Source organism: Pseudomonas sp. R3-52-08, assembly GCF_003851745.1.
In the GTDB taxonomy this organism is placed as follows: Bacteria; Pseudomonadota; Gammaproteobacteria; order Pseudomonadales; family Pseudomonadaceae; genus Aquipseudomonas.
Map to the genome: position 1 here is coordinate 4,328,906 of NZ_CP027730.1, position 114,870 is coordinate 4,443,775.

Genomic DNA, 114,870 nt, shown 5'->3' on the forward strand with positions numbered 1-114,870 from the left:
GCTCGCTGCTGGCGGCTGCGGTGATCGGCCTGGTGTGGTGGGAGCTCGATGCCTCCAGGGCGTTCTGGATTGTATTGGCCATGTTGGTAGCGACCTGCCCGTGCGCGTTGTCCCTGGCCACCCCCACCGCCCTCACCGCCGCCACCGGCACGCTGCACACCCTTGGCTTGCTGCTGACCCGTGGCCATGTGCTGGAAGGCCTCAACCAGATCGACACGGTGATTTTCGACAAGACCGGCACGCTCACCGAAGGACGCCTGGCGTTGAGGGCCATCCGGCCTCTGGGCGAGCTGGACAGCGAGCAGTGCCTGGGCCTCGCCGCCGCGCTGGAAAATCGCTCCGAACACCCGATTGCCCGCGCCTTCGGCCGTGCCCCCCTGGCTGCCGATGACGTCCTGAGCAGCCCCGGCCTGGGCCTGGAAGGCCGCGTGGACGAACGCTTGATGCGCATTGGCCAAGCCGCTTTTGTCTGTGAACTCAGTGGCGCCCCCATCCCAACTTCACCAGACGAAGCCGGACAATGGCTGCTGTTGGGGGATCAACGCGGCGCGCTCGCCTGGTTTGTGCTCGACGACCGCCTGCGCAGCGATGCACCAGCCCTGCTCGCCGCATGCAAGGCGCGCGGCTGGCGCACGCTGCTACTGTCGGGGGACAGCTCGCCGATGGTCGCCAGTGTCGCGTCTGAGCTGGGCATCGATGAAGCCCACGGCGGCCTGCGCCCCGACGACAAGCTGCAAGTGCTGCAACGCCTGCACCGGGAAGGCCGCAAGGTGCTGATGCTCGGCGACGGTGTCAACGATGTGCCGGTCCTGGCCGCTGCGGATATAAGCGTGGCGATGGGCTCGGCCACCGACCTGGCAAAAACCAGCGCCGATGCGGTGCTGTTGTCCAACCGCCTGGAGGCGTTGGTGCAGGCTTTTACCTTGGCGCGACGCACACGCCGGGTGATCATCGAAAACCTGCTGTGGGCCGGGCTGTACAATGGCCTGATGCTGCCGTTCGCGGCCCTGGGGTGGATCACCCCCATCTGGGCGGCCATCGGCATGTCCCTCAGTTCGTTGACGGTGGTGCTCAATGCCCTGCGCCTGACGCGCCTGCCCAGCGTGCCAGCCGCCAGTACCCCCTTGATAAACCGCCCGCTGCCGGCTTGAACCGCGCGGGCATGGAGTGCAGATGCCAGCTCTATACGTGATGATTCCGGCGGCGCTGCTGTTAGTGGGCGTGGCCATCTACATCTTCTTCTGGGCTGTGGACAGCGGCCAATACGAAGACCTCGACGGCCCGGCCCACAGCGTGCTGTTCGACGACCAGGACCCGAATCACCTGGCCGCTGTCGACGAAGCCAACCGCACCGAGCAGCCGCCCAAAGGGCCGCCCCATGCTTGAGCTGGCGCCTTTGCTGGTTTCTGCGCTGATCCTCGGCCTGCTCGGCGGAGGCCATTGCCTGGGCATGTGCGGCGGCTTGATGGGGGCGCTGACCCTGGCCATTCCCCCGGAGCAGCGCAGCCGCCGGTTCCGCCTGCTGCTGGCCTACAACCTGGGGCGCATCCTCAGTTATGCCTCGGCGGGGTTGCTGATCGGCCTCGCCGGCTGGGCCGTGGCCAACAGCCCGGGGGCGATGTTCCTGCGCGTGCTCGCGGGGTTGCTGCTGATCACCATGGGCTTGTACCTGGCGGGTTGGTGGAGCGGACTGACCCGCATCGAACGCCTCGGTCGCGGCCTGTGGCGGCATATCCAGCCGGTTGCCAGCCGCTTGCTGCCGGTCTCAAGCCTGCCTCGCGCATTACTGCTGGGCGCGCTTTGGGGCTGGCTGCCGTGCGGGTTGGTCTACAGCACCTTGCTGTGGGCCGCGAGCCAGGGGAATGCGCTGGACAGCGCGTTGCTGATGCTGGCGTTCGGCCTGGGCACCTGGCCGGTGTTGCTGGCGACCGGGCTGGCCGCCGAACGTGTCACCGCGCTATTGCGCAAGCGCAGCGTGCGCATGGCCGGTGGTGTGCTGGTGGTGTTGTTCGGCCTCTGGACCCTGCCTGGGCCGCACCAGCACTGGCTGATGGGGCACTGACACGCCTGTGGCATAGCGCCGCTCCCCGTTGATGCAAATCAACATGCCCTCCCCACACAGCCCCTAGACTCGGCCGACTAGCCAATCCGGGGGACCGCGCGCATGCTCGACGCCATTCGTTGGGACACAGATCTGATTCACCGCTACGACCTGGCGGGGCCGCGCTACACGTCCTACCCCACCGCCGTACAATTCGACAGCCAGGTCGGCTCCTTCGACCTGCTCCATGCGCTGCGCGACAGTCGCAAGGCCATACGGCCGTTATCGCTGTATGTGCATGTGCCGTTCTGCGCCAACATTTGCTACTACTGCGCCTGCAACAAGGTGATCACCAAGGACCGAGGTCGCGCCCAGGCCTATCTGCAACGCCTGATGCAAGAGATCCAGCAGGTGGCCTGCCACCTCGACCCGAAACAGCCGGTGGAGCAACTGCATCTGGGGGGCGGCACACCGACCTTTCTCAGCCATGACGAGCTGCGCCAGGTGATGACCCACCTGCGCCAGCACTTCAATCTGCTGGAGGACGATTCGGGCGACTACGGCATCGAAATCGACCCTCGCGAAGCCGATTGGGCAACCATGGGCCTGCTCCGTGAACTGGGCTTCAACCGCGTCAGCGTCGGCCTGCAAGACCTCGACCCCGAGGTGCAACGGGCGGTCAATCGCCTGCAGAGCCTGGAAGAAACCCGCGCGGTGATCGACGCGGCGCGTACCCTGCAATTTCGCTCGATCAATATCGACCTGATCTACGGCCTGCCCAAGCAGTCGCCACTCAATTTTGCGCGCACCGTGGAGGAAGTCATCGGCCTGCAACCGGACCGTCTGTCGGTGTTCAACTACGCGCATTTGCCGGAACGCTTCATGCCCCAGCGGCGGATCCATACCGAAGACCTGCCCTCGCCGGCAGAAAAATTACTGATGCTGCAAACCACCATCGAGCAGTTGACCCAGGCGGGTTATCGTTACATCGGCATGGATCATTTTGCGCTGCCGGATGACGAACTGGCCATCGCCCAGGAAGAAGGCACGCTGCAACGCAATTTCCAGGGCTACACCACGCATGGGCATTGCGATTTGATTGGGCTGGGGGTTTCAGCGATCAGCCAGATCGGCGACCTGTATTGCCAGAACAGCAGCGACCTCAACCAGTACCAGAACGCCTTGGCCGGTGCGCAACTGGCCACCAGTCGCGGCCTGATCTGTACCACCGACGACCGTCTGCGGCGGGACGTGATCCAGCAGTTGATCTGCCATTTCAGCCTGGAATTCGCGGGCATCGAGCAGAGGTTCAATATCGATTTTCGCGGCTATTTCGATGAGCTGTGGCCGCAGTTACAGATAATGGCTGCGGACGGCCTGATCGAGCTGGATACCCGGGGCATCCGCGTGCTGCCGGCCGGGCGCCTGCTGGTGCGCTCGGTGTGCATGGTGTTCGATGCATACCTCGAGCACCAGAACCGGCAGAGGTTCTCGCGGGTGATTTGAGAATATCTAACCCATTGCCAGGGAGGCAGCCTTCATTGCATCGTCGCCGCTCAGCCCCTTCATAGCCTTGCTCAACGACGTCTGCGCGGTGACGAGGGCCGCATTCAGCGCGGCCAATGCACCCTGAATATTGCTCATCTTGGCCCGAGCCTGTTCCGCAGACAGCGTTTTGTCTGCCATGACGGCAGCCAGTTCGGCTTGTTTTTCCGCGATCTGCTTCTTGATCTCGCGAATCATCTTCAGCGCCTGCTGGACGTTGTCCGGCAACCCGCTTTCCTCGATATCGCTGTTGGATTTCTTCGCGTCGTTGATAGCCAGTAAAGCCGCTCCGGAAAACGTGACTTTCACACCTTCCTCCGTCTTGGTACTCAGGGGCGCTGAAGTGGCATCCTTCAGATCCTTGGCGGCCGCGGCCGATTTGGCTTCAGCCACTCGGTCTTTGGGCTCCGGCAGGGGCAGCGCACTGAGGCTTGCCGGGCTATTTCCACCAATGGACATCATGAGGTCGAGCTCCCTATTCAAAGACTGGCGTTACTGTGTATCGGCCTCGATACCCAAACCTTTATTCCTTTAGCGGTTTTTTGCACGCACTGGCCTCATTGCCCCCCAGTGCGTTACCCTTACGTCTTATGTGTGTTTTCCCACAAGGATTTAAGAAATGTCCGAGCCAGTTAAACAGCGCGCTCACGGCCAGGCCCACTGCAAGGATTGCAGCCTGGCCCCCCTCTGCCTGCCACTTTCATTGAATCTGGAAGACATGGATGCGCTGGACGACATCGTTAAACGCGGCCGCCCACTGAAAAAAGGCGAGTTTCTGTTTCGCCAGGGCGACAAGTTCGACTCGGTCTACGCAGTACGCTCAGGGGCGTTGAAGACGTTCAGCCTCAGCGATGGTGGCGAAGAGCAAATCACTGGCTTTCACTTGCCCAGCGAACTGGTCGGGCTGTCGGGGATGGACACTGAGATTCATCCGGTGTCGGCCCAGGCGTTGGAGACTACGTCGGTGTGTGAAATCCCCTTCGAGCGCCTGGATGAATTGGCCTTGCAACTGCCGCAATTGCGCCGTCAGTTAATGCGCGTGATGAGCCGCGAGATTCGTGACGATCAACAGATGATGCTGCTGTTGTCGAAAAAAACCGCCGACGAGCGCATCGCGACGTTCCTGGTCAACCTATCGGCGCGTTTCCGCGCCCGTGGGTTTTCGGCCAACCAGTTCCGCCTGAGCATGTCGCGTAATGAAATCGGCAATTACCTGGGCCTCGCGGTGGAAACCGTGTCCCGCGTATTTACCCGCTTCCAGCAAAATGCGCTGATTGCCGCCGAGGGCAAGGAAGTGCATATCCTCGACCCCATCCAGCTGTGCGCGCTGGCCGGCGGTTCCCTGGAAATGTGATCCAGGGTCTGCGGCCAAGCGAACCCGCGAGGCCGCAGGTATACTTCGAGTCCGTTTTCCGCCCAGGACTCTTCGACGATGACCTTCGATTCGTTCGACATCAAATCCCTGATCCGCCCCGTCATCGACTTCCCCAAGCCTGGGGTAATCTTCCGTGACATCACGCCATTGTTCCAATCACCCCGTGCCCTGCGCCTGGTCGCCGACAGCTTTGCCCAACGCTATGTCGAAGCCGATTTCAGCCATATCGGCGCGATGGATGCACGCGGCTTCCTGATCGGCTCGATCATCGCCTATCAGCTCAACAAGCCACTGATCCTGTTTCGCAAGCAAGGCAAACTGCCGGCCGACGTTCTGGCTGAGGGTTACCAGACCGAATATGGCGAAGCCTTCCTTGAAGTGCACGCCGACAGCCTGTGCGAAGGTGACTCGGTGCTGATGTTCGATGACTTGATCGCCACGGGCGGCACCCTGATTGCTGCGGCGAACCTGGTGCGGCGCATGGGCGCAAAAATCTTTGAAGCGGCGGCGATCATCGATTTGCCGGAGCTGGGTGGGTCGCAGCGCTTGGAAGACATGGGCATCCCGACGTTTTGCCTGACGCAGTTTGCCCTGACCGAGCGATAAGTAGTGTCCTGACTGGCCCCATCGGGAGCAAGCCCCCTCTCACACTTTTGACTGTGTCCACAAATCAAACTGTGGGAGGGGGCTTGCCCCCGATGGCTGTGTGTCAGTCAACAGATTCATTGGCTGGTACACCGCTATCGGGAGCAAGCCCCCTCCCACATTGGGTATTTGCAGTGGTCGTTAGAGCGCGATCGGCTTACGGCCGGCGAAAGAGTGCGCCAAGGTGCCGCCGTCGACCAGTTCAAGTTCGCCACCCAGGGGCACACCATGGGCGATACGCGAGGTGATCAACCCTTTGTTGCTCAGCAATTGGGCGATGTAATGCGCCGTGGCTTCGCCCTCCACCGTCGGGTTGGTCGCCAGGATGATTTCGCTGAAGGTGCCCTGCTCTTCGATCCGCGCCACCAGCTGCGGGATGCCGATGGCTTCCGGCCCCAGGCCATCGAGCGGCGACAAATGGCCTTTGAGCACGAAATAACGCCCGCGGTAACCGGTTTGCTCCACTGCGTACACATCCATCGGCCCTTCCACTACGCACAGCAGCGTGTCGTCGCGACGGGGGTCGGCGCATTGCGGGCAGAGTTCTTCTTCGGTCAGGGTGCGGCATTGGCGACAGTGGCCTACGCCTTCCATGGCCTGGCTCAAGGCCTGGGCCAAACGGGTGCCGCCGCTGCGATCACGCTCCAGCAGTTGCAGCGCCATGCGCTGGGCGGTTTTCTGGCCGACGCCCGGCAAGGTACGCAGGGCGTCGATCAGTTGGCGAATCAGGGGGCTGAAGCTCATGGGCGAAGGGTCCGACAAAACAACGAGACGCGGTTTATACCCGCGCCTCGGATTAGCGTCAAATGCTCAATCCTGTGCGACGCGCACCACCAACTTGCCGAAGTTGCGTCCCTCGAGCAAACCGATAAAGGCTTCAGGTGCCTGCTCCAGGCCGTCGACCACGTCTTCGCGGAACTTGATCTTGCCCTCGCGCACCCAAGGCGCCATGGCGCTCAGGAACTCGGGTTGGCGATCACCGTAGTCGTCAAACACGATAAAGCCCTGGATGCGCACACGCTTGGTCAGCAAGGTGCGTTGCAGCGCCGGCAGGCGATCCGGCCCGCTTGGCGCTTCATGGGCGTTATACCCGGCGATCAGCCCGCAGAGCGGAATCCGCGCCTTGGGGTTGAGCAGCGGCAGCACGGCATCGAACACCTTGCCACCGACATTTTCATAGTAGATGTCCACGCCGCTGGAACAGGCCTGCGCCAGCTCGTTGGCGAAATCTGCGCCCTTGTGGTCGATACACGCATCAAAGCCCAGCTCATCCACCACGTAGCGGCACTTGTCCGCACCGCCAGCAATCCCCACCACGCGCAGGCCCTTGAGCTTGGCGACCTGGCCCACCACCGAGCCCACCGCACCGGAGGCAGCCGCCACGACCAGGGTTTCGCCGGCCTTGGGCTGGCCGATGTCCATCAGGCCCATGTAAGCGGTCATGCCTGGCATGCCCAGGACCCCCAAAGCCATCGATGGGCTCGCCAAACCGTTGGGCACCGGCATCAGGTTGCGGCCATCGCTGATGCTATGGCTTTGCCAGCCGGTGGAGCCCACGACCAGGTCGCCCACTTCGAATTTCGGATGGCGTGATTGCTCGATGCGACTGACAGCGCCACCGGTCATCACCTCGTCGATTTCCACCGGCGCGGCGTAGGACGGCGCGTCGCTCATGCGTCCGCGCATGTAGGGGTCCAGGGACAGGTAGAGCGTCTTGAGTAGCACCTGGCCGTCCTCCAGCTCTGGCAGGGTTACCCGTTCGAGGCGGAAATTTTCCGGGGTCGGCGCGCCTTGAGGGCGTGAAACCAGGACGATGCGTTGGTTGAGCGTCGGTTCTTGAGGCATCAGGGGCTCCTTAGCGAATGCATGCGTATAGGGTGCAGACCCTGATTGTTGCGCCAGGGTTCAGATCCAATAGGCAGATACAAAAATGCCAGGCACGAGGCCTGGCATTCGGGTGCAGCGCAAAGCCGGTCAATCAGAACGGCAGCTTCATACCCGGTGGCAGTTGCATGCCAGCGGTCACGCCGCCCATTTTTTCCTGGCTGTTGGCTTCGATCTTGCGCACGGCGTCATTGACGGCAGCGGCGAACAAGTCTTCCAGCACTTCGCGGTCGTCATCGCTGACGCCCTCGAGCAGGCTGGGGTCGATGCTGACGCGCTTGATGTCGTGACGACCGGTCATCACCACGCTGACCATATCGCCACCGGCTTTACCGGTGACTTCGGCGTTGGCCAGTTCTTCCTGCATCTTGGCCATCTTTTCCTGCATCTGCTGCGCCTGCTTCATCAGGCCGGCCATGCCACCTTTCATCATGGGAATCACCTCAAAAGTACGTGGATCAAATTAGTCGCCCGGTTCATGACGCCTGGGGCGCCGGGGCTTCGACAGGTTCAATAGTATCGTGACGGACGACCGCACCGAACTGTTGCATCATTTGTTGGATAAGCGGGTCAGCCTGGATCGACGCCTCGGCGTCGCGCTGGCGGTTCAAACGCCGACGCGTCGCAGCCTGGGCCGGGGTTTCCTGCTCGGGCTTGATCAACTCGATGGCGATGGTCAGCGTGCGCCCATGGTACTGGTTGAGCGCGTCGTTGAGCCGGCGCTGCTGGGTGGCATTGAACAAGGCACTGTGGGCCGGGTCCAGGTGCAGCAGCCAGTGGTCGCCGTCGATGGTAATCAACGTGCAGTTGGCGGCGATACTGGCAGTCATGCCGGAGATCGGCAATTTTGGAAACAATTCCAGCCATTGCAGGGCCAGGCCAGTGGCCGGGGCGGCGGCAGGCTCCACCTCCGGCTCGGGGGCCGGCTCGGCGGTGTGTTCGCTGGCAAGTTCGTCCAGGTAGCTGTAGGCCGAATCCATGTCCGGCTCGATGTAGTCTTCGTCCAGCGGCGGTTCGTCGTCGAGGTCGATGCCGGGGGTGGCCGCCTCAACCTGCGCGACAGTCGGCTCGGGCACAGGCGCGGATACCCACTCCGGCGCATCCGGCACCGCGCTGTCCGGGGTTGGCGTGGGCATGGGGATCAACTCCGGCTGCTCGCCGGTGGTGTCCAGGACCGGCTCCACGGCGGGCTGTAGCTCCGGCTCGACGGGCGCTTCAACCGGGTCATTCCAGGGCAGATCGACCACCGGGGCGACTTGCGGCTCCGGCTCTGGTTCTGGCTCGATAACCGCTTCAGGCGCGGCCACCGGGGCGGCAACCCCAGGCTCGGGAACCGCTGCGGGCGCAGCCACCACTGGCGCGACCACCGCCGCGCCAGCCACTGGTTTGGCGGAATCAACTGTGGCCTGGCTGATCCCCACTGGCTTTAGCGGCTGTCTCGGCGCATCCGCCGAGTCGGCGGGCCGGAAGGCCAGCATCCGCAGCAGCACCATTTCGAAGCCCCCTCGCGGGTCCGGCGCCAGGGGCAGGTCACGGCGGCCGATCAGGCCCATCTGGTAATAGAACTGCACATCTTCGGCCGGCAGCGCCTGGGCCAGCGCCAACACGCGGTCGCGGTCGCCATGGCCGTTGTCGACCCCCTCAGGCAATGCCTGGGCGATGGCGACGCGGTGCAGCACATTGAGGATTTCCGAGAGCACACCGTTCCAGTCCGGGCCTTGCTCGGACAAGTGGCGCACGGCTTCGAGCAACGCCTTGGCGTCGCCCTCGATCAGCGCGTGCAGCACGTCGAACACCTGGCCGTGGTCCAGCGTGCCGAGCATGGCGCGCACATCGGCGGCCAGGACCTTGCCTTCTCCGAAGGCGATGGCCTGGTCGGTGAGGCTCATGGCATCACGCATCGAGCCATCGGCAGCGCGGCCAAGCAGCCACAGCGCGTCGTCTTCGAACGGTACGTTCTCGACGCCCAGCACGTGGGTCAAATGCTCGACCACCCGCTCAGGAGTCATGTTCTTCAGGGAGAACTGCAGGCACCGCGACAAAATCGTCGCAGGAAGTTTCTGCGGGTCGGTGGTGGCCAGGATGAATTTGACGTAGGGCGGCGGCTCTTCCAGGGTTTTCAACAGCGCGTTGAAGGAATGGCTGGACAGCATGTGCACTTCGTCGATCAGGTAGACCTTGAAGCGGCCACGGCTCGGCGCGTACTGCACGTTGTCGAGCAGCTCGCGGGTGTCTTCGACCTTGGTGCGGCTCGCGGCGTCGATCTCGATCAGGTCGACGAAACGCCCTTCGTCGATCTCGCGGCACACCGAACAGGTGCCGCAAGGGGTCGATGTGATACCGGTTTCACAATTCAGGCATTTGGCGATGATGCGCGCAATCGTGGTCTTGCCCACCCCGCGCGTACCGGTGAACAGGTAGGCGTGGTGCAGCCGCTGGCTGTCCAAGGCATTGATCAGAGCCTTGAGCACATGGGTCTGGCCGACCATTTCGCGGAACGAGCGCGGGCGCCATTTACGTGCAAGAACCTGATAACTCATCGAAAACCGTCGCAACTGGGAAGCGGAAGCCGGTAATGCTAGCGGAGCAGGGGGGAAATTGCATCCGGCACGCTCATAAAGTCGCCTCCCACAGGCTTAAATCTTCGGCGCCACCAAGCGTGCGTACTGTTCCTGGCTGATCCAGCCCGTGAACGAACGGTCATCGGCATTGATGAACTCGACCTGCGCCCAGCCGTCCTTGAAGGCCAGCACCCCCACCACATCATTCTTGACGATGTAGGGTCGCTTGGCGGCTTTGGCACCCGGGGCTTTCAACAGGTAAGCCTTGTCGGCCGACACCGTCACCAGGCCGATCCATTTTTTCCTGGCGGTCTGGCTCAACTCCAGGCCAGTCGCAATCTCTGGCATCAACACATTGATGCAACCTGGGTGCTGACGGCCTTGCGCCACGGTCAGGGTCACGCCGTCGGACGCCGCCGCCACGCTGCCGGGGTACGCCACATCGAGCCAGGTGGTCAGCGCTGCGGGCGTGCCCTGCAGAAAAAACCTGCAGCCCCGCGTCACGCCCTCGCCCAGGCTTTCCGAGTAAAACCCTTCGACCTGCTGCTGCGGCGTCACTGCCAGCATCAGCCCTTCGTACTTACCCGAATGCAACGCGGCCGAGCCTGCCAGGGCAGGTACCACGGCGCACAGCGACAACACACCTACCGCCAGAAAACGAATCATCTTATTTCTTCCCTTCCAGTAGGTCGTAGGCCTGCTTCATCAGCACGTCGTAGTTGCCATAGTCCTCACCGTTATAGTTGCGGGCCATGGCGGTAAAGTCCTTGGTTTTCATCGCACTCATCAACGCGGTATTTTTGCCGCAAAGGGCCAGGTAGGCCTTGAGCTGATTGCCGGCATTCACTTTCATTGACGCCACGAACTCAAACACCGTCTTGAACCCGCATGACGCGAAATTGAACCCCATGATCTGGAACATGCCCCACGAGGCCGACATCAACGCTGCTTCCTGGTCCAGCGCAAACGCAGTGGCCATGGTTTCCCAGGCTTTGACCTGATCCTTGTTGTTGGCCTGCCACTGCGGGCCGGCTTTTTTCTTGTAGATGTACGACAGCAGCGGGTGCGCCTGGTCGTAGATGTGCTTGGTGTACTTGCGGAATTGATGGCCTTCGAAGGCGATGATCGGCAACTTGGCCGGCCCGAAGCCCACCTTCCCGCCCGACTCCACGGTGGCGAATGCCTTGATGACATTCACCGAGATCCCATTGCCCAGCTGCTTGGCAGCATTCTGGAAGTCCGTTTCGCTCAGCGTCGTGCCGCCGTCACAGGTGGCCTGCATCATCAGCTGCCGGTTACGCCGTTCGGCCTCGATCACCGCGCGCACCTGGTTGAGGTAGACATTGACCGTGGCCTGCACCGCATCGGCATTGTTATTGCCGAACGCGTTGAGAAAGCTCGGAATACGCGTGGTCGGGAAGGCCTGCACCGGCACCTTCACCGCCTCTTCGATCAAGCTGTTGAACGTGCGCCCGGTGGGGTCGATGACGCCATCGGGGTGGGCATATTTGAGATGACGGAACTGGTACTGGCTGATGCACTGCACCAACTGGCCGTCGCATTTGCCGTTTTCGGGCAGGGGGAAACCCATTTTGGGGATGATCAGGTTGAATAAATACTGGATGCACTGAACATCGGCAGGCAAGTTGCGAGCTTTACCGGGCGCGCCGACCGAGGCACTGATAAGACGAGGCAACCCTTGCAGGCTTTTCATGACAGACATCCTTGTGAGGTAAAGAAGCGATTGCGCTTCGATATCAAGTCCACGCCCTTGTCATACTCTGAAACAAGTGGCCGGCGGAAGCTAACAAGGTGCCTTGAGGTTGTCCAGAGGGGTATAGAAAAGTTGTGAGACAGCTATCGATAGAGGCCGTCACCGGCGGCAGTTCCGTCTGACGGCCAAAGAAAGTCTGCAGACATTCAAGCATAAACGGTTACTCCGCCCGGCTTTACTTAACGTTTTCCTTCTCCCCTCTAGTATGCTGTACAACCCCGGAATGCATAAGGACGACCCTATGCCTGGTCAGATAATCAAATCGGAGAAACGACTGTGAGGCTCGACAAACTGCGCGTGCAGAATTACCGCTGCTTTGGAGAGTTCGAGATCGACTTCGACCCCCATCTGACTGTATTGATTGCTTCCAACGGAGGCGGAAAAACCACCATTCTGGATGCCGCCCGGGTTGCATTATGGCCGTTTGTGAAAGGTTTTGACCTCGGTAGCCAGACCGGAAAATCCGCGACAATTCAAATCGATGACGTACGCTTAGCCCGCCTTGCCAACGACAATATGGAGCCCCAAATACCCAGTATTATCGAGGCGTCGGGCCCGTGGGGTGATGGCAAACCGGAACGTCATTGGTTGCAACAACGCACGAGCTTGAAAAAATCGACCAACACGCTCGCAGGCAGCGGTTCTAAAGCACTGACGGGATATGGCAAATTCCTTCAGGAAAAAGTACGCCGTGATGAGTCTGTCGTGTTACCGCTAGTCACTTACCTGGGAACCTCTCGGCTCTGGTTTGAGGGGCGCTTTACCTCGGCTGCTGCCCAAACCACTCTGGATAAATCCGAGTACTCCAGAACATCGGGCTATCTGAATTGCCTCTCTTATTCGTCAAGCTTCAAAACCTTTACAGCATGGTATAGCTGGATCTATCGCAGCTATCGCGAAGCTCAAGTGGTTGCCCTGGAACGCAACGCACAGTTGTCTGAACTTGGCATCCGATTCGGACAAATCATCAAATCGATTAAAGAGGCGATTGATCGATTGATTCAAGCTCCTACCGGTTGGCACAGCCTGGAGTACAGCGAGAGCCATCAACAACAGTTGATCATGCATCATCCCGAACAAGGCATATTGCCTGTGGAAATGCTGAGCGATGGCCTGCGTAACGCCATCGCTATGGTTGCGGACCTTGCCTTTCGGGCTTGCAAGCTGAATCCGCACCTGGAGGCTGAAGCACCTTTGAAAACACACGGCATCGCTTTAATCGATGAGGTAGACATGTTCCTCCACCCTCATTGGCAACAAACCATTCTGAGTTCATTGCGTGAGGCATTTCCGGCCATGCAATTCATTGTTACCACACACAGCCCACAAGTTTTGAGTACAGTGCGGCGCGAAAACATTCGAGTGATTGGCAAAGATGTGCAAGGCAATCTGGTCGCCTCGCCTCCCCTGGCGATGACTTATGGGGAGCCGAGCAGCAGCGTTCTGCACAGCGTAATGCAAGTAGATCCTCAGCCGCCGGTCATTGAAAAGCCTGAGTTGTTAATACTCACCGAATGGGTAGACAAGGGGCGATATGACGAAGAGCCTGCGATTGAATTGATGGAACGGCTTGCAGAAGCATTGAGCCCACAGCACCCCCAGCTTCAACGTCTACAGCGCAGCATCAAACGGCAGAGAGCGCTTAAAAGATGAGGGCCGTTCGCAAACGTGGCCATGGTCCCTATCAATTGAACCACTCCCATGCAAATCCACCTTCCTCTGCCAAAATGGCGGCCAGTCGATGGTCAGGGTTTGGGTATAGGCAGCAGGTTCTAGCCTACCTGCTGGAGGAGCAATATGGACTGTGTTGCTACAGCGAGATTCGACCCGACCAGATCGGCCTGGGTTTTCATATAGAACACGTCGAAAACAAAAGTCAGAACCCTCAGCGTACTTTTGACTATAGCAATCTCGCCGCTTCCGCCCTGGACAGTGAGACCGATTTACATGCATTCAAGGGGCGGGCATCAGAGGTCTTCGGCGGACACGCCCTCGGAAAATCGGATGCCGTTGATATCAACCGCTTTGTCTCCTGCCATCAACCCGACTGCAGCCGTTTTTTCTCTTATCTGTCCGATGGCCGCATAGTGCCCGCCGATAAGTTATCCGCGCAGGACGAAGACCGAGCTTTATATAGCATCGGTCTGCTCAATTTGAATAGTCCCTTCCTTCAGAATCTGCGTCAGCAATGGTGGGACGAATTGCAGTTGTTATTCGAGAATCATATTGATCAAGACATGAGCCTACATTGCTTTGCAGGTATAGACCTGATTCCTCGCGGCAAACAGCTAAGCCCTTTCTTCAGCCTCACGCGGATATTTTTCGGGGAAATTGCAGAGGAGGTCCTGGAACAGAATTCCATTGACTTCAATTAGTACAAGGAATTCAAAAGCCATGCAATTCACGGGCTTTCTGTTGCTTGTGGTAGTCAATCCACTCGACGACATCATAGGGCAGATATAGCTGCACCCTGGCACGGGAAATCGCGATATATACCTCACAGAGTCGCTGATCGAATGCATAGGCATCCTTGAACTTCACATTGGTCAACAACTCGGGAGTAAGCAGCACCCGGTCGAACTCCATGCCACCCGCGTCTTGAGCCAGCATCAGCATGCAGTGTTGGCCGGAATGACCGCTGAGGCGGTTCAAGCGCGTGATATCAGCGGCGTTGAAACCGCTTTCCAGTTCGTTCTCGATCCATAGAAACGATTCATCGAACTGACTTGCTTTGCGTACCTGCTGCCAGTCGTCCATGTCATTAAAATAAGCATGCAGGCCCTTGGTGTTGTGCTCGGAGCTGTAAAAGTCCGGCTTGAATAGCGCTACGACGCTGGTCATGAAGCTTGCAAGATCCTGCTGCGTTCTTCTGTCAGGGGACCCGAACGGACAGTTGGCCTGATGCAGTTGAATGGCCCATTTCATTGTGTCCCAGTGGGAGGCCGTCAACACCACGCAACCTTCTGGCGGCACAAAACCCTGTGGGTAATGTTCGATGCCGACATCGGCATCACGAGCCCCCTCGAAGGGGATCTTGCTCTTCTCCGAATGCACACTGATCAACGGATTGACCAAACGCTCCACATTGCGACCCGAACGCACGGAGTAGCTGATATCGCAGTGCCGAACTTCACGCTTTCTTCTGACCATCTCTCCCTTGGCCAACTGATATTCGTCACCCAGCGTGATCAAAACCTGGCGGCCGCGCTCGATGATCTGCAATAAAGAGGAAGGAATATCCTGGCTTTCATCAATCAGCACATGGGTATACCGGGGTGGCACTGCGGAGCCAGCCAGACAGGCGCGCTTTATCAGAAGCAATGCTGGGAAGTCAGTCTGGGAGGCCCATTGCGTATTACGATCAAGGTAGGCCCACACGCGACTTGAATACTCCAATAAAACTTGGGCATCCATGCTGGACAAGGGCTGCTTGAAGTGAGGGAAATGCCGGCTGGATAGGCTGTGATGACCGGATTGACAGTAGTTTTCGAGTACCTTCAGACAAACGTCGAGAGTCGTTTGGCCATCATGACTACGCCAACCGTGGATATCCAAGGCCTCTGCCACGGCTTGCTTGCTGGGAGACTTAAGCGACGGGCTAACGTCGACTGGCCGAGAACCATGCAACAGGGCCTTGGCAAAAGCAGCAAATGTCGAGCCGGTCTTGCTGTCCGGTGCCAAGCCCATACGCTCGCGCAGTGTCGCCAGTTTCGCGCCAGTGCGCGCCAGTACCAAAGTTTTTTCAGGACGCAGGCACTCTATTAACGCTCCAAGCAAGTGGCTTTTACCGATCCCTGCGTACCCCTGAACGTGCAAGTCTTCGTTCAAATTCGCGCGAAAGGTTCGCACCAGTTTGTCTTGGGCCGGACTGAGCCAGTGCTCACGGTGTTTGGGTGTAACCATCTGCTGGCTGAAGGGGTCGTTACCGCGCAAATGGCGGACCTTGTAATCAAAATCCCATTTGCCAGTGGGTAGCAAATAATCACGCGCCGCGATTTCGTCAGCCAGAAGCAGGCGCAGCTTCAAGTTTTTGATGACGTTGAGGCCGAAATACAATTTGCGAGGATCAAATAGTCGTTGGGCTTCGGACAGCAACGTCGGCGCGCTGGAGGTGGAAGTGTCTACCGCCCAGCCGATCAATTTGGCCAGGATGCGCTCAGCGCCAGTACAGGTCAGCTCCTTCTCCGGAGCCTGTGCCAAATTCTGGATGACCAGCACCGCAGCCAGCTCCGGGCCCGTCAGCCTAGCCAATACATTAGCGCTTTCGGAACCCAGCAGGGCTGCACAGGTTTCTTCCGTGACAGGCAAAAAGACCGGGCTGGATAAATCGAAATGTTCCGGTTGCATACTTCCTCGCGGTCAGGCGCATCGTGCGGTCAGTTCTGCTCATTCACTACGATGTAGCGGACATCGTTAAGCCACCCCAATGCAATTAGTCTGGAATGTACTTCGTGTACCGATACGCCTAGATCAGTACTCAAGTCCGCCAAAATCTGGTGGGCGGTGACAATATTGTAGCTTTCATGGTTGACATAAATAAAACCGTGTCCTCGCCATTTCACGTCGTAATATTCAAGGAGAGGCACAAGATGCTCTGCCAGGGTCCGAGCATCCATCCAGTCCAGCACCTTTGGGACAAACGAATCAGCCATCGCGGTTATTCCCCTCCGATGCTTAGCTCAAAGTTATAGTCGCCTAATGTGCCCGACATGCCGCCCCCGTATCGCCGTCGATCATTGGCTACCAATGTCTTCTTCGCCTCAAGCTGCTGTTGCAATTCGTAGAAAGCGACGTCGAGCAGTCTGCGTAAATCCTGAGCGCTGCATGCAGATACCTTCAGCTCCACCGTGTAGGCGGTTTGCAAAGGAGGCTGTATCTCCTCGCCGGCAATAGCGACGTCAGGAGCCGATTTTGCGGTTCGGATTATTTCTGCCCGACTGAGAATCTCTGCGTGCTCATCGTCCATGAGATCGAGCACCTTCGATAATTCAAGAGTCTGCTCAGGGTACGATTGAATACGATCCTTGATTTCCAAGCGCCGCATCTGCCAATCCCGCAATTTTTCGCGAGTGAGGTCGTCCACTTTTTCCACGCGTGCTATCTCCAAAAATTCCAGGCAATAGAGTATGCCGCCATGGACTGCGAGATGGCAGATGGCTTTAAAGCATTTTCAGATTTGATAGTGAAAAGGAACAGCAGAAGGGGGCGTTATGGAGGCAACCCCACCAGCCACACCCCGGCACACAATGTTCCCGCTGTGGCTGCTGCCTTCCGGCTCTGACCAGGTTCACGGGTAATCGTTGCGGGGGGACCGATGGGGTCACCATAACGACGCTCGCCTCTCGGCAAGCGGGGCCATTGTACCGATCTCATCGGAAGTTACAACCGTAAAAAATGAGAAGCTTCAAGTACTTGCCATGGCCTTCAACAATGACGCTATCCAATGTGGGAGGGGGCTTGCTCCCGATGGCGGTGGGTCAGCCACTGATGAGTAGGCTGATACTCCGTCATCGGGGGCAAGCCCCCTCCCACACGGGCTGATCATTGTGCCTGTAGGACCTCATCGGCCCGGCCGCCCTCTTCCTGGATCACCAAGTGGATGAAGTGCAGCTTGGCGATCACCGCCGGCGGCAGCACGAAAGGGTAAAAGTCCGGCTGGCCCATGCTGCGCGACAATTCGTTGAGCATGCCGGCCAGTTCGATCCAGGCGTTGACGAAGGAGAGGAACGCCGCACCGCCAGGGTGCTCGGGGTCGTACAGCGTGGTCAGGGGGAACGGCTGGTAATCCAGGTCCATCTCGCGGGCGCTCATGCCGAAGCCCAAGGCGGTGTCGACCGCGTCCATCATATGCAGGTAATGCGCCCAGGTTTCGGCCCAATCTTCCCAAGGGTGCATGGTCGCGTAGGCGCTGACGCAGTTTTGCTGCCAGTCCGGACGTGGTCCGTTCTGGTAGTGCTGGTCGAGCGCGTCGGCGTAACTGGCGCGTTCGTCGCCGAACAGCCTGCGAAACGGCTCGAGCCAGTGGCTGCCTGCGATCAGGCGATCCCAGTAATAGTGGCCGACCTCATGGCGAAAGTGCCCGAGCAGCGTGCGGTAGGGCTCGCGCATCTGCACGCGGATCTTTTCCCGATGGGCGTCGTCGGCTTCCTTGATATCAAGGGTGATCAGGCCGTTGGCGTGACCGGTGGTGGGCGCATTGCCTTGCAGGTCGACGCCAACGAAGTCGAATGCCAGGCCGGTGTCTTCGTCGACGCGTTTGGGCACCACCTGCAGGCCCAGGCTGATCAGTTGCGCCACCAGTCGACGCTTGGCGGTTTCCACCTTGCGCCAGCGTTCGGGATTTTCCGGCACGGACAAGTCGGGGATGGTGCGGTTCAGGCTGCAGGCCACGCATAAGGGAAAGGTGCTGTGCGCCGGGATCAGCCAGTTGCAGGCGGCCGGGGTCTCGAGGTTGGCGCAACGGCGAAAGGCGCCGGCGTCGAGGTTGTCATCCATCAGCCAGGTGTCGACTGCGGGGCCGGGCTGCAGTGAGGACAGGCGGCTTTGCCAGGGGTGATAGCCCAGCAGCGCCGAGCAGGCCAGGCACTGGCTGTTGCGAAAGAACAACGACTGGCCGCAGCGGCATTGCCATACCTTGCTGTTACGCGAAGATCCGGCCATGAACGGTGCAGCGATACGCGAGCTGAGCTGGTCGAAGTAGCGGAACATGGCGATCTTTCCCTGGGGGCTGACTGAGACTAGATCATTTCCCTCGCAGGATCGTTCCCACGCTCCGCGTGGGAATGCATACGGTGACGCTCTGCGTCATGCCTTGGAAGAGCAGACGCGGAGCGTCCGGGGTGGCATTCCCACGCGGAGCGTGGGAACGATCGTCAGCGTTTCATACGTTGATATTGTGCTTGGCCAGGAACGCGACGAAGGCCTCCTCGTCCAGCACTTTAAGCCCCAGTTCGCTGGCTTTGGCCAACTTGGAACCAGCGCCGGGCCCGGCCACCACGCAATGGGTCTTGGCCGAAACGGAACCGGCTACCTTGGCGCCGAGGCTTTCCAGCTTGTCCTTGGCCACGTCGCGGCTCATCAACTCCAGGGAGCCGGTGAGCACCCAGGTATGCCCGGCTTCCGGCAGGCCTTCGACGACCTTCTTCTCGCTCTGCCAGTGCATGCCGAAGTCTCTGAGCTGCTGCTCGATGGCCAGGGCATGGCGGGCGTTGTCCGGATTATCGAAGAACTCACGCACGGCCTTGGCCTGCTTCTCGGGCAGGGCCTGGCGCATGTCCAGCCAGTCGGCCTTGATCACGCCTTCAAGGCTGCCGAACTTGTCCGCCAGTTTTTGCGCCGCGCCCGGCCCCACGGAGGGCACGTGCAGTTTGTCGAGCAGACCGCCCAGGGTGGTGCTGGCGGCGAATTCGGCGCTCAGGTCGCCCTGCTCCTGCAACTGCAGGGCGCATTCATCGGGCGACAGCAGCGCGCCGATCACGTCCTGGTTATGGCTGTCTTCGAAGAAGCTATGGATCTCGTGCGCCACTTCCAGGCCCACGTCCGGCAAGTACGTCAGCACCTCCGGCAATGCCTTCTGTACGCGCTCGAGGGAGGCCAGGGAGCGCGCCAGCACCTTGGCGGTCTCCTCGCCCACATCGGGAATACCCAGGGCGTAGATAAACCGCGCCAGGGTCGGCGTCTTGCTGTTTTCGATGGCGGCGATCAGCTTCTTGCTGGAAATATCGGCGAAACCCTCCAGGTCGATGATCTGCTCGTACTTGAGCTTGTAGAGGTCGGCGGGCGAGCCGATGAGTTTTTCATCCACCAGTTGCTCGATGGTCTTGTCGCCCAGGCCGTCGATGTCCATGGCGCGGCGCGAGACGAAATGAATGATCGCCTGCTTGAGCTGCGCGCCACAGGCCAGGCGCCCGACGCAGCGGTACACCGCGCCCTCGCTGACGGTTTCCTTGCCCTTGCTGCGCTTGACCAGCTGCGTGCGCTCCACATGGGAACCGCATACCGGGCAGTGCTCGGGGATCTGCACGGCGCGGGCGTGCTCCGGGCGACGCTCGGCCACCACCGACACCACCTGCGGGATCACATCCCCAGCGCGGCGGATGATCACCGTGTCGCCGATCATCAGGCCCAGGCGCGCCACTTCGTCCATGTTGTGCAGAGTGGCGTTGGACACGGTCACACCCGCGACCTTGACCGGCTTCAAACGCGCCACGGGCGTGACGGCACCGGTGCGGCCGACCTGGAATTCCACGTCGAGCAACTCGGTCAGCTCTTCCATGGCCGGGAATTTATGCGCAATGGCCCAGCGCGGCTCGCGGGCGCGGAAGCCCAGTTCACGCTGGGAAGCGATGCTGTTGACCTTGAACACCACGCCGTCGATTTCATACGACAGGCTGTTACGCCGCGCGCCGATGTCGCGGTAGTAGTCCAGGCATTCCTGAATGCCCTTGGCCAGTTTCAGCTCATGACTGATCGGCATGCCCCACTTCTGCAACTGCTTGAGGTTACCGATATGGGTGTCACTGATATCCGCCGTCACTTGGCCGATGCCATAGCAGCAGAATTCCAGCGGGCGGCTGGCGGTGATCTTCGAATCCAGTTGGCGCAGGCTGCCAGCGGCCGCATTGCGCGGGTTGGCAAAGGTTTTGCCGCCAACCTCCAGTTGCGAGGCATTCAGGCGTTCGAACCCGGCCTTGGACATGAACACTTCACCGCGCACCTCCAGGGTGGCCGGCCAGCCGCTGCCGTGAAGCTTCAACGGGATGTTACGCACGGTGCGCACATTGACGCTGATGTCTTCGCCGGTGGTGCCATCGCCTCGGGTCGCGCCGCGTACCAACTCGCCGTCCTGATACAGCAGGCTGACCGCCAGGCCGTCCAGCTTCGGCTCGCAACTGTATTCGACGCTGGCGAACAGGTCACCGGCCGGCAGGTCCAGCCCCTCGGTCACCCGCCGATCGAATTCGAGCATGGTCGCTTCATCGAAGGCGTTGCCCAGGCTGAGCATCTGGATCTCATGCCTGACTTGGGTGAACGCCGACAGCGCCGCACTGCCGACCCGCTGCGTCGGCGAATCACGCGTCACCAGCTCCGGATGCTCGGCCTCCAGGGCCTTGAGCTCATGGAACAAGCGGTCGTATTCGATGTCCGGAATGCTCGGCTCGTCGAGGACGTGGTAGCGGTAGTTGTGCTGATCCAGTTCAGCGCGCAGTTCGAGGATGCGGGTATGGGCGGCGGTCATGGGTGTTCTCTCATAAAGCAAAAGAGCAGCCGAAGCTGCTCAATATGTTAGTGCGCTTATTCTACTGACAACGCCGAAGCGCAATCCTCAGCGTTTCTGTGTCAGGGCGCGACGCTCGAACTCGACGATGCGCTGACGGTAATGCTCGATAGTCTGGGCGGTGAGCACGCTGCGCTGGTCGTCCTTGAGCTCGCCGTTCAGTTCCTGGGACAGCTTGCGCGCTGCAGCCACCATCACATCGAAAGCTTGTTTCGGGTGACGCGGGCCTGGCAGGCCGAGGAAGAAACTGACCGCCGGGGTGCTGAACAGGTCGATATCGTCCAGGTCGAACGTGCCCGGCTTGACCGCGTTGGCCATGGAGAACAGCACTTCGCCGTTACCCGCCATGCTTTCGTGACGATGGAAAATATCCATCTCGCCAAAGCGCAGGCCGCTTTCAAGAATATTCTGCAACAGCGCCGGGCCTTTGAAGCCACCGGCATCGCGGCAGATCACACTGATCACCAGCACTTCTTCGGCGGCCGGCTGATCGTTGACCGATTGGCGCGGGGCGTTCTTGCCGGCGTTTTCATCCGGGAAGTCATCGTCGCGGCTGCTGAAGGTCGGGCCTTCGTCGACATCGAGGTTCAAGTCGCCCTGATGCGGCTCGGCCACGCCAGCAGCGCCGCGCTTGCCGCGCTTGGACGACGGCTCACGGGCTTCACGCACCGGCGCGCTCATCGACGGCAGGTCGTGCTCGTCCAGTTGCGGTTCCTTGTGGGTGTCCAGCACACGGGGAGGCCCCAGCAACTCGGCGCTGCCGTCGTCGTCGGGCAAGTTGGACAGGTTTCGGTCCAGGCGAAATTTAAGCTTGCCCTTGCCACCGCGCATGCGGCGCCAGCCATCAAAAAGAATACCGGCAATGACAATGATGCCGATGACGATCAGCCACTCGCGCAGACCGATTTCCATGTAATCCCGTGCCTCTATAAAAAATGCTGAAAAATAAGGGGTTTAGCACCGTGCAAACCGCTTTAAAACGTGGCGCCAACTCTATGTTCTGACTGACGTTTTGCCCACGCATACGAAAAATTGACATTAAACTAGCACGACCAAAGATAACTTTACACAGTTGCAGCGAAATGTGTCGAATTGCCAGCTTTTCGGCATGGTAGGTAATTTCCTACAGCCAGCTCCAACTGTGGCTACAAGCTCTGAGCTACAAGCTTCAAGCTTCAAGCTGCAAGCCCACTCACTTGAAGCTTGGAGCTTGGAGCTTAAAACTAACAACTCGCCGCTAGGCGTCCACCATCTTCATCGCTTCTTCCACATCCACCGCCACCAAACGCGAACAACCCGGCTCATGCATCGTCACGCCCATCAACTGATCGGCCATTTCCATGGCGATCTTGTTGTGGGTGATATAGATGAACTGCACGGTCTGGGACATCTCCTTGACCAGCCGAGCGTAGCGTCCAACGTTAGCGTCATCCAGCGGTGCGTCAACTTCGTCGAGCATGCAGAACGGTGCCGGGTTCAGCTTGAAAATGGCAAATACCAGCGCCAGCGCCGTCAAGGCCTTTTCGCCGCCGGACAACAAATGGATGGTGCTGTTCTTCTTGCCCGGAGGCCGCGCCATGATCGTTACCCCTGTATCGAGTAGATCTTCGCCCGTCAGTTCCAAGTAGGCGCTGCCACCACCGAAAACTTTTGGGAATAACGCCTGTAAACCGCCATTAATCTGATCAAAGGTATCCTTGAAGCGGTTGCGGGTCTCCTTGTCGATCTTGCGGATCACGTTTTCCAGGGTGTCGAGGGCTTCGACCAGGTCGGCGTCCTGGGCATCCAGATAACGCTTGCGCTCGGACTGCTGCTGGTACTCATCGATGGCCGCGAGGTTGATCGCACCGAGTCGCTGGATACGCGCGGCAATCCGCTCAAGTTCTTCTTCGGCGTCTTTTTCGTTGGCCTGGGCGGTCAGTGTGTTGAGCACGCCGTGCAGGTCATAACCGTCTTCGAGCAGTTGATCCTGTAAAGTCTTGCGGCGCACGGTCAGCGCTTGCCACTCCATACGCTGTTGTTCGAGCTGGCCGCGAATCAACTGGGACTGCTGCTCGGCCACGGTGCGGCGCTTTTCGGCGTCGCGCAGTTCGCGGTCGGCGTCTTCCAGGGCGATCTGCGCGGTCTTGAGTTCTTCGTCGACGCTCATGCGTTTGTCGAGCAGCTCTTCAAGCTTGAGGCGCAGCTCTTCAAGGGGCGCTTCGCCCTCCTCCAGGTTGAGGCTCAGTTGCTCGCGCTTTTCAGTGAGGCGTTCCGATTGCATCTCCAGGCGCTCGAGGGCCTGGCGCGTGGAATCATGTTGGGCACGCAACGAGCCCAGGCGCACCGCCAACTGGTGGGCGTGGTCTTTGTGCTGCCGGGCTTCCTGGCGCACGCGGTCGAGGCGTTCGCGCAGGCTGTCGCGCTGGGCCAGCAGCAGTTCGCGCTGCTCGGTGTCCAGGGCCATGCTGTCGAGGGCTTCCTGCAGGTGCAGGCGCGCTTCGCCGACCTGTTCATGCTCCAGGGCGCGCTGTTCGCCCATCTCGGCGACTTCTTCGTCAAGGCGGGTGCGGCGCAGGGTCAGTTGTTCGACCTTGGCCTTGCTCGCCGACAGCTGGGCTTTGAGTTCGCCTTGCTGGCGTGCCTCGTCCTGCAACAGGCGGCGCAGGTGTTCGCGGCCGGTCTCTTGCTGGCGTTGAGTAGCGCGCAGGGTTTGCAGTTCGGTTTCCAGGCTTTCCAAGGTGGCTTCGCGCTCTTCACGCTCGGCGCTCAGGTTGACGATTTCCTGGCCACGGGCCAATACGCCGCTTTCAGCTTCGCTGGCGCGTCGCACGCGCAGAAAGTGCCGGCCGACCCAGTAACCGTCGCGGCTGATCAGGCTTTCGCCGGCCGCTAACTGGCCGCGCTGGGCCAGGGCCTGCTCAAGGGTCTCCACGGGTTTGACCTGGCCCAGCCACGGCGACAGGTCAATCGCCGCCTCGACCTTGTCCAGCAGGCTGCCCGGCACGCGCTTGCCATCGGCGGCAGGGCTGAGCAGGCGCAAGTCACCCTGGGCGAAACCGGCCAGGTCGAAGCCGCCAAAATCATCCACCAGCACCGCTTGCAGGTCGGCGCCCAACACGGTTTCCACCGCCAGCTCCCAACCGGCTTCTACTTTCAAACCCTCGGCCAGGCGCGGGCGTTCGGCCAGATGCTGGTCGCGCAGCCATTCGGCGGTGCCGGTGCCAGGATCCAGCGCGGCTTGCTGCAAGGCTTCGAGCGATGCCAGCCGCCCGTTGAGCCGCTGCAAATCGCCCTGGGCCTGTTGCTGCGCCTGGGTCGCGGTGTGCAATTGCTGGCGCAATTGCTCGAGGCGTTCCACTTGCTGCGCTTCGCTGGCTTCGAGCTCTTCCAGGGTCATTTCGCTTTCGGCCAGTTGCTCGCTCAACTGCAGGATCGCCGCGTCTTCCGGGTCGGCAGCGAGCAGCACGCGCTCTTCCTGCAGACGGCGCTGACGCTCGGCCAAACGCTCCATGCTGGTTTCCAGTTGCTGGATACGCGACTGCTGCACTTCGGCCTGGCGCCGCGGTTCGGCGGACTTGAGGTTGAACGTGTCCCACTGCTCCTGCCAGCCGTGCATGCTGGTTTCGGCCTCTTCCAACGCCGCCGCTGCTTCTTCGGCGGCGGCACTGGTGATTTCCTGCTCGGGGGTGAGCATGTCCAGCTCTTCGCCCAGGGTCAGCAGCAAGGTGCGGTCGTGGCCCAGGTGCGATTCGGTCTCCAGGCGTGCGCGCTCGGCTTCCTTCAGATCGTCCTGCAACTGGCGCAGACGCTGCTGGCCGTGCTGAATGCTCTGTTCGACCCGGGCAATGTCGCCGCCCACCGAATAGAAGCGCCCCTGCACCAGATTGAAGCGTTCGGACAGCTCATGGTGCCCGTCCCGCAGGCGTTCGATACTGGCGTCGGCATTACGCTGCTCGGCCACCAACGCTTCGAAGCTGACTTCCTGGGTGCCGATGATCGCCTCGCGCTGGCCGACCTGATCGTTCAACGCCTGCCAGCGCAGGGCCGACAGTTGAGCCTTGAGCTGGCGCTCTTCGCCCTTGTATTCCTGATACTTCTCGGCGGCCTGGGCCTGGCGGTGCAGGCGCTCCAGCTGGCGTTCCAGTTCTTCGCGCAGGTCGGTCAGGCGGGCGAGGTTTTCATGGGTGCGGCGGATGCGGTTTTCGGTCTCGCGGCGGCGCTCCTTGTATTTGGAGATGCCGGCCGCTTCTTCGATAAAGTTGCGCAGGTCTTCGGGCTTGGCTTCGATCAGCTTGGAGATCATGCCCTGCTCAATGATCGAGTAGCTGCGCGGGCCCAGGCCTGTGCCGAGGAAGATATCGGTGATGTCGCGTCGACGGCATTTGGTGCCGTTGAGGAAGTAACTGTTCTGGCTGTCGCGCGTGACTTTACGGCGGATGGAGATTTCCGCGTAAGCCGCGTACTCGCCGACCAGGGTGCCGTCGGAGTTGTCGAACACCAGTTCGATGCTGGCCTGGCTCACCGGTTTGCGGCTGGTGGAGCCGTTGAAGATGACGTCGGTCATCGACTCGCCGCGCAGGTTTTTCGCCGAGCTCTCGCCCATCACCCAACGGACGGCGTCAATGATGTTCGACTTGCCGCAGCCATTGGGCCCGACCACCGCCGCCATATTACTGGGGAAGTTCACCGTGGTCGGGTCGACGAAGGATTTGAACCCCGCCAATTTGATGCACTTGAGCCGCACGCTTAGGCGTCCGCCAACGCTGCGATCACCAGCGTGCTGCTGCGCTGGCAGTAAGCCGACAACACCAGCCGGATCTGCGCCAGATCACGGGCCAGCACGGCAGCGAGCAGCTGTTCGAACAGCGTCAGGTACTCGCTCATTTCCGCCTTGCGCTGCTCCAGGGCCAAATAATAGGCACGGTTCATCGCCGGCTGCAGGTTCTCGACGGTTTCCTGCAGATACGGGTTATTGGCGAAGGGGTACGCGGCGCGCATCACATTGAAGCTTTCTTCGACGAAGGCGCGGATGTCCTGGCGCTCATAGCTGGCCATCAGGCGCTGCTGGATTTGCAGGAAGGGCGCCATGTCGGCCTGGGTCTGCCAGCCTTCGGCAACCGCATTGCCGAGCAGGATGTACATCTCGCCCATCAACGTACACAGGCTCTGCACTTTGTGTGCGCTGAGTTCGGTGACGTGGGCGCCACGGCGCGGCAGGATCGCGATCAGGTGCCGGCGCTCGAGGATCAGCAGGGCTTCGCGCACGGAACCACGGCTGACATTCAGCGCCAGCGTGACTTTCTGTTCCTGGATCCGCTCCCCAGGCTTGAGATCGCCGCGAATGATACGTTCGGCGAGGTGGTGAGCGATTTGCTCGGCGAGACTGTCCGGCGCCTTGAACGTCATGTTTTCCCTTCAAAATCTGCTATCGGTACAAGCGCGGCAGTGTAGCGCATTGGCCCGCTGATGGCGCTACGCCCACGGTGGCGAATTTGGCATGAAACACGCAAGCCTGGAAAGCCACAAGCCCCTGAAAACACCGGTTCCAGAAGACTGAACCATAATTGAATAGGTTGTGACCGCAGTTTCTTGACCCTTAGGTCAGAAAATCATTGACCGAAAAGTCAGACATGACTAGATTCGGCGCAAAGCGGTTAACAACAATAATGAATCTGCGAGGCCTTCCGTGATCCAGTTTTTACTTAACCAGGAACTCCGTAGCGAGCACGCCCTGGACCCCAACCTGACCGTGCTCAACTATTTGCGTGAGCATGTGGGCAAATCCGGCACCAAGGAAGGCTGCGCCAGCGGCGACTGTGGTGCATGCACCGTGGTGGTCGGTGAGTTGCACCGCAACGATCAAGGCGTCGAGCAGATTCGTTATCGCAGCCTCAATTCGTGCCTGACCTTTGTCTCGTCGCTGCACGGCAAGCAACTGATCAGTGTCGAAGACCTCAAGCACCAGGGCCAACTGCACAGCGTGCAACAGGCGATGGTCGAGTGCCACGGTTCACAGTGCGGCTTCTGCACCCCGGGTTTCGTGATGTCGTTGTTTGCCCTGCAAAAGAACAGCGACGCCCCCGACAGCCAGAAAGCCCATGAAGCCCTGGCCGGCAATCTGTGCCGCTGCACCGGTTATCGCCCGATTCTGGCCGCCGCCGCACAGGCCTGCTGCAACAATCCCCAGGACCAGTTCGACAGCCGCGAGGCCCGGACCATCGCGCAGCTCAAGGCCATTGCGCCGACACAAACCGGTGAACTCAACAGTGGCGACAAACGCTGCCTGGTGCCGTTGACCGTCAGCGACCTGGCCGACCTCTACGACGCCTATCCGCAAGCCCGCCTGCTGGCCGGCGGCACCGACCTGGCGCTGGAAGTCACCCAGTTCCATCGCACCCTGCCGGTGATGATCTACGTCGGCAATATCGAAGAAATGAAGCGCATCGAATCCTTCGACGACCGCCTGGAAATCGGCGCTGCCACCCCCCTCTCCGACTGCTACGCCGCGCTGCACCACGCATACCCGGACTTCGGCGAATTGCTGCATCGCTTCGCCTCGCTGCAGATCCGCAACCAGGGCACCCTCGGCGGAAACATCGGCAACGCCTCGCCGATTGGTGATTCGCCGCCGTTGCTGATCGCCCTCGGCGCACAGATTGTGCTGTGCAAGGGCAATACCCGGCGCACCCTGGCGCTGGAGGACTACTTTATCGACTACCGCGTGACCGCCCGCCAGGACAGCGAATTCATCGAGAAAATCATCGTGCCCAAGGGCCACTCACTGTTTCGCGCGTACAAGGTTTCCAAGCGCCTGGACGATGATATTTCTGCCGTGTGCGCCGCCTTCAACCTCAAGCTCGACAACGGTGTGGTCAGCGAGGCCCGCGTCGCCTTCGGCGGCATGGCCGCCACCCCCAAGCGCGCCTGGCACTGCGAGACGCAGCTGATCGGCGCCACCTGGAACGCCGCCACCGTGGAGAAAGCCTGTGCCGCCCTGGCCGAGGACTTCACCCCGCTCTCGGACTTCCGCGCCAGCAAGGAATACCGCCTGCTCAGCGCGCAGAACCTGTTGCGCAAATACTTCATCGAACTGCAAACGCCGCACATCGAGACTCGGGTGACCGCTTATGTCTAACCATCACGCCGTGGAAAAAACCCAGGCCGAACTGGCCGAACTGTTCGCCCGCGACCTGACCTCCAGGGTCGGCCGCAGCGTCAAGCATGACAGCGCCGCCAAGCATGTCAGCGGTGAGGCGCAGTACATCGACGACCGCCTCGAGTTTCCTAACCAGTTGCACCTGTATGCGCGCATGTCCGACCGCGCCCACGCGAAAATCCTCAGCATCGACACCGCGCCCTGCTACGCCTTCGACGGTGTGCGTATCGTGATCACCCACGAAGACGTACCGGGCCTGAAAGACATCGGCCCGCTGATGCCCGGCGATCCGCTGCTGGCCATCGACACCGTGCAGTTCGTCGGCCAGGTAGTACTGGCCGTGGCCGCCCGTGATCTTGAGACCGCCCGCAAAGCGGCCATGGCGGCGGTGATCGAATACCAAGACCTGGAGCCGGTACTGGACGTGGTCGAGGCGTTTCGCAACAAACACTTCGTGCTCGACAGCCACACCCACCAACGCGGTGATTCGGCCGGCGCTTTGGCAACGGCTCAACACCGCATCCAGGGCACGCTGCACATCGGCGGTCAGGAACATTTCTACCTGGAGACCCAGATTTCCTCGGTGATGCCCACCGAAGACGGCGGGATGATCGTCTACTGCTCCACGCAGAACCCCACCGAAGTGCAGAAGCTTGTCGCCGAAGTGCTCGACGTGTCGATGAACAAGATCGTCGTCGACATGCGCCGCATGGGCGGTGGCTTCGGCGGCAAGGAAACCCAGGCCGCCAGCCCCGCCTGCCTGTGCGCGGTGGTGGCGCGCCTCACCGGCCAGCCGACCAAGATGCGCCTGCCGCGGGTCGAAGACATGCTGATGACCGGCAAGCGCCATCCCTTCTACATCGAATACGACGTGGGCTTCGACGACGCCGGCCGTTTGCACGGCATCAACCTGGACCTGGCCGGCAACTGCGGTTGTTCGCCAGACCTGTCCAACTCGATTGTCGACCGCGCGATGTTCCATGCCGATAATGCTTATTACCTGGGCGACGCGACGGTGAACGGCCATCGCTGCAAGACCAACACCGCATCCAACACCGCTTATCGGGGCTTCGGCGGCCCGCAAGGCATGGTCGCCATCGAGGAAGTGATGGACGCCATCGCCCGCCACCTGGCGCTGGACCCGCTGGCCGTGCGCAAGGCCAACTACTATGGCAAGACCGAGCGCAACGTCACCCACTACTACCAGACCGTCGAGCACAACATGCTCGAAGAAATGACCGCCGAGCTTGAGGCCAGCAGCCAATATGCCGAGCGCCGCGAAGCGGTGCGTCTGTACAACGCCCACAGCCCGATCCTGAAAAAAGGCCTGGCGCTGACGCCGGTCAAATTCGGCATTTCGTTTACCGCCAGCTTCCTCAACCAGGCCGGCGCGCTGATCCACATCTACACCGACGGCAGCATCCACCTCAACCATGGCGGTACCGAGATGGGCCAGGGCCTGAATACCAAGGTCGCCCAGGTGGTGGCCGAAGTGTTCCAGGTGGATATCGACCGCGTGCAGATCACCGCCACCAACACCGACAAGGTGCCCAACACCTCGCCGACGGCGGCCTCCAGCGGCGCCGACCTGAACGGCAAGGCCGCGCAGAATGCCGCCGAAACCATCAAGCAGCGCCTGGTGGAATTTGCCGCGCGCAAGTACGACGTCAGCGAGGCGGACGTGGAATTTCGCAACGGTCATGTGCGCGTGCGTGAACAGATCCTGAGCTTCGAGGCGCTGATCCAACAGGCGTATTTTGCCCAGGTCTCGCTGTCGAGCACCGGCTTCTACAAAACCCCGAAAATCTTCTATGACCGCAGCCAGTCACGCGGGCGACCGTTCTACTACTTCGCCTTTGGCGCGGCGTGCTGCGAAGTGATCGTCGACACCCTGACCGGCGAATACAAAATGCTGCGCACCGACATCCTGCACGACGTGGGCGCCTCGCTGAACCCGGCCATCGACATCGGCCAGGTGGAAGGCGGGTTTATCCAGGGCATGGGCTGGCTGACCATGGAAGAGCTGGTATGGAACAACAAGGGCAAGCTGCTCACCAACGGCCCGGCCAGCTACAAGATCCCGGCCGTGGCGGACATGCCGCTGGACCTGCGGGTCAAGCTGGTGGAAAACCGCAAGAACCCGGAGGACACGGTGTTCCATTCCAAGGCCGTGGGGGAACCGCCATTCATGCTCGGGATTGCCTCGTGGTGCGCGATCAAGGATGCGGTGGCGAGCCTGGGTGACTATCGTCATCAGCCCAGGATCGACGCGCCGGCCACGCCGGAGCGGGTGTTGTGGGGGTGTGAGCAGATGCGGCAGTTGCAAACAAACGCCACTCAAGCTGCAACCGAGCTGGCTTGATCGTTCCCACGCTCTGCGTGGGAATGCCGGCCTGGACGCTCTGCGTCCGCTCTGGTGACGCAGAGCGTCACGGTATGCATGCCCACGCGGAGCGTGGGAACGATCTAACTGAGGTGACCATGAACAACTGGATCAGCGCCCTCGCCAACCTGCAGAACCAAGGCGAACCCTGCGTGCTCGTCACCATCATCGAGGAGCTTGGCTCCACGCCGCGCAACGCCGGCTCGAAGATGGTGATCAGCGCCGCCCACACCTTCGACACCATCGGCGGCGGGCACCTGGAATACAAGGCGACGCACATCGCCCGCGACATGCTTGCCCGTGGCCAGCAGAACACCCACCTGGAGCGTTTCAGCCTCGGCGCGAGCCTGGGCCAGTGCTGCGGCGGCGTGACGGTGCTGCTGTTCGAACCCATGGGCCAGGTGCAGGCGCAGATCGCGGTGTTCGGCGCCGGCCACGTGGGGCGTGCGCTGGTGCCGTTGCTGGCGAGCCTGCCGTGCCGGGTGCGCTGGATCGACTCGCGCGAGCAGGAGTTTCCGTCACACATCCCCCAGGGCGTGCGTAAAATCGTCAGCGAAGAGCCAGTCGACGAAATCGCCGACTTGCCGGCGGGCAGTTACTGCATCGTCATGACCCACAACCACGCACTGGACCTGGAGCTGACCGCCGCCCTGCTCAAGCGCAATGACTTTGCCTACTTCGGCCTGATCGGCTCCAAAACCAAACGGGTCAAGTTCGAACATCGCCTGCGCGATCGCGGCTTCGACACCGCGCACCTGCAACGCCTGCGCTGCCCGATGGGCCTCAGCGAGGTGAAGGGCAAATTGCCGGTAGAGATCGCCATTTCCATCGCCGGCGAAATCATCGCCACCTACAACGCCCATTTCGGCCAGCACACCGCCAGCGCCGAGCCCATCGCCAAACTGCTGCCGGTGTCACGCCGCAGCCAAGCCAAGAATTGAGATCAGCATGCCTTTGACCCGCAAAGCCTACCGCGCCGCCATCCTGCACAGCATCGCCGACCCCGCCGAGGTCGGCATCGACGCGTCCTATGAGTATTTCGAAGACGGCCTGCTGGTGATCGACAACGGCCGGATCAGCGCGCTTGGCCACGCCGGCGACCTACTGCCAACCCTGCCCGCCGACATCGACGTCACCCACTACCAGGATGCGCTGATCACCCCTGGCCTGATCGACACCCATATCCACCTGCCGCAGACCGGTATGGTCGGCGCCTATGGCGAGCAGTTGCTGGACTGGCTCAACACCTACACCTTCCCGTGTGAAAGCCAGTTCGCCGACAAGGCGCACGCTGACGAAGTGGCGGATATTTTCATCAAGGAACTGCTGCGCAACGGCACCACCACCGCGCTGGTGTTCGGCAGCGTGCACCCGCAGTCGGTGAACGCGTTCTTCGAAGCCGCCGAAAAACTCGACCTGCGCATGATCGCCGGCAAGGTGATGATGGACCGCAATGCGCCGGATTATCTGACCGACACGCCGGAATCCGGCTATCAGGAAAGCAAGGCGCTGATCGAGCGCTGGCACGGCAAGGGCCGCCTGCATTATGCGGTCACGCCACGTTTCGCCCCCACCAGCACGCCGGAGCAACTGGCGTTGGCCGGGCAACTGCTGGGGGAGTATCCGGACCTGTATATGCAGACCCACATCAGTGAGAACAAGCAGGAAGTCGAATGGGTGAAGGCGTTGTTTCCAGAGCGCAACGGCTATCTGGACGTGTACGACCACTACAAACTGCTCGGCGAACGCTCGGTGTTTGCCCATGGCGTGCACCTGTGCGACGACGAATGCGCACGGCTGGCAGAAACCGGCTCGGCCGTGGCGTTCTGCCCAACGTCGAACCTTTTCCTCGGCAGTGGCCTGTTCAACCTGCCGATGGCCGAAAAGCACAAATTGAATGTGGGCCTGGGCACCGACGTGGGCGGCGGCACCAGCTTCTCGCTGCTGCAAACCTTGAATGAAGCCTACAAGGTCATGCAGTTGCAGGGTGCGCGGTTGAGCCCATTCAAGTCGCTGTACCTGGCGACCCTGGGCGGTGCGCGCGCGCTGCGCCTGGAAGACAAGATCGGCACCTTGCAGCCAGGCACGGATGCGGACTTTCTGGTATTGGACTACAACGCCACGCCGTTGCTGAGCTATCGTTTGAAGCAGGCCAATACCATTGCCGAGACGTTGTTCGTGCTGATGACGCTGGGGGATGACCGGACGGTGTTGCAGACCTACGCGGCGGGACAGTTGGTGCACCAACGCTGATTCCAGCCACACCACAAAACAAATGTGGGAGGGGGCTTGCCCCCGATAGCGGTGGACCAGTCAACTGATTCAGTGACTGACACTCTGCTATCGGGGGCAAGCCCCTCCCACATTTTTTATCCCAGGTGAGTCAGGGAAATTACAGTTTTACCGAAGAGCGCCCTGGCTTCTTGGTCTGCAACAAATGCGAGAACACCGCATGCAGATCATCCGACGCGCTTTCCTCGTCGAGGTTGAGCTTGCTGTCGATGTGGTCCATGTGATGCATCATCAAATCCACCGCCAGCACCGCATCCCGGGCTTCGATCGCGTCGATCAGTTGGGTGTGTTCATCGTAGGAACAGTGCGAGCGGTTGCCGCTTTCGTACTGGGCGATGATCAAGGAAGTCTGGGACACCAGGCTACGCTGGAAGCTGATCAGCGGCGCATTCTTCGCCGCTTCAGCCAGCTTCAAGTGGAATTCGCCGGAGAGACGGATGCCGGCGCCACGGTCGCCACGGGAGAAACTGTCGCGTTCGTCGTTGACCATCTGGCGCAACTGGGCCAGTTGCTCAGCGGTAGCGTGCTGCACCGCCAGCTCGGTGATCGCCCGCTCCACCAGGCGCCGCGCCATGAACACTTGGCGGGCCTCGTCGACGCTCGGGCTGGCGACGACCGCGCCACGATTGGGCCGCAGCAACACCACGCCCTCATGGGCCAGGCGCGACAACGCGCGGCGAATGATGGTGCGGCTCACGCCGAAGATTTCGCCCAGTGCCTCTTCACTCAATTTGGTGCCGGGTGCCAGGCGTTGTTCGAGGATCGCCTCGAAGATATGCGCATACACGATATCGTCCTGGGTTCCGCTGCGACCGGCCTTGCCGGCTCGCGGTTGTTTCTTGAGAGGTTGCAACTGTTCGTTCATGGGCACTCGGGTTTGGAGAACGGCGGCGAATTAACGGTAATACGGCAACAGCGAGTCGCTGGCAAGTATCACCTGAAAACAGGGCACATTGTACACAACCCACTGCGCCAACACACTGTACGGCTGTTTGCGGCGTCGGCTGTATTGCAATGAGTCGTTGCGTTTGAGTTTAGGCTTGATTCCACGATTTCCCACGCGCTCTTTGTAGGAGCGAGCTTGCTCGCGAAAAACCTGAGAACGCCACGGTTATTCAGGAAGCTCGCGTTATTGTTGACGTTTTTCGCGAGCAAGCTCGCTCCTACAAGAAAGCCTGACACAAGGATCATCTTTCCATGACCGACGCCACCCAAGCGCCTTTGCGCCCGCTGGCCGACACTTCACCCTCGGCCATCGTCGCCGGTTTCATCGCCATGATGACCGGCTACACCAGCTCGCTGGTGCTGATGTTCCAGGCCGGCCAGGCCGCCGGTTTGACCACGGCGCAGATTTCTTCGTGGATCTGGGCGCTTTCCATCGGCATGGCGGTGTGCAGCATCGGCCTGTCCCTGCGCTATCGCACGCCGATCACCATTGCCTGGTCCACACCCGGCGCGGCACTGTTGATCACCAGCCTGGGCGGGGTCACCTACGGCGAGGCCATCGGCGCCTACATCACTTGCGCGGTGCTGGTGACCCTCTGCGGGCTGACCGGCAGCTTTGAAAAGCTGGTCAAGCGCATCCCTGCCTCACTGGCGGCGGCGTTGCTGGCGGGGATTCTGTTCAAGATCGGCAGCGAAATCTTCGTCGCCGCGCAGCATCGCACCGGCCTGGTGCTGGGGATGTTTTTCACTTACCTGGTCATCAAGCGCCTGTCGCCGCGTTATGCCGTGCTGGCTGCACTGGTGATCGGCACCCTGCTGTCGGGCTTGATGGGGCTGCTGGACTTCAGCGGCTTTCACCTGGAAGTCGCGGCACCGGTGTGGACCACGCCGCACTTCTCATTGGCGGCGACCATCAGTATCGGCATCCCGCTGTTCGTGGTGGCGATGACCTCGCAAAACATGCCGGGTATCGCCGTGCTGCGCGCCGACGGCTACAGCGTGCCGGCCTCGCCATTGATCACCACCACCGGCCTCGCCTCACTGGTGTTGGCGCCCTTTGGCTCCCACGGCATCAACCTGGCGGCGATCAGCGCGGCGATCTGCACCGGGCCGCACGCCCATGAAGACCGCAACAAGCGCTACACCGCCGCCGTATGGTGCGGGGTGTTCTACGGGATTGCCGGGGTGTTCGGCGCCACCTTGGCGGCATTGTTCGCAGCGTTGCCCAAGGAACTGGTGCTGTCGATCGCGGCCCTGGCGTTGTTTGGCTCGATCATCAATGGCCTGAGCATCGCCATGAATGAGCCGAAGGAACGGGAAGCGGCGCTGATTACCTTCATGGTCACCGCGTCAGGCTTGACGTTGTTTTCCATCGGTTCGGCGTTCTGGGGAATTGTGGCGGGGGTGTTGACGCTGCTGATCCTGAACGGACGCAAGGCATAAAAAAACGGCGACCCTAAGGTCGCCGTTTTTTTCAGTATCACTTAGCCGCGTTGATCGGCTTTTCCGGATACCACACGTCCAGCAACGGGCTGACTTCAGCCTTGGTCAGCTCGGAACGGGTTTTCAGCCAGGCTTCGACAGCAGCACGCTGCTCTTCGGACACCGAGCCGCGCTTCTGCAGGCAAACCAGACCGTAGTCATCGCCGCCGACATAGCCCAGACCGTTGGCTTCCATGGCTTCTTTGATGAATGCTTCGAGGAAAGCGTCGATAGCTTCTTCACTCAGGCCTTCTTTGAAGTCCAGGTTCAGTTCGAAACCCAGCTCTTGAAATTCATCAACGCACAGTTTTTTGCGCAGACGCTGGGAACGGTTAGTCGCCATTGGAACAATCCTCATAAGTAATAACGGGCGGCACTTTAGCAGTTTAAGGCGGCAATTGCCCGACTCTCTGGGACGGGCGGCGCTTAAGCGATAAAAAAACCCCGATTCCCCGCTATCGTTCAGCTACACGTAAGCTCCGCTTGGGGCATAATGCCGACACTTTCATGACCAATGAGGGATTTTCTTCCATACCCCTCGCCTTTTTCACCCTTCTCAGCAGTAGGGTTTTATTTCTTATGATCAAATCTTTACGTTCTGTTTTACTCGCCGGTGTTCTTCTGCCACTGGCCGTTTGCGCCACCGCCGCCCCCGTCAACAACACCCTGCCCCCCAGCGTTGCCCAGGCCCTCCAGAAGGCAAAATTGCAAAACACCGCATTGTCCCTGGTGATGCTGCCCTTGAACGGCCCCGGTACGCCGACCGTGTTCAATGCCGACGTGTCGGTGAACCCGGCCTCCACCATGAAACTGGTGACGACCTACGCGGCCCTGGAGATGCTCGGCCCCAACCATCAGTGGAAAACCGAGTTCTACACCGACGGCGTACTCAGCGGCGGTGTGTTGCGCGGCAACCTGTACCTCAAGGGCGGCGGCGATCCCAAGCTGAATATGGAAAAACTCTGGCTGTTGATGCGCGACCTGCGCGCCAACGGCGTACAGCAGGTCACCGGCGACCTGGTGCTGGACCGCAACTTCTTCCACCAGCCGCAATTGCCGGAGTTCAATGACGACGGCAACGACGAGAACAAGCCGTTCCTGGTCAAGCCCGATGCGCTGCTGGTCAACCTCAAAGCCCTGCGCTTCGTGACACGCAACGATGCCGGGCGGGTGATCGTGTCGGTCGAGCCGCCGATTGCGAGCATTCGCATCGACAACCAGGTGAAAGTCTCCAACGCCAAACAGTGCACTGGCGATGTGCGCTACAGCCCGATGACCGCCGCCGATGGCAGTATGACCGTGACCGTCAGTGGCCAGTTGGCGGACGGCTGCAGTTCGCAGACCTATCTGTCGCTGCTCGACCATGCCACCTACACCGCCGGCGCCGTGCGTGCGATCTGGAAGGAATTGGGCGGCACCATCCAGGGCCGCGATATCCAGGCGCCAGTGCCCAAGGATGCCAAGGTCCTGGCCCGAGCATTCTCGCCGGACCTGGCGGAAATCATCCGCGACATCAATAAATACAGTAACAACACCATGGCCCAGCAACTGTTCCTGAGCCTGGGCGCGCAGTTTCGCAACGATGCCGATGGCGACGATGCCAAGGCCGCGCAACGCGTAGTACGTCAGTGGCTGGCGAAAAAAGGCATTACCGCGCCACACTTGGTGATGGAGAACGGTTCCGGCCTGTCCCGCGCCGAACGGATCAGCGCCCGCGAAATGGCGGCCATGCTGCAAGCGGCCTGGAAAAGCCCCTACGCCGCCGAGTACATCAGCTCGCTGCCGATCGCCGGCACCGACGGCACCATGCGTAAACGCCTGAAGACCACCGCCATGCGCGGTGAAGCCCATGTGAAGACCGGAACCTTGAACACCGTGCGCGCCATCGCCGGGTTCAGCCGTGACAACAACGGCAACACCTGGGCGGTGGTGGCGATTCTTAACGACTCCAAGCCGTGGGGCGCGTCGTCGGTGCTGGACCAAGTGCTGCTGGACCTGTATCGCCAGCCGAAGGCGGTTGCAGCCGCACCGGTGCTCTAGACCTATTCAACGCCGCTGCCACAGAGCTCCACCCGGTCCCTGCCCGTCTGCTTGGCGGTATACACCGCCGAGTCCGCGCGCAGCAGCAACCCGTCAATGCCTTCATCGACACGCCAGCTGGCCACCCCAAAGCTGGCGGTGACGATGCCCGCTGGCGCCATCGGCGTGCTGCGCAACGACTGCCACAACTGCGTCGCCAAGTGGTAAGCCTGGGCGCCATCGGTGTGCGGGCATAGCACCACGAATTCTTCCCCACCCAACCGACAGAACACGTCGGTGCGGCGCAAGCGTTTGCTGATTCGCCTGCACAGCTCCTGCAACACACCGTCCCCGGCGCCGTGCCCGTACTGGTCATTGACCCGCTTGAAGTGGTCGACATCCAGCATGATCACCGACAGCGCCCCCGACGTGCGGGTGTGGCGCAGCAGTTCGGCTTTCATGCGGTCCTGGAAATAGCGGCGATTGTGGATGCCCGTCAGGGAGTCAGTGATGGACAGCGTGCGCAACTCTTCTTCCACGCGCTTGAGGTCGGAAATATCCGACACATAACCGTGCCACAACGTACCGCCGCCGGGTAATTCCTCCGGCGTGGCCTCGCCACGAATCCAGCGCAGGCCGCGCTGGGGCAACTGCACGCGATACTCTTCGCGCCAATGGCTCAGTTGCAGCGCCGACAAGCGTATCGACGCGCGTACCCGCTCAAGGTCCAGGGGGTGAATGCGTTCCAGGACTTTGCCCGCATCCTGCTGCAACACACCAAGCTCGATCTCATAGATATCGCGCATGCCTTCGCTGGCGTAAATGAAGCGCCAGCTGTTGTGGGGCTCCAGGGTGAACTGGAAAATGCCGCCAGGCACATGGGCACTGAGCTTTTTCAGCAAGCGATCGCGCGCGGCCAACGCTTCGTAGGCGCGCTTCTGCTCGGTAACATCCAGGTAAATCGCCAAGTGCCCGACCCACAGGCCATGGTCATCCAGCAACACCGTGACCAGCATATTGACGGTCAACGGGCTGCCGTCCTCGCGCACCAACGTCCACTCGCGGGCATCCTGTTGACCGTCGGGACTTTCCACCAGCATCGCCTGACTCGGCGCGATACGCTTGCCCAGCGACACACTCAAGCGCGTGGCGCGGGTCTCGAGCTCGGCGGCCAGGTGCAGACTTTCCAACGTCAGGCGGCCCACCACGTGCTCTCCCTTGAAACCCAGCATCCGCTCGGCCCCGGCATTGAACATGTTGATGACACCGCGCAAGTCCGTGGCAATGATTGCGACGTGCGTCGCTGCATTCAGCACGCTGCGCAATTGACCATGCGCGCCCCGTAGCTCCTGTTCACGCATGCGCAACTGAGCGGTACGCTGCTCCACCAGGGTCAACGCCCGCTGGCGTTGGCTGACCAACACATAAAGCAAGGCACTGAGCAGCACACTCAGCAGCACGCCCATAATCAGTATGGTGTTGGTCGAGGAATGGTTGGCCTTGTCGAATACCTCACTGGCACGCAGGCTCAGCGCGTAGACGTGGTCACCGAGGGTAAGACGTCGGGCGGCGACAAGGTCGCTGCCGCCCGGCGCATTGCTGGACGCATACAGCACACGCTGCTCAGTGTCGGAGGTGTCGACGATCTGCATCGCCAGGTTATCCCGGTTCGCCTTGGGCAACCCATCGGCCACCAGTTGGCGCATGCTGATCACCGCCATGACGTAACCGTACGGCTGGGCATCGAGCGTCTTGCTGACCGGCGCCACCAGCAGCACCCCTGCGGCATAGGCCGGTTCCACGCCCACCAACTGCATGGGCTGGGACACCGCCACCTTGCCGCTTTTCTGCGCACGCTCCAGCACAGCGCGCCGCAGGGGTTGGGCCAGCAGATCAAACCCCAACGGCGAGCCCAACAGACTTTGGGTCTGGCTGTATAACACCGGTACATATTCATCGCGCTCGGAAGCGGGCGCCAACTCACCCTCCGAATTCAGTTCACGGATGTTGAAAGGTACGCCGCGCTGGCGCGAGATGTCCTGTTCAAACCGGCTGCGCTGATCCCGAAGCACACGCGGCGCCCAGGCATAGGCACGCGCATGCAACAACAAAGGCTGGGCGAAGCCGTCAAACTCGCTGCGAGACACTTCGCCGGAATTGACGAAGAAGCGGCGCAGGCTATCCAGGCGCAGTTCCTGGTCTTCGAAGCGCTCCTGAATCCGGCTGTAGCGCTCATTGACCAGCAACTGGAAGCGCTGGCGCACCTGCTGCTGATTGAGGTCGGCAGCGGCCCACGCGATGACCAGGGTCAGCGCGCTACCGATTGCCAGCACCACCAATGCCACCAGCCAAGCCGATGCCTGTTCACTGATAAAACCAAGGATCTTCGGGCGTACGGCTTGCATTGGCATAGGCGATACTCACAACGCCAGCGTGCGGGGGGTGTCACTTTGGCTGGACGTTAAGTTATAGCCATCGGTGGGGGGTTTGACCAGCGTAAATACCTGCGGTGGCGAGGGAGCTTGCTCCCTCGCCACACGCATCAGCGTGCGGTAATTTTCCAGGCGCGGTGGATCTTGGCGTTACGCGCGAAATCCGGGTCGATGGTCTTGTCGCTGATCTCCTCGACCGCATAGCGTTCGCTGAGGTTGTCTTCCAGCTGGAACTTGCGGAAGTTGTTCGAGAAGTACAGCACGCCGCCTGGCGCCAGGCGCGCCATGGCCAGATCGAGCAATTGCACGTGGTCACGCTGCACGTCGAAAATGCCTTCCATGCGCTTGGAGTTGGAGAAGGTCGGCGGGTCGATGAAAATCATGTCGAACTCATCGCGACTGGCTTCCAGCCACGCCATCACATCACCTTGTTCCAGGCGGTTCTTGTCGGAAAAGCCGTTGAGGGAGAAGTTGCGACGCGCCCAGTCCAGGTAGGTCTTGGACAAATCGACACTGGTGGTGCTGCGCGCGCCACCCTTGGCCGCGTGCACGCTGGCGGTGGCGGTGTAGCAATACAGGTTGAGGAAACGCTTGCCCGCCGCTTCCTTCTGAATGCGCAGGCGCATCGGGCGGTGGTCGAGGAACAGGCCGGTGTCCAGGTAGTCGGTGAGGTTGACCAGCAGCTTCACGCCACCTTCGCTGACCTCGGTGAACTTGCCCTGGGCGCTCTGACGCTCGTATTGCTTGGTGCCGCTCTGACGCTCGCGACGCTTGACCACCACGCGACTTTTGTCGACGTTCAGTGCCTGGGGAATTGCCGCGAGCGCGTCAAACATGCGCGCCGAGGCTTTTTCCGGGTCGATGGACTTCGGCGCGGCGTATTCCTGCACATGCACCCAATCGTGATACAGGTCGATAGCCATGGAGTACTCCGGCATATCGGCGTCGTATACGCGGTAGCAATCCACGCCTTCACGCTTGGCCCACTTGCCCAGCAGCTTGAGGTTCTTCTGCAGGCGGTTGGCGAACATTTGCCCACCCTCGCTCAAGCGCGCCTGTTCGACCACCGGGGCCGGGGCTGGCTTGATCGGGTTGCCATTCTTGTTGTACTGACGCTCCACCGGCTCGGTCGGGGCCTGGTCGTAAGCCGCTTGCTCACGTTCAGCCTGGCGCTGCTCCGGGGTACGACGCTCGCCGGTGACAAACTGATCCGGGTTGACCTTGATCAGCAACAATTTGCACGGCAACGCGCCGTTCCAGAACGAATACTGTTTGTGGCTGCGGATGCCCATGCGCTTGCCCAGGTCCGGCGCGCCGGTGAACACTGCGGCTTCCCAGCCCATGCAAGCCTGGCGCAGACGCTCGCCAAGGTTCTGGTAGAGGTACAACAGGCTGGCCTCGTCCCCCAAACGCTCGCCGTACGGCGGGTTGCAGATCACCAGGCCTTTCTGGTTCTGGTCCGGGCGCGGCTCGAACGTGCCGACTTCGCCCTGGTACACCTTGATCCAGTGGCTCAGGCCGGCGCGCTCGATGTTGTTGCGGGCCGGCTGGATCAGACGCGGATCGGCTTCATAGCCACGCACCCACAGCGGGGTTTTGTTCATGCCGATAGCGGCACGTTCGGTGGCCTCGGCGTGCAGCTTCTTCCACAACGCCGGGACGTGTCCGAGCCACGTGGTGAAGCCCCACAGTTCGCGATTGAGGTTGGGCGCCATGTCGGCAGCGATCATTGCGCCTTCGACCAGGAAGGCGCCGACGCCGCACATCGGGTCGGTCAATGCGCCGCCTTCGGCAGCGATGCGCGGCCAGCCGGCGCGGATCAGGATCGCGGCCGCCAGGTTTTCCTTCAACGGCGCGGCACCCTGCTGCAGGCGGTAGCCGCGCTGGTGCAGGCTGTGGCCGGACAGGTCCAGGGACAGGATGGCTTCGCCACGGTCCAGGCGCAGGTGGATGCGCAGGTCCGGGTTGATCTTGTCGATGGACGGACGTTCGCCAGTCGGGGTGCGCAGCTTGTCGACGATTGCATCCTTGACCTTCAGCGCGCCGAAGTGGGTGTTGTCGATGCCCGAGCCGTGACCGCTGAACTCCACCGCCAGCGTACCGTCGCTGACCATGTGGTCGGCCCATTCGATATCCAGCACGCCGTGGTAGAGGTCCTCGGCGTCCTTCATCGGGAAGCGCTTGAGCACCAGCAACACCCGGTTGGCCAGACGCGACCACAGGCACAGGCGGTAGGCGGTTTCCATGTCGGCCATGCCGCGCACGGCCGAGGTGTGCTCGCGGGCGTCCTCAAGGCCAAGCCCGATGGCTTCCTCGATCAGCAGGCCTTCGAGGCCCTTGGGGCAGGTGAGGAAGAGTTCAAAACGGTCCGACATGGGGCATTCCAGGCTTTTCAGCAATCAATGAACGGGCGACGCATCGCCGGTTCGGTTTTCAATCAAGCACTTTTCTTGAAGAGTGCTCGCGTGGCACGAATGTGCCGCTCCACCTCGTCTGACGGGCCTTTGGGCCTTTAGTGACGGGGCAGAAGAAGAATTTGAAGCAACAAAAAGAAATATTCCGACCCTTCGTCGAATAATAACCGACTGCAACAGGTGGGCATTCTCACCAAAGGATTAAACACATTCTCTTCGCAGGGCACATCATAGCTGGCTTTGCCCTGGAAAAGGGGCGAAAAGCCATCCCAGCTTATGGCTATAGCATCGTTATCGTTACGTGCTTATGACAAAACGATCATTGAATCCATGTGACCTATTGGTTAGAACTCAACACAGGTTGGCGCCGTAACGACGCCGACACATCGGCTCGCCACGCCGGCAGCGAGCCCACCAACGGCAGAAAAACTCTGCCCGGCCTCACACGAGGCCGAAGGATATCTAGACAGTCAACAAGTGAGGGAAACACCCTATGAGAAGACTTAAGCGTGATCCGTTGGAAAGAGCATTTTTACGCGGATATCAATATGGCGTTCATGGAAAATCCCGTGAGCTTTGCCCATTTACTCTACCGTCGGTGCGCCAAGCCTGGATCAATGGCTGGCGAGAAGGACGAGGCGACAACTGGGACGGTATGACTGGCACTGCGGGTATCCACAGACTCAACGAACTTCACGCCGTCGGCTAATCAGGGCACTTAATTCCGACACATCAACTTGAATATGTAGCGACTTAACCACGCACGTCCTATCCGGGCGGCGGGCTTCGGCCCAGGGGCTCCTTTATGGAGCCCTTTTTATTGCCTGGCGCACAAGCGCCTTCAGCGCAGGGCGGCGATCGCGTCCACCGCTTCGCGAATCAGCGCGGGGCCTTTGTAGATGAAACCGGAGTACAGCTGCACCAGGCTTGCGCCCGCCGCAATCTTTTCAGCCGCGTGTTTGCCTTCGGTGATACCCCCCACGGCGATGATCGGCAAGCGCCCCGCCAGTTCGGCCGCCAGCACCTTGACGATATGGGTGCTTTTGTCCCGTACCGGCGCGCCGGACAGACCGCCCGCCTCGTCACCGTGAGCGAGGCCTTCGACGCCCACACGGCTGAGGGTGGTGTTGGTCGCGATCACCGCATCCATGCCAGCGTTCATCAGGGCCTGGGCCACCAGCACGGTTTCTTCATCGCTCATATCGGGAGCGATCTTGATCGCCAATGGCACCCGCTTGCCGTGGCGCACTGCCAGGTCTTCCTGGCGCTGGCGCAATGCTTCGAGCAATTGCTTGAGGGAGTCGCCGAACTGCAGGCTGCGCAAGCCCGGGGTGTTGGGCGAGCTGACGTTGACGGTGACGTAGCTGGCATGGGCGTAGACCTTGTCCAGGCAGATCAGGTAATCGTCCACCGCGCGCTCTACCGGCGTGTCGAAATTCTTGCCGATGTTGATACCGAGGATGCCCTTGTACTTCGCCGCCTGAACCCGTGACAACAAATGGTCCACACCCAGATTGTTGAAGCCCATGCGGTTGATGATCGCCTCGGCTTCCGGCAGGCGGAAGATCCGGGGCTTGGGGTTGCCCGGTTGCGGCCGAGGCGTCACGGTGCCGATTTCGACGAAACCGAAACCCAACTGCGCAAACCCGTCGATTGCCGCACCGTTCTTGTCCAGGCCGGCCGCCAGCCCGACCGGATTGGGAAATTCAAGGCCCATCACCGACACCGGTACTTTCGCCGCAGCCTTGCATACCAGGCCATTGAGCCCCAGGCGGCCACCGGCACCGATCAGGTCCAGGGACAGATCGTGGGAGGTTTCCGGGGAGAGTTTGAACAACAGCTGGCGGGCCAGGGTATACATGGGCGGGCTAGACTCGGATGGCGGCGAAAGGTGGCGCGATTATAGCCGGGGACACACGCTGCATGCGAGGCGTGCCGCCCAATCGTCAATTACGATGGGCCATCAGTGCCGCATAACGGGCCCAGACTTTTTCGGCGTAGCGCATGCGCAACGCGTCACGCTCCGCCCCGGCGCCCGCTCCCACATTGTAGGAACCCACCGCCGTCCAGTTATAGCCGAAACGCTGAACGAACCCGGCGAGAATCGAGGCACCGACCTCCACCGACAAACACGGCTCGCTCAACAGCCGCTCTTCGGTAATGCCCAGCTTGAGCAGGCGAGGCAAGTGACTGCTGTTGATTTGCATCAAGCCGATATCATGCGTGCCATTAGCGTTGGCATAGTTGATCGCTTCTGCGCGGTACCCCGACTCTACCGCTGCGATGGCCTGCAGCAACTCCGGCTCGAAGTCGTAACGACGCGCCACTTCATCCCAGCAGTAGGCCAGGGCCTGGTTGCTGCCCATCAGCACGCCCAGCATCAGGCCCCTGCTCCACACTTTAAACACTGCTGATCTGCCCGCACGCCGAACACACGTGCATGACGTGCTTGGGCTCGGCGTTCCGGACCTGCACAGGGCAGGTAAAACGGTAGCCCTTGCCATACACGGTCTTGATAAACCCCTTGTCGGCCTTCAAGTGTCTACGCAAGGCGTAGATGCAACGTGTCAATGACTCATCAGCCACCTCGCCCCGGGGCCAGGCAAGCGCCAACAAGCGGTCCTTGGTCATCAACGAACCGCCGGAAACCAGCAACAGTCGGAGCACGCTCCCCTCTTTGGGCGGCAGTTGAATATCGGTTTCCCTACCCGTGAGCCGACCATCTTCATGCAAGGTCCAGTGAGCGAAAACCAGGGAATTTGTCGATTCTTCAATTCCGATGTCCATAAGGCGTCCTGCACATTCGACTGCTGACATTCAAATCCTTCTTGCTGTGACGGCGCACTCGCCCGATGCCATGACTATAAAAACCTGTCTCACGTATCACGCTAGGAAAAACCCTATTCAGTCAGTGTTTTTCAGCGTCTCGTTGTAAGACAGTTCACCACTCAACCCGAACGAGGTATCCATTCCTGATACACCTCATGCAATTCAACGCCTAACCGGTCCTCCAGCTGCACCAGCTCACCCACAGCCATCAACTGCCCGTTGACCCGCACCTCCACGCAGTGGATGACCTCAGGCGCCAAAGGCAACACTTTCCCCGGCGCAAACGCAGCCAGACGCTTACGGCTGATCAATTGCTCCTGCAGCAGTATTTCCAGGTACATGGACAAACGCCTTTTATTCAGGGGGAACGCTCGCGGCCCGGCCTTACGAACGCACGTTGCACACGCTCATATTGCGCAGCCGTCAACGGCGGCGGCCCGGCCGGAGGCTTCGATTCTTCACGGCCCACATCCACCCGCCATGACGAGATTTCATTCAGTTGCTTGGGTACATCCAATTCATCTACCAGCTTCTCGATCAGGCTCACCTGTGCCGGTTTGCCTTTGATCAAGAGGCTGTTGGTGTCCGCATAGGCGATCAGCGTCAGGTTCTTGTCCGCCAGCGGGCCCTTCTGCTCACTGGCCAGCAGGCCTTGAATGATGGAAGCCATCCCCGGCACGCTGACTTTGCTCGCGCCGCTGCCATACTGCCTGTCCTCGACGTGGGTATTGAACACCTGCACCACACCGAAGGCGTGCGTGCCCACGCGCAGTTCACTGCGTTGGCGGTCCATCAATTGCGCCAGCCGCAGCACCTGGTTGACATAGCTGGGTGGCCCGGACACGTAGAAGGTACGCACCCCGCTGTCGCGCAAGGGATAGCGCGATTCATCCAGCCCCGTTCGGCGCAGGATGCCGCGCAGTCGGTTGACCGAGATGTACCGCAACGCCACCGCAGAGGTTCTCGCTTCAGTCGCGTTGTAGACGCGCACCGATTGCCCGTCGCTGTGCCAGATCAGGCCTTCACGCCGGGCCAGCGCTTCGAGGACCTGTTGGGGCGCCTCGAAATCGAACGTCCCGCTGACACGCCTGGGCGCCGCCTCCCGACTGACCACCACAGGCAGACCCAGGGGCACCGACAATGCAGCGAAAAAACTGTCCAGGCTTTCATCGCTGGCCTGATACGGCTCGCCCCAGGCAACCCGGCTGAGCAGCAATAGCACCACCCACAGCAGCGTGCTACCGAGGCAGTGGCGGTTCGTCGGAATGGGAGATTCAGCATGCACCTTGGTTTTCCTGGGGCGGTAGAACGCGAAAGAGCGGCCATACTGAGAGGCAGGCAAGGTTCAATCATGATGGAAAGCTGATGGCAGCCCCGTGGCATGTGCCTTGCTATGCACTCTCTATCAGGGCGCGCGCCAACGACGGAGCGGGCCTACGGACAAAGGCGTCGTTTCCCTGCAATGGCTGGTATCGCCATCCGAGGGAGCGACGCTTTTTTTTTGAGAGAAAAGGTAGGTGTGGATGAACGATTCGGTCGGCAACAGCCCGGTGACCCCGGCGCTGGCCTGGGTAAACGGCAGTGACGCCCCGGAAAAGAGCAGTCTCGACCTGGGGTTCATGGCCTTGACTGATTGCGCCTCGCTGGTGGTCGCCGCCACCCAGGGGTTTGCGCAGCCCTACGGCCTCACGCTGAACCTCAAGCGTCAGACGTCCTGGGCCAACTTGCGCGACAAACTGGTCAGCGGTGAGCTGGACGCCGCCCATAGCCTGTACGGGCTGATCTATGCCGTGCATCTGGGCATCGGCGGCGTTGCTCCGAGCCCGATGGCGGTGCTGATGGGGCTGAACCAGAACGGGCAGAGCATCAACCTGTCCCGTGGGCTGCAACAGCAAGGCGTGGTCACTCCTGAGGCATTGGAGCGTCACGTGCACCAAAGCCGCACAAAACTCACCTTCGCCCAGACTTTTCCCACCGGCACCCACGCCATGTGGCTGTATTACTGGCTGGCAAGCCAGGGCATCCACCCGCTGCGGGACGTGGACAGCGTGGTGGTCCCCCCGCCGCAAATGGTTGCGCACCTGCAAGCCGGTCGTATCGACGGCCTGTGCGTCGGTGAACCCTGGTGCGCCAGCGCCGTCAAGCAGAACCAGGGCTTCACCCTGGCGACCAGCCAGTCGATCTGGCCGAATCATCCGGAAAAGATCTTGGGCTGTACCCAAGCCTTCGTCGATCAATACCCCAATACCGCCCGGGTGCTGGTGATGGCGATTCTCGAAGCCAGCCGTTTTATAGAAGCGAGCACGCAAAACCGTCGCTCCACCGCCCAACTGCTCAGCGCCACCCAGTACCTCGACGCACCGCTGGACTGTATCGAACCCCGCCTGCTGGGCAATTACGAAGATGGCCTGGGCAACCAGTGGCAGGACCCGCATGCGCTGCGTTTTTTCGCCGATGGTGCGGTCAACCTGCCCTACCTTTGCGACGGCATGTGGTTCATGACCCAGTTTCGCCGCTGGGGCCTGTTGCGCGAAGACCCGGATTACCTTGACGTTGCCCGCCAAGTGCAACAACTGGATGTGTACCGTCAAGCCGCCGCCGCCCTCGGCGTTCCGACAAGCACCCGGAACATGCGCAGCAGCCAGTTGATCGACGGCAAGGTCTGGGACGGCTCAGACCCCGCCGGCTATGCCCGCAGCTTCCGTCTGCACGCCATGGCGGACGACACCAGCCGCCAAGCGCTGCGCTGACAGGAGCACGACCATGCTGCGAATCCTGTTGATCAACGACACCCCGCGCAAAGTCGGCCGGCTCAAAGCCGCGTTGACCGAGGCCGGTTTTGAGGTGATCGATGAATCCGGCCTGACCATCGACTTGCCCGCGCGCGTCGAAACGGTGCGCCCCGACGTGATCCTGATCGATACCGAGTCACCCGGCCGCGATGTGATGGAACAGGTGGTGCTGGTCAGCCGCGATCAACCCCGCCCTATCGTGATGTTTACCGACGAGCACGACCCGAATGTCATGCGCCAGGCGATCAAGTCCGGGGTCAGTGCCTACATCGTCGAAGGCATCCAGGCCCAGCGCCTGCAACCGATCCTCGATGTGGCCATGGCACGCTTCGAAAGCGACCAGGCCCTGCGCGCCCAGCTTCACGCCCGCGATCAACAGTTGGCGGAGCGCAAGCGCATCGAGCTGGCCAAAGGTCTGCTGATGAAAATGAAGGACTGCAATGAGGAAGAGGCCTACACCCTCATGCGCCGCCAGGCCATGAGCCGCCAGCAGAAACTGATCCAGGTCGCCGAACAGATTATTGCCATGAGCGAATTGCTCGGGTGATCTGGCGCGGCTCTTGCTAAAGAACCTCTACAGGTAGCCAACGGCGGTTGCCCAATCCACGACAAAGACGTCGCACACCCGGTTTGCCCTCGCGAACCCGGTGGCGGCGTTTTTTCGTTTTAGACCCAACCGTTGAGGTGCGTGATGAAATCAAGCTTCTGGAAATCCGGGCACACCCCGACCCTGTTTGCCGCGTTCCTGTATTTCGACCTGAGCTTCATGGTCTGGTACCTGCTGGGCCCGCTGGCGGTACAGATAGCCGCTGACCTGCACCTGACCACTCAACAGCGCGGCCTGGTGGTCGCCACGCCGATTCTGGCGGGCGCGGTGTTGCGCTTTCTCATGGGCATGCTGGCCGACAAGCTGTCGCCCAAAACCGCCGGGCTGATCGGCCAGGTGATTGTCATTGTCGCGTTGTTCTGCGCCTGGAAACTGGGCATTCACAGCTACGAGCAAGCCCTGCTGCTGGGCCTGTTCCTCGGCATGGCCGGAGCCTCGTTTGCCGTCGCCCTGCCGTTGGCCTCGCAGTGGTACCCGGCCGAGCACCAAGGCAAAGCCATGGGCATCGCCGGCGCCGGCAACTCCGGCACCGTGTTTGCCGCCTTGCTGGCCCCGGTACTGGCGGCGGCCTTTGGCTGGAGCAATGTGTTCGGCTTCGCGTTGATTCCGCTGATCCTGACCCTGATGGTGTTCGCCTGGCTCGCCCGCAATGCCCCGCAACGCCCGAAAGCCAAGTCGATGGCCGACTACTTCAAAGCCCTGGGTGATCGCGACAGTTGGTGGTTCATGTTCTTCTACAGCGTGACCTTTGGCGGCTTCATCGGCCTGGCCAGTGCCCTGCCCGGCTACTTCAACGACCAGTACGGCCTGAGCCCGGTGACCGCTGGCTACTACACCGCGGCCTGTGTCTTCGGTGGCAGCCTGATGCGCCCCTTGGGCGGTGCCCTGGCGGACCGTTTCGGCGGGATCAAGACCCTGCTCGGCATGTACAGCGTGGCGGTGATCTGCATCGCGGCGGTGGGTTTCAATCTGCCCAGTTCCTACACCGCGCTGGCGCTTTTCGTCTGCACCATGCTCGGCCTTGGCGCCGGTAATGGCGCAGTGTTCCAACTGGTGCCACAGCGTTTTCGCAGTGAGATCGGCGTGATGACCGGTTTGATCGGCATGGCTGGCGGCATTGGCGGCTTTGTGCTGGCGGCCGGCATGGGTGCGATCAAGCAGAGTACCGGCAGTTACCAGGTGGCCCTTTGGCTGTTCGCCAGCCTCGGCGTGCTGGCCTGGTTTGGCCTGCACGGGGTCAAGCGTCGCTGGAGAACCACCTGGGGCTCGGCTGCCGTGACCGCCGCGCGCGTCTGATGAGCCTGCAACTGAGCGTCGCCCAGGCCAGTGCGATCGGCCCACGGGCGGAAAACCAGGACGCGCTGCGGGTGGTCACGCCCATGGCGGAACTGGCCGCGAGCAAAGGCTACCTGTGCGCGTTGGCCGACGGTGTCAGCCAATGCGCCGATGGCGGCCTGGCCGCACGCTCGACCTTGCAGGCGCTGGCCCTGGACTACTACGCCACGCCGCAGACCTGGGGCGTGGCCCAGGCGCTGGAACGTTTATTGGTCGCGCAGAATCGCTGGCTGCAGGCCAATGGCGGCGGCCAGCCGCTGCTGACCACCCTCAGCGTCCTGGTGTTTCGCGGCCAGCGTTTCACCCTGGCCCACGTCGGTGATTGCCGCGCCTATCGCTGGCTGGACGGCGAGCTGCAGCGCATCAGCGAAGACCATGTGTGGGAGCAACCGGGCATGCAGCACGTGCTCAAGCGTGCCCTCGGCCTGGACCAACATTTGGTGCTGGATTTCCTCGACGGGGAACTGCGCGCCGGCGAGTGCTTCCTGCTGCTCAGTGACGGGGTCTGGGCCACATTGGGCGACCACAGCATCCGCGCGATTCTGCGCGAGCAAAGCGACTTGGACCTGGCGGTCAACACCCTGGTGAATGCCGCGCACTTGGCAGGAAGCCAGGACAATGCCAGCGCCTTGCTGGTGCGCGTCGACGCACTCGGCGCCGCCACGCTGGGCGACGCACTGGTGCAGTTGCAGCAGTGGCCGCTGCCGCCGCTGCTCAAGGCCGGGCAACGTTTCGAAGGTTGGCAGGTGCACAGCCTGTTGGCGCAGAGCCGACAGTCATTGCTGTATCGGGTAGAGGATGATCAGCAGCGGCCCTGGTTGCTGAAAACTTTGCCGCTCAATCGCGAAGCAGACACTGACGCCGCCCAGGCCCTGCTCTCGGAAGAATGGTTTCTGCGCCGCGTCGCCGGCCGCGCGTTCCCTGAAGTGCATGCCGCCAGCGGGCGTCAGCATTTGTACTACGTGATGCGTGAATATCCGGGGCAAACCCTGGCCGAACTGTTCAAGCGCCAGGGCCCATTGCCCCTGGCTCAATGGCAGTCCATCGCCGAGCGTTTGCTGCGCGCGGTGGGCCTGCTGCATCGGCGGCAGATTTTGCACCGCGATATCAAGCCGGAAAACCTGTTGCTGGGGGATGACGGTGAACTGCGCGTGCTGGATTTCGGTCTTGCCTACTGCCCAGGGCTGTCTGAAGACCGCGCGCATGTGCTGCCCGGCACCCCGAGCTTTATCGCGCCGGAGTCGTTCAACGGCGAGCGGCCTACGGCGCAACAGGATTTGTACAGTGTTGGCGTCACGCTCTATTACCTGCTGACCGGCCACTATCCCTACGGCGAAATCGAAGCCTTCCAACGCCCGCGCTTCACTCAAACAGTCAGCGCCAGCCGCTACCGTCCCGATTTGCCCGACTGGTTGCCCGCGAGCCTCGAACGGGCCGTGGCCGCGCAACCGCAGCAACGTTATGAAACCGCCGAAGAATGGCTGCTGGTGCTGGAACAGGCCGACCGCCGTGAGCTGAGCGTGCGCGCCCGCCCCTTGCTGGAGCGTGAACCGCTCAAGGTCTGGCAAACCCTGGCGATGGCTTCGCTGCTGATCAATCTGGTGCTGCTCTACTGGCTATTGCACCACTAACGGGCAAAACCCTGCGGCATTCGCGCCAAATGCCCAATAAAACTGGGGGCATCGGCACTTGGCACAGCTGCTGCATTAGCTATCCCAACAACCCACATATAGCCGCTCCTTCAACGTCGAAGGGCCGAGCTTCCCGAGAGAACGGGACCAGGACAAAGGCGTCCTCGCTAGGTAACTAGCGGGGACGCCTTTTTTTGTTTGCGCGTGATTGGTCGGAGAGCGACATGAAAAAACTCAAACTGGTGATGATCGGCAACGGCATGGCCGGGGTTCGCACCCTGGAAGAACTGCTCAAGCTCAGCAGCGACCTCTATGACATCACCGTGTTCGGCGCCGAGCCCCACACCAACTACAACCGCATCCTGCTGTCGCCGGTATTGGCCGGCGAGCAGACCTTCGAAGAGATCGTGCTCAACGACCTGGACTGGTACCTCGATAACAACGTCAAGCTGCTGCTCAACCGCAAGGTGGTGCAGATCGATCGAGTGAAGCGCCGGGTCATCGCCGAAGACGGTACCGAAGCCGAATACGATCGCCTGCTGATCGCCACCGGTTCCACCCCGTTTATCCTGCCCATTCCCGGTAACACCTTGCAGGGCGTGATCGGCTACCGCGATATTGCCGACACCCAGGCCATGATTGACACCGCCAAGACCCACAAGCACGCCGTGGTCATTGGTGGTGGGCTGCTCGGCCTTGAGGCCGCCAACGGCTTGATGCTGCGCGGCATGCAGGTGACCGTGGTGCATATCGGTGAATGGCTGCTGGAACGGCAACTGGACAAAACCAGCGGCCAACTGCTGCAAACCGAACTGGAAAGCCGTGGCCTGGTATTCCGCCTGTGCGAACAGACCCAGGCCTTGCACGATGCCGGCAACGGCCGGGTCGGCTCGGTGCAGTTCAAAAATGGCGACATCATTCCCGCCGACCTGGTGGTGATGGCCGCCGGTATCCGCCCCAACACCGAACTTGCAGAAAAGTCCGGCATCCCCTGCAACCGCGGGATTCTGGTCAACGACACGATGCAAACCTACGATCCGCGCATCTACGCCATCGGCGAATGCGCCAGCCACCGTGGGATTGCCTACGGCCTGGTGGCGCCGCTGTTCGAACAGGCCAAGGTCTGCGCCAACCATCTCGCCCAGCTGGGTTTCGCCACCTATAAAGGGTCGGTGACCTCCACCAAGCTGAAAGTCACCGGCATCGACCTGTTCTCTGCCGGAGACTTCATGGGCGGCGAAGGCACTGAAACCATCACCCTCTCCGACCCCATCGGCGGCGTGTACAAAAAACTGGTGATCAAGGACGACATCCTGGTCGGCGCCTGCCTGTACGGCGATACCGCCGACGGCGGTTGGTATTTCCGCCAGATCCGTGAGAACCACGCGATTGGCGAGATCCGTGACCATCTGATGTTTGGCGAAAATGCACTGGGCGACGTAGGCCATCAGGGCCAGGACAAAGCCATGAGCATGGCCGACAACGCCGAGGTCTGCGGCTGCAATGGCGTGTGCAAGGGCACCATCGTCAAGGCGATCCAGGAACAAGGGCTGTTCAGCGTCGATGAGGTGAAAAAGCACACCAAGGCCGCCAGCTCGTGCGGGTCTTGCGCGGGGCTGGTGGAGCAGATCCTGATCAACACCGTGGGCGGTGCCGCCGACGTCAAACCCAAGAGCGAAAAAGCCATCTGCGGTTGCAGCGACCTCAACCACGGGCAAATCCGCCAGGCCATTCGCGACCAGCACCTGCTGACCATCGCCGGCACCATGAGCTACCTTAACTGGCGCACGCCCAACGGTTGCGCCACCTGCCGCCCGGCGCTGAACTACTACCTGATTTCCACCTGGCCGGGCGAAGCCAAGGACGACCCGCAGTCGCGCCTGATCAACGAGCGCGCCCACGCGAATATCCAGAAAGACGGCACCTATTCCGTCGTCCCACGCATGTGGGGCGGCGTGACCAATCCGTCGGAGCTGCGCCGTATCGCCGATGTGGCCGACAAGTACAACGTGCCCATGGTCAAGGTGACTGGCGGCCAGCGCATCGACTTGCTCGGCATCAAGAAGCAGGACTTGCCCGGCGTCTGGAAAGACCTCGACATGCCGTCCGGGCATGCCTACGGCAAATCCATCCGTACCGTGAAGACCTGCGTGGGCAGCGAGTTCTGCCGCTTCGGTACGCAAAACTCCACGCAACTGGGCATCGAGCTGGAGCACGACCTGTTCAATATGTGGTCGCCGCACAAGGTAAAGCTGGCGGTGTCCGGCTGCCCTCGCAATTGCTCGGAAGCAGGCATCAAGGACGTGGGAATCATCGGCGTGGACTCAGGCTGGGAGATGTACATCGGCGGCAACGGCGGGATCAAAACCGAAGTCGCGGAGTTCTTCGTCAAGCTCAAGACCGCCGAGCAAGTGCGCGAATACAACGGCGCATTCCTGCAGTTGTACCGCGAAGAAGCCTTCTACCTGGAGCGCACCGTGCATTACCTGCAGCGGGTGGGCATGGACCATATCAAGAAAGCCGTACTCGAAGACCCGGCCCGGCGCCAGGCCCTCAACGAGCGCCTGCAGTTTTCGCTGTCGTTCGAGCAAGACCCCTGGAAAGAACGCCTGGAACAGCCGCTGCTGAAAAAGGAATTCGACGTCATCCCGGTCAAGCAATTGGAGGTGCCAGCATGAACTGGCTGGATATCTGCGCCCTGGAAGAAATCAACGCATTGGGCTCGCGCATCATCAACGGGCCCAAGGGCGACATTGCGATTTTTCGCACTAGCGACGATGAGGTCTTCGCCCTCGATGACCGTTGTCCGCACAAAGGCGGGCCACTGTCCCAAGGTTTGATCTATGGCAAGCGCGTGGCCTGCCCGCTGCACAATTGGCAGATCGATTTGGCGTCCGGCGAAGCCCAGGCGCCGGATATCGGCTGCGCCCATCATCACCTCGCCCGCGTGGAAAACGGCCGAGTGATGCTGGCCCTGCGGGACGCAGGGTGATGGACCGCCAGGTCACCGCGTCCACCTGCTGTTATTGCGGGGTGGGCTGCGGCGTGCTGATTGAGCATGACGGCACCCGGATCCTCGGCGTGCAAGGCGATCCGGACCACCCGGCCAACTTCGGCAAGCTGTGCAGCAAGGGCGCCAGCCTGCATCTGACCGGTGACCTCGACGCCCGTGCCTTGTACCCGGAATTGCGCTTGGGCAAAGACCTGGCCCGCGCCCGTACCGACTGGGATACCGCCCTGGACCATGCGGCCACGGTATTTGCCGAGACCATCGCCGCGCACGGGCCGGACAGCGTGGCCTTCTACATCTCCGGGCAATTGCTGACCGAGGACTACTACAGCTTCAACAAACTGGCGCGCGCCCTGGTCGGCACCAACAATATCGATAGCAACTCGCGACTGTGCATGTCCTCGGCCGTCGTTGGGTACAAGCGCAGCCTGGGCGCCGATGCCCCGCCCTGCAGCTATGAAGACCTGGACACCAGCGACTGCGTGATGATCGTCGGCAGTAACATGGCCTACGCTCATCCAGTGTTGTTCCGACGTCTGGAAGAAGCCAAGGCGCGCCGCCCACAGATGAAAGTGGTGGTGATCGACCCACGGCGTACCGACACCTGCGACCTGGCTGACCTGCACCTGGCGATCCTGCCGGGGACCGACGTCGCGTTGTTCCATGGGATTTTGCATCTGCTGCTGTGGGAAGACTGGATCGACCGCGAGTTTATCCAGGCACATACCGACGGCCTGGTCGAGCTGAAACGCCTGGTGCATGACTACACGCCGCAGATGGTCACGCAATTGTGCGGGATCAGTGTCGAGCAGTTACGCCTGTGCGCGCAGTGGGTGGGCACCTCCAGTAGCTTCTTGTCGTTGTGGTGCATGGGGCTGAACCAATCTACTGCGGGCAGCGCGAAAAACAGCGCGCTGATCAACCTGCACCTGGCCACCGGTACGATTGGCCGGCCAGGCTGCGGGCCGTTTTCCCTGACCGGCCAACCCAATGCCATGGGCGGGCGCGAAACCGGCAGCTTGTCGAATTTGCTGCCTGGGCATCGCGACGCCGCCAACCCCGAACACCGCGCGGAAGTCGCCGCTTATTGGGGCGTCGATCAACTGCCCGCTAGCACCGGCCTCACGGCCATCGAACTGTTCGAGCAGGTCCAGGCGGGCAAGATCAAAGCGTTGTGGATCGCCTGCACCAACCCCGCCCAATCATTGCCGGACCAGAATGCCGTGCGTGCAGCCTTGGCGACCTGTCCGTTTGTGGTGTTGCAGGAGGCGTTTCGAACCACCGAGACCGCCGCCTACGCCGACCTGCTGTTGCCCGCCGCCAGCTGGGGTGAAAAAGAAGGCACGGTGACCAACTCCGAACGGCGTATTTCCCACGTGCGACGCGCCATCAGCGCACCGGGAGAAGCGCGGCCGGATTGGGCGATTACGGTGGATTTCGCTCAACGCCTGGAGCGTCGTCTGCGGCCGGGCCTGAGCAGCCTGTTTGCCTTCGAGCAACCTGCGCAGATTTTTGACGAGTTCAAGCTGTTGACCCGGGACCGCGATCTGGACTTGTCAGGCATCAGCCATGCCCTGCTTGACCGGCTCGGTCCGCAACAGTGGCCGTTTCCAACCGGTGCACAGTCCGGGACGCCGCGACTCTATGTGGAGGGCATTTTCCCCACCGCTAATGGTCGTGCGCAGTTTGTCGCCGACCCTTACCGCGCCGCCAAAGAGCAGCGTGACGCACGCTTCCCCCTGACGCTGATCACCGGCCGCCTGCGCGACCAATGGCACGGCATGAGCCGTACCGGCACGGCGGCGCAGCTGTTCGGGCATGTCAGCGAAGCGCTGTTGAGCCTGCACCCGGACGAGTTGCGCCGTCACCGCTTCAAAGAAGGCGACCTGGTCAGCCTGAAAAGCCGTCGAGGCAATGTCATCGTCGCGGTCACCAGCGATGACAGCGTGCGCCCCGGCCAGGCGTTCCTGCCCATGCATTGGGGCGACCGTTTTCTCAAAGGCGGCGTCAACGTGCTGACCCAGCCGGCGTTCGACCCGTTATCGAAACAGCCGGAACTCAAACACAGCGGTGTGCGCCTGGAAGCCGTGCAACTGCCGTGGCAGCTGTTTGCGCTGATCGAGGGCGACGTGCAGCGACATTTCGAAGCCCTGCGCCCGCTCTGTGAGGGTTTTGCCTACGTCAGCCTAAGCCTGTCCGGACGTGAGCGTCCCGCGTTGCTGGTACGTGCAGCCCATACCGAGGCGCCAGACCTGCAGTTGCTGAACCGCATCGACCAGTTGCTGGGGCTCAATGACGGCCCGGTGATGGCGTATGACGACCCGCGCCGTTCCATCGGTAAACGGGTGAAAATCGAAAAAGGCCGCATTACCGCGTTGCGCCTGGCCGGCGAAACCCTCGCCCGCCATTGGCTGCAGAGCCTCTGGCTGGAAGGCCGCGCCGACGATCAATTACGCCGCTGGCTATTGGCGCCGTTAAGCGCGCCACCGGGGGGTGCCGCAGCCAGCAGCAAGGTCCTGTGCAACTGCAGAAATGTCAGCGAAAACGCGGTGTGCGCCGGGATCGCCCGTGGCCTGGACCTGAATGGGCTCAAACAAGCACTGGGATGCGGCACGCAATGCGGCTCCTGCGTGCCGGAAATCAAACGTCTGTTGGCCGCCAGCCCGCAGCCAATCGCAATCAGTCTGTGAGGTAACACCATGAGCGCAAAAGTTTGGCTGGTAGGCGCCGGGCCCGGTGATCCGGAATTGCTCACCCTCAAAGCGGTAAGAGCCCTGCATGAAGCGGATGTGGTGCTGATTGACGATCTGGTCAACCCGGCCGTGCTGGAGCACTGCGCCGATGCACGCGTGATCACCGTCGGCAAGCGTGGCGGCTGTCGTTCCACGCCGCAGGATTTTATTCACCGCCTGATGCTGCGTTACGCGCGCCAGGGCAAGTGCGTGGTGCGGCTCAAAGGGGGCGACCCGTGCATTTTCGGCCGCGGTGGCGAAGAGGCAACCTGGCTGCGCGAGCGTGGCATCGAGGTGGAGCTGGTCAATGGCATTACCTCAGGGCTGGCCGGAGCGACCAATTGCGATATCCCGTTGACGTTGCGCGGCGTAAGCCGTGGCGTGACGTTGGTCACGGCGCATACCCAGGACGACAGCAGCCTGAATTGGCGCGCACTGGCCGAGGGAGGCACGACGCTGGTGGTGTATATGGGCGTGGCCAAGCTGGAAGAGATTCGGCAACAGTTGCTGGAAGGTGGCATGGCTGCGGATATGCCAGTGGCGATGATCGAAAATGCGTCGTTGCCCGAGCAGCGCGAATGCCGTAGCGACCTCGCCGCCATGCATGAAGACGCGCAGGCGTTTGCGCTGAAGAGCCCGGCGATTCTGGTGATTGGCCGTGTTGCCAGCGCAGCCCAGATGGCTTGCGTCGCGGCAGCCGCCAGCGCCTGAGGCAAATCGCAGGCGAAAAAAAGCCCGGCCTAAGCCGGGCTTTTCCTTACTACTCAGTAATTACTGAGCGGTAGCTTCAACCGACGCTTCTACGCGACGGTTAACAGCGCGACCAGCTTCAGTTGCGTTGTCAGCAACTGGGCGGGATTCGCCGTAACCTACCGCGGTGATGCGGCTAGGCTGAACGCCATCTTTAACCAGGACTTGCTTAACAGCGTCAGCACGACGCTGGGACAGCTTCTGGTTGTAGGCGTCTGGACCTACGGAGTCAGTGTGACCAGCAACTTCTACGTTGGTAGCTGGGTACTGAGCCATGAAGTCGGCCAGGTTTTTGACGTCGCCGTAGCTGTTAGGCTTAACAACCGACTTGTCGAAGTCGAACTTAACGTCCAGCTCAACACGAACAACCTGAGCAACCGGAGCTTCTGGCTCTGGAACTGGCTCTGGAGCTGGTGCTGGGGTAGGAGCTGGAGCAGCTGCGCCAGCGTTACCGCCGAAGTTCACACCCAGGCCAACCAGTGCAGAGTAGTCCCACTTGCCGTTGTCCAGACCGTAGTCAGCTTCAACACCAGCACGAGCGTACAGGTTGTTGGTGAAGTAGTACTTCACGCCGGTACCGATGGTAGCGAAAGTAGTCTGATCGCGACCGCTGTGGCCGTCAGCTTGCACGTTGGTACGGCTCTGGTGGCCGAAACCGCCTTCAACGTATGGACGCAGGCTGTCAACGCCAGCTTGACCGAAGTGATATTGGGCAACCAGGCTGCCGGTATCACCTTTGATCTTCTGGCTACCAGTACCGTCGTTCGAACGGGTGTGGTTAGTCTTGTCGTAGGACAGGTTCAAGGACAGGTCGTCGGTCAAGAAGTAACCGATGCGAGCGCCAGGATTGAAGCCGTCTTCGATGTGCTTGACGCTATCGTTGTACTGCTTCTTGTAGAACAGCTCGCCTTCAACTGCGCCTTGGCCTTGTGCCAGAACGCCGAAAGAAGTAGCGGCAATAAGAGAACCAATGGCCAAGCCCAAGGTGTTTTTCAGTTTCATCCGTTAAATCCCCATCTGGTGATTGTAAAGCAGTCCCACAAACCGGGGGACAACTCGGCGACAAGTCTAACAGAACTTGCCTACACGTAAGAGATATTTGCTACGCACTAAGTTTCAGTCTCGCCCGCAAATTTCTCACGTAATTTATCAAGAGCACGTTTGTAACGCATTTTTGTAGCACTCAAGCCCATATGCATGATGTCAGCGATTTCCTGAAATTCCAATTCTGCGACGAAACGTAGCACCAGAATTTCACGGTCAATCGGGTTCACATGCACCAGCCAGCGATCAAGTCCGCCCTTTTCCTCGGGTGCCGGCGCCTTTTCTTCAGACGCCTCCTCAAGGGGGTCCAGACTCAAAGCGTCCATCAAGCGACGCTTTCGCCGTTCCTTCCGATACTGCGTGATGCACTCGTTGTAGGTGATGCTGTAGAGCCAGGTCTTGAACTTCGATTTGCCCTCGAAGTTCTTCAGGCCGTACAGCACCTTGAGCATCACTTCCTGACAGACATCATCGGCATCTCTATCGTTCCCCAAATACCTTGAACAAACGTTGAACAGAGTGCGTTGATACCTGCGCATCAATTCTTCGTACGCGCGTGTTACGTGAAACAGCTCCGTGTGCGACCGCGCGACCAACTCCTCATCAGAGAGCTCACGGGGGTCATAGCGCGTGGACAGCGTTTGGGCTTTATTCAAAACAAGTCGTGCCGGCAGTCAGGTCAATGTCCGCTGCAACCCGGTCAGCCGGGTTCGCGGCGGCGTACATTAGCAGGGTTTGCCGGTTTAGCGGCTACTGACCTGCTGCTCCAGGAGAATCCGGTTGGACAGCGACACCAGTTCTCCGTCATCGGTCAGCACGGTCGTCTTAACTGTGCCGATCTCCTCGATTTGCCCTTCAACCTCGCCCACACGCACCTGTTGCCCAACCTGATATAGCTCACGCACATAGATTCCCGCAAGAATCTGACCGGCAATTTCCCGGCTTCCCAACCCCATGGCCAGCGCAACGGCCAGACCAACGGTAATCAAAACGATCACAATAACGTGGTTCAGCAGGTCAGTCTTGACCTCCAATTGGCTGATCGCGACGGAAATGCTGATGATGATCACCAGCCCCTGGGCAATTCGCCCCAGGCCTGCCGCGTAGTCCAGCCCGACGCCTTCAGCGGCTCCGCGCACCAGGCCATTGGCCAGTTGCGCGAGCAAAACGCCTACCAGCAACACCAGCGCGCCGCCGAAAACTTTCGGCAAATACAGTGCCAGCATGTCGAGCGTAGCTGAAACTCGCTCAAGTCCAAGGGACTGAGCCGCAGAAACCAGAAAAATCAGTAGAACGAACCAATAAACAATCTTGCCGATCAGCGTAGAGATCGGCACTTGCAGGCCGGCGCGGCCCAGCAGCTTGGTCAGGCCGGTGCCGGCCATCAGGCGATCCAGCCCGAGTTTGGCGAGCAATTTGGACAGCAGGGTGTCGAGCAACTTGGCCACGACAAAGCCCAGCAATACCAGGACCAGGGCACCAAACAGGTTGGGAATGAAATTCGCCACCTTGGTCCACAATGCGGTCATCGCGGTGACCAGGCTCTGGGTCCAGAGATCAAGTTCCATATTCAATCAGCCTTATCAGCAGTGCGAGCAAGAGGTTTACCACGGGAAACCGGTGACACATGAGCCGAACCGTTGTTCAGGGCCATCATCAATGCCGGCACCCAGCGCCCGAGCAGACCGAACAGGTCACCCGCCCCTACCTGACGGTTGGCGGTTTTCAGTACGCGACCCAGGCAAGCGTCGTCATCACGGTTGGATGGCGAAGCATTGAGCATGTCACGCAAAGACTGTTCGAACGGATCGTGCATAGAGACCTCTCGCAAGTGATTTAAAAGACGAGGGTAAAATTCATCGGGTCACATCGGCCCTTTCCTACGTTCAGCTCATATTCAGCTCAAACCCAGCGCAACCGTCGAAACAACCACCATTGCCCCAGGGCCACGCAGACCATCAGCAGGCAGGCAATCATGAATCCGTAGGGGCTGCTGGAAAACGGTATCCCCCCCACATTGATGCCCAGCAGGCCGGTCAAAAAACTCATCGGCAAGAAGATTCCGGTGATGATTCCGAAACGGTACATCGTGCGGTTCATGCGCAGGCTCAAGCGCCGGTCTTCGGCCTCAAGCACAAGCCCCACGCGCTCCCTGGCCAATTCGAGCTCTTCCAGGTAACGGGTCAGGCTGTTGTGCAATTCGTTCCAATAGTCGGCGTCGTCGTCACAAAACCACGCCAGTTTGATCCGCGTCAGCTGCGCGAAAATATCCCGTTGCGGCGCCAGAAAACGCTTGAGCCCGGCCGCTCGCCGACGGATCTGCAATACGCTGCCGTGCTCCGGGGTATACCGTTCGTCGGCATCGAGTTTTTCTTCCTCGAAATCGACGATTTCGGACAGCCCGGTGACCAGATCCTGCACTTTGTTGGTCAGGTACTGCGCCATATAAAGGATGAGTTCAGACGCAGTTCTTGGCCCCTTACCCTCGGCCAGTTGCACCAGCAGCTCATCGGTCGCGCGTAGCGGGCGCAAACGCAGGGAAATCACACGACTGGCAGCTGCGAAGATACGTACCGAAACCATGTCCTCCGGTTCCGCGCCGGGGTTGAGATTGATCCCACGCAAAAACAGCAGCAGTTCGGCATCCGGCAACGGCAGCAGCCGTGGGCGGGTGTTTTCTTCCAGCAGGAGGTCACACGCAAATTCGCTCAAACCGCTGGATTTGCGCAGCCAGGTCTGGGTTTGAGGGTGGCTGCGGTCCCAATGCAGCCACAGGCTTTCCTGAGGCTGCAGTTGCAACGCGTCAAGCTCAGTCCGGGCAATCGAACGCGCACCGCCTTTACCGTCCAGCACCAGGGCATGCACCAGCCCCCATTGCGCGTTTTCTTCCTCGAACATCCTCACCCCTTTCGGCTACTGCGTTTATTCAGGCATTTTCAGTGGGCTGGGCGAGACGATCACACCGTTGTTATCGGCATACACGTATTCGCCTGGGCGGAACGTCACGCCCGCAAAGGTCACCACCACGTTCAGGTCGCCAAGGCCGCGCTTGTCGGTTTTCATCGGATGAGAGGCCAGGGCCTGCACGCCCAGATCGGTCTGGGCAATCACATCGACGTCGCGGATGCACCCGTAGATCACCATGCCTTCCCAGCCATTTTTCGCGGCTTTCTCGGCGATCAGGTCACCCAGCAACGCACGCCGCAGCGAACCACCGCCATCGACTACCAACACCTTGCCGGTACCCGGCTGCTCGGCCTGTTCCTTGACCAGAGAGTTATCTTCGAAGCACTTGATGGTCACAATTTCGCCGCCGAAGGAATCTCGGCCACCGAAGTTGCTGAACATCGGCTCGACCACCTGTACCAGTTCCGGGTACGCGTCACACAGGTCGGGGGTCACGTAATGGTTCATCGAGAAACTCCTGTCGTCAAAAATGAGGTCGGACATCCCAGGGTGTACATCAGAAAAACGTCTTGCAACAGGCATTCTTTAAGGACTTGGCCGCGAATGCCGGCCATGATCAGACTCACCTGCGCGTAACGCAACGGCCGTTACGCGACTGAATATGACCAGAAGCGCCTGAGGCGTCATATCTTAGCCGCAACCACACAAGAGTGAAACGCCCTCGGTAGAGGGCTTCGTCAAACGACCGCAGCCACCTCGGGCCGGGTGCCGAACACAGGTGTCAGCGGGTCTTTCAACCAACGTTCCACCAACGGCCACACTTGGGCCTGTGCCGCTTTGCTGACCAGCATTTGTACATGCCCGAAATCATCGGTAAAACCCTGCCGACGCCCCAGACACAGGTATTGGCGATGTTCGCTGCCGACTTGCTCAAACAGCTTGCGACATGCCCAGTCCGGGTCTTGCCGGTCGCCCGCCGCGCTGACCGCCAACAGCGGCACGTCAACCTCTGCCAGGCCTTTCCACCAATCGCGCTCGGCGTCGCCAAAGCGGCCGAACAGGCCATTCCAACGCATCGCTTCGATTAGCACGCCGGCCGGTTCATCCTCGGGCCCGCGTTTGAATCGTGGGCCGGACACTTGGGCAAGACGCTTCAAGATAAATCGACCGCCCCATTCCACCGGTGGAATTTTCAACGGCCAATACGTGCGGCTGACCTGGCAACCAAAGATCGCCACCGAAGCCACCCACTGTGCGCCCAGGTATTGCCCGCCCAGCGCGGCAACCAACGTGGTGGCGCCGAGGGAATGCCCGATCCAGTGCGCAGCCTGCCCGCTTTGCTCGTGCACAAACGCACCAATGGCCGGCAAATCGTAACGTGCGTAATCGGCGACACGGTTGCGGGCGTAGTCGTGGTTGCGCTTGGACAGGCCATGGCCGCGCATTTCCGGGATCCATACATCAAACCCCTGGCGTGCCAAGTGAGCCCCCAGACCGATGCCCTTGGGCGAATACCAGAAGCGCCGATTGGAAAAACTGCCGTGCAAGAAAATAACCGGCGTGCCCCGGTTTTCCGGGACATCGGCCAGGCCCAGACGGGTAACCGCCAGTTCGACGGTACCGTCGGGGCTGTTACCGGGCTTGAGGCGGTACACATCTTCACTCAGGTCGCCACGACGTTCAGCGCTGATCAAGGCGACGGGAAACAGGTTGCTGCTGCTTTGCATAATCTTCTTGCACAAAAAAGGGCGGCGTCCGGTAGGAGTTCCGCCCTGTACAGATAAGAATGCCGGTCACCCTCAACGGGTGACCGGCACTTTTGACGTAGCGACGTTAAGCGGGCGCTTGGCCTTCGGCGAGGAAGAACCAGGTTTCCAGCACGGAGTCGGGGTTCAGCGAGACGCTTTCGATGCCCTGTTCCATCAGCCACTTGGCCAAGTCAGGGTGATCGGAAGGGCCCTGGCCGCAGATACCGATGTACTTGCCGGCCTTGTTACAGGCCTGGATGGCGTTGGCCAGCAGCTTCTTGACCGCAGGGTTTCGCTCGTCGAACAGGTGAGCGATGATCCCGGAGTCGCGGTCCAGGCCCAGGGTCAGCTGGGTCAGGTCGTTGGAGCCGATGGAGAAACCGTCGAAGAACTCCAGGAACTCCTCGGCCAGAATGGCGTTGGACGGCAGCTCGCACATCATGATGACCCGCAGGCCGTTCTCGCCGCGCGTCAAACCGTTTTCAGCGAGCAGGTCGACCACCTGGCTCGCCTCGCCCAGGGTACGCACGAACGGCACCATGATTTCGACGTTGGTCAGCCCCATCTCGTTGCGCACACGCTTGAGGGCGCGGCATTCGAGTTCGAAGCAGTCACGGAACGCTTCGCTGATATAACGCGAGGCGCCACGGAAACCCAGCATCGGGTTTTCTTCTTCTGGCTCGTAGAGCTTGCCGCCGATCAGGTTCGCGTATTCGTTGGACTTGAAGTCCGACAGGCGCACGATGACTTTTTTCGGGTAGAACGCCGCCGCCAGGGTGCTGATGCCTTCCACCAGCTTCTCGACATAGAAGCCCACCGGGTCGTTGTAGCCGGCGATGCGCTTGTCGACGCTTTCCTTGATGTCCAGCGGCAGGCCGTCGTAGTTCAACAGGGCCTTGGGGTGCACGCCGATCATACGGTTGATGATGAACTCCAGGCGGGCCAGGCCCACACCGGCGTTCGGCAGCTGCGCGAAGTCAAAGGCGCGGTCCGGGTTGCCGACGTTCATCATGATCTTGAACGGCAGGTCCGGCATGGCGTCGATGGAGTTCTGCTTGATGTCGAAGCCCAGCTCGCCTTCGAAGATGAAACCGGTGTCGCCTTCGGCGCAGGACACGGTCACACCCTGGCCATCTTTCAACAGCTGGGTGGCGTTGCCGCAACCCACGACCGCAGGAATACCCAGCTCACGGGCGATGATCGCCGCGTGGCACGTGCGCCCGCCACGGTTGGTGACGATGGCGCTGGCGCGTTTCATCACCGGTTCCCAGTCCGGGTCGGTCATGTCGGAGACCAGCACGTCGCCCGGCTGGACTTTGTCCATCTCGGAAACGTCCTTGATGATGCGTACCTTGCCGGCGCCGATGCGCTGGCCAATGGCTCGGCCTTCCACCAGCACCGTGCCGGTTTCTTTCAGCAGGTAGCGTTCCATGACGTTGGCCGACGTGCGGCTCTTAACGGTCTCGGGACGGGCCTGCACGATGTACAGCTTGCCGTCGTCACCGTCCTTGGCCCATTCGATGTCCATCGGGCACTTGTAGTGCTTCTCGATGATCATCGCTTGCTTGGCCAATTCGCTGACTTCAGCGTCGGAAAGGCAGAAACGCGCGCGCTCGGCCTTGTCGACGTCCACTGTTTTAACGGAACGACCGGCCTTGGCCTCGTCGCCGTAGATCATCTTGATCGCCTTGCTGCCCAGGTTGCGGCGCAGGATGGCCGGGCGGCCGGCCTCAAGGGTGTGCTTGTGCACGTAGAATTCATCCGGATTCACCGCGCCTTGTACTACGGTTTCGCCCAGGCCGTAGGCGCCGGTGATGAATACCACATCACGGAAGCCCGATTCGGTATCGAGGGTGAACATCACGCCGGCGGTGCCGGTTTCCGAACGCACCATGCGCTGCACACCGGCAGACAACGCCACCAGCTTGTGGTCGAAACCCTGGTGCACGCGGTAGGAAATGGCGCGGTCGTTGAACAGCGAGGCAAACACTTCCTTGGCCGCGCGGATCACGTTCTCCACGCCGCGGATGTTGAGGAAGGTCTCTTGCTGACCGGCGAACGAGGCGTCCGGCAAGTCTTCGGCGGTGGCCGAGGACCGCACGGCGACGGCCATATCCGGGTTACCGGCGGACAAGGTGGCGAAGGCGGTGCGGATCTCTTCGTTGAGCTTCTCGGGGAACTCGGCATCCATGATCCATTGGCGGATCTGGCTGCCGGTTTTGGCCAGGGCGTTGACGTCATCGACGTCCAGGGCGTCCAGCGCGGCGTGGATCTGGGCATTGAGGCCGCTCAGCTCGAGGAAATCACGGTAAGCCTGGGCCGTGGTGGCAAAACCACCCGGCACCGAGACACCGGCGCCTGCAAGATTACTGATCATCTCGCCGAGGGATGCGTTCTTGCCCCCCACATGCTCTACATCATGGACGCCGAGCTTATCGAGGGAAACTACGTACTCTACCAAGGTGATCTCTCCACTTTCTGTGTTGGAAAAGCTCAGGACGCGGCTTGCTCAGTAGGAGCGAACGCCAGCGCTTGTGGCCTGGACCTGGAAAATAAGTGAGAATGCGGCCCACTGCGGGACGGCAAAATCGCGCCTATCATATCCAAGATTCGCCATCAGCTTAAGGCCCAGGGCTCAAATGAAACGATCTGCTTTCTTTATTTCCGATGGCACCGGCATCACGGCCGAAACACTGGGCCAGAGCCTGCTCGCGCAGTTCGAAAACATTACCTTCGCCAAATTCACACGGCCTTATATAGACAGCGTGGACAAAGCGCGGGCCATGGTACAACAAATCAATCTGGCGGCTGAAAAAGACGGCTTTCGCCCGATCATTTTCGACACCATCGTCAATCAAGACATTCGTGAGATTCTCGCAACGTCGAATGGTTTCATGATCGACATCTTCTCCACGTTCCTGGCGCCATTGGAACAGGAGCTGAGCGAACATTCCTCTTACTCCGTCGGAAAGTCCCATTCCATTGGGCATAACTCCAACTATATGGAGCGGATCGAGGCGGTGAACTTCGCCCTCGACAACGATGACGGCGCCCGCACGCACTACTACGACAAGGCCGACCTGATCCTGGTCGGCGTGTCGCGCTGCGGCAAGACACCCACCTGCCTGTACATGGCCATGCAATTCGGTATCCGCGCGGCCAACTACCCGCTGACCGAAGACGACATGGAACACCTGACGCTGCCAGCCGCGCTGCGTGCGCATTCGCACAAGCTGTTCGGGCTGACCATCGACCCGGACCGGCTGACCGCCATCCGCAACGAACGCAAACCCAACAGCCGCTATTCCAGCTACGCCCAATGCGAATTTGAAGTGCGTGAAGTGGAAAATCTGTTCCGTCGCGAGAATATTGCGCACATCAATTCCACGCATTTTTCGGTGGAAGAGATTTCAGCGAAGATTCTGGTGGAGAAAGGTGTGGAGCGGCGGTTCAAGTAGCCTTGGGGAGGTTTGCTCCTGACGGAGGTGTGTCAGTTGGCGAATTAACCGGCTGATCCAGCGCCATCGGGGGCAAGCCCCCTCCCACATTTGGCCGGTGTACATCAGGTCTACAGGTGAAACCTGCCGCCACCCTGGCCCAGCGCGGTCGCCAGCGCATCAAAGCCCTCGCGCAACAACTGATCATCCCCCGACGTATTACAGATACTCGCACGGATGAACTGCGGCACTGCGGTCTGCCCTACCGCGAACGCCTCGGCGGTCGCGATCAGGTAATTGTTCTGTTTGAGCTCCGCCTCGATTTCCGACGCGCGCCAGGGTTCAGGCACTTCGATCCAGAAGTGTGGGCTGTTGAGGTGAGTGCGGTAGGCCAGCCCATTCAATAAGCCTTCGACCAACGCCTTGCGCCGGCTGATCTCGTTGATCTGCTGGCGCAGCAGGTATTCGGCCGTGCCGTTTTCGATCCACTGGGTCGCCAACTCCAGGGTCACCGGGGTGGCCATCCAGCAGGTCGAACGCAACGCCGCCGAAACCCGACTGACCAGCGCCGGTGGCGCATGCACATACCCGACTCGCAGCCCAGCCGACACCGCTTTGCTCAGGCTGCTGATCAAAATCGTCCGCTCGGGCGCAAAGGCGCTCAACGGCGGCGGGCGGTCTTCCACCAAAACGCCATGGGCCTCGTCCTCGAGAATCAGCAGATTGTGTTCGCGACAGACCTTGACCAAGGCCTCCCGGCGCGCCACCGATAACACCGCCGTCGTAGGATTCTGGATGGTCGGTGTGCAGTACAGCGCCGAAACCCGGTGATTACGACAGACTTCATCCAGTGCGCCCGGCAACACACCTTCTTCGTCCATTTCCAGCCCGATCAGCCGCACACCCAGCATGCGCGCGGCGGTGATCAGCCCTGGGTAAGTCAGCTGCTCGGTGACCACCGTGTCGCCGGCGCGCAGCAACGCCATCATCGCGCAGAGAAGACCGTGCTGGCCGCCATTGACGCAGATGACCTGCTCGGGAATCGGATGGAAGTCGCGCTGCACCAGCCATTGCGCACCGGCCTCACGGTAGCGCGGCAGGCCTGCATCCGGGGTGTAGGCGCTGATGTCCTGGAGGAATTTGCCGTTGGTCGACAGGGTCTGAAAGCTCTGGGCCAGGAACACTGTTTCCTGCCCGGGAATATGCATGTTGCGGCTCATATCGAAGTACTGGCGTGGCTCCTCGCTGAAATTGCGAAAGCCTTCATCACGCTGGCGCTCCATCCCACGCTTGCGCACGAATGTGCCGTCACCCACACGCGCCACTACCAACCCTAGCCGCTCCAGCTCACCGTAGGCCCGGCTGATGGTGCCGATGGTGACACCCAGATTGTCGGAAAGCACCCGATGGGGCGGCAGTTTTCTTCCCGGTTCAATCGTGCCTTCGAGGATGCCCCTTTCCATGACATCGGACAGGCGCTTGTACTTCACGCCCTGACCGTTGGACAACCCCTCACGCATAATTGACACCATGTCAATATTTGTTTTGACAGTCATCATTCGCCCTAATAGTGTGCTTTTGCGGGTTCAATCACCGGATTGAATCACTTATAACAAGTTCAATATAGAGTTCAATTCCGGCTCAGGGAAGCAATAAACGATGCCAATGTCTGCCGTTCTTGAAAACACCGCAAAAACCAAAACCCAGAAACAGTGGCTGGCCGGCCTGATCACGAGCGTCATGTTCCTGATCGTGTGCCTGAGCTGGGGCACCACCTGGCTGGGCATCAAGATCGCAGTGGAAAGCGTGCCGCCACTGACCTCCGCGGGCCTGCGCTTCCTGATCGCCTTCCCGTTGTTCCTGTGTTTCGCCATGGTGCGCCGCGAGCCGATTCTGTTTCCGCGCGAAAGCCGCTGGTTCTTCGTGTTCGTGACCCTGTCCTACTTCAGCATTCCCTATTACCTGCTCAACTACGGCGAGATGCATGTCTCGTCCGGCCTGACCGCCCTGCTGTTCAGCTGCATGCCGGTGTTCATCCTGATCTTCTCCGCGCTGTTCCTGCGTGAGCGCATCTACCTCTCCCAGGTGGTCGGCATCGGTATCGGGTTCGGCAGCCTCTACATGATCATCAAGAGCCAGGGCCTGCACCTGGACCATGCCGAGTTTTTTGGCGTATTGGCGATTCTGACCGCCGCGATCATGCACGCGTTGTGCTACGTGATTACCAAGCAAAAAGGCAGCGCCATCAGTGTCATCACCTACAACACGCTGCCCATCGGCATTGCCGGGCTGATGCTGTTCGTGGCCGGCCTGTGGTTCGAGACCCCGACCTTCGACGACATCACCCTGCGCTCCTGGAGCGCGCTGTTCTACCTCGGGCTGGTGGCGTCGGTGGGCGGCTTCATTGTGTATTTCATGCTGCTCAAGCGCCTGAGCCCGATCATCTTGTCCTTCGTGTTCATCATTTTTCCGGTGTTCGCGGTCATCATCGGCGCCTGGTACGAAGGCGTGGAAATTTCCCGTGACCTGATGCTGTACTCGGCGATCCTGCTGGGCGGTTTTGCGATCACCAAGTTGCCCATTGAAAAACTGCTGGCGAAGAAAAATTGACCCTCAACCCAAGCGAGAGAAACATGGACGTCCTCCGCCCAAAAGCCCTGGAACAGATCTACGCCCACGCAAGTGGCAGCTATCCCGAGGAATGCTGTGGCTTCATCTTTGCCGACGGCAGTGTGTACCTGGGCAGCAATATCCAGAACGAGTTGCACCGCAAGAACCCGCAGATGTACCCACGCAGCGCGGCCAGCGGCTACACCTTTTCAGTCGCCGACACCTTGTTGATGAACAAGGCGTTTCGCAGCGACAACCCGGTGTTGGTGATCTACCACTCGCACCCGGATGTCGGTGCCTATTTCAGCGAGGAAGACCAGGACAAGGCGCTGTTTCTCGGCGAGCCGATCTATCCCGTCAGTTACCTGGTGGTGGATGTTCGCCAAGGCCAGGCTCTGGGGTCAAAGCTGTTTGCCTGGGATGGCAAGCATTTCGCCCTTCAACCTTTCAACGACCTGCACACGGAGTTGTCCATGAACGCTGTCTCTTTCCCCGACATTCTGGTTCGCGTGGCCAAGCTGCCGGAATCGACCCTCGAGGGCGCCGGATCGACATTGCGCGAAGTCATTGAAAACCTCTGCGACAGTCACCCACAGTTGCGCCAGCACCTGTTTCACGAGAAGAACAACCAGCTCAAGGAACACTTCCTGTTCACCGCCGAGGAGGAGCTGATCGACGCTGACGACAGCTTGCCGGCAAAGGCCCGGATCGAAGTGCTGCTCGCCACCTCAGGCGGCATCGACGTCGACACCCTGAGCAATGAAGAAGTGCAACGCTACGTCCGCCATATCACCCTGCCCGGCGTCGGCCGTGAAGGTCAGTTGAACCTGAAAAAAGCCAAGGTGCTGATCATCGGCACCGGTGGCCTGGGCTCGCCCATCAGTCTTTACCTGGCGGCGGCCGGCATCGGTACCCTGGGGCTGGTGGACTTCGACGTGGTGGAAAGCAGCAACCTGCAACGCCAGATCGTGCATGGCAACAGCACCCTGGGCATGCCCAAGGTGGAATCCGCCAAGCAACGCCTGCAAGACCTCAACCGCCACATCCAGATCAACGCGCACAACACCGCGCTCACTGCCGACAACGCCCTGGAGCTGGTGGGCGCCTATGACCTGGTGATCGACGGCACGGACAATTTCGAGACCCGCTACCTGGTCAATGACGCCTGCGTACAGTTGGGCAAACCCTTGGTGTACGGCGCCATCTACCGTTTCGACGGGCAAATCAGCGTACTCAACTATAAAGGTGGGCCTTGCTACCGCTGCCTGTTTCCCAGCGCACCGCCTGCGGAACTGGCGCCCAATTGCAACGCCGGTGGGGTGATCGGCGTGCTGCCGGGAGTGGTCGGGATGATCCAGGCGACCGAGGCGATCAAATTGCTCATCGGTATTGGTGAACCCTTGTCCGGCCGCTTGATGCGCTTCGATGCGCTGGCGATGAAATTCAGCGAGATCCGCTTCAAGCGCCGTGCCGACTGCCCGTGCTGCTCGGAACGGCGCCACAGCGAAGCCGTCGCACCGACGCTGTGCGCGGATGCGGTGCCGAGCCAACCGTGCCTCGCCGAGGAACGCTACATCAAGCCCCGCGTGCTCAAGCAAGTGATCGACAACCACCGCAGCGCCGACGTCTTGCTCGACGTGCGCGACGCCAGCGAACTGGAAGTGTGCAAATTGCCGGGGGTGGTGCACATCCCCCTGGCAGAGCTGGATGAACAGCTCGACAGCCTGAGCCGCGACAACACCCACTACCTGATCTGCTATGCCGGGACGCGTGCCGAGCAGGCCGCCAGCACCTTGTTGGCCGCAGGCTTCGCCAATACCAAGGTGCTGCAGGGCGGCATGAAACACTGGGTGCGCGACGTCGAACCCGACATGCCGCTGTACTGATCGGGGGTCGACTGATGCTGCATAACTCCATTCTCGACGTGATCGGCCACACCCCGATCGTACGTCTGGCGCAGTTTTCCGAAGACCTCGGCATCGAGGTCTATGCCAAGCTGGAATCCCTCAACCCGGGCGGCAGCCACAAAGCGCGCATCGCCCTGGGCATGATCCTCGACGCCGAACGCCGTGGCGTGCTGATGCGCGATTCCGGGCAGACCATCATCGAACCCAGCGGTGGCAATACCGGTATCGGCCTGGCGATGGCGGGCAATGTGCTCGGCTATAAAGTGGTGCTGGTGATTCCGGACAACTACAGCCCCGAAAAACAGAAGCTGCTGCGCCTGTACGGCGCCCGGGTGGTGCTGTCGGACAGCCGCCTCGGTAACAATTCCCACGGCGAAAAGTGCATGGAGCTGCAGTTGGAAAACCCCAACTACGTGATGCTCAACCAGCAACGCAACGGCGCCAACCCGCAAACCCACCGCGACACCACCGCCCCGGAGATCATCCGCGCCTTCGGTGAGCGGCGCGTGGACTATTTCGTCAGCGGCATCGGCACCGGTGGGCATATCACCGGTATCGGCGAAACCCTCAAGGCGGCCTGGCCGGCGATCCGCGTGATGGGCGTGGAGCCGGAGGAATGCGACCTGCTCAAGGACCAACACGCCTCGCACGCCATCCAGGGCCTGTCGATTGGGCTGATCCCGAGCATTCTCAACCTGGACGTACTGGACGGCATGCTCAAGGTGTCCCACTCGGCGTGCCTGGAAATGATCAAACGCATCATGCGCACCGACGCCATCAGCCTGGGGCTGTCATCGGCCGCCAACATGGTCGCCATCGCCCAACTCGCCCCGGAACTGCCGCCCGAAACGGTGGTGCTGACCATGGTCTACGACAATGCCGACAGCTACCTGCCCAGTTTCGAATAACCGGTTACCCAACCAACCAGAATGCGGGGGTGCCTCCATGGGAGGCTTTATCGACATGCAACAGCTGCATGATGAGTTGCTGACCCACCTCATCCAAACCCTGACGCCTGCGCAGATGAAGCAACTGGAACCGCACCTGGCGCCGCTGATCCAGACTGCCGCCCAGGCGGTGGCCGAGGACCTGATCGCCTACGCCTATCGCGACCCGGCCTCGCGCGGGCGTGGCGAATTGATCCTGGAATCCTACGCCTCGTTCAAGGCGGTGTTGTTCTACCGGCTTGCGCACCTGGTGTGGAATTTCCCGGAGCCCGCCCCCGGCGTCTTTACCCGCATCGCCCTCAAGCTCAGCAACCAGGGCAAGATCCTCTCCGGGGCCGAGATTCACCCGGCTGCGCGCATCGGCCGGCGCTTTGTGCTGGACCATGGCTACGGCACGGTCATCGGCGAAACCTGCGAGATCGGTAACGACTGCTACATCCTGTGTGGCGTGACCCTGGGCGCGCGCGGTATCGCCAACAACCCGGACGGCAAGCGCCATCCACGCCTGGGCAACAATGTCGAGGTTGGCGCCGGGGCACGGGTGCTGGGCTATGTGCAGATCGGCGACAACGTATTTATCAGCCCCTCCTGTGTCATTACCCAGGACGTGCCGGCGGGCACTAAGGTCAAGGTGGTCAACCAGATCCAGCTGCAGAAAAACGATGAATCGGATCACAGCAGCTACCTTGGCGCATTCGCCCTGGATGAGCGCCTGCACGTCGTCGGCGAGGTGGATGCCGGCCATAAGGTCACGGTGCTGGACGCCGACTTTCATCCGCTGCCAGGGCTGATGCTCGAACCCACGGTGAAAGAGCGTCATCACCTGCAGTTTCGCCTGCGCCGCCTCGACACAGGCGAACAACTGCCGCGCCTGCCGCTGAACCTGAAAGTCTGCGGGCCGGCGTTTGAAATCACCCTGCTCTCACCCCCTGGCTTGAGTGCGATGGTGCGTCACCTGTTGCAAGCCAGCCCACTGATCGTCGGAGGTTGAACATGTCCGTGCATACCATGGAAACCCTGGCGCTGTTCGACAGCGCGCCCTATCAAAACGCCTTCAGCGCCCGGGTGATTGCGGTCAGCGAGCACGGCGTCGCCCTGGAGCACACGCTGTTCTACCCAACCGGCGGCGGGCAACCGGGGGACACCGGCCACCTCACCCTGGCCGACGGCACCCGCGTGGCGGTCACCGGCACGGTGCGCGACCCGGTGCTGCGCTCGATCATCTGGCACCAGGTGGAACAGTGCCCCGCGCACCTGACCGCCGGCGTCCAAGTAGACGCCGGCCTGGATTGGGAGCGGCGCTACCAGCATATGAAGATGCATACCTGCCTGCACCTGCTGTGCTCGATCATCGACGCGCCGGTGACGGGATGCAGCATCAGTGCAGACAAAGGTCGCCTGGATTTCGACCTGCCGGAAATGACCCTGGATAAAGACAGCATTACCCGCGACCTTAACGCCTTGATCGAACAGGCCCACTCGGTGAAAACCTTGTCGATGCCTGCCTCTGAGTACTCGACTCTGCTGCAGATCACCCGCACCCAGGCGGTAGCACCGCCGGTGATCCAAGGCTCGGTACGCGTGATTGAAATTCCCGGCATCGACATCCAGCCATGCGGTGGTACCCATGTGCTCAACACCGAGGAGATCGGCCGGGTGTTCTGCGAGAAAATCGAGAAGAAGAGCAAGCACAACCGTCGGGTGATTTTGCGGTTTGAGTCATAACTGAGCCTGACTCGACAGTCATAACACTGCAAAACCAATGTGGGAGGGGGCTTGCTCCCGATAGCGGTGGATCAGCCAATGAACCTGTTGACTGACACACTGCTATCGGGAGCAAGTCGAATCGTCGCACCGCCCCTCCCACATTGGGTTGTGTGGTGTTTTTCAGATCATGAACAGGTCCATGAAGCGGTTGACGGGGGTCGCTTCCAGCCGCGCCTGGTCTTTGCACAACGCAAAGATTTCGGCACTGCGCTGCGCGGTAAACCGCGTCGCCAGGTTGGCCTTGAACTTGTCTTCCAGCAGCGGGATGCCATCCTCTCGACGACGACGATGGCCAATCGGATATTCCACCGCCACCTGCTCGGTGCAGGTGCCATCGATGAAAAACACCTGCACCGCATTGGCAATGGAGCGCTTGTCGGCCTGCAGATATTCGCGGCTGTAACGGGGGTCTTCGACGATCACCATTTTCGCGCGCAGCTCATCGATGATCGGATGGGCGGCATGGAATTGATCCTCATAGTGCTCGGCCACCAGGTTGCCGAAGGCCAACGGCACGGCGGTCATGTATTGCAGGCAATGGTCGCGGTCCGCAGCGTTGGCCAAGGGGCCGACTTTGGAAATGATGCGAATCGCCGACTCGTGGGTGGTGATCACGATGCGCTCGATCGCATGCAGGCGGTTCTTCACCAACGGGTGCAAGGTCACCGCCGCTTCGCAGGCCGTCTGCGCATGGAATTCAGCGGGAAAGCTGATCTTGAACAGCACGTTTTCCATCACGTAGGTACCGTAGGGCTGGGACAGGCTGAACCGGCGTTGCTCTTGAGGTTTGAGGGCCAGATCCTTGTTGGTATGGCTGAACAATACGTCGTAGAACCCCCACTGTGGCGCGCTCAGCACGCCGGGAATACCCATCTCGCCGCGCAATGCGATATCCGCCAGGCGCACCCCGCGACTCGACGCATCGCCCGCCGCCCAGGATTTACGCGAACCGGCGTTCGGCGCATGGCGGTAAGTACGCAATGCCTGCCCGTCGACAAACGCATGGGATAACGCCGCGAGCAGTTGCTCACGGTCGGCGCCCATCAGCTTGGCGGTGACCGCAGTGGAGGCGACTTTCACCAGCAGCACATGGTCGAGGCCGACGCGATTGAAGGCGTTTTCCAGGGCAATCACGCCCTGGATTTCGTGGGCCATGATCATGGCTTCCAACACCGCGCGTACGGTCAGCGGTGCGTCGCCATGGGCCACGCGTTTTTGCGACAGGTGATCGGCCACGGCGAGGATGCCGCCCAGGTTGTCCGAAGGATGGCCCCATTCAGCCGCGAGTCAGGTGTCGTTGTAGTCGAGCCAGCGCACGATGCAGCCGATGTCCCAGGCGGCCTTGACCGGGTCCAACCGCAACGAAGTGCCCGGCACCCTTGCCCCGAACGGCACCACGGTGCCCTCGACGAGCGGCCCCAGGTGCTTGGTGCACTCAGGGAAGCGCAAGGCCAGCAGGCCGCAACCGAGAGTGTCCATCAGGCAGTTGCGGGCGGTGTCCAGTGCGGCCTCGGACTCGATCCGGTAGGTGAGGATATAGTCGGCAATGTCCTGCAGGACCTGATCGTAGTCGGGGCGATTGTTCTGGTCGACGTTGGCGCTCATGGCGGTTCTCCAAAAAGGTGGTTTATTCCTCAGGGTCACGATTAATCATCAGGGCAGGTCTGGTTGCCTGCCTTGGAATAGAGATCCCATGTGGGAGGGGCAAGACCTATTGCCAGTCAGTTAAGGCTTTTGGTAGGAGCGAGCTTGCTCGCGAAGAACTCAGGGCCCCGCGTTTATCCAGAATGAACGCGTTGCCTGGGCGTTTTTCGCGAGCAAGCTCGCTCCTACATTGAATCGCTCAACCCCCCTCCCACAGGGATGGGTGTTGGGCTTTAGAAGGCATCGCCGGGAACGCGCACAAACCCCTCCATCAACACCCGCGCACTGCGGCTCATGATGGCTTTCTTCACCACCCATTCACCGTTCACTTGCGTCGCCTCGGCACCCACGCGCAAGGTGCCCGACGGATGCCCGAAGCGCACGGCATTGCGTTCCACGCCACCGGCCGCCTGGTTGACCAGGGTGCCGGAAATCGCCGCCGCCGTGCCGATCGCCACCGCCGCCGTGCCCATCATTGCGTGGTGCAATTTGCCCATGGACAACGCCCGCACCAGCAAATCCACATCACCGGCCTTGATCGCCTTGCCACTGGACGCCACGTAATCCGCAGGCTTGGCCACAAACGCCAGCTTCGGCGTGTGCTGGCGCAGGGCTGCTTCGTCCAGGTGCTTGATCAGGCCCATGCGCAACGCGCCATAGGCACGCACGGTCTCGAACATCGCCAGGGCTTTCGGGTCGCCATTGACCGCGCCTTGCAACTCAGTGCCGGTGTAGCCTAAATCTTGAGCATTGATAAAAATCGTCGGGATGCCGGCGTCGATCAGGGTGGCCTTGAAGGTGCCGACGCCGGGCACTTCCAGCTCATCGATCAGGTTGCCGGTGGGGAACATCGAGCCACCACCGCCCTCTTCTTCCGCCGCCGGGTCGATGAATTCCAGCTGCACTTCGGCAGCCGGAAAGGTCACGCCATCCAGTTCAAAATCACCGGTTTCCTGCACAGCGCCGTCGGTGATCGGCACATGGGCGATGATGGTCTTGCCGATATTGGCTTGCCATATGCGCACCACGGCCACGCCGTTGTGGGGCACACGGCCTGGGTCGACCAGGCCGGCGCTGATGGCGAACGAACCGACCGCCGCCGAGAGGTTGCCGCAGTTGCCACTCCAATCGACAAACGGCTTGTCGATGGACACCTGGCCGAACAGGTAATCCACGTCGTGCCCGGCACGCGTGCTCTTGGCCAGGATCACGGTTTTGCTGGTGCTGGACGTGGCGCCGCCCATGCCATCGATTTGCTTGTCATAGGGGTCGGGGCTGCCGATCACCCGCAACAGCAAGGCGTCGCGGGCAGCGCCCGGTACCTGCGCCGAGGGCGGCAGGTCATTGAGGCTGAAGAAAACTCCCTTGCTGGTGCCACCCCGCATATAGGTGGCGGGGATCTTGATTTGCGCTACGTGTGCCATGGTTAACCCCTCAGGCCGTCGCCGCCGATTCCAAAAAGTCCTGGGCAAAACGTTGCAACACGCCGCCCGCCTCGTAGATCGACACTTCTTCAGCGGTGTCCAGGCGGCAGGTCACCGGCACTTCGACACGCTCGCCATTCCTGCGGTTGATCACCAGGGTCAATTGCGCGCGCGGCGTGCGTTCGCCGACCACATCATAGGTTTCGCTGCCGTCGATCTTGAGGGTGTGGCGGTCGGTGCCCGGCAAGAATTCCAGGGGCAACACGCCCATGCCGACCAGGTTGGTGCGGTGGATGCGCTCGAAACCTTCGGCGGCGATCGCTTCCACACCGGCCAGGCGTACGCCCTTGGCGGCCCAATCGCGGGACGAACCCTGGCCGTAGTCGGCGCCCGCGATAATGATCAGCGGCTGCTTGCGTTCCATGTAGGTTTCGATGGCTTCCCACATACGCGTGACCGTGCCTTCCGGCTCGATACGCGCCAGGGAGCCCTGCTTGACCTTGCCGTTTTCCTGCACCATTTCGTTGAACAGTTTCGGGTTGGCGAAGGTGGCGCGCTGTGCGGTCAGGTGGTCGCCCCTGTGAGTCGCGTAGGAGTTGAAGTCAACTTCCGGCAAGCCCATTTTCGCCAGGTACTCGCCGGCGGCGCTGTCCGGCATGATCGCGTTGGAGGGCGACAGGTGGTCGGTGGTGATGTTGTCCGGCAGCACGGCCAGCGGGCGCATGCCCTTGAGCGGACGTGCGCCGGCCAAGGCGCCTTCCCAATACGGCGGGCGGCGAATATAGGTGCTTTGCGGGCGCCAGTCGTACAGCGGGGTGACTTTAGGGCCGGTGTCTTCGTGGATCGCGAACATCGGGATGTACACGGCGCGAAACTGTTCCGGCTTGACCGAGGCCTTGACCACTGCGTCGATCTCTTCATCGCTCGGCCAGATGTCCTGCAGGCGGATTTCCTTGCCGTCGACGTCGAGCCCGAGCACGTCTTTCTCGATATCGAAACGAATGGTGCCGGCAATCGCATAGGCCACTACCAGCGGCGGCGAAGCGAGGAAGGCCTGCTTGGCGTACGGATGAATACGCCCGTCAAAGTTGCGGTTACCTGACAGCACAGCGGTGGCGTAGAGATCGCGGTCGATGATTTCCTGCTGGATCACCGGGTCGAGCGCGCCGGACATGCCGTTGCAGGTCGTGCACGCGAAGGCCACCACGCCGAAACCGAGTTTTTCCAGCTCATGCCCCAGGCCGGCTTCCTCCAGGTACATGGCCACGGTTTTCGAGCCCGGCGCCAGGGACGACTTGACCCACGGCTTGCGCGTCAGCCCGAGCCGGTTGGCGTTGCGCGCCAGCAGGCCGGCGGCGATCACGTTGCGCGGGTTGCTGGTGTTGGTGCAACTGGTGATGGCGGCAATGATCACGGCGCCGTCAGGCATTTGTCCCGGTACGTCGTCCCACTGGCCGCTGATGCCTTTGGCCGCCAGGTCACGCGTGGCGACACGGGCGTGAGGGTTGCTCGGGCCCGCCATGTTGCGCACCACGCTGGACAGGTCGAACCTGAGGCCGCGCTCGTATTGCGCGCCTTTCAGCTCGTCAGCCCACAGCCCGGTGTGGCGTGCGTACTGCTCCACCAGGGCGACCTGTTCCTCTTCGCGACCGGTGAGCTTCAGGTAGGCGATGGTCTGCTGGTCGATGTAGAACATCGCTGCGGTGGCGCCGTATTCCGGGGCCATGTTGGAGATGGTGGCACGGTCGCCCAGGGTCAGGGCCGAAGCGCCTTCACCGAAGAATTCCAGCCATGCGCCGACGACTTTCTGCTGGCGCAGGAACTCGGTCAGCGCCAGCACCATATCGGTGGCGGTGATGCCCGGCTGCAGCTTGCCGGTCAGCTGCACCCCGACAATTTCCGGCAGGCGCATCCATGAGGCACGCCCGAGCATCACGCTTTCGGCTTCAAGGCCGCCGACCCCGATGGCGATCACGCCCAGGGCATCCACATGCGGGGTGTGGCTGTCGGTGCCGACGCAGGTGTCCGGGAAGGCCACACCGTCGCGCACCTGAATCACCGGTGACATTTTCTCCAGGTTGATCTGGTGCATGATGCCGTTGCCGGGCGGGATCACGTCGACGTTCTTGAAGGCCTTCTTGGTCCACTCGATAAAGTGGAAGCGATCTTCGTTGCGGCGGTCTTCGATGGCGCGGTTCTTTTCGAACGCCTGGGGGTCGGCGCCACCGGCTTCGACGGCCAGGGAGTGGTCGACGATCAACTGGGTCGGCACCACCGGGTTGACCTGCGCCGGATCGCCGCCTTGCAGGGCGATGGCGTCGCGCAGGCCGGCGAGGTCTACCAGGGCGGTCTGGCCGAGGATGTCATGGCACACCACGCGGGCCGGGAACCATGGGAAATCGAGGTCACGCTTGCGCTCGATCAACTGGCTCAGGGAGGCATTGAGGCTGGCCGGGTCGCAACGACGCACCAGGTTTTCCGCGAGTACGCGGGAGGTATACGGCAAGGTGGCGTAGGCGCCGGGAGTGATTGCCTCGACAGCCGCGCGGGCGTCGAAGTAATCCAGGCGACTGCCGGGGAGCGGTTTGCGAAATTCAGTGTTCATCGTCAGGACTCGATCACGGTGATTACATAAGGAGCCGACTGATCCAGGTGTGAAATGCAATCAAAATGTGGGAGGGGGCTTGCCCCCGATAGCGGTGGTTCAGTGCCGGCTGTATCAACTGACAGATTGCTATCGGGGGCAAGCCCCCTCCCACATTTGATTCGGTTACCACTTCAGGATCGTCGATCTTCAGCGACGTTCGATTGGCACGAACTTGCGCTGCTCAACGCCGGTGTACTCGGCGCTTGGACGGATGATGCGGTTATTGGCGCGTTGCTCGAACACGTGCGCCGCCCAGCCGGTGAGCCGCGAACAAACGAAGATCGGCGTGAACAGCTTGGTCGGGATGCCCATGAAGTGGTACGCCGAGGCATGGTAGAAGTCGGCGTTGGGGAACAGCTTCTTCTGTTCCCACATGGTCTTGTCGATGGCTTCGGAAACCGCAAACAACACCGTGTCGCCCACTTCGTCAGCGAGTTTTTTCGACCAACCCTTGATCACTTCATTACGCGGGTCGTTGTCTTTGTAGATGGCGTGGCCAAAGCCCATGATCTTGTCCTTGCGCGCCAGCATGCCGAGGGTGCCTTCGACGGCCTCTTCGGCCGAACCGAAACGCTCGATCATCTCCATCGCCGCTTCGTTGGCGCCGCCGTGCAGCGGGCCGCGCAGGGAACCGATGGCGGCGGTGACGCAGGAATACAGGTCGGACAAGGTCGACGCGCACACCCGGGCAGTGAAGGTCGAGGCGTTGAATTCGTGCTCGGCGTAGAGGATCAGCGACACGTTCATCACTTTGACGTGCAGATCGCTCGGCTTCTTGCCATGCAGCAGGTGCAGGAAGTGCCCGCCGATGCTGGGCTCGTCGGTGACGCAGTCGATGCGCTTGCCGTCGTGGCTGAAGCGGTACCAGTAGCACATGATCGCCGGGAACGCGGCGAGCAGGCGGTCGGTGACGTCACGCTGCACGCTGAAGTCTTTTTCCGGCTCGATATTGCCCAGGAACGAGCAACCGGTACGCATCACGTCCATCGGGTGGGCGTCGGCGGGGATGCGTTCCAGCACTTCTTTCAACGCTTGCGGCAAGTCGCGCAGCTGGCTCAGCCTGGCGCTGTAGGCCGCCAGTTCGGCGCTGGTCGGCAGTTCGCCGTACAGCAGCAGGTAGGCGACTTCTTCAAATTGCGCATCGGCGGCCAGTTCACGCACGTCATAGCCGCGATAGGTCAAGCCAGCGCCGGCCTGGCCGACGGTCGACAGTGCGGTCTGCCCGGCCACCTGGCCACGCAGGCCGGCACCACTCAATACTTTTGCTTCAGCCATGGTTGTTCTCCAATTTTGTCGTTATTCAAGGAGGCGCGCTTGCTACTTCTTCGCGGCAAACAGCGCGTCGAGCTTCTGCTCGAAGGTGTGGTAGTCGATACGATCGTAAAGCTCCATGCGGGTTTGCATGGTGTCGATCACATTCTGCTGCGTACCGTCGCGGCGGATCGCGGTGTAGACGTTCTCGGCAGCCTTGTTCATGGCGCGGAAGGCCGAGAGCGGGTACAGCACGATGGAAACATCGGCAGATTTCAACTGTTCGGTGGTAAACAGCGGGGTCGCGCCGAATTCGGTGATGTTGGCCAGGATCGGCGCTTTCACCCGCGAGGCGAACAACTTGTACATCTCAAGTTCAGTGATGGCTTCCGGGAACACCATGTCGGCACCGGCCTCGATGCACGCGGCGGCGCGCTCCAGGGCGGATTCCAAACCTTCCACGGCCAGGGCGTCGGTGCGGGCCATGATCACGAAGCTGTCATCGGTGCGCGCGTCCACGGCGGCCTTGATGCGGTCGACCATTTCCTGCAGGGACACGATCTCCTTGTTGGGCCGATGGCCGCAGCGCTTGGCGCCGACCTGGTCTTCGATGTGGATGGCCGCCGCGCCGAACTTGATCATCGACTTGACGGTGCGCGCCACGTTGAACGCCGAGGAACCGAAACCGGTGTCCACGTCCACTAGCAGCGGCAGGTCGCATACGTCTGTGATGCGGCGTACGTCGGTCAGCACGTCATCCAGGCCGGTGATGCCCAGGTCCGGAACACCCAGGGAGCCCGCAGCCACGCCGCCACCGGACAGGTAAATCGCCTTGAAGCCGGCGCGTTTGGCCAGCAAGGCGTGGTTGGCATTGATTGCGCCAACCACCTGCAGCGGCTGTTCACTGGCGACCGCGTCACGGAAACGCTGGCCTGGGGTGCTGTTGTTCGTGGAACTCATGACTCACCTCTATTTATTGGGGAGCGCCGTCCGGAAAGTGACGGGCGATGTTGCGTTTGGAAGCGCCGATATGCCGGCGCATCAACAGTTCGGCCAGTTCACCGTCGCGATCGGCAATCGCGTCAAGAATGCGGTGATGCTCGGCAAAGGCCTGGCGTGGACGATTGGGGGTGGCGGAAAACTGGATGCGGTACATGCGCACCAATTGGTACAGCTCGCCGCAGAGCATCTGGGTCAGGGTGCGGTTGCCGGCGCCCTGGATGATCCGGTAATGAAAATCGAAGTCGCCTTCCTGCTGGTAATAGCCGACACCGGCCTGAAACGCGGCATCCCGTTCATGGGTGTGCAATACCTGGCGCAGCTCTTCGATTTCCGCGTCGGTCATGCGCTCGGCCGCCAGCCGGCACGCCATGCCTTCCAATGACTCGCGGATTTCATAGAGCTCGACCAGCTCGGCGTGGCTCAACGACACCACGCGGGCGCCGACGTGGGGCACCCGCACCAGCAGGCGCTGGCCTTCCAGGCGGTGAATCGCCTCGCGCAGCGGGCCACGGCTGATGCCATAGGTGCGCGCCAGCTCCGGTTCGGAAATCTTGGAGCCTGGGGCGATCTCGCCCTTGACGATGGCGGCCTGGATTCGCCGGAAAACGTTTTCCGACATAGTTTGGGATTCGTCCGACAGCGCCGGCGGAGATTCCGTTTGATCCAGCATATTGTCGACACCTTTAAAAGCAATGCTGCAAAAACTAGTCAATTACCCCTGACTAGTCAAAGAATAAATCAACATTGTCGACAATCGTCTAATAACCTCCGGCGTGGATCCAAGAGCATGGCCGCCTGCCAGCGCTGGCGCCAAAAAAGCATCATGTTAGAATGCCCGCCGCATTTGCCTGACATCGCTAGATGAAATGGCGCACGAGGGAGCTTGCGCAGTAATGCCAGTCGCCTTGAATTTCGCACTGCATCGCCTCAGGAATTATGAGACTCAAGCCCTTCCCCCTACTGTTATGCCTACTGTCCCTGCCGAGCCTTGGCGTTGCCGCCGAGAAGACCGTGTATGGCCTGAATGAATATGCCAAGCTGGCGGGCCTCGACCTGGAAGTCGCGGCCAAGCTCGACACGGGCGCCAAGACCGCCTCGCTGAGTGCACGCGATATCAAACGCTTCAAGCGCAATGGGGAATCCTGGGTACGCTTCTACCTGGCCATCGACGCCGCCCATTCCCACCCCATCGAACGTCCACTGGCCCGCGTCAGCAAGATCAAGCGCCGTGCCGATGATTACGACCCCGATGAGGATAAGCAGTACACCGCTCGTCCGGTGATTGCCCTGGATATCTGCATGGGCAGCGCTTTACGCAGCATCGAAGTGAACTTGACTGACCGCAGCACCTTCCAATACCCGCTGCTGATCGGCTCCGAAGCGCTCAAGCGCTTTGATGCGCTGATCGACCCCAGCCTTAAATATGCAGCAGGCAAACCTGCCTGCGCCGCCGACGCTCATACCGCCGAGTAAACCGAATGCGCTCTCTGACCCTGCACCTGAAAATCCTGATCACCATTTTGGTGGTGCTGGGTATTTCGGTCACCGCCTACCAGATCTTCGTGCTGGGCATCCCTGTCACCGAGGACGCCACCGATGACTTGTGGAACATCGACGCGAAGGTCGAGTTCGTCGCCAACCCCAAGGACCCGGTGAAGGTTTCGATGTTCGTGCCGCCGTTGAGCCGCGACTTCGTCAGCCTCAATGAGAGCTTTATTTCGAACAACTACGGGGTGAGCGTCAATCGCGCCGACGGTAACCGCAAGGTCACCTGGTCGGCGCGCCGCGCCAAGGGTAACCAGACCCTGTATTACCGCCTGGTGCTGACCAAGCGCTATAGCGGTGAAAAGGTCAAGATCAAGGGCCCGACGTTCCGCGACAGCATCGCCGTGGAAGGCCCGGAAAAAATCGCCGCCGAAGCCTTGCTCGCGCCGATTCGCCAGCACTCGGCAGACGTCGAGACCTTTATTACCGAAGCCATCAAGCGCACCAACAACCTCAACGACGACAATGTGAAACTGCTGCTGGCGGGCGACCCGTCGACGTCGCACAAGGCCAAGATCGTTGAATTGCTGCTGTCCATCGCCCACGTACCGGTGGAAAAAGTCCACACCATTCGCCTCGTCGCCGACCAGCCGCAATCTCCGGAACTGTGGCTGCGCAGCTTCAATGGGAATGACTGGCTGTACTTCAACCCGGAAACCGGTGAACAAGGCCTGCCCGCCGACCGGCTGCTGTGGTGGACCGGCGATGAAAACCTGATCACGGTCGATGGCGGCAAGAAAGCCATGGTGACCTTCAGCCTGAACAACAGCGAAATGAACGCGATTCGCCTGGCCAAGCTGACCGACGAAAACACCGACGCCAACTTCCTCGAATACTCGTTGTACGGCCTGCCGCTGCAAACCCAGCAGACGTTCATGATCATGGTGATGATCCCGATTGGCGTGCTGGTGATCCTGATCCTGCGCAACCTGATCGGCCTGCAGACCCTCGGCACCTTTACCCCGGTGCTGATTGCCCTGGCCTTCCGCGAGACGCAACTGGGTTTCGGGATTGTGCTGTTTACAATCATCACCGCGCTGGGGCTGTCGCTCAGGTCCTACCTTGAGCACTTGAAACTGCAGATGCTGCCGAGGCTGTCGGTGGTGCTGACCTTCGTGGTGGTGCTGATTGCCGCCATCAGCCTGTTCAGCCACAAGCTGGGCCTGGAGCGGGGCCTGTCGGTAGCGCTGTTCCCGATGGTGATCCTGACCATGACCATCGAACGCCTGTCGATCACCTGGGAAGAGCGCGGCGCCAACCATGCGCTGAAAGTGGCGATCGGCACGCTGTTCGCGGCATCCCTGGCGCACATCATCATGAGCGTGCCGGAGCTGATCTACTTCGTGTTCACCTTCCCGGCGATCCTGCTGATCCTGGTGGGCTTCATGCTGGCCATGGGCCGTTATCGCGGCTACCGCCTGACCGAACTGGTACGTTTCAAGGCATTCCTGAAGGCTGACTCCTAATGTTCGGCTTCTGGAAGACCTGGAAGGCCCTGGAAGCGCGCGGGATCATGGGCATCAACCGGCGTAACGCCGACTACGTGCTCAAGTACAACAAGCGCAGCCTGTACCCGATCGTGGATGACAAGATCATCACCAAGGAACGGGCCATGGCGGCCGGCATCCATGTACCTGAAATGTATGGGGTAATCTCCACCGAGAAAGAAATCGACAAGCTCGACGAAATCATCGGTGGGCGCAGCGACTTCGTGATCAAGCCCGCCCAGGGCGCCGGCGGCGACGGCATCCTGGTGGTGGCGGACCGCTTTGAGGGACGCTATCGCACAGTGTCCGGCAAGATCATCAGCCATGAAGAAATCGAGCATCAGATTTCCAGCATTCTCACCGGCCTGTACTCCCTCGGCGGCCACCGCGATCGCGCCTTGATCGAATACCGCGTGGTACCCGACCAGATCTTCAAGAGCATCAGCTACGAAGGCGTGCCGGATATCCGCATCATCGTGCTGATGGGCTACCCGGTGATGGCGATGCTGCGCTTGCCGACGCGCCAGTCCGGTGGCAAGGCCAACCTGCACCAAGGCGCGATTGGCGTGGGTGTAGACCTCGCCACCGGCCTGACCTTGCGTGGCACCTGGCTGAACAACATCATCACCAAGCACCCCGATACCACCAACGCGGTGGACGGCGTACAACTGCCCAACTGGGACGGTTTCATGAAGCTGGCGGCCGGCTGCTATGAACTGTGCGGCCTGGGCTATATCGGTGTGGACATGGTGCTGGACCAGGAAAAAGGCCCGCTGATCCTCGAGCTGAACGCGCGGCCGGGGCTGAATATCCAGATTGCCAACGACTGCGGCCTGACTCTGCGCACCCATGCGGTGGAGGCGCGACTGGAAGAACTGAAAGCCGCTGGCGTGAGCGAAACGCCGGAAGAACGGGTGAAGTTCGTGCAAGAGATGTTTGGCCATATACCGCCCGTGGAAGGCTGATCCGGCCTTCGAACTGTCTATCCCCGACATCCCCTCTAGGAGCAAATCCTGCGGGGGACTACAATCCCCTCCCCTCGCGCCACTGGCTGATTCACCCCCGCATGTCGACCTGTTCCGTTTACCCGTTGCCCTATCGGGCCAACCCCGCCGAGTATTTTGCGGCGATTCGCCATGCGCCCGGTGCGGTGCTGCTCGACAGCGGCCGACCGACGGCGGAGCGTGGCCGTTATGACCTGCTCAGCGCCTGGCCTGAAGCGACCTTGGCGGTTGAGCCTGACGAAAGCGGCGGCGATTTCCTGCAACGTTTGCGCAAAAGCCTGACGCACTTGGGCGAAGCGGCATTGCCCGCTGGCTTGGAGCTGCCGTTTGCCGGAGGCTTGATCGGCTATCTGAGTTACGATTTCGGCCGACACCTGGAACAGATGCCGCACCTGGCGGTAGACGACTTGCACCTGCCGGACGCGCGCTTGGGACTGTATGCCTGGGCGCTGATCAGCGATCACGCTGCGCAGTCCAGCCAACTGGTATTCCACCCCAGCCTTGCAGACAGCGAACGGCAACGCCTGATCAGCCTGTTCAGCGCCGCCGTCGTCGACACGTCTGCGGCGTTCAAGTTGCAAGGGCCCATGGCACCGGACCTGACGGCCGAGGCCTATCGGCAGGCCATCGTGCGTATTCAGGACTATATCCAGGCAGGCGATTGCTACCAGGTCAACTTCGCCCAGCGCTTTCGCGCGCCCTGCATCGGTGATCCGTGGGCCGCCTATTGCGCGCTGCGCAAGGCCTGCCCGACGCCGTTTTCCGGGTTCCAGAGCCTGCCGGAAGGTGGCGCGGTGCTGAGCCTGTCGCCGGAACGCTTCGTCAAGGTCAGCCAGCGCCAGGTTGAAACCCGCCCGATCAAAGGCACCCGCCCCCGTGGCCCGACGCCGCAAGAAGATGCGGCACACGCCGCCGACCTCTTGGCCAGCCCCAAGGACCGCGCGGAAAACCTGATGATTGTCGACCTGCTGCGCAACGACCTCGGCCGCAGTTGCCGTATCGGCTCGGTAAAAGTCCCCGAGTTGTTCAGCCTGGAAAGCTACCCCAACGTGCACCATCTGGTGAGCAGCGTCACCGGCACTTTGGCCGACGATAAAGATGCCCTCGACCTCATCGCCGGCAGCTTCCCCGGCGGCTCCATCACCGGTGCGCCGAAGATCCGCGCCATGCAGATCATCGACGAACTGGAACCGACCCGACGCGGCCTGTACTGCGGTTCGCTGATGTATCTGGACGTGCGCGGCGAGATGGACAGCTCCATCGCCATCCGCAGTTTGCTGGTCAAGGACGCACAGGTGTGCTGCTGGGGCGGCGGCGGGATCGTGGCGGACTCGCAGTGGGAGGCGGAATATCAGGAGTCGCTGACCAAGGTACAGGTGTTGTTACACACGTTGGAAGGCCTCTAGCACCCAAGCCACTCCTGCCGCTGAGGGCAGCGACTTCGGCACGAAAAAACCTGAATCAGAACGGTGGTGGACCAACGGTGAGCGGCGCGATAGCGTCCGACTTCCGCCGCCCAACGGCCGTCTGTGAAGGATCACATATGCCCCTCAATCGTCAGAACTTGTTTCAGGGATTGCATGCTCACCCACTCGGGCCTACTATCTCCCAATATGGGAGGAAAGAGCGATGCGAATAATCGCCCTCTCAACCTTACGAAGGTTCTGGGAAAGCCATCCGGCTTCTGCCGATGCAAAAACGCCCTTGGTTGAGTGGTATCGCCATATGGAAAAGACCCTTTATCCGACACCCCAGGCACTCAAGGCTGAGCTCAGGACTGCAAGCATCCTCAAAAGCGGCAGGGTTGTATTCAACGTGGGTGGCAACAAGTACCGGGTGGTCATGTCGATCGATTATGAGCGACAGCTTGGCTTCATCCGCTTTGTCGGCACCCACGCGCAGTACGACACAATCAATGCGGAGACCGTGTAATGAACATCAAACCTATTCACTCTCAGGAAGACCTGGCCGCTGCGCTCGCGCGCGTTGAGCAGATTTGGGGAGCGGCCATCGGCAGTGCCGAAGGTGACGAGCTGGAAATTCTCGCTGTTCTGATCGAGAAGTACGAGGCGGAACACTTTCCGATGCCGCCTTCGGACCCAGTGGAAGCGATTAAATTCCGCATGGAACAAATGGGCTTGACTGCCCGCGATCTGGAGCCATTCATCGGCCCCAGCGGGCGAGTTTCAGAAGTGTTGAACGGCAAGCGCAAGCTGAGCCTGGCGATGATCAAACGCCTGCATGAGGGATTGTGTATCCCATATGAACGGTTACTGGCGGGCATTTAGGCGCAGCTGGGAGGGCCATGTGGAGAGGGCTTGCTCCCGATGAGGCCATCAGCCGCGCCAGATAATTTACAGGCTCAACTGTCGGCTGGACGCCTTGATAAACTCCCGCTTCAAATCCTCAAACGTATGCACCGCCGGAAACTGCGGGAACTCGCGAATCACATTCTCCGGCGCGTGGAATAGAATCCCTCGGTCTGCCTCACCCAGCATGGTGGTGTCGTTATAGGAATCCCCCGCCGCAATCACTCGGTAGTACAGCGTCTTGAACGCCAATACCGACTGGCGCTTGGGATCTTTCTGGCGCAGTTGGTAGCTGACCACCCGGTCGTTTTCATCGGTAATCAGGCGATGACAGAGCAGGGTCGGAAAGCCCAGCTGGCGCATCAGCGGTTGGGAGAATTCGTAGAAGGTGTCGGAGAGGATCACCACCTGGAAGCGCTCGCGCAGCCAGTTGACGAACTCGATGGCGCCGTCCAGGGGCTTGAGGGTGGCAATCACTTCCTGGATATCGGCAAGCTTGAGCCCGTGCTCATCGAGGATACGCAGGCGCTGCTGCATCAACACGTCGTAGTCGGGAATGTCACGGGTGGTGGCGCGCAGGGATTGGATACCGGTTTTTTCGGCGAAGGCGATCCAGATTTCCGGAACCAGTACCCCTTCCAGGTCGAGACAGGCAATTTCCACAGGACACTCCGTTCGTATTATTCAAGTTGAGCGAGCAAAAGGACTGCCGAACTCTAGCGACTCAAGCACGCCGCCGCAACGCAGGGTAGATTTTGATACCATCGCCCCCTATAGAGCGCTCAGCGCCACTGACCTGTAGGAACCGTCCTGATGAACCAAGCCTTCGACGTCGTTGAACTCGCCACGACCTATGCCAACAAGTCCGCTCAGGACATCCTCAAGCTGGCGTTCAGCCAGTTCGGTGACGACCTGTGGATTTCCTTCAGCGGCGCCGAGGATGTGGTGCTGGTGGACATGGCCTGGAAGCTGAACAAGAACGTCAAGGTGTTCAGCCTCGACACCGGTCGCCTGCACCCGGAAACCTACCGGTTCATCGAACAGGTGCGTGAGTTCTACAAGATCGACATCGAACTGATCTCGCCGGACCAGAGCAAGCTGGAACCCTTCGTCAAGGAGAAGGGCCTGTTCAGCTTCTATAAGGACGGTCATGGCGAGTGCTGTGGCATACGCAAGATCGAACCGCTGCGCCGCAAACTGGCAGGCGTGCGCGCCTGGGCCACCGGCCAGCGCCGCGACCAGAGCCCTGGCACCCGCAGCCAGGTGGCCGCGCTGGAAATCGATACGGCGTTTTCTACCCCGGAACGTACCTTGTACAAATTCAATCCGCTGGCGCAAATGACCAGCGAGGAGATCTGGGGTTATATCCGCATGCTGGAGCTGCCCTATAACAGCCTGCATGAACGCGGTTTTATCAGCATCGGCTGCGAGCCCTGCACCCGTCCTGTGCTGCCGAACCAGCATGAGCGCGAAGGTCGTTGGTGGTGGGAGGAAGCCACGCAGAAGGAATGCGGGCTGCATGCGGGGAATATCATCAGCAAGACGAAGGCCTGACACAGTTAACCTGTGGGAGGGGGCTTGCTCCCGATGGCATAGTGTCAGGCACTGTATGGGGTGACTGACCCGGCACTATCGAGGGCAAGCCCCCTCCCACATTTGTTCTGTGTTGGCGATGAAAATGTACACATAGCTGTAACCATAGGTGCCATTTATGTGTGCAATCCAATATGAATCGCACCAAAACGTAACACTTCTTTCCTCTCTATTTTTGCCCTCCTGAGTCTGCCCTCTTCCTCATAAAAATAAATAGCTGTTCAAACGGTCAATTTATATCGCTTTCAATTCAGCCAGTTATTTCAATCAGCGATAAAAACAAAATTAACCGTAGGTTTGATAGTCCCAAAACTGGCACGCATGTGGCTTAAGGTGAAATACGCTTTGTATACAATAAATACAAAACCTACATACACTTTGCCATCTGCCGCTCTGCTGCGGATGCGCTGGAGCCTGCCGGAATGCGTACAAGCCTCTCCAATGACATTGCGCTGGATCTGCCCTCCTCCGTCCTGAATCCCGACGCGGCAAGCCCCGGCCCGTTGGTACTCAGCTCACGCCTGCACAACAAGGACCTCGCCCCGACCAAGATCGAAGGCCGTCGCTGGGGGCGCTACAGCATCTTTGCGCTGTGGACCAATGACGTGCACAACATCGCCAACTATTCATTTGCCATCGGCTTGTATGCATTGGGTCTGGGCGGCTGGCAGATCCTGTTGTCCCTGGGGATCGGTGCGGCACTGGTGTACTTTTTCATGAACTTGTCGGGGTACATGGGCCAGAAGACCGGCGTGCCATTTCCCGTGATCAGCCGTATCAGCTTCGGTATTCATGGAGCACAGATTCCGGCGTTGATCCGCGCCGTGATTGCGATTGCCTGGTTCGGTATTCAGACCTACCTGGCTTCGGTGGTTTTCCGTGTGTTGTTGACGGCCGTTCATCCAGGGTTTGCCGACTATGATCACAACGCGATCCTCGGCCTGTCATCGCTCGGCTGGGCTTGCTTCGTGGCGATCTGGCTGGTGCAACTGGTGATCCTGGCCTACGGCATGGAAATGGTACGTCGCTATGAGGGGTTTGCCGGGCCAGTGATTCTGCTCACCGTGGCCTCGCTGGCCGGCTGGATGTACTTCCAGGCAGGCGGCAACATTGCCTGGTCGATCCGCGAACCGCTGAGCGGCGGCGAGATGTGGCGCAATATCTTTGCCGGAGGTGCGCTGTGGTTGGCGATCTACGGCACGCTGATCCTTAACTTCTGCGACTTCGCCCGCTCCTCGCCCTGCCGCAGGACGATCCTGGTGGGTAATTTCTGGGGCCTGCCGGTGAATATCCTGGTGTTCGCCGCCATCACCGTGCTGCTGTGCGGCGGGCAGTTCCAGCTCAATGGCCGGGTAATTGAAAGCCCGACTGAAATCATCGCCGCCATTCCCAATACCTTCTTTCTCGTGCTCGGCTGCCTGGCCTTCCTGATCGTTACCGTGGCGGTGAATATCATGGCCAACTTCGTCGCACCAGCGTTTGTGCTGAGCAACCTGGCGCCCAAGTACCTGAACTTCCGCCGCGCGGGCCTGATCAGCGCCACCGTGGCGGTGCTGATCCTGCCTTGGAACCTCTACAACAGCCCGCTGGTGATCGTGTATTTCCTTTCCGGACTGGGCGCGCTGCTGGGGCCGTTGTATGGGGTGATCATGGTTGACTACTGGCTGATCCGCAAAAGCCAGGTGGATGTGCCGCAGCTGTATAGCGAAGACGCGCAGGGCGTTTATTACTACAGCCGGGGCGTGAATCTGCGCGCGGTGGCGGCGTTCGTTCCGGCAGCGGTGATCGCCATCCTGTTGGCATTGTTGCCTGGGTTTGCCAGCGTCTCGCCGTTCTCCTGGCTGTTTGGCGCCGGTATTGCAGGGTTGCTGTACCTGCTGATCGCCAAGCGCCAGCCGTTCTACGCCGATGTCAGCGGCGAAAGCATTGCAGTCGATAACGCCAGTCATTAAACAAGGAGCTTCCATGCGCATCCTCGTGGTCAACGTCAACACCACTGAATCCATCACACAAACCATCGCTCAGCAGGCGCGCAGTGTGGCTTCGCCTGGCACCGAGATTGTCGGGCTCACTCCCTACTTCGGCGCCGAGTCGGTGGAGGGCAACTTTGAAAGCTACCTGGCCGCCATCGCGGTAATGGATCGCGTAATGGCCTACGACCAGCCATTCGATGCGGTGATCCAGGCCGGCTACGGCGAGCATGGCCGCGAAGGCCTGCAGGAATTGCTCAACGTGCCGGTGGTGGATATCACCGAGGCCGCAGCCAGCATGGCGATGTTCCTGGGCCACGCCTACTCGGTGGTGACCACCCTGGACCGCACAGTGCCGTTGATCGAAGACCGGCTGAAACTCGCCGGCCTGTACCAGCGCTGCGCCTCAGTGCGCGCCAGCGGCATGGCGGTGCTGGAGCTGGAAGCAGACCCACTGGCCGCCATGCAAGCCATCGTGCGCCAGGCGGAACTGGCCATCCTTGAGGACAAGGCAGAAGTAATCTGCCTGGGATGCGGCGGCATGGCCGGGCTGGACGAGCAGATTCGCCAGCGCACCGGGGTGCCGGTGGTGGATGGGGTGACGGCGGCGGTGACTATCGCTGAGTCGCTGGTGCGGTTGGGGTTGTCGACGTCGAAGATCAGGACCTATGCCACGCCGAGGCCGAAGAAAGTCATAGGTTGGCCCGGCAAGTTCGGCCACTGAAGATCAACTGTGGGAGGGGGCTTGCTCCCGATGCGGCGGATCAGCCAATGAATATGTTGGCTGACACACCGCATCGGGGGCAAGCCCCCTCCCACAGTTGGAATTCTGTTTACTTTGCGACCGCACTGAATCTGCGGCCCAATTGCTGCTCGACAAACTGCTCGATCACAAAATCCACAAACGCCCGGGTCTTGCCCGGCAGTAGTTTGTGCTCGGCGTAGTAGATGGAGATATTGCCGTCGTCCACATACCAGTCCGGCAACACCCGCACCACCGCGCCGCTGTCGAGGAACGGCACAGCCATCGGCATGCTGACCAACGCAATGCCCAGCCCTTGGGCGCTGGCGCAGCAGGCGGCTTCCGAATCGCTCATGGTCATTGCGGGTTTGAGCACCAGGGGGCTGTGCTCGCGCTCGCGGTGGGTCAGTTGCCATGAGCGCACCCTGCCGGTTTGCGGTGAGCGGATCAGGATGCCATGGCAGCGCGATAAATCCTCGGGCGTACGCACCGCAGGGCGTTGCGCCAGGTAAGCCGGTGAAGCCACCAGCACCCGGTGCGCCGGCGTCAACTTGCGCGCCACCACGCCTTGAGGCAGTTCGAAGCCACCGCCAATCGCGGCGTCAAAGCCCTGGCCGATCAAGTCGACCTGGCGGTTATCGAAATGCCAATCCGGGCTGATAGCCGGGAAGCGTCGCATGAACTCACCCAGCAACGGCACCACATACCGATTGCCAAATACGGTGCCCATGCTGACCTTCAGCGTACCCACCGGCCGCCCTTCGGCGCTGGCCAGGTTGGCCACGGCGTTTTGAATCGTGGTGAGGCTGCCGCTGACCTCGTCGAGGAACAGCTTGCCGGCTTCGGTCAAGGTCAGGCGGCGGGTGCTGCGCTGAAACAGCCTGACGCCCAGGCGCGCTTCCAGCTTGGCCACGCTTTTGCCGACCGCTGCCGGCGTCAGGCTCAGGTGCCGCGCAGCCTCCGCGAAGCTGCCGCCTTCGGCGCTGCGCACAAAGCATTCGATACTGCCAAAGCTTTCCATATCGCCCCACTCTAAACTTTTGGTTTACACAGACTATAGCAATCACGCTCTACCGGTACCGGCGAGGGAGGTCGATACTCGGCTCATCAACTACTTGGAGATCGACATGACCCCATCTACCCTCACTGGCAAAGTCGCCTTGGTTCAAGGCGGTTCCCGCGGCATCGGCGCAGCCATCGTCAAGCGCCTCGCCGCGCAAGGCGCCGCCGTTGCCTTTACCTACATCAACTCGGCCGCCAAGGCTGAAGCCTTGCAGAACAGCGTGATCAGCGCAGGCGGCAAAGCCCTGGCGATTCAGGCCGACAGCGCCGATGCCACGGCGATTCGCAACGCAGTCAACGTCACAGTCGACACCTTCGGGCGCCTGGATATTTTGGTGAACAATGCAGGAGTGCTGACCATCGCGCCGCTGGAAGCGTTCAAGCTGGAAGACTTCGATCAGACCCTGGCAATCAACGTGCGCAGCGTCTTTATCGCCACTCAGGAGGCCGCCAAGCACATGGGCGAAGGCGGCCGGGTGATCAATATCGGCAGCACCAATGCCGAGCGCATGCCGTTTGGCGGTGGTGGTCCGTACGCGATGAGCAAGGCGGCGTTGGTCGGTTTGACCAAAGGCCTGGCGCGCGACCTGGGGCCACGAGGTATCACCATCAATAACGTGCAGCCAGGGCCGGTGGATACCGACATGAATCCGGCGAACAGTGATTTTGCCGAGAGCTTGATTGGGCTGATGGCGGTGGGTCGGTATGGGCATGTGGAGGAAATCGCCAGCTTCGTGGCGTACCTTGCCGGGCCGGAAGCCGGGTACATCACAGGCGCCAGCTTGACCATCGACGGTGGTTTCAGCGCCTGAGATTTAGCAACACGGCACAACCCATGTGGGAGGGGGCTTGCCCCCGATTGAGGTGGATCAGCTATTGATAAGTTGGCTGATACACCGCTATCGGGAGCAAGCCCCCTCCCACATTTTTTCCGTGTTCAATCAGGACATGGGCGGCAGGCCGTAAGCACCCAGGTCGAAATCCGCAAGTTTGCGGATGATCTGGTCGGCATGCTGATACTTGCTGTCGGCCATGGCCTCATCGGGCACGGCGATGGCGGTCATGTGCGCCGCTTTCGCCGCCGTCACGCCGAACGGCGAGTCCTCGAAGACCAGGCAATCCTCGGGCGCCACACCCAGGCGGCGCGCGGCAGTGAGAAAGATGTCCGGCGCAGGCTTGGCGGCACCGACTTCCGGGTCGTCGGCGGTCACGATGGTGTCGAACAGAGCAAACCACTCGCGGTGCAAGGTGGTCTTGTGGCCGAACGAGTTGCGCGACGAACTGGTGCCCACCGCAATCGGGATGTTATGCGCCTTCAAATGCCGCACCAACGCCTCGGCACCGGGCATGCCCAGGGCTTTGGGGAAACGCTCGCTCATCAGCGGTTCACGAATCTGCAGAAACTCAGCCGGCGTGATCGGCAAGTCCAGCGCCTTGACCACATAGTCCGCCAAGTCCTGGGCACCGCGCCCAATGATGTGCTGCTTGATGCTCCAGTCATAGGTGCGGCCATAGCGTTCGGCGATGATCTGCGTGACTTCGGTGTAGATGCCTTCGGTGTCCAGCAACAACCCGTCCATATCGAAAATCACAGCCTTGATCGGGACAGCGGTACGCGGTGCGTTCATCACAACAGAACCCTGGAGGAAGGACTAAAAGGATTCAGCACAATAACGGCCCTGGTTGCTTGCAGGCAACCTTCCTGAAGCCTGGATCGGGTATTCATACCAGGCAACAGTTTTATCGACCGGCGCGCGCGGCGCACGTCTAGGGTTTGTGTGTGGCAGCGATCAGCCTTTCACCAAGGCCCGAAAATACACCTTGCAAACCTTATAAAAGACTTATTAACCTCCAATGAATTCGATCCACTGGACCCGTAAATCCGTCAAACAGCTGCTTCGGTTGCATACCTATCATCAGCAACAGGTACGCGATGCGGTGTCGGCGCTTGAGCGCGTGCCCGACGCAGTCAATGTCAAGAAGCTGGTTAATTACCCCCACGGCTATCGGCTTCGGGTAGGTCATTACCGCGTAGTGTTCGACTGGGACGGGGACATCATTCAAGAGGTCAAGAAACGTGACGAGCGAACCTACTGCCGTACAGATCATCCACAATACCGAGGGCAAGCCAGCCTTCGTGGTGATTCCCTATGAACACTATGTGGCCCAGCAAAACGACCCGAATCTTATTCCTCATGCTGTCGTCAGTCGCTTGGTGGATGGAGCTACGCCTATACGTGCCTGGCGCGAGCACCTGAACCTCACCCAGGAAGAAGTCGCCAAGCGACTGGGCATTTCACAATCTGCATTCGCCCAGCAAGAAGCGGTAAACAAACCGCGTCGGACCACGCGGGAAAAGATTGCCAAGGCATTTGGTATAAACGCCTGTCAACTTGAGCTATGACCTCGTGCTGTACATGCACCTGATCCGACGTTATCGACAGCGTTGAGACAGCTGCACTGGTGAAGAATCAGGCTCCCTCTGCCCCCTCGTAGACGCCGCCATGTCCGAAGCTTTCGAAGTCCCCAGCCCCCACGAAAAGCACCTCGAACACACCACCGAACATGCCCACGGCCGTGGCGACACCTTCGCCAGCCGTATCGCGGTGATGACCGCGATCATGGCCACCGTTGGCGCCATGCTCAGCTACCAGGCCGGCTCCAGCGAAAGCGAGGCGGCGATGGACAAAAACAACGCTGCGATCATCAAGACCGAAGCCGCCAACCAATGGAATTACTATCAGGCCAAATCCAGCCGCCAGAACCTGGCGGAACTGGCCACACATATTCCCGGCGTGGATGCCGCCCACTACAACGACGAAATCCAGCGCTATAAAAGCCAGAAGGAAGAGGTGCGCAAACAGGCCGAGAAGCTTGAAGCCACCTCCCTGGAATGGGACCGCAAATCCGAAGAAGCGCTGCACCAGCACCATCGTTGGGCCCAGGCGATGACGGCGATTCAGATCGCGATCTCACTGGCGGCGATCACCTTGCTCACGCGCAAGGAATGGCTCAAGCGCATGGCGTATTCGGCCGGCGGTGTGGCCGTGGTGCTGGGTAGCCTGGCATGGCTGCATCTCTGACCGAGCGCGGGCAACTGTGGGAGGAGGCCTGACTGCCACCACGTAAAATGAAACCTTGGCGCGCTGATTTCAATCCGCTATCTGAGCGATTAAAGTGTCGCGCCTCGAGAATTGAATCTCGAGATTCAGCCCATGGAGTTAAGCGTGAAGTACGTCAGTAAAGTAGTTGCAGCAGCCGTTCTTGGTTTCACCCTGGCAGGTTGCACCGGCACCGCCATGAAAACCCAGCAATACGACGCCAGCCAATACACCGTGCTCGGCCACAGCGAAGCCAGCGCCACCGGCATCATGCTGCTGGGCATTATTCCGATAGGCCAGAACAGCCGCTTCGTCCGCGCCCAGGATGCAGCCATCAAGGCCAAAGGCGGCGACGCCATGATCAACACCCAAGTGCAGGAAAAATGGTTCTGGGCTTGGGTACTGAACGGCTACACCACCAAAATTTCCGGTGATGTGGTCAAGTTGAAAACCGCGCAATAAGTAAGTTGCCGGGCGCCGAGCCTGGCAAGCGACGTTTCATGGGCCTGACTTCAGGGGATGGCCCATGAACCTCAGTAGTATTTACGTAATCTTGGCTGTCCTGTTACTTAACAGTACTGGCCTGCTAAGTTGCGTGCTTGATCAAGTTGAAAACGCGGATACACCGATAGTCTAAGGTTCACATTCTTCCGTTATCACACGCCCCCTTATGTGCCCTTCAATTGTCCGCTGCCACTCACGATGACTGGCGGGCATGCATCGAAAGCAGGGGCGATAGCCTGCCAATCGTGCGGTCTGTTCATCGATAAAAAACACACGATCCTTCACATACCCGCCTTTACTCAATGCCCGCAGTGCAGCCGGGCAGTCCAGGTGCCCGTAGATCTTGCTTCCTTTATGCCCGCCAAACTGACCCGGCTTGGAACTGAGGGCAGGCTTGCCGTGGGAATCCATGACTTTCCAACGCCTCATTACGCACCCTCCCCCCGTCCAGTCCCTATCCGGTGCAGTTCATCCGACAACGTGTGCAGCGTACAGGCTTTTCTCGCGCTCGATCAACTTGCGCTTGCGCTCCACCCCCCAACGGTAGCCAGACAAGGATCCATCACTGCGCACCACGCGATGGCATGGAATCGCCACTGCGAGTTTATTGGCCCCGCATGCGTTAGCCACTGCGCGGGTGGCACTGGGCATACCTATCCGCGCGGCGACCTGGGCGTATGTCTCGGTCGTTCCTGCAGGAATATCCCTCAGCGCCTGCCAAACCCGTTCCTGAAATACGGTGCCACGGATGTCCAACGGCAGCGCAAAACCGGTGCCCGGCGATTCGACAAAGCCGACGACAGTGGCCACCAGCGCCTCGAACTCGGCGTCGCCACCAATCAGGTTGGCGTTGGGGAACTGGTCCTGAAAGCTCTCCACCAGCACATTAGGGTCATCGCCCAATAAAATCGCGCAAATGCCGCGCGCGCTTCTGGCCACCAGGATCGAGCCCAGCGCGCTTTCGCCCAGTGCGAATTTGATATCCACATTGGCCCCCCCTGCGCGGTACTCGGTGGGTTTCATGCCGAGGATATTTTGTGATGCCTCATAGAATCGGCTATTGGAGTTATAGCCCGCCTCATAAAGAGCGTCGGTGATGGTGCCACTGAGCGAAAGCTGGTCTCTGACGCGCGAACGCAATGAAGCGACGCTGTAGGCTTTAGGCGTGAGGCCTGTAAGTTTCTTGAAGACTCGATGGAAGTGGAAGCTGCTCATGCCCACCTGTTCGGCCAGATCACCCAGGTTGGGAACCACGTCCGATGCATCGATAAGCCGGCAGGCTTCGGCAACAGCCGCCGCATGCTTCTGGGCGACGGCCGCCGGGTTGCTGCTGTCGCGCTTGGAGGGGCGAAACCCGGCCCTTTCGGCTTCAGCTGCGGTGTCGAAAAACACGATATTTTCTGGCCGAGGCAGCTTGGTCGGACTGAAGGGTTTGCAGTAAACCCCGGTGGTCAGCACGCCGTAGACGAAATCGAGGTCTGCATCAGCCTGGCGGTTGACGAGAATATTCCAGCGCGGATCGTCCTCGGCCCTCAGCACGGGCTGGGTGGTTTGGTCTTTAACGCATTCCATGGCAATGCCCCCATCTTCGCAATTTGCACAAGCCTATCGCTATTGAACCGCGTTAAAACTCCGAGTCTTGCTTTCATATTCGAACGTCTGGCCGTTCCATCACTGCGCATCATGGAATATTACGCCAAGGGTAAACCGCTCCCCCGCTCTGACCTCGCTCACGCCGTGGCGCGTAAATACGGAGTAGAAGCCTCTCGCCCCCTTCACGGGCCTGCGGTTGACGGCAAAAATCACTGCATCGCCCTTGCGCAGCGGCACTACGTTGACCCTGGACTGCATTCGTGGCCGCTGTTCGGTAAGCACGAATTCGCCGCCGCTAAAGTCGTCATTGGGCTCAGACAGGAGGATAGCCATCTGCACGGGAAACAGAATGTCTCCATACAGGTCGCGGTGCAGGCAATTGTAGTCTCCTGCACCGTAGCGCAGCAGCAGCGGTGTGGGGCGCTCTTGCCGGGCGTCGTGGCACTGGCTTAGAAAGTCTTCGTGGCGTTCGGGATAGGGAGGTTCGAGGCCAAGTTTAGTGTTCCAATAGTTGGCCAGTGGGACCATCTGCGGGTAAACACAGGATCTCAATGTGGCGATAATCGACGGCAGCGGGTAGGCAAAATATTTATATTGGCCTGAACCGAAGCCGTGCCTGCTCATATTGATACACGACCTGAAAATGTCCGGCTCGCAGTAGCTATCGATAAGACGCTGGCAGACGTCTGGGTCGAGCAGGTTCTCGATGACGGTAAAGCCGCTGGCGTTTACGCGATGCAGATGCTCACTCCAGTTTTCGCAAGCGAGCCTTGTTTCCAATGCCGTGTCGACCATTGCCATTCCCTTGTGGATTGCATGATTGTCAACATACCGCAGGCAATCCATGGGAGCCTCCGGTTTGTTGCTATCAAATTAATCCAGTGAACCGGCATGGGTTTCTTGGAGGCTGCAACTATCGCGAACGACCTGACGACAAGGACACCGCTCCAAAATCCGATTGGGGGAACAAAAACCGTAGAATGCAAAAAGGCCCCATTTATGGGGCCTTCAGGTATCAATATGGCGGTGAAGGAGAGATTCGAACTCTCGATACAATTTCTTGTATACACACTTTCCAGGCGTGCTCCTTAAGCCACTCGGACACTTCACCGTATCTCGTCAAACCAGTTCAGTCTGTCGAGGCGCGCTAATGTAGTCGAAAGCCTTTCTGATGGCAAAGGTTTTTTTCAGAATTTTCATGCGGTTAGACGGGTATGCCGAACAGCGTCTGTGTATGGGGGTGATTGTGCCAATCTCGGGCATGGCTCGGGATGGTCTACGCTGGCTATGGTGCCCTGCCCCAGGCGCTCTGCTGTCGGGTGTGGAGCGAAAGCCTGACTGGGCAGTCAGTCACGGCGCTTTACCCGCGCGGGCGTGGTGGGTAACGTCTGCTGCATCTTCTATAACAAGTCCTACAAGGAACCGCGTCATGAGTGAGTTGATTGCCTACCACCTCGAAGACGGTATCGCGACCCTGACCCTGAGCAACGGCAAGGTGAATGCCATTTCTCCCGCCGTGGTCAGTGCGTTCAATGCGGCGCTGGATCAGGCGGAGAAGGACCGGGCGGTGGTGGTGATCACGGGCACGCCTGGGATTCTGTCGGGGGGTTATGATTTGAAGGTGATGACGGCCGGCCCTAAAGAGGCCATCGGCCTGGTCACTTCGGGCTCGACGCTGGCGCGTCGGCTGTTGGCGCATCCGTTCCCGGTGATTGTGGCGTGCCCTGGGCATGCGGTGGCCAAGGGTGCGTTCCTGCTGCTGTCGGCGGATTACCGGATTGGTGTGGAAGGCCCGTTCAGCATTGGCCTGAATGAAGTGGCGATTGGCATGACCATGCACCACGCCGGTATCGAGCTGGCGCGGGATCGTCTGCGCAAGTCGGCGTTTCATCGGTCGGTGATCAATGCCGAGATGTTTGACCCGCAAGGCGCTCTGCAAGCGGGCTTCCTCGACAAGGTGGTAGCGCCGGAAGAATTGCACGCGGCGGCACTGGAAGCGGCGCGGCAGTTGAAGAAGATCAATATGAATGCGCACAAACACACCAAGTTGAAAGTGCGCAAGGCACTGCTGGATGCGTTGGATGATGCAATCATCCAGGACCAAAGCCATAACCTGATTTAACGTCCCACACTTGCTGTACCGAAGCCCGACCTTGAGTCGGGCTTTTTCTTACAATCCAAGCCGAATAACCCGGGCCGCTCTAGACAGGCGTTATCGGCACACGTTGAAACATGCGCTTAAACATCGCCTATCTCCTACCTCTGCAGGGGCAATTGCCGAATACAGTGCACATCCGTACACTGCGCCACCTTTTGTCCTGGTGGGCCGTGTCGATGCTGTTCCTGCTACGTATGTTGTTGATGAGCATGCACTTTATAGTCGCTGGTGTAGTGGGCGTGCTGTTGGGGATCTTCCGGCCGTTCAATCCGGACAACAGCCGTCTGTGCGCACGCCTTTACGCACTGCCGGCGATGTGGATCCTGCGCCTGAACCTGAAAGCCGATGTCGACTCCCTGCGTAACAAGCCCGGCACTTGCGTGGTGATCGCCAACCACCAGTCCAACTACGATCTGTTTGTGCTCGGCACCGTGGTGCCCCACCGCACGGTATGCATCGCCAAGAAGAGCCTGAAATGGGTGCCGTTGTTCGGCCAGTTGTTCTGGCTGGCCGGCAATGTGTTGATCGACCGCGGCAATGCGCACAAGGCGCGCCGGGCCATGCTCACCGTTACCCGCACCTTGCAACACGAAGACACGTCTATCTGGGTGTTTCCAGAAGGCACGCGCAACCTGGGCAGAGGTTTGTTGCCGTTCAAAAAAGGCGCGTTCCATATGGCGATCGCGGCCGGTGTGCCGATCGTGCAGGTGTGTGTCAGTAATTACGTCACGCATATGCGACTTAATCGCTGGAACAGTGGGGATGTACTCATACGCTCGTTGGCGCCGATTCCTACTGCCGGAATGACTGCGGATGACGTTCCGGCGTTGATGCAAACGTGTCAGGCGCAGATGGATGAGTGCATTGCGCAGATGGATCGTGAGCTGCAAAGCGCTTGAACGCCTGCGGCGTGGTCTGAGGAGCGCGCAGGGCGACGCGGAGCGTCACGGGGGGCATTCCCACGCAGAGCGTGGGAACGATCACTCTACGGAACGCCATTCGGGCTAAGCTGCCCAACATCTGTCCTCTTGATAAGAAGTGATCAGCACCATGGGTAGAGTCGTTGCGGCCGCCGTCTACAGCGCCGGAAAGAAAGTCACTGATATTACCCTCGACGAAGGCGCGGCCTGGGCCGCCAAACCCGGCCACTTTGTGTGGATCGGCCTGGAAGAGCCCAGTGCTCAGGAGCTGAACAACCTGCAACGCCAGTTCAACCTGCACGAACTGGCCATCGAAGACGCCATGGAAAAGCACAGCCGCCCGAAGCTGGAAACCTTCGGCGACGCGCTGTTTATCGTCACCTATTCACCGGTGCGGGAGAACGGCAAGCTGGAGTTTATCGAAACCCATATCTTCGCCGGCAATGGCTACATCATCACCGCCCGTAATGGACACTCAGCGTCCTACGGTTTTGTACGCCAGCGCTGTGAGGCGCGTCCGTTGTTGCTGGAGCATGGCGAAGATTTCGTACTCTATGCCTTGCTGGATTTCGTCACCGAAAACTACCAGCCAGTCAGCGAGGCGATCCACGCCGAGATCGATGAACTGGAGCGCAACGTGCTGTGCAGCTCCCTGAGCGAGCGCGACATCCAGAACCTTCACGGCCTGCGCCGCGACGTGTTGCGGCTCAAGCGCTATGTGGCGCCGATGGTGGAGATCAGCCAGGAACTGCAGAAGCTGAGCTTCCCGTTTATCGACAAGAACATGCGCCCATATTTCCGTGATGTGCAGATCCACGTCACGCGGCAGATGGAAGACCTGACGACCCTACGCGATATCGCTAGCCAGACCATCGAGATCGGCGTGTTACTGGAGGCCTCGCGCCAGAGCGTGGTGCAGCGCAAGTTCGCCGCTTGGGCGGCGATCCTCGCGTTCCCCACGGCGGTCGCGGGGATTTATGGGATGAATTTCCAGAACATGCCCGAGCTGCAATGGCACTACGGTTATTTTGCAGTGCTCGGGTTGATTGCGGTGGGCTGCACCAGCCTGTGGGCAAGCTTCAAGCGTTCGGGCTGGCTTTAGGTGTGTGCGCCACAAAGCGCATCATCCATTCCGCCACGGTCGCGCCGTGGTGGTCCCGCTCCAGGCTGGCCACGCCGTTGGTATAGACCTTTTCGCCCAGGGTTGTCTGAAGAATCTCAAGCAGTTCGCGGGAATAGTCGTGAACAAATTCCGGGTGGCCCTGGAAGCACAACACCTGGTCACCAATGTGATACGCCGCGATGGGGCAAAACTCGCTCGAGGCAATGACCGTGGCATTTTCCGGCAGGGTCGTGACCTGGTCCTGGTGGCTGATCAATAGCGTCAGTTCCGGCACTTGCGGGCTCATCCAGGGTGCCTTGGCATCGAGGGTGTAGTCGTGAATGCCCATGCCCCAGCCTTGGCTGGCGCGTTCGGTCTTGCCGCCGAGCAGCAACGCCAGCAGTTGGTGGCCGAAGCAGATACCCAATAACTTGTCGCCACGCTCGTAGCGCTGGAGCACGTAGGTCTTGAGGGTCTGGATCCACGGGTCGGTGCCGAAAGAGTCGGCCTTACTGCCGGTGATCAGGTACGCGTCAAAGGCTTCGTCATCCGGCGGGTATTCACCCTGCACCACGTTGTAAACCACAAACTCGGCGGCGATCGGCTGCTTGGCAAACAGGCGCTTGAACATCTGCCCGTAACCTTGGTACTGATCGATCAGGCCTGGACGCAGGATATCGGTTTCCAGGATGCAGACGCGTAGCGACATAAAAAATACCTGACACGGCGATGGGAATATTGAACACCCCAGAGCGTGCCTTGAAACACCTGTTCAAAGCAAGCCCTCCACCGCCTCATCAGCGGAACGTTTCACCCTGTGCGGCCTTCTCCAGAAGCAGCGCTGGCGGCGCAAACCGTTCGCCATACGTGTCGGCCAGATAGCGCGCCCGGGCAATGAAGTCGTTCAGGCCGTACTGGATGATGAACTGCAACGCGCCGCCACTCCAGGCGGCAAAGCCAATGCCGAAGATCGAACCGATATTGGCGTCGGCCGTGGACATCAACACGCCCTCCTCCACGCAACGCACGGTTTCGATGGCTTGGATAAACAGCAAGCGGTCGCGCACGTCCTGGGGCGAAATCTGTTTACCGGGCTGTTCGAACCGCGCCTTGAGTTCTGGCCACAGGTGCTTCCGGGCGCCTGCTGGATAGTCATAAAAACCGCCACCGGCGGCCTTGCCCGTGCGCTTGTATTCGTTGACCAGCAGGTCGATCACCGCCGTCGCCGGGTGGGCCTTCGGCACCTCGCCTTGGGCTTGCAGGTCCTTGGCGGTTTGTTGGCGGATATGGCTCATGAGGCTCAGGGATACTTCATCCGATACCGCCAGTGGCCCGACCGGCATACCGGCCTTGCGCGCTTCGGTCTCGATCATCGGCGCGGCCACACCTTCGCCGAGCATGGCGATGCCTTCGTTGGTGAATGTGGCGAACACCCGCGAGGTGAAGAAGCCACGGCTGTCGTTGACCACAATCGGGGTTTTCTTGATTTGCAGTACGAAATCAAAACCCCGCGCCAGGGTTTCGTCGCTGGTGTGAGCGCCCTTGATGATCTCCACCAGGGGCATCTTGTCCACAGGGCTGAAGAAATGCAGGCCGATGAATTTGCCTGGGTCCGGCACCGCAGTCGCCAAACCGCTGATGGGCAAGGTCGAGGTATTGGAAGCGATCACCGCGTCGGCGCCGACCACGCGTTGCGCGGCGGACGCTACCCTGGCCTTGAGTTCGCGGTCTTCGAACACCGCTTCGATCACCAGGTCACAGCCGGCCAAGTCGGCGTCATCCTGTGTAGGGCAAATCCGCGCCAAGGTGGCTTCGCGCTGCTCGGCGGTCAATTGCTTACGGCTGACGTTCTTGTCGAGCAACGCGGCCGAATGGGCCTTGCCCTTTTCGGCCGCCGCCAGGTTGACGTCCTTGAGCACCACGTCGATCCCTGCACAGGCGCTGGCATACGCAATGCCCGCCCCCATCATGCCGGCGCCGAGCACACCGAGCTTGCGCGTCACAAAAGGCGCAAAGCCCTGTGGTCGCGAACGGCCGGCGTTGATTTCATTGAGCTGAAACCAGAACGTGCCGATCATGTTTTTCGCCACCTGCCCGGTCACCAGCTCGGTGAAATAGCGGGTTTCGATCAAGTGCGCCGTGTCGAAATCCACTTGAGCGCCTTCCACGGCAGCGCAAAGGATTTTCTCCGGCGCCGGGAAACAGCCCTGGGTCTTGCTGCGCAGAATCGACGGTGCGATGGCGAGCATCTGCGCAACTTTCGGGTTCGACGGCGTGCCCCCAGGAATCTGATAGCCCTTGTTGTCCCACGGCTGCCGGGCCTCGGGATGGGCGAGAATCCAGGCGCGGGATTTGGCCAGCAGCTCATCGCGGTCTGCCGCCATTTCATCGATCAGACCCGCCTGCAATGCCTGCGCCGGCCGCACTTTCTTGCCTTCCAGCAGATACGGCAGGGCTTTTTCCAGGCCCAGCAGGCGCACCATGCGCACCACCCCGCCGCCGCCCGGCAACAGGCCCAGGGTGACTTCAGGCAAGCCGAGCTGCACAGAGTTGTCGTCCAGCGCGATCCGGTGATGGCAGGCCAGGCAAATCTCCCAGCCACCGCCAAGGGCCGCACCGTTGATCGCGGCCACCACCGGTTTGCCAAGAGTTTCCAGGCTGCGCAGTTGCGCCTTGAGCACGCCGACGCCGTCATAGAATTGCTTGGCGTGGGCGGTGTCGACCTGGATCAGCTCATTGAGGTCACCGCCGGCAAAAAACGTGTTCTTGGCCGAGGTAATGATCACCCCGGCCAGGTCGGCTTTTTCTGCCTCCAGGCGCGCAATGGTGGCCGCCATGGCCGCACGGTACGTGGCGTTCATGGTGTTGGCGCTTTGGCCGGGCATGTCGAGGGTCAGCACCACGATCTGGTCCTGGCCTTTTTCGTAACGAATGGCGTCGGTCATGACAGTTTCCCTAAGGCTCAGAGGCGTTCGATGATAGTGGCGATGCCCATGCCACCGCCGACACACAGGGTGGCCAGGCCGTAGCGCTGCTGACGCACTTCCAGCTCATCGAGCAAGGTGCCGAGGATCGCGCAGCCGGTGGCGCCCAGCGGGTGGCCCATGGCGATGGAGCCGCCATTGACATTGACTCGAGCGGCGTCGATGCCCATGTCCTTGATGAATTTGAGCACGACCGAAGCGAACGCCTCATTGACCTCGAACAGGTCGATGTCCTCGACGCGCAGGCCGGCCTTGGCCAACGCCTTGCGCGTGGCCGGAGCAGGACCGGTGAGCATGATGGTGGGATCGGTGCTGGTCACCGCCGTGGCAACAACCCGCGCGCGCGGCTGCAAGCCGAGCTCGCGCCCTTTGGCCTCGGAGCCAATCAACATCAAGGCAGCGCCGTCGACAATCCCGGAGCTGTTGCCGGGTGTGTGCACATGCTGGATGCGTTCCACTTGGCTGTAGACCCGCAACGCGGTGGCGTCGAAGCCCATCTGGCCGATCATTTCGAAACTCGGCTTGAGCTTGCCGAGGCCTTCGAGGGTGGAGTCGCCACGAATAAATTCGTCATGGTCCAGCAACACAATGCCGTTCTGGTCCTGCACCGCGATCAGCGACTTGTTGAAGGATCCGTCTGCCCGTGCCCTGGCGGCTTTCTGCTGGGACTGTAGGGCAAAGGTGTCCACGTCCTGGCGGGTGAAGCCTTCCAGGGTAGCGATCAGGTCGGCCCCAATGCCCTGAGGTGTGAAGTGGCTGTGCAGGTTGGTTTGCGGGTCGAGAACCCAGGCGCCCCCGTCGCTGCCCATTGGCACGCGGGACATGGACTCGACGCCGCCGACCACCACCAGGTCTTCAAAGCCGGAACGCACTTTCATCGCCCCGAGGTTGACGGCCTCCAGGCCCGAGGCGCAGAAGCGGTTGACCTGCACGCCGGCAACGCTGATATCCCAGTCCGCTACCAGCGCGGCGGTCTTGGCGATATCGGCGCCCTGGTCGCCCACCGGAGTGACGCACCCAAGCACAATGTCATCCACCTGGCGGGTGTCGAGGTCGCTGCGTTGCGCCAGCGCCCTGAGCAAACCGGCGACCAGGTTGACCGGCTTGACGCTGTACAGGGCACCGTCAACCTTGCCTTTGCCTCGGGGCGTGCGTATCGCATCAAAGATCAAAGCTTGGGTCATGATGGCCTCGAACCACAGTGGGTGTAGGCCCCTACCTTAAGCCCGATTGACACGGTTTCAATGACGGATGCGCTCAGTGCTTTTGACCCCCTCGCTCGGACGAACGGTAGGCAGCTACGGGAAACTCCGGGTTAATCGTTTTAGCTGTCTAGCCTCGGGGTTGGCGCCAAGATGGCACTACGCCTCATGCCGTTTTAAGCGGATAAAGTGCTTAGCTGATATGAAATGGATCTATGCGCCGAAGAACGACGGCTCTAAGGTTGAATCTGTAAGAAGCTGCTGCCGGGTTTTGCTGGAGCGGTTGTAAGAAAAGTTTCTCGCCAGGTCGCGATACTGGATTAACCGGTACGCATTTGACGTTCAGGAATAACAACAAAAGGCAGTCAGCCATGTTCAAACATTCGAAAGTACGTCAGGCGGGACTTATTCTGTTCGCCACCACACTGATTCTGATCTTGCCCAATTTAACCAAGGTTATCGGGTGACGACTCGACCTAATTATTCCGTGCGCACACAGTATCGGGATTACAGCGTTTGGCAGCACCTGCCGGGGCATTGCGTATAGTCGTCCTGTTGCAGGGGCTGTCTTTTTGCGCGCAGATTTGCGCTATCGTAGTTCTCCCGTCACCTCGAAACGGCCTGCCCTTTGAAATCGATCCTCGCCTTGCTCGCGCTGTTGCTGACCCTGCCCGCTTCGGCGGCGCAACTGACCATCGAACTGGACCACGCCAGCAAGACCTGGCAGACGGCGGACCTGCTCAAGCATCCGGACGCGCGGACGGTGCAGATCGTCGATGACGTTTCCTACAAGCGCACCATGACCTACCGGGCCGTGCCCTTGGCGAGTCTCCTACCGGGCCTGAACCCTGCGAGCCATGTGCAAGCGGTGGCCCTTGACGGTTTTGCCGCCGAACTCGCCGCCGCGCCACTGCTGGAAAACACTGGCGCTCGCGCCTGGCTGGCGGTCGAAGACCCGGCCCATCCATGGCCTGCGCTGGGAGACGAAAAACCGAGCGCGGGGCCGTTCTACCTGGTGTGGACCGATCCGCAGGCCGGGCATATCAGCCCGGAACAGTGGCCGTTTCAGATCTCCGGCATCAAGCAGCTGCAGACGGTCGCCGAGCGTTTTCCGGCGCTGCTGCCTGATCCGCAGTTGGCGGCCAACGATCCGATCAACCAAGGCTTTGCGGTGTTCCAGAAGAACTGTCTGGCTTGCCATCGCCTCAATGGCGGCGGCGATGCCCAAGTGGGCCCTGACTTGAATATTCCCTACAGCCCCATCGAGTATTTCAGCGGTGATTTTCTCAAGCGCTACATCCGTGACCCGCAAAGCATGAGGCACTGGCCGCAGGCTAAAATGCCGGCGTTTGCTGCCGGTGTGCTACCGGACCATGAGTTGGATTTGCTGGTGGGGTATTTGCAGCATATGGCGGGGCGCAAGCAGCAGCCTTGAGGCTCGCGCAGATCAAAAGTGGGAGGGGGCTTGCTCCCGATAGCAGTGTGTCAGTCAGCTTATCGGTAACTGACACACCGCCATCGGGAGCAAGCCCCCTCCCACATTTTGGATTGAGTACAGTCAGTCAGCCCGGCGCACGGCCATGCCGCATTGCAAAACTCCTGAAACAACACAGCCCCCTCCCACACTGGGCGCGGGTTGTATTTAAGATTATTGCTGCTGCACGGAAACCACCGGGGTCGGCGCGACAAACACCTTGGCATGCATCTGCTCATGCCCTCCCCCACGGCGCATGCCACGCACCGGGCAGGCGTCCAGGTAGTCCAGGCCCACGGCGAGTTTCAGGTGCCGCTCCGGCCGGGCCAATTGGTTGGTCACGTCAAAACTGTACCAGGCGTTATCCAGCCAGGCTTCGGCCCAGGCATGGCTCGCCAGGTGCGTGCTGTCTTCGGTGTACAGATACCCTGATACGTATCGCGCCGGAATCCCCAGGCTGCGCGCACAGGCCAGGAACGCATGGGTATGGTCCTGGCACACGCCCGCGCGGCCGGCGAAGGCCTCGGCAGCGCAGGTGTCGACGTCCGTGGCGCCCGGCGTGTAGGCCATGGATTGGTTCAGCGCCTGCATCAGGTCGATCAGCGCCGTGCGGTCGCGCCGCTGGTGGCAGTGTTGCTGGGCAAAACCGCGCAGGGCTTCGTCGGGCTCGGTCAGGCGCGTGCCGCGCAGGAACGGAAAGGCTGACTGGCTCTCGTGTTCAGCCTCACTCAATTCGTCGATATCCACCTGGCCACGGGCGCCGATGATGATGGCGTCGTGAGGTTCGTCCAGGGTCAGCACATGCAGGATGTTGCCGAATGGGTCCACTTGCGCCCGTACGGGGCGCGGCAGATCGAGCTGCCAGCTCAGCACACGCTGGCGCTCACTGTCGTGGGGCGTCAGGCGCAGATATTGGATGCTGGCGCGCACCTGGTCTTCGTAGTGGTAGGTGGTTTCGTGGCTGATGGAGAGTCTCATGCCGCCTCCAGGTAGGAGCTGTAGATGGCGTCGCCCAACTGGCGGACCAAGGGGATAAAGTCGGTCAGCCAAGCGTGCAGGCCTTCCTCGAGGATTTCATCGATGGCGGTAAAGCGCAGGCGCGCGTCCATCTCGGCGGCCAGACGCTGGGCCGGGCGACCGTTGAGGCCCGGCAGGCTGGCGAGGATCTGGTCGATCTCTTCGCTGCAAGCCCGTAGCGAGCGCGGCACATCAGCGCGCAGCAGCAACAGTTCGGCGACTTGCCGGGCGCCCGGCGCATCCCGATAGATCTCGGTGTAGGCCTCGAACGACGACAATGCCCGCAGCAGCGCGCTCCATTGATAGTAGGCGTGGGCCGTGCCATCGCTGACCGTTGCAGCCTGGTCGCCGGCCATTTCGTAACGCGCGTCCAGCAGGCGCAGGGTGTTGTCGGCGCGCTCGATGAAGGTGCCCAGGCGGATAAAGCGAAACGCATCGTTACGCATAATGGTGCCGTAGGTGGCGCCGCGGAACAGGTGCGAGCGCTCCTTGACCCATTCGCAAAACCGGCTCATGCCGTAGCGGCTCAAGCCCTGTTGGGCGATATCGCGAATATCCAGCCAGGTAGCGTTGATGTTTTCCCACATGTCGGCGGTAATTCGCCCACGTACCGCATGGGCGCTGGCCCGTGCGGCGCCAAGGCAGCTGTAGATGCTGGCCGGGTTGGCAGCGTCCAAGGCGAAAAAGTGCAGCAGGCGTTCGGCATGCAGTTCACCGTGGCGCTCGTGGTAGTCCTCCAGGGTGCCGGTGATCAACAGCGGCATGGCCAATTCGTGCAGGCCGTCGCCGCGCCCGTCCTGGGGCATCAGCGACAGCGAATAACTGACATCGAGCATGCGCGCGAGGTTTTCCGCGCGCTCCAGGTAGCGCGACATCCAATACAAATCCGAGGCAGTTCTACTCAACATGTGTCAATCCTCGACCACCCAGGTGTCTTTGGTGCCGCCGCCCTGGGACGAGTTGACCACCAGCGAACCTTCGCGCAGCGCCACCCGGGTCAGGCCACCGGGCACCACGCGGGTTTCCTTGCCCGACAGCACGAACGGGCGCAGGTCGATATGCCGTGGGGCGATGCCGTTTTCGACGAACGTCGGGCAGGTGGACAAACACAGGGTTGGCTGGGCGATGTAGGCGTGGGGCTTGGCCTTGATGCGTGCGCGGAAGGATTCGATTTCCGCCGCCGTGGACGCCGGGCCCACCAGCATGCCGTAGCCGCCGGAGCCTTGGGTTTCCTTGACCACCAACTCGGGCAGGTTGGCCAATACGTGGGACAATTCATCGGGCTTACGGCATTGAAACGTCGGAACGTTCTGCAGGATCGGTTCTTCATCCAGGTAAAACCGGATCATCTCGGTAACGAATGGGTACACAGACTTGTCATCCGCCACCCCGGTGCCGATGGCGTTGGCCAGCACCACGTTGCCCGAGCGGTAGGCGGCAAGCAGGCCCGGTACGCCGAGCATCGACGCCGGATTGAAAGCCAGCGGGTCGAGAAACGCGTCGTCGAGACGGCGATAAATCACGTCCACCGCTTTGGGCCCGTCGGTGGTGCGCATGAACACGCGGTCATCACGCACGAACAGATCGGCGCCTTCCACCAGCTCCACGCCCATTTCCCGGGCGAGGAAGGCATGTTCAAAGAACGCACTGTTGAAACGCCCAGGGGTCAGCACTACCACGCTGGGGTTATCCAGGGGGCTGGAACTCTTCAGGGTGTCGAGCAACAGGTTGGGGTAATGGTCAATCGGCGCGATACGCTGGGCCGCGAACAGCTCGGGGAACAAGCGCATCATCATCTTGCGGTCTTCGAGCATGTAGCTGACGCCGCTCGGCGTACGCAAGTTGTCCTCCAGCACGTAGTAAGTGCCGTCGCCATCGCGTACGAGGTCTACCCCGGAAACGTGGGAATACAGGTCACGGTGCAGGTCCAGGCCCTGCATTGCCAACTGGTATTGCTCGTTGGCCAGTACCTGTTCGGCGGGGATGATCCCGGCCTTGATGATGCGTTGTTCGTGGTAAAGGTCGGCGAGGAACATGTTCAACGCCTTGACCCGCTGGATACAGCCGCGCTCGACCATTTGCCATTCGCTCGCCGGGATGCTGCGGGGGATGGTGTCGAAGGGGATCAAGCGCTCCGTCCCTTGCTCGTCGCCATACAGCGTGAAGGTGATCCCGGCACGGTGGAACAGCAAGTCGGCCTCGCGTCGACGCTGGGCCAGCAGTTCGGCAGGGGTGTCGGCCAGCCAACGGGCGAACTCGCGATAATGGGGACGAACCTGCCCTGCCCCATCGTACATTTCATCGTAATAAGTGCGGATCATGCCGTACTCCTTGTCACCCGGACGACAGACCCTTCGCAAGGCCCGTGCCAGCGGCATAAACACTTTAAAATCAAAGGATTGGATAATCTCCGAATTCCCCTCGCACCGTCCTGGTGCGTGGAATGACCGCAGCCCCGCTACACGCCTCATCGTAATGCGGCGTTGGCCTATCAACAGCATAGTCAGAGTTGATTTCATTGCCCGCACGCTTGTGCGGATAATCGCGTCCATCAGCTGAACAGGACATGTCCTACAGCTAAACCCTTTGCACAACCAGTAACGTGCCGGCTCGTGTGATCGGCTCCTCGATCTTCCCCTTCAGCCACCCTTTCGGGTGGCTTTTTTTTGCGTGCAGGAAAGTGCAAATTCCGAACATTTTTACCGAGCCCAAACAAAATCGGCCGACCCAAAAGGTCAGCCGATACGCTGTGTTGCTCATAAACGCTACATGGGTAACCCACGTACCTCCTGCTTGACGCCCCAGCCTTCGATAATTCCGCCCAACGGCTCCACCACTGCCTCAAAGTCCTGCTCGAAGTCTCCTATGCCGTCGTACGTTGCAGACATGATTTTGCTCAGTTCCAGGTACCAGGCACCGTCGTCGCGGGCGCTGACCTGGGCGTTCAGGGATTCTCCGCGAAATCGACCCGCAGCCCTGCGCGCCCGTTCTTCATCCGGGAAAATCGCGTAGAACTCGATGGGGTGAAAACGTGAAAAGTCAAAGCCGCCTTCTTTCATGCGGCGCAGAACGTTGGTGCTGATGTCTTCTTGATAGGCTGTGCTCATGAAACGTCCTCCTCAGACTGATGGATAGACTTTCCGTGCTTCCTGAAACCCGCGCGCTGCTGGCGCGGGCACCACGGCAATAACGACACCGCAGGAAAACAAGCATGTAGCTGACAAGACCAGACCTTAGCGATTCATTCGCTGATCTCGATTGCAGAGTAACGCGAAGCTATCACCTCTACCAGAGGTGCATGGATCGCTTACAGGGAATATTCAGGCGCAGGGTTCGACCTTGAGGTCTTTGATACCGTTTTGATCGTGCAAGCTCTTGACCGTGGGATCAGGGACACGATCGGCAAGATCGTTGAGGTCCAACTTTTCCAATACCGGCGACACACGCACGCGCACCAGCTGTGCAGCTTCTTCCAGCGTCGGCTCATGATCGCAGTCAAACTGCTCGACTACCGGCTCGCCACGGTCATTGATGAAAGAAATGTTCCACTTCGGCATCGGTGCCTCCTCGATAAAACCCATGTGTGGGCTCACATCTATCTGGACCTTGAGGCTTCACCAAACGTTCCACTCAAGGCAGGAGGCACCGGATCAGGCGCGTTTACTTCTCGGCGTGTTCCTTCAGCGCTTTGAGCGTGTTGAACGGTGCGTCCACCACGAACTTGTTGGCCAACCACGACGGCACGCTGCCGCCTGGCTCGGTGTGCACCTGGTAGGTCACTTCGGTCTCGTTGGCGCCTTTGGGCACCAGCTTCCAGAAACCCTCTACCTGGGCGACCCGGACATAGCCTTTTTCTTCCGGCTTGTACGTCGGCACCCCTTGCAACGTGCGGGTAACGGTACCGTCAGCGGCCTTGGTGGTGGTGACATGGATATACGAGTCGCGATCCGTCACAGGGAACGGTGCCTTGAACTGGGTGTAGGTCCAGGCCTCATCGCCTTTCTTGTCGACCAGTTTCTGGGATTTGCACTCATGGATCCACGCGCAGGCGCCGGCGACATCTTCCTGCAGGGCCTGGATCTTCGCCACAGGCGCCTTGATCAGAGCCACACCGCGATAGGCCTTGTACTTGGAGCCGGCGACTTCGCTCAGGGACACCTTGATGCCGTCCTCATTCTTGGCGTCTTGCCAATCCTCAGCCTGGGCAGCGCCAGCGAACATCATCGTAAAACCGCATACCACAGCCATTCGTTTCAGCGAACCCATCGTTGTATTCCTTGTTGTTGAAGTTCCGATAGTAAAGCCCATCAAGCCGCCGTCATCTGCTCCCACCAACCGATCAGGCGGATCGCATCGGCCTGGTCGTTGCCGCAGACCTCTATATCTGCCTTGAAATCACTGCACACCGCTGGCCGCTCCGCTTGGCCAAACAGTTGGCATAGCTGTTCGACCGACAAGTGCAGGCAGCGTTCGCCCGCAGGTTTGCCGTAGGGCATTCCCGGCAGCGGCGAACTGATGGAGGGGGCGATGCAGCAAGCGCCACAGCCTTCACGGCATTTCATGACCAACAGGTCCTCGACGACTCAATGGGATGGCCGGGCTAGAGTACGCCCTTAAACAGCCGTTTTAAAATGGTCCAACAGGGGTTTTTCGTACAAAACAGAAGTGACCGACCAGTCTACGACCGGTGGTCAGTGGCGCGGGTCACTGATGCTCGGGGGGTTATTGCTTGAATTCAAAATCCAGCGCGGCACCTTCCACGTCACGTCGTTCTTCGTTGCGCAACTGCAGCTTCATCTCGTTGCTGAGCAAGCGGCCGTTGATCTGGAACGCGCTGTTGTCGGACGGTCTTTCACTGAACATCGGCGGCAATAA

At 60.5% G+C, this 114,870-nt stretch carries 100 protein-coding genes, 1 tRNA gene, 1 other RNA gene and 3 pseudogenes (2 of these 105 only partly in view); 47 read left to right on the plus strand and 58 right to left on the minus strand.

All coding sequences use genetic code 11. The features are described from left to right. From C4J91_RS19890 to hemN, 4 genes are all read left to right on the plus strand, one after another. Positions 1–1,151, plus strand: partial view of a heavy metal translocating P-type ATPase gene (locus C4J91_RS19890; RefSeq protein ID WP_124363891.1) — the end only. The gene continues 1,294 nt to the left of window position 1, outside the view; only the last 1,151 of its 2,445 coding nucleotides appear in the window; its start codon lies beyond the left edge, outside the window; the stop codon is at positions 1,149–1,151. Between the two features lie 22 nt (positions 1,152–1,173). Further along, positions 1,174–1,386 carry a cbb3-type cytochrome oxidase assembly protein CcoS gene (ccoS, locus tag C4J91_RS19895; RefSeq protein WP_124363892.1) on the plus strand — a complete coding sequence of 71 codons (213 nt, stop codon included), beginning with the start codon at positions 1,174–1,176 and terminating at the stop codon, positions 1,384–1,386. Beyond that, positions 1,379–2,062 carry a sulfite exporter TauE/SafE family protein gene (locus C4J91_RS19900; RefSeq protein ID WP_124363893.1) on the plus strand — a complete coding sequence of 228 codons (684 nt, stop codon included), beginning with the start codon at positions 1,379–1,381 and terminating at the stop codon, positions 2,060–2,062. The genes ccoS and C4J91_RS19900 overlap by 8 nt, the downstream gene beginning before the upstream one ends. A gap of 102 nt (positions 2,063–2,164) precedes the next feature. After that, positions 2,165–3,547 (plus strand): oxygen-independent coproporphyrinogen III oxidase, encoded by a 1,383-nt coding sequence (gene hemN / locus C4J91_RS19905; RefSeq protein ID WP_124363894.1) that lies wholly within the window; start codon positions 2,165–2,167, stop codon positions 3,545–3,547. A 6-nt stretch (positions 3,548–3,553) separates the two neighbouring features. On the opposite strand, the gene C4J91_RS19910 is transcribed toward hemN, so the two are convergent. Next, positions 3,554–4,048, minus strand: a complete 495-nt coding sequence (locus C4J91_RS19910; protein ID WP_256681613.1) for a hypothetical protein — start codon at positions 4,046–4,048, stop codon at positions 3,554–3,556. Positions 4,049–4,205: 157 nt separating this feature from the next. Here C4J91_RS19910 and fnr point away from each other — a divergent pair, with 157 nt between their 5' ends. Further along, positions 4,206–4,940, plus strand: coding sequence for a fumarate/nitrate reduction transcriptional regulator Fnr (fnr, locus tag C4J91_RS19915; RefSeq protein ID WP_124363895.1), 735 nt, complete (start codon positions 4,206–4,208; stop codon positions 4,938–4,940). A 78-nt stretch (positions 4,941–5,018) separates the two neighbouring features. Further along, positions 5,019–5,567, plus strand: coding sequence for an adenine phosphoribosyltransferase (locus C4J91_RS19920; protein ID WP_124363896.1), 549 nt, complete (start codon positions 5,019–5,021; stop codon positions 5,565–5,567). 180 nt (positions 5,568–5,747) lie between these two features. On the opposite strand, the gene recR is transcribed toward C4J91_RS19920, so the two are convergent. The 6 genes from recR to C4J91_RS19950 all read right to left on the minus strand — a co-directional run bounded on the left by recR (position 5,748) and on the right by C4J91_RS19950 (position 11,765). Further along, positions 5,748–6,350, minus strand: coding sequence for a recombination mediator RecR (gene recR / locus C4J91_RS19925; protein WP_124363897.1), 603 nt, complete (start codon positions 6,348–6,350; stop codon positions 5,748–5,750). A 66-nt stretch (positions 6,351–6,416) separates the two neighbouring features. After that, entirely contained in the window at positions 6,417–7,451 is a 1,035-nt protein-coding gene (locus tag C4J91_RS19930; protein ID WP_124363898.1) for an NADP-dependent oxidoreductase, read from the minus strand. A 133-nt stretch (positions 7,452–7,584) separates the two neighbouring features. Then, positions 7,585–7,923 (minus strand): YbaB/EbfC family nucleoid-associated protein, encoded by a 339-nt coding sequence (locus C4J91_RS19935; protein ID WP_124363899.1) that lies wholly within the window; start codon positions 7,921–7,923, stop codon positions 7,585–7,587. Positions 7,924–7,966: 43 nt separating this feature from the next. Then, positions 7,967–10,030, minus strand: a complete 2,064-nt coding sequence (dnaX, locus tag C4J91_RS19940) for a DNA polymerase III subunit gamma/tau (RefSeq protein WP_124363900.1) — start codon at positions 10,028–10,030, stop codon at positions 7,967–7,969. A 96-nt stretch (positions 10,031–10,126) separates the two neighbouring features. Then, the gene (locus C4J91_RS19945) at positions 10,127–10,717 is read right to left on the minus strand and encodes a hypothetical protein (RefSeq protein WP_124363901.1); all 591 of its coding nucleotides are present in this window, start codon (positions 10,715–10,717) and stop codon (positions 10,127–10,129) included. A gap of 1 nt (position 10,718) precedes the next feature. Beyond that, positions 10,719–11,765 (minus strand): N-acetylmuramidase family protein, encoded by a 1,047-nt coding sequence (locus tag C4J91_RS19950; RefSeq protein WP_124363902.1) that lies wholly within the window; start codon positions 11,763–11,765, stop codon positions 10,719–10,721. A gap of 336 nt (positions 11,766–12,101) precedes the next feature. Here C4J91_RS19950 and C4J91_RS19955 point away from each other — a divergent pair, with 336 nt between their 5' ends. Then, positions 12,102–13,478 carry an AAA family ATPase gene (locus tag C4J91_RS19955; protein WP_305955259.1) on the plus strand — a complete coding sequence of 459 codons (1,377 nt, stop codon included), beginning with the start codon at positions 12,102–12,104 and terminating at the stop codon, positions 13,476–13,478. A gap of 131 nt (positions 13,479–13,609) precedes the next feature. Then, positions 13,610–14,200, plus strand: a complete 591-nt coding sequence (locus C4J91_RS19960; RefSeq protein WP_305955273.1) for a retron system putative HNH endonuclease — start codon at positions 13,610–13,612, stop codon at positions 14,198–14,200. Positions 14,201–14,210: 10 nt separating this feature from the next. On the opposite strand, the gene C4J91_RS19965 is transcribed toward C4J91_RS19960, so the two are convergent. The 9 genes from C4J91_RS19965 to C4J91_RS20005 form a co-directional block, all read right to left on the minus strand. Beyond that, the gene (locus C4J91_RS19965) at positions 14,211–16,172 is read right to left on the minus strand and encodes an AAA family ATPase (RefSeq protein ID WP_124363904.1); all 1,962 of its coding nucleotides are present in this window, start codon (positions 16,170–16,172) and stop codon (positions 14,211–14,213) included. Positions 16,173–16,201: 29 nt separating this feature from the next. Continuing rightward, entirely contained in the window at positions 16,202–16,477 is a 276-nt protein-coding gene (locus tag C4J91_RS19970) for a hypothetical protein (protein WP_124363905.1), read from the minus strand. A gap of 5 nt (positions 16,478–16,482) precedes the next feature. Next, entirely contained in the window at positions 16,483–16,917 is a 435-nt protein-coding gene (locus C4J91_RS19975; RefSeq protein WP_124363906.1) for a hypothetical protein, read from the minus strand. 128 nt (positions 16,918–17,045) lie between these two features. Beyond that, positions 17,046–17,142: signal recognition particle sRNA small type (ffs, locus tag C4J91_RS19980), an RNA gene on the minus strand. 224 nt (positions 17,143–17,366) lie between these two features. After that, on the minus strand, positions 17,367–18,533 hold the full coding sequence (locus C4J91_RS19985; RefSeq protein ID WP_124363907.1) for a putative zinc-binding metallopeptidase: 1,167 nt from the start codon (positions 18,531–18,533) through the stop codon (positions 17,367–17,369). Positions 18,534–18,705: 172 nt separating this feature from the next. Continuing rightward, complete coding sequence (gene ligA, locus C4J91_RS19990; RefSeq protein ID WP_124363908.1) at positions 18,706–21,063, minus strand: NAD-dependent DNA ligase LigA; 2,358 nt, start codon at positions 21,061–21,063, stop codon at positions 18,706–18,708. Positions 21,064–21,150: 87 nt separating this feature from the next. Next, positions 21,151–22,014 (minus strand): cell division protein ZipA, encoded by an 864-nt coding sequence (gene zipA / locus C4J91_RS19995; RefSeq protein WP_124363909.1) that lies wholly within the window; start codon positions 22,012–22,014, stop codon positions 21,151–21,153. 325 nt (positions 22,015–22,339) lie between these two features. Continuing rightward, the gene (gene smc / locus C4J91_RS20000) at positions 22,340–25,828 is read right to left on the minus strand and encodes a chromosome segregation protein SMC (protein ID WP_124363910.1); all 3,489 of its coding nucleotides are present in this window, start codon (positions 25,826–25,828) and stop codon (positions 22,340–22,342) included. Between the two features lie 2 nt (positions 25,829–25,830). Beyond that, positions 25,831–26,490 (minus strand): GntR family transcriptional regulator, encoded by a 660-nt coding sequence (locus C4J91_RS20005; protein WP_124363911.1) that lies wholly within the window; start codon positions 26,488–26,490, stop codon positions 25,831–25,833. A 280-nt stretch (positions 26,491–26,770) separates the two neighbouring features. Between C4J91_RS20005 and xdhA the strand changes: the two genes are divergently transcribed. The 4 genes from xdhA (at position 26,771) to guaD (ending at position 32,876) form a co-directional block, all read left to right on the plus strand. Continuing rightward, on the plus strand, positions 26,771–28,219 hold the full coding sequence (xdhA, locus tag C4J91_RS20010; RefSeq protein WP_124363912.1) for a xanthine dehydrogenase small subunit: 1,449 nt from the start codon (positions 26,771–26,773) through the stop codon (positions 28,217–28,219). Then, complete coding sequence (gene xdhB / locus C4J91_RS20015) at positions 28,212–30,602, plus strand: xanthine dehydrogenase molybdopterin binding subunit (RefSeq protein ID WP_124363913.1); 2,391 nt, start codon at positions 28,212–28,214, stop codon at positions 30,600–30,602. The genes xdhA and xdhB overlap by 8 nt, the downstream gene beginning before the upstream one ends. 119 nt (positions 30,603–30,721) lie before the next feature. Next, entirely contained in the window at positions 30,722–31,564 is an 843-nt protein-coding gene (gene xdhC, locus C4J91_RS20020; RefSeq protein ID WP_124363914.1) for a xanthine dehydrogenase accessory protein XdhC, read from the plus strand. Between the two features lie 7 nt (positions 31,565–31,571). Next, positions 31,572–32,876: a guanine deaminase gene (guaD, locus tag C4J91_RS20025; protein ID WP_124363915.1), complete on the plus strand. Its 1,305-nt coding sequence runs from the start codon at positions 31,572–31,574 to the stop codon at positions 32,874–32,876. Between the two features lie 139 nt (positions 32,877–33,015). Here the strand turns inward: guaD and C4J91_RS20030 are convergent, their stop codons facing one another. Next, positions 33,016–33,780 carry a GntR family transcriptional regulator gene (locus tag C4J91_RS20030; protein WP_124363916.1) on the minus strand — a complete coding sequence of 255 codons (765 nt, stop codon included), beginning with the start codon at positions 33,778–33,780 and terminating at the stop codon, positions 33,016–33,018. A 332-nt stretch (positions 33,781–34,112) separates the two neighbouring features. On the opposite strand from C4J91_RS20030, the gene C4J91_RS20040 reads away from it, so the two are divergent. Then, on the plus strand, positions 34,113–35,303 hold the full coding sequence (locus C4J91_RS20040; protein ID WP_124363918.1) for a benzoate/H(+) symporter BenE family transporter: 1,191 nt from the start codon (positions 34,113–34,115) through the stop codon (positions 35,301–35,303). Between the two features lie 37 nt (positions 35,304–35,340). Here C4J91_RS20040 and C4J91_RS20045 read toward each other — a convergent pair whose 3' ends face one another. After that, positions 35,341–35,685, minus strand: a complete 345-nt coding sequence (locus C4J91_RS20045) for a YggL family protein (RefSeq protein ID WP_010208515.1) — start codon at positions 35,683–35,685, stop codon at positions 35,341–35,343. A gap of 236 nt (positions 35,686–35,921) precedes the next feature. Between C4J91_RS20045 and dacB the strand changes: the two genes are divergently transcribed. Next, positions 35,922–37,382, plus strand: a complete 1,461-nt coding sequence (dacB, locus tag C4J91_RS20050) for a D-alanyl-D-alanine carboxypeptidase/D-alanyl-D-alanine-endopeptidase (RefSeq protein ID WP_124363919.1) — start codon at positions 35,922–35,924, stop codon at positions 37,380–37,382. 2 nt (positions 37,383–37,384) lie between these two features. On the opposite strand, the gene C4J91_RS20055 is transcribed toward dacB, so the two are convergent. Together C4J91_RS20055 and rlmKL are read right to left on the minus strand one after the other, a co-directional pair. Then, the gene (locus C4J91_RS20055) at positions 37,385–39,772 is read right to left on the minus strand and encodes a GGDEF domain-containing protein (RefSeq protein WP_124363920.1); all 2,388 of its coding nucleotides are present in this window, start codon (positions 39,770–39,772) and stop codon (positions 37,385–37,387) included. 131 nt (positions 39,773–39,903) lie between these two features. Further along, the gene (gene rlmKL, locus C4J91_RS20060) at positions 39,904–42,168 is read right to left on the minus strand and encodes a bifunctional 23S rRNA (guanine(2069)-N(7))-methyltransferase RlmK/23S rRNA (guanine(2445)-N(2))-methyltransferase RlmL (protein WP_124363921.1); all 2,265 of its coding nucleotides are present in this window, start codon (positions 42,166–42,168) and stop codon (positions 39,904–39,906) included. Between the two features lie 532 nt (positions 42,169–42,700). Here rlmKL and rmf point away from each other — a divergent pair. Next, positions 42,701–42,916: a ribosome modulation factor gene (rmf, locus tag C4J91_RS20065; RefSeq protein WP_002553055.1), complete on the plus strand. Its 216-nt coding sequence runs from the start codon at positions 42,701–42,703 to the stop codon at positions 42,914–42,916. A gap of 132 nt (positions 42,917–43,048) precedes the next feature. Here rmf and C4J91_RS20070 read toward each other — a convergent pair whose 3' ends face one another. The 5 genes and pseudogenes from C4J91_RS20070 to C4J91_RS20090 form a co-directional block, all read right to left on the minus strand. Beyond that, entirely contained in the window at positions 43,049–44,068 is a 1,020-nt protein-coding gene (locus C4J91_RS20070; protein ID WP_124363922.1) for a quinone-dependent dihydroorotate dehydrogenase, read from the minus strand. A gap of 85 nt (positions 44,069–44,153) precedes the next feature. Further along, positions 44,154–44,588: a transglycosylase SLT domain-containing protein gene (locus tag C4J91_RS20075; RefSeq protein ID WP_124363923.1), complete on the minus strand. Its 435-nt coding sequence runs from the start codon at positions 44,586–44,588 to the stop codon at positions 44,154–44,156. Between the two features lie 19 nt (positions 44,589–44,607). Then, a complete protein-coding gene (locus C4J91_RS20080) occupies positions 44,608–44,994 on the minus strand; it encodes a winged helix-turn-helix domain-containing protein (protein ID WP_124363924.1) in 387 nt (128 codons plus the stop codon). Positions 44,995–45,155: 161 nt separating this feature from the next. Beyond that, positions 45,156–45,377, minus strand: a complete 222-nt coding sequence (locus C4J91_RS20085; protein WP_124363925.1) for a FliM/FliN family flagellar motor switch protein — start codon at positions 45,375–45,377, stop codon at positions 45,156–45,158. A gap of 107 nt (positions 45,378–45,484) precedes the next feature. Beyond that, positions 45,485–46,321 (minus strand): annotated as a pseudogene (locus C4J91_RS20090) (secretin N-terminal domain-containing protein); the annotation flags it as partial. Between the two features lie 238 nt (positions 46,322–46,559). Between C4J91_RS20090 and C4J91_RS20095 the strand changes: the two are divergent. The 8 genes from C4J91_RS20095 (at position 46,560) to cobA (ending at position 57,854) form a co-directional block, all read left to right on the plus strand. Beyond that, a complete protein-coding gene (locus C4J91_RS20095; protein ID WP_124363926.1) occupies positions 46,560–47,786 on the plus strand; it encodes a CmpA/NrtA family ABC transporter substrate-binding protein in 1,227 nt (408 codons plus the stop codon). Between the two features lie 13 nt (positions 47,787–47,799). Next, the gene (locus C4J91_RS20100; protein ID WP_057721200.1) at positions 47,800–48,375 is read left to right on the plus strand and encodes an ANTAR domain-containing response regulator; all 576 of its coding nucleotides are present in this window, start codon (positions 47,800–47,802) and stop codon (positions 48,373–48,375) included. Between the two features lie 144 nt (positions 48,376–48,519). Then, a complete protein-coding gene (locus C4J91_RS20105; RefSeq protein ID WP_124363927.1) occupies positions 48,520–49,731 on the plus strand; it encodes a NarK/NasA family nitrate transporter in 1,212 nt (403 codons plus the stop codon). Continuing rightward, on the plus strand, positions 49,731–51,401 hold the full coding sequence (locus C4J91_RS20110; protein ID WP_124363928.1) for a bifunctional protein-serine/threonine kinase/phosphatase: 1,671 nt from the start codon (positions 49,731–49,733) through the stop codon (positions 51,399–51,401). The genes C4J91_RS20105 and C4J91_RS20110 overlap by 1 nt, the downstream gene beginning before the upstream one ends. Positions 51,402–51,625: 224 nt before the next feature. After that, a complete protein-coding gene (nirB, locus tag C4J91_RS20115) occupies positions 51,626–54,079 on the plus strand; it encodes a nitrite reductase large subunit NirB (protein ID WP_124363929.1) in 2,454 nt (817 codons plus the stop codon). Further along, complete coding sequence (gene nirD, locus C4J91_RS20120; protein WP_057721197.1) at positions 54,076–54,393, plus strand: nitrite reductase small subunit NirD; 318 nt, start codon at positions 54,076–54,078, stop codon at positions 54,391–54,393. Before nirB ends, nirD begins: the two co-directional genes overlap by 4 nt. Beyond that, entirely contained in the window at positions 54,393–57,101 is a 2,709-nt protein-coding gene (locus tag C4J91_RS20125; RefSeq protein ID WP_124363930.1) for a nitrate reductase, read from the plus strand. The genes nirD and C4J91_RS20125 overlap by 1 nt, the downstream gene beginning before the upstream one ends. 9 nt (positions 57,102–57,110) lie before the next feature. Beyond that, entirely contained in the window at positions 57,111–57,854 is a 744-nt protein-coding gene (cobA, locus tag C4J91_RS20130) for a uroporphyrinogen-III C-methyltransferase (RefSeq protein ID WP_124363931.1), read from the plus strand. 60 nt (positions 57,855–57,914) lie between these two features. On the opposite strand, the gene C4J91_RS20135 is transcribed toward cobA, so the two are convergent. From C4J91_RS20135 to ppsA, 8 genes are all read right to left on the minus strand, one after another. Beyond that, the gene (locus tag C4J91_RS20135; protein WP_124363932.1) at positions 57,915–58,895 is read right to left on the minus strand and encodes an OmpA family protein; all 981 of its coding nucleotides are present in this window, start codon (positions 58,893–58,895) and stop codon (positions 57,915–57,917) included. Positions 58,896–59,002: 107 nt separating this feature from the next. Next, positions 59,003–59,593: an RNA polymerase sigma factor SigX gene (gene sigX / locus C4J91_RS20140; protein ID WP_003193286.1), complete on the minus strand. Its 591-nt coding sequence runs from the start codon at positions 59,591–59,593 to the stop codon at positions 59,003–59,005. Between the two features lie 87 nt (positions 59,594–59,680). Continuing rightward, positions 59,681–60,505 (minus strand): mechanosensitive ion channel domain-containing protein, encoded by an 825-nt coding sequence (locus C4J91_RS20145; RefSeq protein ID WP_003193288.1) that lies wholly within the window; start codon positions 60,503–60,505, stop codon positions 59,681–59,683. 2 nt (positions 60,506–60,507) lie between these two features. Then, positions 60,508–60,753, minus strand: a complete 246-nt coding sequence (locus C4J91_RS20150) for a hypothetical protein (RefSeq protein ID WP_003230316.1) — start codon at positions 60,751–60,753, stop codon at positions 60,508–60,510. Positions 60,754–60,839: 86 nt separating this feature from the next. Then, complete coding sequence (locus tag C4J91_RS20155) at positions 60,840–61,835, minus strand: zinc transporter ZntB (RefSeq protein WP_124363933.1); 996 nt, start codon at positions 61,833–61,835, stop codon at positions 60,840–60,842. Between the two features lie 24 nt (positions 61,836–61,859). Further along, positions 61,860–62,351, minus strand: coding sequence for a ribonuclease E activity regulator RraA (rraA, locus tag C4J91_RS20160; protein ID WP_124363934.1), 492 nt, complete (start codon positions 62,349–62,351; stop codon positions 61,860–61,862). 230 nt (positions 62,352–62,581) lie between these two features. Continuing rightward, positions 62,582–63,571: an alpha/beta fold hydrolase gene (locus C4J91_RS20165; RefSeq protein WP_124363935.1), complete on the minus strand. Its 990-nt coding sequence runs from the start codon at positions 63,569–63,571 to the stop codon at positions 62,582–62,584. A 106-nt stretch (positions 63,572–63,677) separates the two neighbouring features. Continuing rightward, a complete protein-coding gene (ppsA, locus tag C4J91_RS20170) occupies positions 63,678–66,053 on the minus strand; it encodes a phosphoenolpyruvate synthase (RefSeq protein ID WP_124363936.1) in 2,376 nt (791 codons plus the stop codon). Positions 66,054–66,231: 178 nt separating this feature from the next. On the opposite strand from ppsA, the gene C4J91_RS20175 reads away from it, so the two are divergent. Beyond that, positions 66,232–67,050 (plus strand): pyruvate, water dikinase regulatory protein, encoded by an 819-nt coding sequence (locus C4J91_RS20175; RefSeq protein WP_003193298.1) that lies wholly within the window; start codon positions 66,232–66,234, stop codon positions 67,048–67,050. A gap of 110 nt (positions 67,051–67,160) precedes the next feature. Here the strand turns inward: C4J91_RS20175 and C4J91_RS20180 are convergent, their stop codons facing one another. Further along, entirely contained in the window at positions 67,161–68,585 is a 1,425-nt protein-coding gene (locus C4J91_RS20180) for a PLP-dependent aminotransferase family protein (RefSeq protein ID WP_124363937.1), read from the minus strand. A 160-nt stretch (positions 68,586–68,745) separates the two neighbouring features. Between C4J91_RS20180 and C4J91_RS20185 the strand changes: the two genes are divergently transcribed. From C4J91_RS20185 to C4J91_RS20205, 5 genes are read left to right on the plus strand one after another with little or no spacing between them, the layout of a single operon-like run. Next, positions 68,746–69,639 (plus strand): DMT family transporter, encoded by an 894-nt coding sequence (locus tag C4J91_RS20185; protein ID WP_164484591.1) that lies wholly within the window; start codon positions 68,746–68,748, stop codon positions 69,637–69,639. 23 nt (positions 69,640–69,662) lie between these two features. After that, positions 69,663–71,525, plus strand: a complete 1,863-nt coding sequence (gene moeB / locus C4J91_RS20190; RefSeq protein WP_124363939.1) for a molybdopterin-synthase adenylyltransferase MoeB — start codon at positions 69,663–69,665, stop codon at positions 71,523–71,525. A 14-nt stretch (positions 71,526–71,539) separates the two neighbouring features. Then, on the plus strand, positions 71,540–72,454 hold the full coding sequence (locus C4J91_RS20195; protein ID WP_124363940.1) for a PLP-dependent cysteine synthase family protein: 915 nt from the start codon (positions 71,540–71,542) through the stop codon (positions 72,452–72,454). Positions 72,455–72,491: 37 nt separating this feature from the next. Further along, positions 72,492–73,484: a serine O-acetyltransferase gene (locus C4J91_RS20200; RefSeq protein WP_124363941.1), complete on the plus strand. Its 993-nt coding sequence runs from the start codon at positions 72,492–72,494 to the stop codon at positions 73,482–73,484. A 2-nt stretch (positions 73,485–73,486) separates the two neighbouring features. After that, positions 73,487–74,218, plus strand: coding sequence for an alanyl-tRNA editing protein (locus C4J91_RS20205; RefSeq protein ID WP_124363942.1), 732 nt, complete (start codon positions 73,487–73,489; stop codon positions 74,216–74,218). 162 nt (positions 74,219–74,380) lie between these two features. On the opposite strand, the pseudogene prpD reads toward C4J91_RS20205, so the two are convergent. From prpD to C4J91_RS20235, 6 genes and pseudogenes are all read right to left on the minus strand, one after another. Further along, positions 74,381–75,865, minus strand: a pseudogene (gene prpD / locus C4J91_RS20210) (2-methylcitrate dehydratase). Between the two features lie 272 nt (positions 75,866–76,137). Continuing rightward, complete coding sequence (gene prpF / locus C4J91_RS20215) at positions 76,138–77,328, minus strand: 2-methylaconitate cis-trans isomerase PrpF (protein WP_124363943.1); 1,191 nt, start codon at positions 77,326–77,328, stop codon at positions 76,138–76,140. 10 nt (positions 77,329–77,338) lie between these two features. Further along, a complete protein-coding gene (gene acnD, locus C4J91_RS20220; protein WP_124363944.1) occupies positions 77,339–79,933 on the minus strand; it encodes a Fe/S-dependent 2-methylisocitrate dehydratase AcnD in 2,595 nt (864 codons plus the stop codon). Between the two features lie 189 nt (positions 79,934–80,122). After that, positions 80,123–81,250: a 2-methylcitrate synthase gene (prpC, locus tag C4J91_RS20225; RefSeq protein WP_124363945.1), complete on the minus strand. Its 1,128-nt coding sequence runs from the start codon at positions 81,248–81,250 to the stop codon at positions 80,123–80,125. A gap of 42 nt (positions 81,251–81,292) precedes the next feature. Further along, positions 81,293–82,186, minus strand: a complete 894-nt coding sequence (gene prpB, locus C4J91_RS20230; protein WP_124363946.1) for a methylisocitrate lyase — start codon at positions 82,184–82,186, stop codon at positions 81,293–81,295. A gap of 13 nt (positions 82,187–82,199) precedes the next feature. Then, positions 82,200–82,898, minus strand: coding sequence for a GntR family transcriptional regulator (locus C4J91_RS20235; RefSeq protein WP_124363947.1), 699 nt, complete (start codon positions 82,896–82,898; stop codon positions 82,200–82,202). 266 nt (positions 82,899–83,164) lie between these two features. Between C4J91_RS20235 and C4J91_RS20240 the strand changes: the two genes are divergently transcribed. From C4J91_RS20240 to C4J91_RS20265, 6 genes are all read left to right on the plus strand, one after another. Then, positions 83,165–83,701, plus strand: coding sequence for an ATP-dependent zinc protease (locus tag C4J91_RS20240; protein WP_124363948.1), 537 nt, complete (start codon positions 83,165–83,167; stop codon positions 83,699–83,701). A gap of 5 nt (positions 83,702–83,706) precedes the next feature. Next, positions 83,707–85,239, plus strand: a complete 1,533-nt coding sequence (locus C4J91_RS20245; protein WP_124363949.1) for an inactive transglutaminase family protein — start codon at positions 83,707–83,709, stop codon at positions 85,237–85,239. Beyond that, positions 85,239–86,225, plus strand: a complete 987-nt coding sequence (locus C4J91_RS20250) for an alpha-L-glutamate ligase-like protein (RefSeq protein WP_124363950.1) — start codon at positions 85,239–85,241, stop codon at positions 86,223–86,225. Before C4J91_RS20245 ends, C4J91_RS20250 begins: the two co-directional genes overlap by 1 nt. Before the next feature lie 101 nt (positions 86,226–86,326). Then, entirely contained in the window at positions 86,327–87,670 is a 1,344-nt protein-coding gene (gene pabB, locus C4J91_RS20255) for an aminodeoxychorismate synthase component I (RefSeq protein WP_124363951.1), read from the plus strand. A gap of 223 nt (positions 87,671–87,893) precedes the next feature. Then, positions 87,894–88,196, plus strand: coding sequence for a type II toxin-antitoxin system HigB family toxin (locus C4J91_RS20260; RefSeq protein WP_124363952.1), 303 nt, complete (start codon positions 87,894–87,896; stop codon positions 88,194–88,196). Beyond that, positions 88,196–88,552, plus strand: a complete 357-nt coding sequence (locus C4J91_RS20265; protein ID WP_124363953.1) for a type II toxin-antitoxin system HigA family antitoxin — start codon at positions 88,196–88,198, stop codon at positions 88,550–88,552. The genes C4J91_RS20260 and C4J91_RS20265 overlap by 1 nt, the downstream gene beginning before the upstream one ends. Before the next feature lie 66 nt (positions 88,553–88,618). On the opposite strand, the gene thrH is transcribed toward C4J91_RS20265, so the two are convergent. Next, positions 88,619–89,236 carry a bifunctional phosphoserine phosphatase/homoserine phosphotransferase ThrH gene (gene thrH, locus C4J91_RS20270; protein WP_124363954.1) on the minus strand — a complete coding sequence of 206 codons (618 nt, stop codon included), beginning with the start codon at positions 89,234–89,236 and terminating at the stop codon, positions 88,619–88,621. A gap of 150 nt (positions 89,237–89,386) precedes the next feature. On the opposite strand from thrH, the gene C4J91_RS20275 reads away from it, so the two are divergent. The 3 genes from C4J91_RS20275 (at position 89,387) to C4J91_RS20285 (ending at position 92,860) form a co-directional block, all read left to right on the plus strand. Next, positions 89,387–90,127, plus strand: a complete 741-nt coding sequence (locus C4J91_RS20275) for a phosphoadenylyl-sulfate reductase (RefSeq protein ID WP_124363955.1) — start codon at positions 89,387–89,389, stop codon at positions 90,125–90,127. Positions 90,128–90,588: 461 nt separating this feature from the next. Beyond that, entirely contained in the window at positions 90,589–92,118 is a 1,530-nt protein-coding gene (locus tag C4J91_RS20280; RefSeq protein WP_124363956.1) for an NCS1 family nucleobase:cation symporter-1, read from the plus strand. 13 nt (positions 92,119–92,131) lie between these two features. Beyond that, positions 92,132–92,860: an aspartate/glutamate racemase family protein gene (locus C4J91_RS20285; protein ID WP_124363957.1), complete on the plus strand. Its 729-nt coding sequence runs from the start codon at positions 92,132–92,134 to the stop codon at positions 92,858–92,860. A gap of 109 nt (positions 92,861–92,969) precedes the next feature. Here the strand turns inward: C4J91_RS20285 and C4J91_RS20290 are convergent, their stop codons facing one another. Further along, positions 92,970–93,899 (minus strand): LysR family transcriptional regulator, encoded by a 930-nt coding sequence (locus tag C4J91_RS20290; RefSeq protein WP_124363958.1) that lies wholly within the window; start codon positions 93,897–93,899, stop codon positions 92,970–92,972. Between the two features lie 106 nt (positions 93,900–94,005). Here C4J91_RS20290 and C4J91_RS20295 point away from each other — a divergent pair, with 106 nt between their 5' ends. Next, entirely contained in the window at positions 94,006–94,752 is a 747-nt protein-coding gene (locus tag C4J91_RS20295; protein WP_124363959.1) for a 3-oxoacyl-ACP reductase family protein, read from the plus strand. 129 nt (positions 94,753–94,881) lie between these two features. On the opposite strand, the gene C4J91_RS20300 is transcribed toward C4J91_RS20295, so the two are convergent. After that, entirely contained in the window at positions 94,882–95,568 is a 687-nt protein-coding gene (locus C4J91_RS20300) for an HAD-IA family hydrolase (protein ID WP_124363960.1), read from the minus strand. 226 nt (positions 95,569–95,794) lie between these two features. Here C4J91_RS20300 and C4J91_RS20305 point away from each other — a divergent pair. The 4 genes and pseudogenes from C4J91_RS20305 to C4J91_RS20320 form a co-directional block, all read left to right on the plus strand. Next, positions 95,795–96,034: pseudogene (locus C4J91_RS20305) on the plus strand (type II toxin-antitoxin system RelE/ParE family toxin); the annotation flags it as partial. Beyond that, entirely contained in the window at positions 96,018–96,344 is a 327-nt protein-coding gene (locus tag C4J91_RS20310) for a helix-turn-helix domain-containing protein (protein ID WP_124363962.1), read from the plus strand. The pseudogene C4J91_RS20305 and the gene C4J91_RS20310, both read left to right, overlap by 17 nt. A 100-nt stretch (positions 96,345–96,444) precedes the next feature. After that, positions 96,445–97,023, plus strand: a complete 579-nt coding sequence (locus C4J91_RS20315; protein WP_124363963.1) for a DUF4337 domain-containing protein — start codon at positions 96,445–96,447, stop codon at positions 97,021–97,023. Positions 97,024–97,167: 144 nt separating this feature from the next. Continuing rightward, on the plus strand, positions 97,168–97,503 hold the full coding sequence (locus tag C4J91_RS20320) for a hypothetical protein (protein WP_124363964.1): 336 nt from the start codon (positions 97,168–97,170) through the stop codon (positions 97,501–97,503). A 171-nt stretch (positions 97,504–97,674) separates the two neighbouring features. Here C4J91_RS20320 and C4J91_RS20325 read toward each other — a convergent pair whose 3' ends face one another. The 4 genes from C4J91_RS20325 to C4J91_RS20340 form a co-directional block, all read right to left on the minus strand. After that, positions 97,675–97,974 (minus strand): Ada metal-binding domain-containing protein, encoded by a 300-nt coding sequence (locus C4J91_RS20325; RefSeq protein ID WP_124363965.1) that lies wholly within the window; start codon positions 97,972–97,974, stop codon positions 97,675–97,677. Positions 97,975–98,013: 39 nt separating this feature from the next. After that, on the minus strand, positions 98,014–99,117 hold the full coding sequence (gene ada, locus C4J91_RS20330; RefSeq protein ID WP_124363966.1) for a bifunctional DNA-binding transcriptional regulator/O6-methylguanine-DNA methyltransferase Ada: 1,104 nt from the start codon (positions 99,115–99,117) through the stop codon (positions 98,014–98,016). 99 nt (positions 99,118–99,216) lie between these two features. Further along, positions 99,217–99,933 (minus strand): 2OG-Fe(II) oxygenase, encoded by a 717-nt coding sequence (locus C4J91_RS20335; protein ID WP_124365197.1) that lies wholly within the window; start codon positions 99,931–99,933, stop codon positions 99,217–99,219. 226 nt (positions 99,934–100,159) lie between these two features. Next, positions 100,160–100,249, minus strand: a tRNA-Ser gene (locus tag C4J91_RS20340). Positions 100,250–100,567: 318 nt separating this feature from the next. On the opposite strand from C4J91_RS20340, the gene C4J91_RS20345 reads away from it, so the two are divergent. The 3 genes from C4J91_RS20345 to C4J91_RS20355 all read left to right on the plus strand — a co-directional run bounded on the left by C4J91_RS20345 (position 100,568) and on the right by C4J91_RS20355 (position 103,318). Further along, entirely contained in the window at positions 100,568–101,260 is a 693-nt protein-coding gene (locus C4J91_RS20345) for a crotonase/enoyl-CoA hydratase family protein (protein ID WP_124363967.1), read from the plus strand. A 212-nt stretch (positions 101,261–101,472) separates the two neighbouring features. Further along, complete coding sequence (locus C4J91_RS20350) at positions 101,473–102,195, plus strand: 1-acylglycerol-3-phosphate O-acyltransferase (protein ID WP_124363968.1); 723 nt, start codon at positions 101,473–101,475, stop codon at positions 102,193–102,195. Positions 102,196–102,346: 151 nt separating this feature from the next. Then, a complete protein-coding gene (locus tag C4J91_RS20355) occupies positions 102,347–103,318 on the plus strand; it encodes a magnesium and cobalt transport protein CorA (protein WP_124363969.1) in 972 nt (323 codons plus the stop codon). Here the strand turns inward: C4J91_RS20355 and C4J91_RS20360 are convergent. From C4J91_RS20360 to C4J91_RS20370, 3 genes are all read right to left on the minus strand, one after another. Further along, positions 103,296–104,027 carry an amidotransferase gene (locus tag C4J91_RS20360; protein ID WP_124363970.1) on the minus strand — a complete coding sequence of 244 codons (732 nt, stop codon included), beginning with the start codon at positions 104,025–104,027 and terminating at the stop codon, positions 103,296–103,298. The two genes, C4J91_RS20355 and C4J91_RS20360, sit on opposite strands and share 23 nt — an antisense overlap. An 88-nt stretch (positions 104,028–104,115) precedes the next feature. Next, on the minus strand, positions 104,116–106,263 hold the full coding sequence (locus C4J91_RS20365; protein ID WP_124363971.1) for a 3-hydroxyacyl-CoA dehydrogenase NAD-binding domain-containing protein: 2,148 nt from the start codon (positions 106,261–106,263) through the stop codon (positions 104,116–104,118). A 17-nt stretch (positions 106,264–106,280) separates the two neighbouring features. Further along, complete coding sequence (locus C4J91_RS20370; protein ID WP_124363972.1) at positions 106,281–107,486, minus strand: acetyl-CoA C-acetyltransferase; 1,206 nt, start codon at positions 107,484–107,486, stop codon at positions 106,281–106,283. Between the two features lie 646 nt (positions 107,487–108,132). Here C4J91_RS20370 and C4J91_RS20375 point away from each other — a divergent pair. Beyond that, entirely contained in the window at positions 108,133–108,939 is an 807-nt protein-coding gene (locus C4J91_RS20375) for a cytochrome c (protein ID WP_124363973.1), read from the plus strand. Between the two features lie 213 nt (positions 108,940–109,152). Here the strand turns inward: C4J91_RS20375 and C4J91_RS20380 are convergent, their stop codons facing one another. The 8 genes from C4J91_RS20380 to C4J91_RS20415 all read right to left on the minus strand — a co-directional run. Further along, positions 109,153–109,956: a transglutaminase family protein gene (locus C4J91_RS20380; RefSeq protein WP_124363974.1), complete on the minus strand. Its 804-nt coding sequence runs from the start codon at positions 109,954–109,956 to the stop codon at positions 109,153–109,155. Further along, positions 109,953–110,903 (minus strand): alpha-E domain-containing protein, encoded by a 951-nt coding sequence (locus C4J91_RS20385; RefSeq protein ID WP_124363975.1) that lies wholly within the window; start codon positions 110,901–110,903, stop codon positions 109,953–109,955. Before C4J91_RS20385 ends, C4J91_RS20380 begins: the two co-directional genes overlap by 4 nt. Positions 110,904–110,906: 3 nt before the next feature. Continuing rightward, the gene (locus C4J91_RS20390) at positions 110,907–112,316 is read right to left on the minus strand and encodes a circularly permuted type 2 ATP-grasp protein (protein ID WP_124363976.1); all 1,410 of its coding nucleotides are present in this window, start codon (positions 112,314–112,316) and stop codon (positions 110,907–110,909) included. A gap of 444 nt (positions 112,317–112,760) precedes the next feature. Further along, complete coding sequence (locus C4J91_RS20395; RefSeq protein WP_057721151.1) at positions 112,761–113,102, minus strand: ribonuclease E inhibitor RraB; 342 nt, start codon at positions 113,100–113,102, stop codon at positions 112,761–112,763. A gap of 213 nt (positions 113,103–113,315) precedes the next feature. Then, complete coding sequence (locus tag C4J91_RS20400) at positions 113,316–113,576, minus strand: hypothetical protein (RefSeq protein ID WP_124363977.1); 261 nt, start codon at positions 113,574–113,576, stop codon at positions 113,316–113,318. Between the two features lie 79 nt (positions 113,577–113,655). Then, complete coding sequence (locus tag C4J91_RS20405) at positions 113,656–114,261, minus strand: START domain-containing protein (RefSeq protein ID WP_124363978.1); 606 nt, start codon at positions 114,259–114,261, stop codon at positions 113,656–113,658. Positions 114,262–114,302: 41 nt separating this feature from the next. Then, the gene (locus tag C4J91_RS20410) at positions 114,303–114,557 is read right to left on the minus strand and encodes a YkgJ family cysteine cluster protein (RefSeq protein WP_124363979.1); all 255 of its coding nucleotides are present in this window, start codon (positions 114,555–114,557) and stop codon (positions 114,303–114,305) included. Positions 114,558–114,717: 160 nt separating this feature from the next. Further along, a protein-coding gene (locus C4J91_RS20415; protein ID WP_124363980.1) for a translation initiation factor 2 crosses the window boundary here: on the minus strand, positions 114,718–114,870 show its final stretch. 324 nt of this gene lie beyond the right edge of the window; the window shows 153 of its 477 coding nt (coding positions 325–477); its start codon lies beyond the right edge, outside the window; the stop codon is at positions 114,718–114,720.

Coding starts and splice junctions, on each gene's coding strand:
- ccoS (WP_124363892.1), top strand. CDS start 1,174: ATGCCAGCTCTATACGTGATGATTCCGGCGGCGCTGCTGTTAGTGGGC.
- C4J91_RS19900 (WP_124363893.1), top strand. CDS start 1,379: ATGCTTGAGCTGGCGCCTTTGCTGGTTTCTGCGCTGATCCTCGGCCTG.
- hemN (WP_124363894.1), top strand. CDS start 2,165: ATGCTCGACGCCATTCGTTGGGACACAGATCTGATTCACCGCTACGAC.
- C4J91_RS19910 (WP_256681613.1), bottom strand. CDS start 4,048: ATGATGTCCATTGGTGGAAATAGCCCGGCAAGCCTCAGTGCGCTGCCC.
- fnr (WP_124363895.1), top strand. CDS start 4,206: ATGTCCGAGCCAGTTAAACAGCGCGCTCACGGCCAGGCCCACTGCAAG.
- C4J91_RS19920 (WP_124363896.1), top strand. CDS start 5,019: ATGACCTTCGATTCGTTCGACATCAAATCCCTGATCCGCCCCGTCATC.
- recR (WP_124363897.1), bottom strand. CDS start 6,350: ATGAGCTTCAGCCCCCTGATTCGCCAACTGATCGACGCCCTGCGTACC.
- C4J91_RS19930 (WP_124363898.1), bottom strand. CDS start 7,451: ATGCCTCAAGAACCGACGCTCAACCAACGCATCGTCCTGGTTTCACGC.
- C4J91_RS19935 (WP_124363899.1), bottom strand. CDS start 7,923: ATGATGAAAGGTGGCATGGCCGGCCTGATGAAGCAGGCGCAGCAGATG.
- dnaX (WP_124363900.1), bottom strand. CDS start 10,030: ATGAGTTATCAGGTTCTTGCACGTAAATGGCGCCCGCGCTCGTTCCGC.
- C4J91_RS19945 (WP_124363901.1), bottom strand. CDS start 10,717: ATGATTCGTTTTCTGGCGGTAGGTGTGTTGTCGCTGTGCGCCGTGGTA.
- C4J91_RS19950 (WP_124363902.1), bottom strand. CDS start 11,765: ATGAAAAGCCTGCAAGGGTTGCCTCGTCTTATCAGTGCCTCGGTCGGC.
- C4J91_RS19965 (WP_124363904.1), bottom strand. CDS start 16,172: ATGCAACCGGAACATTTCGATTTATCCAGCCCGGTCTTTTTGCCTGTC.
- C4J91_RS19970 (WP_124363905.1), bottom strand. CDS start 16,477: ATGGCTGATTCGTTTGTCCCAAAGGTGCTGGACTGGATGGATGCTCGG.
- C4J91_RS19985 (WP_124363907.1), bottom strand. CDS start 18,533: ATGTTCCGCTACTTCGACCAGCTCAGCTCGCGTATCGCTGCACCGTTC.
- ligA (WP_124363908.1), bottom strand. CDS start 21,063: ATGACCGCCGCCCATACCCGCATCCTCGAACTGCGCGCTGAACTGGAT.
- zipA (WP_124363909.1), bottom strand. CDS start 22,014: ATGGAAATCGGTCTGCGCGAGTGGCTGATCGTCATCGGCATCATTGTC.
- C4J91_RS20005 (WP_124363911.1), bottom strand. CDS start 26,490: ATGACGTTCAAGGCGCCGGACAGTCTCGCCGAGCAAATCGCTCACCAC.
- xdhB (WP_124363913.1), top strand. CDS start 28,212: ATGTCTAACCATCACGCCGTGGAAAAAACCCAGGCCGAACTGGCCGAA.
- xdhC (WP_124363914.1), top strand. CDS start 30,722: ATGAACAACTGGATCAGCGCCCTCGCCAACCTGCAGAACCAAGGCGAA.
- guaD (WP_124363915.1), top strand. CDS start 31,572: ATGCCTTTGACCCGCAAAGCCTACCGCGCCGCCATCCTGCACAGCATC.
- C4J91_RS20030 (WP_124363916.1), bottom strand. CDS start 33,780: ATGAACGAACAGTTGCAACCTCTCAAGAAACAACCGCGAGCCGGCAAG.
- C4J91_RS20040 (WP_124363918.1), top strand. CDS start 34,113: ATGACCGACGCCACCCAAGCGCCTTTGCGCCCGCTGGCCGACACTTCA.
- C4J91_RS20045 (WP_010208515.1), bottom strand. CDS start 35,685: ATGGCGACTAACCGTTCCCAGCGTCTGCGCAAAAAACTGTGCGTTGAT.
- dacB (WP_124363919.1), top strand. CDS start 35,922: ATGATCAAATCTTTACGTTCTGTTTTACTCGCCGGTGTTCTTCTGCCA.
- C4J91_RS20055 (WP_124363920.1), bottom strand. CDS start 39,772: ATGCCAATGCAAGCCGTACGCCCGAAGATCCTTGGTTTTATCAGTGAA.
- rlmKL (WP_124363921.1), bottom strand. CDS start 42,168: ATGTCGGACCGTTTTGAACTCTTCCTCACCTGCCCCAAGGGCCTCGAA.
- rmf (WP_002553055.1), top strand. CDS start 42,701: ATGAGAAGACTTAAGCGTGATCCGTTGGAAAGAGCATTTTTACGCGGA.
- C4J91_RS20070 (WP_124363922.1), bottom strand. CDS start 44,068: ATGTATACCCTGGCCCGCCAGCTGTTGTTCAAACTCTCCCCGGAAACC.
- C4J91_RS20075 (WP_124363923.1), bottom strand. CDS start 44,588: ATGCTGGGCGTGCTGATGGGCAGCAACCAGGCCCTGGCCTACTGCTGG.
- C4J91_RS20080 (WP_124363924.1), bottom strand. CDS start 44,994: ATGGACATCGGAATTGAAGAATCGACAAATTCCCTGGTTTTCGCTCAC.
- C4J91_RS20085 (WP_124363925.1), bottom strand. CDS start 45,377: ATGTACCTGGAAATACTGCTGCAGGAGCAATTGATCAGCCGTAAGCGT.
- C4J91_RS20095 (WP_124363926.1), top strand. CDS start 46,560: ATGAACGATTCGGTCGGCAACAGCCCGGTGACCCCGGCGCTGGCCTGG.
- C4J91_RS20100 (WP_057721200.1), top strand. CDS start 47,800: ATGCTGCGAATCCTGTTGATCAACGACACCCCGCGCAAAGTCGGCCGG.
- C4J91_RS20105 (WP_124363927.1), top strand. CDS start 48,520: ATGAAATCAAGCTTCTGGAAATCCGGGCACACCCCGACCCTGTTTGCC.
- C4J91_RS20110 (WP_124363928.1), top strand. CDS start 49,731: ATGAGCCTGCAACTGAGCGTCGCCCAGGCCAGTGCGATCGGCCCACGG.
- nirB (WP_124363929.1), top strand. CDS start 51,626: ATGAAAAAACTCAAACTGGTGATGATCGGCAACGGCATGGCCGGGGTT.
- nirD (WP_057721197.1), top strand. CDS start 54,076: ATGAACTGGCTGGATATCTGCGCCCTGGAAGAAATCAACGCATTGGGC.
- C4J91_RS20125 (WP_124363930.1), top strand. CDS start 54,393: ATGGACCGCCAGGTCACCGCGTCCACCTGCTGTTATTGCGGGGTGGGC.
- cobA (WP_124363931.1), top strand. CDS start 57,111: ATGAGCGCAAAAGTTTGGCTGGTAGGCGCCGGGCCCGGTGATCCGGAA.
- C4J91_RS20135 (WP_124363932.1), bottom strand. CDS start 58,895: ATGAAACTGAAAAACACCTTGGGCTTGGCCATTGGTTCTCTTATTGCC.
- C4J91_RS20145 (WP_003193288.1), bottom strand. CDS start 60,505: ATGGAACTTGATCTCTGGACCCAGAGCCTGGTCACCGCGATGACCGCA.
- C4J91_RS20150 (WP_003230316.1), bottom strand. CDS start 60,753: ATGCACGATCCGTTCGAACAGTCTTTGCGTGACATGCTCAATGCTTCG.
- C4J91_RS20155 (WP_124363933.1), bottom strand. CDS start 61,835: ATGTTCGAGGAAGAAAACGCGCAATGGGGGCTGGTGCATGCCCTGGTG.
- rraA (WP_124363934.1), bottom strand. CDS start 62,351: ATGAACCATTACGTGACCCCCGACCTGTGTGACGCGTACCCGGAACTG.
- C4J91_RS20165 (WP_124363935.1), bottom strand. CDS start 63,571: ATGCAAAGCAGCAGCAACCTGTTTCCCGTCGCCTTGATCAGCGCTGAA.
- C4J91_RS20175 (WP_003193298.1), top strand. CDS start 66,232: ATGAAACGATCTGCTTTCTTTATTTCCGATGGCACCGGCATCACGGCC.
- C4J91_RS20180 (WP_124363937.1), bottom strand. CDS start 68,585: ATGACTGTCAAAACAAATATTGACATGGTGTCAATTATGCGTGAGGGG.
- moeB (WP_124363939.1), top strand. CDS start 69,663: ATGGACGTCCTCCGCCCAAAAGCCCTGGAACAGATCTACGCCCACGCA.
- C4J91_RS20195 (WP_124363940.1), top strand. CDS start 71,540: ATGCTGCATAACTCCATTCTCGACGTGATCGGCCACACCCCGATCGTA.
- C4J91_RS20200 (WP_124363941.1), top strand. CDS start 72,492: ATGGGAGGCTTTATCGACATGCAACAGCTGCATGATGAGTTGCTGACC.
- C4J91_RS20205 (WP_124363942.1), top strand. CDS start 73,487: ATGTCCGTGCATACCATGGAAACCCTGGCGCTGTTCGACAGCGCGCCC.
- prpF (WP_124363943.1), bottom strand. CDS start 77,328: ATGGCACACGTAGCGCAAATCAAGATCCCCGCCACCTATATGCGGGGT.
- acnD (WP_124363944.1), bottom strand. CDS start 79,933: ATGAACACTGAATTTCGCAAACCGCTCCCCGGCAGTCGCCTGGATTAC.
- prpC (WP_124363945.1), bottom strand. CDS start 81,250: ATGGCTGAAGCAAAAGTATTGAGTGGTGCCGGCCTGCGTGGCCAGGTG.
- prpB (WP_124363946.1), bottom strand. CDS start 82,186: ATGAGTTCCACGAACAACAGCACCCCAGGCCAGCGTTTCCGTGACGCG.
- C4J91_RS20235 (WP_124363947.1), bottom strand. CDS start 82,898: ATGCTGGATCAAACGGAATCTCCGCCGGCGCTGTCGGACGAATCCCAA.
- C4J91_RS20240 (WP_124363948.1), top strand. CDS start 83,165: ATGAGACTCAAGCCCTTCCCCCTACTGTTATGCCTACTGTCCCTGCCG.
- C4J91_RS20245 (WP_124363949.1), top strand. CDS start 83,707: ATGCGCTCTCTGACCCTGCACCTGAAAATCCTGATCACCATTTTGGTG.
- C4J91_RS20250 (WP_124363950.1), top strand. CDS start 85,239: ATGTTCGGCTTCTGGAAGACCTGGAAGGCCCTGGAAGCGCGCGGGATC.
- pabB (WP_124363951.1), top strand. CDS start 86,327: ATGTCGACCTGTTCCGTTTACCCGTTGCCCTATCGGGCCAACCCCGCC.
- C4J91_RS20260 (WP_124363952.1), top strand. CDS start 87,894: ATGCGAATAATCGCCCTCTCAACCTTACGAAGGTTCTGGGAAAGCCAT.
- C4J91_RS20265 (WP_124363953.1), top strand. CDS start 88,196: ATGAACATCAAACCTATTCACTCTCAGGAAGACCTGGCCGCTGCGCTC.
- C4J91_RS20275 (WP_124363955.1), top strand. CDS start 89,387: ATGAACCAAGCCTTCGACGTCGTTGAACTCGCCACGACCTATGCCAAC.
- C4J91_RS20280 (WP_124363956.1), top strand. CDS start 90,589: ATGCGTACAAGCCTCTCCAATGACATTGCGCTGGATCTGCCCTCCTCC.
- C4J91_RS20285 (WP_124363957.1), top strand. CDS start 92,132: ATGCGCATCCTCGTGGTCAACGTCAACACCACTGAATCCATCACACAA.
- C4J91_RS20290 (WP_124363958.1), bottom strand. CDS start 93,899: ATGGAAAGCTTTGGCAGTATCGAATGCTTTGTGCGCAGCGCCGAAGGC.
- C4J91_RS20295 (WP_124363959.1), top strand. CDS start 94,006: ATGACCCCATCTACCCTCACTGGCAAAGTCGCCTTGGTTCAAGGCGGT.
- C4J91_RS20300 (WP_124363960.1), bottom strand. CDS start 95,568: ATGAACGCACCGCGTACCGCTGTCCCGATCAAGGCTGTGATTTTCGAT.
- C4J91_RS20315 (WP_124363963.1), top strand. CDS start 96,445: ATGTCCGAAGCTTTCGAAGTCCCCAGCCCCCACGAAAAGCACCTCGAA.
- C4J91_RS20325 (WP_124363965.1), bottom strand. CDS start 97,974: ATGAGGCGTTGGAAAGTCATGGATTCCCACGGCAAGCCTGCCCTCAGT.
- ada (WP_124363966.1), bottom strand. CDS start 99,117: ATGGAATGCGTTAAAGACCAAACCACCCAGCCCGTGCTGAGGGCCGAG.
- C4J91_RS20335 (WP_124365197.1), bottom strand. CDS start 99,933: ATGGTCGACACGGCATTGGAAACAAGGCTCGCTTGCGAAAACTGGAGT.
- C4J91_RS20345 (WP_124363967.1), top strand. CDS start 100,568: ATGAGTGAGTTGATTGCCTACCACCTCGAAGACGGTATCGCGACCCTG.
- C4J91_RS20350 (WP_124363968.1), top strand. CDS start 101,473: ATGCTGTTCCTGCTACGTATGTTGTTGATGAGCATGCACTTTATAGTC.
- C4J91_RS20355 (WP_124363969.1), top strand. CDS start 102,347: ATGGGTAGAGTCGTTGCGGCCGCCGTCTACAGCGCCGGAAAGAAAGTC.
- C4J91_RS20360 (WP_124363970.1), bottom strand. CDS start 104,027: ATGTCGCTACGCGTCTGCATCCTGGAAACCGATATCCTGCGTCCAGGC.
- C4J91_RS20365 (WP_124363971.1), bottom strand. CDS start 106,263: ATGACCGACGCCATTCGTTACGAAAAAGGCCAGGACCAGATCGTGGTG.
- C4J91_RS20370 (WP_124363972.1), bottom strand. CDS start 107,486: ATGACCCAAGCTTTGATCTTTGATGCGATACGCACGCCCCGAGGCAAA.
- C4J91_RS20380 (WP_124363974.1), bottom strand. CDS start 109,956: ATGAGACTCTCCATCAGCCACGAAACCACCTACCACTACGAAGACCAG.
- C4J91_RS20385 (WP_124363975.1), bottom strand. CDS start 110,903: ATGTTGAGTAGAACTGCCTCGGATTTGTATTGGATGTCGCGCTACCTG.
- C4J91_RS20390 (WP_124363976.1), bottom strand. CDS start 112,316: ATGATCCGCACTTATTACGATGAAATGTACGATGGGGCAGGGCAGGTT.
- C4J91_RS20395 (WP_057721151.1), bottom strand. CDS start 113,102: ATGAGCACAGCCTATCAAGAAGACATCAGCACCAACGTTCTGCGCCGC.
- C4J91_RS20400 (WP_124363977.1), bottom strand. CDS start 113,576: ATGGGTTTTATCGAGGAGGCACCGATGCCGAAGTGGAACATTTCTTTC.
- C4J91_RS20405 (WP_124363978.1), bottom strand. CDS start 114,261: ATGGGTTCGCTGAAACGAATGGCTGTGGTATGCGGTTTTACGATGATG.
- C4J91_RS20410 (WP_124363979.1), bottom strand. CDS start 114,557: ATGAAATGCCGTGAAGGCTGTGGCGCTTGCTGCATCGCCCCCTCCATC.